Source organism: Rhodococcus sp. P4_F3_2, from assembly GCF_056401335.1.
This window is the reverse complement of record NZ_JBFUJN010000005.1, coordinates 172,344-287,686: the sequence shown is the minus strand read 5'-3', so window position 1 is coordinate 287,686 and position 115,343 is coordinate 172,344. Positions and strand designations below refer to the sequence as shown.

At 62.7% G+C, this 115,343-nt stretch carries 104 protein-coding genes and 3 tRNA genes (2 of these 107 cut by a window edge); 57 read left to right on the top strand and 50 right to left on the bottom strand.

Going from position 1 to position 115,343, the window contains the following annotated elements; all coding sequences use genetic code 11:
• The 7 genes from gyrA to AC1DWA_RS07650 form a co-directional block, all read left to right on the top strand.
• Window positions 1–120: the final stretch of a DNA gyrase subunit A gene (gene gyrA, locus AC1DWA_RS07680; protein WP_019746215.1), read on the top strand. 2,412 nt of this gene lie to the left of the window's left edge; only the last 120 of its 2,532 coding nucleotides appear in the window; its start codon lies beyond the left edge, outside the window; it ends in the stop codon at window positions 118–120.
• Window positions 120–1,496, top strand: a complete 1,377-nt coding sequence (locus AC1DWA_RS07675) for a DUF3566 domain-containing protein (protein WP_477846523.1) — start codon at window positions 120–122, stop codon at window positions 1,494–1,496. The genes gyrA and AC1DWA_RS07675 overlap by 1 nt, the downstream gene beginning before the upstream one ends.
• A 75-nt stretch (window positions 1,497–1,571) precedes the next feature.
• Window positions 1,572–1,645: transfer RNA gene (locus AC1DWA_RS07670), tRNA-Ile, on the top strand.
• Window positions 1,646–1,821: 176 nt separating this feature from the next.
• A tRNA-Ala gene (locus AC1DWA_RS07665) sits at window positions 1,822–1,894 on the top strand.
• A gap of 271 nt (window positions 1,895–2,165) precedes the next feature.
• A complete protein-coding gene (locus tag AC1DWA_RS07660; protein WP_003942559.1) occupies window positions 2,166–3,275 on the top strand; it encodes a baeRF11 domain-containing protein in 1,110 nt (369 codons plus the stop codon).
• Window positions 3,276–3,337: 62 nt separating this feature from the next.
• Window positions 3,338–5,002, top strand: a complete 1,665-nt coding sequence (locus tag AC1DWA_RS07655) for an alpha/beta hydrolase (RefSeq protein ID WP_477846522.1) — start codon at window positions 3,338–3,340, stop codon at window positions 5,000–5,002.
• 127 nt (window positions 5,003–5,129) lie between these two features.
• A complete protein-coding gene (locus AC1DWA_RS07650) occupies window positions 5,130–6,407 on the top strand; it encodes a lipase family protein (protein WP_019746220.1) in 1,278 nt (425 codons plus the stop codon).
• A gap of 57 nt (window positions 6,408–6,464) precedes the next feature.
• Here AC1DWA_RS07650 and AC1DWA_RS07645 read toward each other — a convergent pair whose 3' ends face one another.
• A complete protein-coding gene (locus AC1DWA_RS07645) occupies window positions 6,465–6,917 on the bottom strand; it encodes a hypothetical protein (RefSeq protein ID WP_241841061.1) in 453 nt (150 codons plus the stop codon).
• A gap of 90 nt (window positions 6,918–7,007) precedes the next feature.
• On the opposite strand from AC1DWA_RS07645, the gene AC1DWA_RS07640 reads away from it, so the two are divergent.
• Together AC1DWA_RS07640 and AC1DWA_RS07635 are read left to right on the top strand one after the other, a co-directional pair.
• Complete coding sequence (locus AC1DWA_RS07640; RefSeq protein ID WP_007729190.1) at window positions 7,008–7,535, top strand: peptidylprolyl isomerase; 528 nt, start codon at window positions 7,008–7,010, stop codon at window positions 7,533–7,535.
• Window positions 7,536–7,552: 17 nt separating this feature from the next.
• Window positions 7,553–8,497 (top strand): rhomboid family intramembrane serine protease, encoded by a 945-nt coding sequence (locus AC1DWA_RS07635; RefSeq protein ID WP_477846521.1) that lies wholly within the window; start codon window positions 7,553–7,555, stop codon window positions 8,495–8,497.
• A 31-nt stretch (window positions 8,498–8,528) separates the two neighbouring features.
• Here AC1DWA_RS07635 and AC1DWA_RS07630 read toward each other — a convergent pair whose 3' ends face one another.
• The gene (locus AC1DWA_RS07630) at window positions 8,529–9,056 is read right to left on the bottom strand and encodes a lipoprotein LpqH (protein WP_041814393.1); all 528 of its coding nucleotides are present in this window, start codon (window positions 9,054–9,056) and stop codon (window positions 8,529–8,531) included.
• A gap of 304 nt (window positions 9,057–9,360) precedes the next feature.
• Here AC1DWA_RS07630 and AC1DWA_RS07625 point away from each other — a divergent pair, with 304 nt between their 5' ends.
• Window positions 9,361–10,704: an MFS transporter gene (locus AC1DWA_RS07625; protein WP_477846520.1), complete on the top strand. Its 1,344-nt coding sequence runs from the start codon at window positions 9,361–9,363 to the stop codon at window positions 10,702–10,704.
• Here the strand turns inward: AC1DWA_RS07625 and AC1DWA_RS07620 are convergent.
• Entirely contained in the window at window positions 10,695–12,560 is a 1,866-nt protein-coding gene (locus AC1DWA_RS07620; RefSeq protein WP_141488044.1) for a helix-turn-helix domain-containing protein, read from the bottom strand. The genes AC1DWA_RS07625 and AC1DWA_RS07620 overlap by 10 nt on opposite strands.
• Window positions 12,561–12,686: 126 nt before the next feature.
• Between AC1DWA_RS07620 and AC1DWA_RS07615 the strand changes: the two genes are divergently transcribed.
• Both AC1DWA_RS07615 and AC1DWA_RS07610 read left to right on the top strand, forming a co-directional pair.
• Entirely contained in the window at window positions 12,687–14,054 is a 1,368-nt protein-coding gene (locus tag AC1DWA_RS07615; RefSeq protein WP_024487653.1) for an FAD-binding oxidoreductase, read from the top strand.
• A 106-nt stretch (window positions 14,055–14,160) separates the two neighbouring features.
• The gene (locus AC1DWA_RS07610; protein WP_477846519.1) at window positions 14,161–15,009 is read left to right on the top strand and encodes a TauD/TfdA family dioxygenase; all 849 of its coding nucleotides are present in this window, start codon (window positions 14,161–14,163) and stop codon (window positions 15,007–15,009) included.
• 7 nt (window positions 15,010–15,016) lie between these two features.
• On the opposite strand, the gene AC1DWA_RS07605 is transcribed toward AC1DWA_RS07610, so the two are convergent.
• Both AC1DWA_RS07605 and crgA read right to left on the bottom strand, forming a co-directional pair.
• Window positions 15,017–15,508, bottom strand: coding sequence for a PH domain-containing protein (locus AC1DWA_RS07605; RefSeq protein WP_133728225.1), 492 nt, complete (start codon window positions 15,506–15,508; stop codon window positions 15,017–15,019).
• Window positions 15,509–15,615: 107 nt separating this feature from the next.
• Entirely contained in the window at window positions 15,616–15,879 is a 264-nt protein-coding gene (gene crgA, locus AC1DWA_RS07600) for a cell division protein CrgA (RefSeq protein ID WP_019746229.1), read from the bottom strand.
• 102 nt (window positions 15,880–15,981) lie between these two features.
• Between crgA and AC1DWA_RS07595 the strand changes: the two genes are divergently transcribed.
• Window positions 15,982–16,695, top strand: a complete 714-nt coding sequence (locus tag AC1DWA_RS07595) for a DUF881 domain-containing protein (protein WP_020905624.1) — start codon at window positions 15,982–15,984, stop codon at window positions 16,693–16,695.
• Window positions 16,696–16,717: 22 nt separating this feature from the next.
• Complete coding sequence (locus tag AC1DWA_RS07590) at window positions 16,718–17,383, top strand: aminodeoxychorismate/anthranilate synthase component II (RefSeq protein WP_003942537.1); 666 nt, start codon at window positions 16,718–16,720, stop codon at window positions 17,381–17,383.
• Between the two features lie 57 nt (window positions 17,384–17,440).
• Here AC1DWA_RS07590 and pknB read toward each other — a convergent pair whose 3' ends face one another.
• The 7 genes from pknB to AC1DWA_RS07555 all read right to left on the bottom strand — a co-directional run bounded on the left by pknB (window position 17,441) and on the right by AC1DWA_RS07555 (window position 27,129).
• Complete coding sequence (pknB, locus tag AC1DWA_RS07585) at window positions 17,441–19,366, bottom strand: Stk1 family PASTA domain-containing Ser/Thr kinase (RefSeq protein WP_347872427.1); 1,926 nt, start codon at window positions 19,364–19,366, stop codon at window positions 17,441–17,443.
• On the bottom strand, window positions 19,363–20,721 hold the full coding sequence (locus AC1DWA_RS07580) for a protein kinase domain-containing protein (RefSeq protein WP_477916556.1): 1,359 nt from the start codon (window positions 20,719–20,721) through the stop codon (window positions 19,363–19,365). Before AC1DWA_RS07580 ends, pknB begins: the two co-directional genes overlap by 4 nt.
• A 3-nt stretch (window positions 20,722–20,724) precedes the next feature.
• Entirely contained in the window at window positions 20,725–22,191 is a 1,467-nt protein-coding gene (locus tag AC1DWA_RS07575) for a peptidoglycan D,D-transpeptidase FtsI family protein (protein WP_007735774.1), read from the bottom strand.
• Complete coding sequence (locus tag AC1DWA_RS07570; RefSeq protein WP_003943414.1) at window positions 22,188–23,639, bottom strand: FtsW/RodA/SpoVE family cell cycle protein; 1,452 nt, start codon at window positions 23,637–23,639, stop codon at window positions 22,188–22,190. Before AC1DWA_RS07570 ends, AC1DWA_RS07575 begins: the two co-directional genes overlap by 4 nt.
• On the bottom strand, window positions 23,639–25,063 hold the full coding sequence (locus AC1DWA_RS07565) for a PP2C family protein-serine/threonine phosphatase (RefSeq protein ID WP_070796696.1): 1,425 nt from the start codon (window positions 25,061–25,063) through the stop codon (window positions 23,639–23,641). The genes AC1DWA_RS07570 and AC1DWA_RS07565 overlap by 1 nt, the downstream gene beginning before the upstream one ends.
• Entirely contained in the window at window positions 25,060–25,524 is a 465-nt protein-coding gene (locus AC1DWA_RS07560) for an FHA domain-containing protein FhaB/FipA (RefSeq protein WP_003943418.1), read from the bottom strand. The genes AC1DWA_RS07565 and AC1DWA_RS07560 overlap by 4 nt, the downstream gene beginning before the upstream one ends.
• Window positions 25,525–25,710: 186 nt before the next feature.
• Complete coding sequence (locus tag AC1DWA_RS07555) at window positions 25,711–27,129, bottom strand: DUF3662 and FHA domain-containing protein (protein WP_477846518.1); 1,419 nt, start codon at window positions 27,127–27,129, stop codon at window positions 25,711–25,713.
• Window positions 27,130–27,383: 254 nt separating this feature from the next.
• Between AC1DWA_RS07555 and AC1DWA_RS07550 the strand changes: the two genes are divergently transcribed.
• A tRNA-Leu gene (locus AC1DWA_RS07550) sits at window positions 27,384–27,469 on the top strand.
• 51 nt (window positions 27,470–27,520) lie between these two features.
• Here the strand turns inward: AC1DWA_RS07550 and AC1DWA_RS07545 are convergent.
• Entirely contained in the window at window positions 27,521–27,862 is a 342-nt protein-coding gene (locus tag AC1DWA_RS07545; RefSeq protein ID WP_477846517.1) for a hypothetical protein, read from the bottom strand.
• A 737-nt stretch (window positions 27,863–28,599) separates the two neighbouring features.
• Between AC1DWA_RS07545 and AC1DWA_RS07540 the strand changes: the two genes are divergently transcribed.
• Window positions 28,600–29,100 (top strand): hypothetical protein, encoded by a 501-nt coding sequence (locus tag AC1DWA_RS07540; protein ID WP_477846516.1) that lies wholly within the window; start codon window positions 28,600–28,602, stop codon window positions 29,098–29,100.
• A gap of 399 nt (window positions 29,101–29,499) precedes the next feature.
• Here the strand turns inward: AC1DWA_RS07540 and AC1DWA_RS07535 are convergent, their stop codons facing one another.
• On the bottom strand, window positions 29,500–30,939 hold the full coding sequence (locus tag AC1DWA_RS07535) for a phytoene desaturase family protein (protein WP_477846515.1): 1,440 nt from the start codon (window positions 30,937–30,939) through the stop codon (window positions 29,500–29,502).
• 557 nt (window positions 30,940–31,496) lie between these two features.
• On the opposite strand from AC1DWA_RS07535, the gene gltB reads away from it, so the two are divergent.
• From gltB to AC1DWA_RS07520, 3 genes are all read left to right on the top strand, one after another.
• Window positions 31,497–36,095 carry a glutamate synthase large subunit gene (gene gltB, locus AC1DWA_RS07530; protein WP_020968012.1) on the top strand — a complete coding sequence of 1,533 codons (4,599 nt, stop codon included), beginning with the start codon at window positions 31,497–31,499 and terminating at the stop codon, window positions 36,093–36,095.
• Window positions 36,088–37,539, top strand: coding sequence for a glutamate synthase subunit beta (locus AC1DWA_RS07525; RefSeq protein WP_020968013.1), 1,452 nt, complete (start codon window positions 36,088–36,090; stop codon window positions 37,537–37,539). The genes gltB and AC1DWA_RS07525 overlap by 8 nt, the downstream gene beginning before the upstream one ends.
• Window positions 37,540–37,723: 184 nt before the next feature.
• Window positions 37,724–38,620, top strand: a complete 897-nt coding sequence (locus tag AC1DWA_RS07520) for a cutinase family protein (protein WP_020905644.1) — start codon at window positions 37,724–37,726, stop codon at window positions 38,618–38,620.
• Here the strand turns inward: AC1DWA_RS07520 and AC1DWA_RS07515 are convergent, their stop codons facing one another.
• Complete coding sequence (locus AC1DWA_RS07515; RefSeq protein WP_060938738.1) at window positions 38,621–39,169, bottom strand: DUF732 domain-containing protein; 549 nt, start codon at window positions 39,167–39,169, stop codon at window positions 38,621–38,623.
• 212 nt (window positions 39,170–39,381) lie between these two features.
• Between AC1DWA_RS07515 and AC1DWA_RS07510 the strand changes: the two genes are divergently transcribed.
• Both AC1DWA_RS07510 and AC1DWA_RS07505 read left to right on the top strand, forming a co-directional pair.
• Window positions 39,382–40,254 carry a hypothetical protein gene (locus AC1DWA_RS07510; RefSeq protein ID WP_477846514.1) on the top strand — a complete coding sequence of 291 codons (873 nt, stop codon included), beginning with the start codon at window positions 39,382–39,384 and terminating at the stop codon, window positions 40,252–40,254.
• A 150-nt stretch (window positions 40,255–40,404) separates the two neighbouring features.
• Window positions 40,405–41,130 carry a single stranded DNA-binding domain-containing protein gene (locus AC1DWA_RS07505; RefSeq protein WP_477916554.1) on the top strand — a complete coding sequence of 242 codons (726 nt, stop codon included), beginning with the start codon at window positions 40,405–40,407 and terminating at the stop codon, window positions 41,128–41,130.
• A 1-nt stretch (window position 41,131) separates the two neighbouring features.
• On the opposite strand, the gene AC1DWA_RS07500 is transcribed toward AC1DWA_RS07505, so the two are convergent.
• Complete coding sequence (locus AC1DWA_RS07500) at window positions 41,132–42,034, bottom strand: SDR family NAD(P)-dependent oxidoreductase (protein ID WP_477846513.1); 903 nt, start codon at window positions 42,032–42,034, stop codon at window positions 41,132–41,134.
• A gap of 361 nt (window positions 42,035–42,395) precedes the next feature.
• Here AC1DWA_RS07500 and AC1DWA_RS07495 point away from each other — a divergent pair, with 361 nt between their 5' ends.
• Window positions 42,396–44,015: an ABC transporter substrate-binding protein gene (locus tag AC1DWA_RS07495; protein ID WP_070796710.1), complete on the top strand. Its 1,620-nt coding sequence runs from the start codon at window positions 42,396–42,398 to the stop codon at window positions 44,013–44,015.
• 83 nt (window positions 44,016–44,098) lie between these two features.
• On the opposite strand, the gene AC1DWA_RS07490 is transcribed toward AC1DWA_RS07495, so the two are convergent.
• Window positions 44,099–46,411 carry a transketolase-like TK C-terminal-containing protein gene (locus AC1DWA_RS07490; RefSeq protein WP_477846512.1) on the bottom strand — a complete coding sequence of 771 codons (2,313 nt, stop codon included), beginning with the start codon at window positions 46,409–46,411 and terminating at the stop codon, window positions 44,099–44,101.
• Window positions 46,412–46,703: 292 nt separating this feature from the next.
• Window positions 46,704–47,024, bottom strand: coding sequence for a UBP-type zinc finger domain-containing protein (locus AC1DWA_RS07485; protein WP_019746256.1), 321 nt, complete (start codon window positions 47,022–47,024; stop codon window positions 46,704–46,706).
• A 26-nt stretch (window positions 47,025–47,050) separates the two neighbouring features.
• Here AC1DWA_RS07485 and AC1DWA_RS07480 point away from each other — a divergent pair, with 26 nt between their 5' ends.
• From AC1DWA_RS07480 to AC1DWA_RS07455, 6 genes are all read left to right on the top strand, one after another.
• Entirely contained in the window at window positions 47,051–48,646 is a 1,596-nt protein-coding gene (locus AC1DWA_RS07480; protein ID WP_019746257.1) for a Na+/H+ antiporter, read from the top strand.
• 182 nt (window positions 48,647–48,828) lie between these two features.
• The gene (locus AC1DWA_RS07475; protein WP_477846511.1) at window positions 48,829–50,448 is read left to right on the top strand and encodes an ABC transporter substrate-binding protein; all 1,620 of its coding nucleotides are present in this window, start codon (window positions 48,829–48,831) and stop codon (window positions 50,446–50,448) included.
• 92 nt (window positions 50,449–50,540) lie between these two features.
• A complete protein-coding gene (locus tag AC1DWA_RS07470) occupies window positions 50,541–51,497 on the top strand; it encodes an ABC transporter permease (RefSeq protein ID WP_019746259.1) in 957 nt (318 codons plus the stop codon).
• A complete protein-coding gene (locus AC1DWA_RS07465; protein WP_020968023.1) occupies window positions 51,490–52,584 on the top strand; it encodes an ABC transporter permease in 1,095 nt (364 codons plus the stop codon). Before AC1DWA_RS07470 ends, AC1DWA_RS07465 begins: the two co-directional genes overlap by 8 nt.
• The gene (locus AC1DWA_RS07460) at window positions 52,581–53,678 is read left to right on the top strand and encodes an ABC transporter ATP-binding protein (RefSeq protein ID WP_020905655.1); all 1,098 of its coding nucleotides are present in this window, start codon (window positions 52,581–52,583) and stop codon (window positions 53,676–53,678) included. The genes AC1DWA_RS07465 and AC1DWA_RS07460 overlap by 4 nt, the downstream gene beginning before the upstream one ends.
• Window positions 53,678–54,667 carry an ABC transporter ATP-binding protein gene (locus AC1DWA_RS07455; RefSeq protein ID WP_021332638.1) on the top strand — a complete coding sequence of 330 codons (990 nt, stop codon included), beginning with the start codon at window positions 53,678–53,680 and terminating at the stop codon, window positions 54,665–54,667. The genes AC1DWA_RS07460 and AC1DWA_RS07455 overlap by 1 nt, the downstream gene beginning before the upstream one ends.
• Here AC1DWA_RS07455 and AC1DWA_RS07450 read toward each other — a convergent pair whose 3' ends face one another.
• The 4 genes from AC1DWA_RS07450 to lysX all read right to left on the bottom strand — a co-directional run bounded on the left by AC1DWA_RS07450 (window position 54,668) and on the right by lysX (window position 61,021).
• Window positions 54,668–55,267: a histidine phosphatase family protein gene (locus tag AC1DWA_RS07450; protein ID WP_031330982.1), complete on the bottom strand. Its 600-nt coding sequence runs from the start codon at window positions 55,265–55,267 to the stop codon at window positions 54,668–54,670.
• A 5-nt stretch (window positions 55,268–55,272) separates the two neighbouring features.
• Complete coding sequence (locus AC1DWA_RS07445) at window positions 55,273–56,682, bottom strand: GGDEF domain-containing protein (protein ID WP_019746264.1); 1,410 nt, start codon at window positions 56,680–56,682, stop codon at window positions 55,273–55,275.
• A 78-nt stretch (window positions 56,683–56,760) separates the two neighbouring features.
• Window positions 56,761–57,651: an alpha/beta fold hydrolase gene (locus AC1DWA_RS07440; RefSeq protein WP_477846510.1), complete on the bottom strand. Its 891-nt coding sequence runs from the start codon at window positions 57,649–57,651 to the stop codon at window positions 56,761–56,763.
• A 13-nt stretch (window positions 57,652–57,664) separates the two neighbouring features.
• On the bottom strand, window positions 57,665–61,021 hold the full coding sequence (lysX, locus tag AC1DWA_RS07435) for a bifunctional lysylphosphatidylglycerol synthetase/lysine--tRNA ligase LysX (RefSeq protein WP_019746266.1): 3,357 nt from the start codon (window positions 61,019–61,021) through the stop codon (window positions 57,665–57,667).
• Window positions 61,022–61,109: 88 nt separating this feature from the next.
• Between lysX and AC1DWA_RS07430 the strand changes: the two genes are divergently transcribed.
• On the top strand, window positions 61,110–61,337 hold the full coding sequence (locus tag AC1DWA_RS07430) for an RNA-binding S4 domain-containing protein (RefSeq protein ID WP_003943569.1): 228 nt from the start codon (window positions 61,110–61,112) through the stop codon (window positions 61,335–61,337).
• Window positions 61,338–61,352: 15 nt separating this feature from the next.
• On the opposite strand, the gene rraA is transcribed toward AC1DWA_RS07430, so the two are convergent.
• Window positions 61,353–61,829, bottom strand: coding sequence for a ribonuclease E activity regulator RraA (gene rraA / locus AC1DWA_RS07425; RefSeq protein WP_003943552.1), 477 nt, complete (start codon window positions 61,827–61,829; stop codon window positions 61,353–61,355).
• 72 nt (window positions 61,830–61,901) lie between these two features.
• On the opposite strand from rraA, the gene AC1DWA_RS07420 reads away from it, so the two are divergent.
• On the top strand, window positions 61,902–62,888 hold the full coding sequence (locus tag AC1DWA_RS07420) for a DUF2332 domain-containing protein (RefSeq protein WP_477846509.1): 987 nt from the start codon (window positions 61,902–61,904) through the stop codon (window positions 62,886–62,888).
• On the opposite strand, the gene AC1DWA_RS07415 is transcribed toward AC1DWA_RS07420, so the two are convergent.
• Window positions 62,885–63,505 (bottom strand): TetR/AcrR family transcriptional regulator, encoded by a 621-nt coding sequence (locus tag AC1DWA_RS07415; protein ID WP_041814434.1) that lies wholly within the window; start codon window positions 63,503–63,505, stop codon window positions 62,885–62,887. The genes AC1DWA_RS07420 and AC1DWA_RS07415 overlap by 4 nt on opposite strands.
• A 124-nt stretch (window positions 63,506–63,629) precedes the next feature.
• Here AC1DWA_RS07415 and AC1DWA_RS07410 point away from each other — a divergent pair, with 124 nt between their 5' ends.
• The 3 genes from AC1DWA_RS07410 to AC1DWA_RS07400 are packed head-to-tail and all read left to right on the top strand — an operon-like array spanning window position 63,630 to window position 67,000.
• Window positions 63,630–64,853 carry a phosphotransferase family protein gene (locus AC1DWA_RS07410; RefSeq protein ID WP_477846508.1) on the top strand — a complete coding sequence of 408 codons (1,224 nt, stop codon included), beginning with the start codon at window positions 63,630–63,632 and terminating at the stop codon, window positions 64,851–64,853.
• On the top strand, window positions 64,850–66,013 hold the full coding sequence (locus AC1DWA_RS07405; protein WP_477846507.1) for an Rv3169 family protein: 1,164 nt from the start codon (window positions 64,850–64,852) through the stop codon (window positions 66,011–66,013). The genes AC1DWA_RS07410 and AC1DWA_RS07405 overlap by 4 nt, the downstream gene beginning before the upstream one ends.
• Window positions 66,014–66,064: 51 nt before the next feature.
• Window positions 66,065–67,000, top strand: a complete 936-nt coding sequence (locus AC1DWA_RS07400) for a tyrosine-protein phosphatase (RefSeq protein WP_477846506.1) — start codon at window positions 66,065–66,067, stop codon at window positions 66,998–67,000.
• 10 nt (window positions 67,001–67,010) lie between these two features.
• On the opposite strand, the gene AC1DWA_RS07395 is transcribed toward AC1DWA_RS07400, so the two are convergent.
• Complete coding sequence (locus AC1DWA_RS07395) at window positions 67,011–67,586, bottom strand: hypothetical protein (protein WP_477846505.1); 576 nt, start codon at window positions 67,584–67,586, stop codon at window positions 67,011–67,013.
• 150 nt (window positions 67,587–67,736) lie between these two features.
• On the opposite strand from AC1DWA_RS07395, the gene AC1DWA_RS07390 reads away from it, so the two are divergent.
• Window positions 67,737–68,201, top strand: a complete 465-nt coding sequence (locus tag AC1DWA_RS07390; RefSeq protein ID WP_477846504.1) for a GNAT family N-acetyltransferase — start codon at window positions 67,737–67,739, stop codon at window positions 68,199–68,201.
• A gap of 182 nt (window positions 68,202–68,383) precedes the next feature.
• Here AC1DWA_RS07390 and AC1DWA_RS07385 read toward each other — a convergent pair whose 3' ends face one another.
• Window positions 68,384–69,280: an oxygenase MpaB family protein gene (locus AC1DWA_RS07385; protein ID WP_021342356.1), complete on the bottom strand. Its 897-nt coding sequence runs from the start codon at window positions 69,278–69,280 to the stop codon at window positions 68,384–68,386.
• A 170-nt stretch (window positions 69,281–69,450) separates the two neighbouring features.
• Here AC1DWA_RS07385 and AC1DWA_RS07380 point away from each other — a divergent pair, with 170 nt between their 5' ends.
• Window positions 69,451–69,909: a hypothetical protein gene (locus tag AC1DWA_RS07380; RefSeq protein ID WP_019746277.1), complete on the top strand. Its 459-nt coding sequence runs from the start codon at window positions 69,451–69,453 to the stop codon at window positions 69,907–69,909.
• A gap of 154 nt (window positions 69,910–70,063) precedes the next feature.
• Window positions 70,064–70,447: a helix-turn-helix domain-containing protein gene (locus AC1DWA_RS07375; RefSeq protein ID WP_336504053.1), complete on the top strand. Its 384-nt coding sequence runs from the start codon at window positions 70,064–70,066 to the stop codon at window positions 70,445–70,447.
• Here AC1DWA_RS07375 and AC1DWA_RS07370 read toward each other — a convergent pair.
• From AC1DWA_RS07370 to AC1DWA_RS07360, 3 genes are all read right to left on the bottom strand, one after another.
• A complete protein-coding gene (locus AC1DWA_RS07370; protein ID WP_279164339.1) occupies window positions 70,393–71,841 on the bottom strand; it encodes a histidine-type phosphatase in 1,449 nt (482 codons plus the stop codon). The genes AC1DWA_RS07375 and AC1DWA_RS07370 overlap by 55 nt on opposite strands.
• A gap of 378 nt (window positions 71,842–72,219) precedes the next feature.
• Complete coding sequence (locus AC1DWA_RS07365; protein ID WP_477846503.1) at window positions 72,220–73,869, bottom strand: class I adenylate-forming enzyme family protein; 1,650 nt, start codon at window positions 73,867–73,869, stop codon at window positions 72,220–72,222.
• On the bottom strand, window positions 73,866–74,819 hold the full coding sequence (locus AC1DWA_RS07360) for a cyclase family protein (protein ID WP_003943547.1): 954 nt from the start codon (window positions 74,817–74,819) through the stop codon (window positions 73,866–73,868). The genes AC1DWA_RS07365 and AC1DWA_RS07360 overlap by 4 nt, the downstream gene beginning before the upstream one ends.
• A gap of 115 nt (window positions 74,820–74,934) precedes the next feature.
• Between AC1DWA_RS07360 and AC1DWA_RS07355 the strand changes: the two genes are divergently transcribed.
• Complete coding sequence (locus AC1DWA_RS07355) at window positions 74,935–75,861, top strand: TetR-type transcription factor C-terminal domain-containing protein (RefSeq protein WP_029254130.1); 927 nt, start codon at window positions 74,935–74,937, stop codon at window positions 75,859–75,861.
• A gap of 22 nt (window positions 75,862–75,883) precedes the next feature.
• Window positions 75,884–77,635, top strand: coding sequence for an oleate hydratase (locus AC1DWA_RS07350; protein ID WP_306294060.1), 1,752 nt, complete (start codon window positions 75,884–75,886; stop codon window positions 77,633–77,635).
• Window positions 77,636–77,642: 7 nt separating this feature from the next.
• On the opposite strand, the gene AC1DWA_RS07345 is transcribed toward AC1DWA_RS07350, so the two are convergent.
• Complete coding sequence (locus AC1DWA_RS07345; protein ID WP_003943558.1) at window positions 77,643–78,020, bottom strand: DUF5313 family protein; 378 nt, start codon at window positions 78,018–78,020, stop codon at window positions 77,643–77,645.
• Window positions 78,021–78,050: 30 nt separating this feature from the next.
• Complete coding sequence (locus AC1DWA_RS07340) at window positions 78,051–79,022, bottom strand: GlxA family transcriptional regulator (RefSeq protein ID WP_070796726.1); 972 nt, start codon at window positions 79,020–79,022, stop codon at window positions 78,051–78,053.
• Between the two features lie 71 nt (window positions 79,023–79,093).
• Here AC1DWA_RS07340 and AC1DWA_RS07335 point away from each other — a divergent pair, with 71 nt between their 5' ends.
• The 3 genes from AC1DWA_RS07335 (at window position 79,094) to AC1DWA_RS07325 (ending at window position 82,594) form a co-directional block, all read left to right on the top strand.
• Window positions 79,094–80,410, top strand: coding sequence for an MFS transporter (locus AC1DWA_RS07335; protein ID WP_021332663.1), 1,317 nt, complete (start codon window positions 79,094–79,096; stop codon window positions 80,408–80,410).
• 78 nt (window positions 80,411–80,488) lie between these two features.
• Window positions 80,489–82,042, top strand: coding sequence for a succinic semialdehyde dehydrogenase (locus tag AC1DWA_RS07330; RefSeq protein WP_003943578.1), 1,554 nt, complete (start codon window positions 80,489–80,491; stop codon window positions 82,040–82,042).
• Window positions 82,043–82,045: 3 nt separating this feature from the next.
• Entirely contained in the window at window positions 82,046–82,594 is a 549-nt protein-coding gene (locus tag AC1DWA_RS07325) for an SRPBCC family protein (RefSeq protein WP_477916551.1), read from the top strand.
• Here the strand turns inward: AC1DWA_RS07325 and AC1DWA_RS07320 are convergent.
• Genes AC1DWA_RS07320 through AC1DWA_RS07310 form a run of 3 tightly spaced genes read right to left on the bottom strand, consistent with a single transcriptional unit; the run spans window position 82,479 to window position 85,367 of the window.
• Window positions 82,479–83,840, bottom strand: coding sequence for an MFS transporter (locus tag AC1DWA_RS07320; RefSeq protein ID WP_259121297.1), 1,362 nt, complete (start codon window positions 83,838–83,840; stop codon window positions 82,479–82,481). The two genes, AC1DWA_RS07325 and AC1DWA_RS07320, sit on opposite strands and share 116 nt — an antisense overlap.
• Window positions 83,841–83,900: 60 nt before the next feature.
• Window positions 83,901–84,638 carry an SDR family NAD(P)-dependent oxidoreductase gene (locus AC1DWA_RS07315; protein ID WP_019746288.1) on the bottom strand — a complete coding sequence of 246 codons (738 nt, stop codon included), beginning with the start codon at window positions 84,636–84,638 and terminating at the stop codon, window positions 83,901–83,903.
• 15 nt (window positions 84,639–84,653) lie between these two features.
• Complete coding sequence (locus AC1DWA_RS07310) at window positions 84,654–85,367, bottom strand: GntR family transcriptional regulator (RefSeq protein WP_256065318.1); 714 nt, start codon at window positions 85,365–85,367, stop codon at window positions 84,654–84,656.
• A 441-nt stretch (window positions 85,368–85,808) separates the two neighbouring features.
• Here AC1DWA_RS07310 and AC1DWA_RS07305 point away from each other — a divergent pair, with 441 nt between their 5' ends.
• From AC1DWA_RS07305 to AC1DWA_RS07290, 4 genes are all read left to right on the top strand, one after another.
• Complete coding sequence (locus AC1DWA_RS07305; RefSeq protein WP_029537334.1) at window positions 85,809–87,989, top strand: alpha-ketoacid dehydrogenase subunit alpha/beta; 2,181 nt, start codon at window positions 85,809–85,811, stop codon at window positions 87,987–87,989.
• 62 nt (window positions 87,990–88,051) lie between these two features.
• A complete protein-coding gene (locus AC1DWA_RS07300) occupies window positions 88,052–89,329 on the top strand; it encodes a dihydrolipoamide acetyltransferase family protein (protein ID WP_172932421.1) in 1,278 nt (425 codons plus the stop codon).
• 32 nt (window positions 89,330–89,361) lie between these two features.
• Entirely contained in the window at window positions 89,362–90,762 is a 1,401-nt protein-coding gene (lpdA, locus tag AC1DWA_RS07295; RefSeq protein ID WP_290283670.1) for a dihydrolipoyl dehydrogenase, read from the top strand.
• A gap of 51 nt (window positions 90,763–90,813) precedes the next feature.
• A complete protein-coding gene (locus AC1DWA_RS07290) occupies window positions 90,814–91,323 on the top strand; it encodes a VOC family protein (RefSeq protein ID WP_019746293.1) in 510 nt (169 codons plus the stop codon).
• On the opposite strand, the gene AC1DWA_RS07285 is transcribed toward AC1DWA_RS07290, so the two are convergent.
• On the bottom strand, window positions 91,280–92,260 hold the full coding sequence (locus AC1DWA_RS07285) for a proline dehydrogenase family protein (RefSeq protein ID WP_290283671.1): 981 nt from the start codon (window positions 92,258–92,260) through the stop codon (window positions 91,280–91,282). The genes AC1DWA_RS07290 and AC1DWA_RS07285 overlap by 44 nt on opposite strands.
• A 161-nt stretch (window positions 92,261–92,421) precedes the next feature.
• Here AC1DWA_RS07285 and AC1DWA_RS07280 point away from each other — a divergent pair, with 161 nt between their 5' ends.
• Window positions 92,422–92,595 (top strand): hypothetical protein, encoded by a 174-nt coding sequence (locus AC1DWA_RS07280; RefSeq protein ID WP_400821616.1) that lies wholly within the window; start codon window positions 92,422–92,424, stop codon window positions 92,593–92,595.
• A gap of 29 nt (window positions 92,596–92,624) precedes the next feature.
• Window positions 92,625–92,804: a hypothetical protein gene (locus tag AC1DWA_RS07275; RefSeq protein WP_019746296.1), complete on the top strand. Its 180-nt coding sequence runs from the start codon at window positions 92,625–92,627 to the stop codon at window positions 92,802–92,804.
• A gap of 9 nt (window positions 92,805–92,813) precedes the next feature.
• On the opposite strand, the gene AC1DWA_RS07270 is transcribed toward AC1DWA_RS07275, so the two are convergent.
• From AC1DWA_RS07270 to AC1DWA_RS07255, 4 genes are all read right to left on the bottom strand, one after another.
• The gene (locus tag AC1DWA_RS07270) at window positions 92,814–93,629 is read right to left on the bottom strand and encodes a siderophore-interacting protein (protein ID WP_477846502.1); all 816 of its coding nucleotides are present in this window, start codon (window positions 93,627–93,629) and stop codon (window positions 92,814–92,816) included.
• A 144-nt stretch (window positions 93,630–93,773) separates the two neighbouring features.
• The gene (locus AC1DWA_RS07265; protein WP_477916549.1) at window positions 93,774–95,012 is read right to left on the bottom strand and encodes an HNH endonuclease signature motif containing protein; all 1,239 of its coding nucleotides are present in this window, start codon (window positions 95,010–95,012) and stop codon (window positions 93,774–93,776) included.
• A gap of 92 nt (window positions 95,013–95,104) precedes the next feature.
• Window positions 95,105–95,722: a response regulator gene (locus tag AC1DWA_RS07260; protein WP_019746299.1), complete on the bottom strand. Its 618-nt coding sequence runs from the start codon at window positions 95,720–95,722 to the stop codon at window positions 95,105–95,107.
• Complete coding sequence (locus tag AC1DWA_RS07255) at window positions 95,719–96,921, bottom strand: sensor histidine kinase (protein WP_021332670.1); 1,203 nt, start codon at window positions 96,919–96,921, stop codon at window positions 95,719–95,721. Before AC1DWA_RS07255 ends, AC1DWA_RS07260 begins: the two co-directional genes overlap by 4 nt.
• 114 nt (window positions 96,922–97,035) lie before the next feature.
• On the opposite strand from AC1DWA_RS07255, the gene AC1DWA_RS07250 reads away from it, so the two are divergent.
• The 3 genes from AC1DWA_RS07250 (at window position 97,036) to AC1DWA_RS07240 (ending at window position 99,371) form a co-directional block, all read left to right on the top strand.
• On the top strand, window positions 97,036–98,082 hold the full coding sequence (locus tag AC1DWA_RS07250) for an ABC transporter permease (protein ID WP_029254139.1): 1,047 nt from the start codon (window positions 97,036–97,038) through the stop codon (window positions 98,080–98,082).
• Window positions 98,079–98,819: an ABC transporter ATP-binding protein gene (locus AC1DWA_RS07245; protein ID WP_020968047.1), complete on the top strand. Its 741-nt coding sequence runs from the start codon at window positions 98,079–98,081 to the stop codon at window positions 98,817–98,819. The genes AC1DWA_RS07250 and AC1DWA_RS07245 overlap by 4 nt, the downstream gene beginning before the upstream one ends.
• A 111-nt stretch (window positions 98,820–98,930) precedes the next feature.
• On the top strand, window positions 98,931–99,371 hold the full coding sequence (locus AC1DWA_RS07240) for a PAS domain S-box protein (RefSeq protein ID WP_003943598.1): 441 nt from the start codon (window positions 98,931–98,933) through the stop codon (window positions 99,369–99,371).
• A gap of 6 nt (window positions 99,372–99,377) precedes the next feature.
• On the opposite strand, the gene AC1DWA_RS07235 is transcribed toward AC1DWA_RS07240, so the two are convergent.
• The gene (locus tag AC1DWA_RS07235; protein WP_019746303.1) at window positions 99,378–100,004 is read right to left on the bottom strand and encodes a TetR/AcrR family transcriptional regulator; all 627 of its coding nucleotides are present in this window, start codon (window positions 100,002–100,004) and stop codon (window positions 99,378–99,380) included.
• A gap of 51 nt (window positions 100,005–100,055) precedes the next feature.
• On the opposite strand from AC1DWA_RS07235, the gene AC1DWA_RS07230 reads away from it, so the two are divergent.
• Window positions 100,056–101,027: a saccharopine dehydrogenase family protein gene (locus AC1DWA_RS07230; protein WP_113683414.1), complete on the top strand. Its 972-nt coding sequence runs from the start codon at window positions 100,056–100,058 to the stop codon at window positions 101,025–101,027.
• Here AC1DWA_RS07230 and AC1DWA_RS07225 read toward each other — a convergent pair.
• The 5 genes from AC1DWA_RS07225 to AC1DWA_RS07205 form a co-directional block, all read right to left on the bottom strand.
• Window positions 100,974–102,266, bottom strand: a complete 1,293-nt coding sequence (locus tag AC1DWA_RS07225) for a YcaO-like family protein (RefSeq protein ID WP_113683415.1) — start codon at window positions 102,264–102,266, stop codon at window positions 100,974–100,976. The two genes, AC1DWA_RS07230 and AC1DWA_RS07225, sit on opposite strands and share 54 nt — an antisense overlap.
• On the bottom strand, window positions 102,263–103,603 hold the full coding sequence (locus AC1DWA_RS07220; protein WP_113683416.1) for a YcaO-like family protein: 1,341 nt from the start codon (window positions 103,601–103,603) through the stop codon (window positions 102,263–102,265). The genes AC1DWA_RS07225 and AC1DWA_RS07220 overlap by 4 nt, the downstream gene beginning before the upstream one ends.
• Entirely contained in the window at window positions 103,596–105,023 is a 1,428-nt protein-coding gene (locus tag AC1DWA_RS07215; RefSeq protein ID WP_477846199.1) for a CocE/NonD family hydrolase, read from the bottom strand. Before AC1DWA_RS07215 ends, AC1DWA_RS07220 begins: the two co-directional genes overlap by 8 nt.
• A complete protein-coding gene (locus AC1DWA_RS07210; RefSeq protein ID WP_021332675.1) occupies window positions 105,020–105,832 on the bottom strand; it encodes a hypothetical protein in 813 nt (270 codons plus the stop codon). The genes AC1DWA_RS07215 and AC1DWA_RS07210 overlap by 4 nt, the downstream gene beginning before the upstream one ends.
• A 94-nt stretch (window positions 105,833–105,926) precedes the next feature.
• Window positions 105,927–106,115, bottom strand: a complete 189-nt coding sequence (locus AC1DWA_RS07205) for a streptamidine-related RiPP repeat protein (RefSeq protein WP_003943543.1) — start codon at window positions 106,113–106,115, stop codon at window positions 105,927–105,929.
• 92 nt (window positions 106,116–106,207) lie between these two features.
• Here AC1DWA_RS07205 and AC1DWA_RS07200 point away from each other — a divergent pair, with 92 nt between their 5' ends.
• The 5 genes from AC1DWA_RS07200 to AC1DWA_RS07180 all read left to right on the top strand — a co-directional run bounded on the left by AC1DWA_RS07200 (window position 106,208) and on the right by AC1DWA_RS07180 (window position 111,079).
• Complete coding sequence (locus AC1DWA_RS07200) at window positions 106,208–107,467, top strand: MFS transporter (protein ID WP_477846198.1); 1,260 nt, start codon at window positions 106,208–106,210, stop codon at window positions 107,465–107,467.
• 85 nt (window positions 107,468–107,552) lie between these two features.
• Entirely contained in the window at window positions 107,553–108,620 is a 1,068-nt protein-coding gene (locus AC1DWA_RS07195) for a FecCD family ABC transporter permease (RefSeq protein WP_477846197.1), read from the top strand.
• The gene (locus AC1DWA_RS07190) at window positions 108,617–109,411 is read left to right on the top strand and encodes an ABC transporter ATP-binding protein (protein ID WP_477846196.1); all 795 of its coding nucleotides are present in this window, start codon (window positions 108,617–108,619) and stop codon (window positions 109,409–109,411) included. The genes AC1DWA_RS07195 and AC1DWA_RS07190 overlap by 4 nt, the downstream gene beginning before the upstream one ends.
• A complete protein-coding gene (locus AC1DWA_RS07185) occupies window positions 109,408–110,388 on the top strand; it encodes an ABC transporter substrate-binding protein (protein ID WP_029254147.1) in 981 nt (326 codons plus the stop codon). Before AC1DWA_RS07190 ends, AC1DWA_RS07185 begins: the two co-directional genes overlap by 4 nt.
• A gap of 4 nt (window positions 110,389–110,392) precedes the next feature.
• A complete protein-coding gene (locus AC1DWA_RS07180) occupies window positions 110,393–111,079 on the top strand; it encodes a SagB family peptide dehydrogenase (protein ID WP_477846195.1) in 687 nt (228 codons plus the stop codon).
• 1 nt (window position 111,080) lies between these two features.
• Here AC1DWA_RS07180 and AC1DWA_RS07175 read toward each other — a convergent pair whose 3' ends face one another.
• From AC1DWA_RS07175 to AC1DWA_RS07160, 4 genes are all read right to left on the bottom strand, one after another.
• A complete protein-coding gene (locus AC1DWA_RS07175; protein ID WP_019746316.1) occupies window positions 111,081–111,374 on the bottom strand; it encodes an SHOCT domain-containing protein in 294 nt (97 codons plus the stop codon).
• Complete coding sequence (locus AC1DWA_RS07170) at window positions 111,371–111,823, bottom strand: DUF6325 family protein (protein WP_097388068.1); 453 nt, start codon at window positions 111,821–111,823, stop codon at window positions 111,371–111,373. The genes AC1DWA_RS07175 and AC1DWA_RS07170 overlap by 4 nt, the downstream gene beginning before the upstream one ends.
• A 3-nt stretch (window positions 111,824–111,826) precedes the next feature.
• Window positions 111,827–113,476, bottom strand: a complete 1,650-nt coding sequence (locus tag AC1DWA_RS07165) for an MFS transporter (RefSeq protein WP_021332682.1) — start codon at window positions 113,474–113,476, stop codon at window positions 111,827–111,829.
• A gap of 65 nt (window positions 113,477–113,541) precedes the next feature.
• Window positions 113,542–114,690 carry a hypothetical protein gene (locus tag AC1DWA_RS07160; protein ID WP_477846194.1) on the bottom strand — a complete coding sequence of 383 codons (1,149 nt, stop codon included), beginning with the start codon at window positions 114,688–114,690 and terminating at the stop codon, window positions 113,542–113,544.
• 18 nt (window positions 114,691–114,708) lie between these two features.
• On the opposite strand from AC1DWA_RS07160, the gene AC1DWA_RS07155 reads away from it, so the two are divergent.
• Complete coding sequence (locus tag AC1DWA_RS07155; RefSeq protein WP_477916546.1) at window positions 114,709–115,296, top strand: DinB family protein; 588 nt, start codon at window positions 114,709–114,711, stop codon at window positions 115,294–115,296.
• A gap of 1 nt (window position 115,297) precedes the next feature.
• Here the strand turns inward: AC1DWA_RS07155 and AC1DWA_RS07150 are convergent, their stop codons facing one another.
• Window positions 115,298–115,343 carry the 3' end of a hypothetical protein gene (locus AC1DWA_RS07150; protein ID WP_060938715.1) on the bottom strand. Its footprint extends 134 nt past the window's final position, so the window shows 46 of its 180 coding nt (coding positions 135–180); its start codon lies beyond the right edge, outside the window — the gene reads right to left on this strand; its stop codon occupies window positions 115,298–115,300.

The following is a 115,343-nucleotide window of genomic DNA, read 5'->3' as shown; positions in this document are numbered from 1 at the left end:
ATGAACCTCGGCGAAGGCGACACATTGCTCGCGATTGCGCGCAACGCCGACGAGCCCGAAGAGCTCGCTGCAGAGACCACCGACAACGCAGACAATGCCGATGGAGCTAAGGAGTCCTAGTGAGCACTCCCAACCAGCCGGGCAGTGACCAGAAGAGTGAAAGCACTTCAGGTTCGACGCCACCGAAGCCGGAGCAGGCAACTGCTCCGGCGGGGCCGCAGACCTCGAAACCTGCAGCTCCAGCGGACGGCGGACCCAAAGCTTCCGAGGCAGCTCCGGCGCCCAAGGCACCGGAGCCGTCTCGCGGCCCGTCGGATTCGGCCCAGAAACCGGCGGCTGCGGCTCCCGACACCGCGGGTGCGGCCAAGGGTCAGGCTCCTTCCGCTCCTTCTGTGGCTCCGGCTGCGCCGGTAACCCCGGCGAAGGGTGATGGTCAGGCTCCGCCGCAACCGGTCGCCAATCAGGCTCGCGGCAGCCAGGCACCGCCGTGGCAGCGGGGACCCCAGCCGTCAGGCCAGCCTCAGGGTCAGCCAGCTCAGAACCCCGCTGCTCAGAATCCGGCGTCGAAGGCTCAGCCACCGCAGAATCAGGCTCCGCAAAGTCAGCCGCAGACCAACATCACGCGCGCGGCCGGCGCTGGTGCTCCTGCAGGTCGACCGGCAGCTCCTGCTGGGGGTAAGCCGCCTGCGGGTCCGCAGCGTCCTGCAGCGGCAGGCCCGGCACAGGGTGGTCCGGCACAGGGTGGTCCGGCCAAAAACCCAGCGCAGGGTGGTGCGCCGAAGGGACAGCCACAGGCGGGTCGCCCCGCTGCCGGTGCACAGACAGGTCGTCCTGCCGGCAACCCGTCGGCGCGTCCTGTCGTGACAGGAACGGCAGCTACCGGTGGCGTCGCCGGCGCAGCGGCAGCCAAGGCTGTTGCACCCTCGGGCGCAAATCCCAAGGCTGCAAATGCCACGGTCGCCAATCCCACCGTCGCTAATCCGAAAGCAAAAGCCGCCGCGATCGACGGACCGACTCGGCACATCGATCGCAAGGATCTGCCGAAGGACATGCCTGACCTCTCCGAGGCCAAGCATCCGTTGCCTGCTGCGGTGAAGGGTGAGAAAACTCACGCCGTATCGGCTTCGGTCGTGGACGGTGCGCCACTGCGCGCAACGGTCCAGATCCGTCGTATCGACCCGTGGTCCACGCTCAAGATCACGTCCGTGATCTCGGTGTCGCTGTTCTTCGTGTGGATGGTGGCCGTCGGACTGCTCTACGTCGTTCTCGACGGCATGGGCGTCTGGGATCGCCTGAACAACGCGTTCACCGACATCGTTGCCGACGGCGGCTCCGACGGTCTGGTGACGGCCGGCCAGGTGTTCGGCTACGCCGCGCTGATCGGTATCGCGAACATGGTGCTTTTCACGGCACTCGTCACGATCGGATCGTTCATCTACAACCTCTGCAGCGACCTGGTTGGTGGCGTCGAGGTAACTCTCGCCGACCGCGACTGACCTGCGAAAACATTGCTCCGCCGGGCCCGTTTTGGTGTCAGCGGCCCGGTGGGGTAATCTTTGGAATCGGTTCAGGGGCCTATAGCTCAGGTGGTTAGAGCGCTTTACTGATAATGAAGAGGTCGGAGGTTCAAGTCCTCCTAGGCCCACTCCCATGTGCCGAAGAAGGGTTGCTGGAATGAAGGTTTTCCTGCTTGTCGGGGCCGGAATTCTGGTAGCTCTCGGGGTCACCAAGCTGATCAAAAGTCAGCGCGGAGACAAGGTTTGGCACGATTTGGAAACAGGATAGAACCTAGGTACTCTGACTCCGGTCAGAAAACCGAACGGGGCCTTAGCTCAGTTGGTAGAGCGCTGCCTTTGCAAGGCAGATGTCAGGAGTTCGAATCTCCTAGGCTCCACAGTAAGAAAACACCCTCCCGGGATCCGGGAGGGTGTTTTTGTATGCCGATGTGCGGATGTCCGGCTGGCCGGTGCCCGACTCGTGGCCCTCCCCCTTTTGAGCGAACGGCACTTTCGGCGCACTGAAGGCGATGAACATGCCGTTCGCTCGGAGTGGGGTGGCCAGAACAGCGCCCACTATGGACCGTTCGTCCCGAATTCTCCGGAAAGTCTAGTGGTCATGACCAGCCGGGCGTAGCGTGAGGAGAACCCAATTTCAGGAGGTTCGTAGTGCTTCACAACGACATTCCCAGCCACGGTGAAATTGCCGCACTCGCGGAGGTGGAAGGGCCCACCTGCATCACCATCGTGACTCCGACTGAAGATGCGCCGCAGGATCATGACAAAGCGCGCATCGCCTTCAAGGACCAGGTCCGCTCGGCACTCGCATCGGTGGAGGATCCGGCCGAGCGCAAGCTGTTCGAGGCCGAATACGCAGAGCTCGACGACGACGACGATTTCTGGCGCTTCCAGTCGCGCTCATTGGTCACGTACGCGACGCCGGAGCGTCTGGTGACCTTCCGCCTGCCCAACCGTCTGCAGGCGCTCGAAACGGTCAGCGATCGGTTTCATCTCAAGCCACTGCTCCGTTCGGTGACCTTCCCCCAGACGGCGTTTGTTCTCGCTCTCGCCGAAGGTTCGGTGCGATTGATCGAGATCGCCGCCGATCAACCGGCCGACGAGGTTCGTGTTCAGGGAATGCCGAAGAACGCTGCCGATCACGCGGGTAAGTCCTCGATCAACAGCCGAACTGAAGCCGGTCGGCTCTCGGGTTCGGACAGCCGAAAGTTGCGCGTCAATCAGTACGCCCGCGCAGTCGATCACGAGGTCCGTGGTGTCCTCGCCGGCCGCGACGTCCCCTTGATCCTGGCCGCTGCGGAACCCATCGCGTCGGTGTATCGCTCCGTGAATTCGTACCGCCACCTGGTCGACAAAACCGTCGAGGGAAATCCGGAAGCCTTGTCGACGCAGGAAGTGGCGGACGGTTCGCGTCCGGCGCTCGACGATTTCCACGCCGAGCAGTTGGCGGCGGTGCGGGACACCTTCAATGTGCGCACCGAACAGGGACGCACTCAAACCGACGTCGCCGACGTGGCAACGGCCGCGACGTACGGACAGGTCGACACCGTTTTCATCGACATCGATTCCGTTGTACCCGGAAGCCTCGATCCCCAGACGGGCGCTCTCACGACCGGTGAGTCGACCAACGGAAGTACATACGGGGTCGTCGACGAGATCGCTCGTCGTGCGCTCCTGACGGGTGCTCGGGTCCTCGCTGTTCGCGCCGAGGACATTCCGGGCGGCGGCGCAGTTGCCGCGATTTTGCGCTTCGCCCCGTAAACAGACTGGACGCGTGTGCGCTTCGTGACCTGATTCGGGCACGGGGCGCATACGATTCCGGCATGAAACGTGTGTGGGAACGGCTGCGCCTCTACTGCAAGACGCTGCACCCGGTCGGGCTTGCCTTTGCTCTGGTCTTCTTCACCTGGTCGATGAGTCCTTCCCTGTTGCCGCGCGCGTGGTACTTGCAGGGCGTTGCGACGGGCATCTCGCTCGCGATGGGATACGGCGTCGGCGTGACGGTTGCCTGGATGATCCGCAAGTGCGGCGTCGAACCGCAGTGGTCGGATCGCACCAAGAAGATCGGCTGGCGAATCCTGTTGGTCGCGGCCGTCATTCTGGTTCCGACGTTCTTGGTCCTCGGTTCGTGGTGGCAGCAGATCGTTCGCGATCTGGTGGAAGCTCCACGCACCAACCAGGCGAATTACCTTCTGGTCTTGCTGATTTCGCTCGGAATCTGGTTCGTCCTGCTCGAGGCAGGCCGTGGTCTTCGTTTCACCACCAACAAGCTCACCGCCGTCGCACTTCGGTTCGTTCCCCTCGAAGCGGCGAAGGTCGGCAGCTTGATCGTCATCTTCGCCCTCGGCATCTTCATTGTGAACGGTGCGCTGTACAACGGGTTGATTGCCTTCGCGAACTGGAGTTTCTCCGGTGCGGATCACGAAACACCGGACGGCATCGAACAACCCTTGATCGCTGAGCGCAGTGGTTCGCCGATGTCCGCCGAAGCCTGGGATTCGCTCGGCCAGGAGGGGCGCACCTTCATGGGCAGCGGTCCCACCGCGGCCGAGATCACCGCGTTGACCGGACGTGAAGCGAAGCAACCGATCCGGGTGTACGCGGGACGTGAATCCTCGGACTCGATCAACGGTGTCGCACAGCGGGTCGTCGACGAGTTGGAGCGCACCGGCGGATTCGACCGCGGAACCCTCGCAGTTGTCACGACCACCGGCCGCGGTTGGGTGAACGAGGACGTCGCGTCGGCGTTCGAGTACGTCGAGGGCGGGGACACGGCGATCGCGTCGATGCAGTACTCGTTCCTTCCGAGTCCGTTGGCCTTCATCGCCGACCGTGAGACGCCGATGATTGCCGGTCGCGCACTGTTCAACGCGGTGTACGCCAAGTGGATCGACCTGCCCGTGGAGACGCGGCCCGAGCTGGTTGTCTTCGGTGAGAGCCTCGGCTCCTACGGTGGCCAGGCCGCATTTGCCGGCGCTCAGGACATGATGACGCGCGTCGACGGCGCGCTGTGGGTCGGAACCCCCAACTTCACTGCTCAGTGGCAGGAAATCACGGACAGCCGCGACTCGGGCTCACCGGAGATCCTGCCGGTGATCGATGGTGGCCAGGCAATTCGGTTTGCCGGCGATCCGGAAGATCTGGAGCTGAAGTCCGACTGGGACGACGATCGCATCGTGTACTGGCAGCACGCCAGCGACCCGATCACATGGTGGTCCTTCGACCTGCTGCTCAACAAGCCGGATTGGCTCAAGGAACCGCTGGGTCGCGACGTGGATCCGGGAATGACGTGGGTACCTCTCGTGACCTTCTGGCAGGTAACCCTCGACATGGTCTTCTCGGCTGACGTCCCGTCCGGGCACGGTCACAATTACGGCGAGGATGCAGCGGACATGTGGGCCAAGATCCTGCACCCCGAGGCCTGGACCTCGGCTGATACCGACAAGCTTCGTTCGCTGCTGACCTCCAATCTGGAGCCCACGAAGTAGTCGTAAACGGTTGTAAGTCAGCCTGTTAAGGCGAAAACCTCACGAAAAAGTGTTACGTGAGGTATGTGTTACTCTGCGTTCGCTGTGTGCCAAGCCACAGCGCAGGCGAGCGTGGGGAGATCGAAACGTGAAGAGCAGAGCATGGTGGGCGGCCGGGGTTTCCGTCGCGGCACTGGTCATGGGTGCTGTGACGGCCCCTGCCGCAATGGCGGACCCGGCGGATTTCTACACGCCGCCGTCGGAGCTTCCGGCAGGTGCCAACGGAGATCTCATCAAGAGTGAGCCGTCACCACTGCTGCTGAGCGTGCCCGGATCGAACGGTGCGTGGCCGGCAACCGCCACCAAGATCATGTACCGAAGCGAGGACGCCAAGGGTGCTCCCGTTGCCGTGACGGGGACCTACCTCGAACCGTCGAACCCGTGGACCGGGCAGGGGGCGCGTCCACTGGTTGCCGCAGCGGTAGGAACGCATGGGCAGGGCGATCAATGCGCTCCGTCCAAACTGTTCAACACCGGTATCGAGTACCAGTTCCCGACGGACGTCATGGTCGGCTACGAGTCCATCTGGGTGAACACGTTGCTGCTCAACGGCATCGCCGTCGTAGTCACCGATTACGAGGGCCTCGGAACTCCTGGCGATCACACCTACGTCAACCGCGAAGCCGAAGCGCACGCGGTTCTGGACTCGGTGCGTGCCGCTCAGCAGCTCCCGAACACGGGCATTCCCGCCGACGGCCCCGTCGGACTGTGGGGTTACTCGCAAGGTGGTGGAGCTGCCGCTGCCGCAACGGAATTGAAGCCGTCGTATGCTCCCGAGCTTGATCTCAAGGGCACGTACGCAGGTGCACCGCCCGCCGATCTAGCGGCGACGCTGCAGCAGGTCGACGGCACGTTCCTCACCGGAGTGATCGGCTACGCGCTCAACGGGATCCTTGCGCAGTACCCCGAGGTTCAGCCGCTGCTCGACGCCGAGATCAACGATCGCGGCCGACAGATGTTGGCCGCCACCAAGAACCAGTGCGTCGCCGAAAGTGGATTGCAGTTCGGCTTCCAGCAGTCGTCGAGCTTCACCAATTCCGGTGAATCACTCTCCGCAGTTCTTGCGCGTCTACCCATGGCGCAGGCGATCCTCGACGAGCAGAAGATCGGCAAGCTGACGCCGGAGTCGCCCGTACTCATTCAGCATGGCCGCTCCGATGACATCGTTCCGTTCGGCCAGGGACAGCAACTGGCCCGTGACTGGTGCGGCAAGGGCGCGACGGTGCAGTTCTCCGTCAACGAACTGCCCCCGATCATTCCGGGCATGGCAATCAATCATGCGACGCCGTACCTGGTGGGTACACCCGAATCCGTCGGGTACATGATCGATCGCTTCAACAACGTCCCGGCACCGTCCAACTGCTGAACGTGAACATCGAAAAGCCCCGGAACACAATCTGTTCCGGGGCTTTTCGTGTGTCGACTAAGCGGTCTTCTCGGTCGAGTTCTCTTCGAGCCGAGGGGGTGCGGAAGCGACCGGCGGATGCTCGCGTCGGCGGCTCTTGAAGAACACCGCGCCACCGATCACCGCGACACCGGCGATGACGAACACGGCGACGCGCTTGCGGCCGCGAGGCTTCTCGGTGCGTTCCGCGGACTTCGTGGGGATAGCCTTTGCGCGCTCTACGCCCTTCTTGGCGAGGACTTTGCCCTGACGACCCAGGAACAACCCGACCTGCCCGGCGCCGCGAGCGACCGATGTGGCGACCACCGCGGCGATGCGGCGAGCGTTGTCGGCTGCCTCGGACTCCTTGATACGAGCCGCTGTCTCTTCGAGGTAGGCGGCAGTCTCGTCGAAGGTGTCCTCGACGCGGGCGCGCGCGTGATCGAAGGTGTCGGGCAACTGCGTGCTGAGGGACTCGGTCACTCGTGTCATGACTTCACTGTGCCATAACAGTGAGGCGGGGACAGGGAGAGTTTTACGGGGCGGCATCCGCGAGAACGCCGGCAATGGCACGATGGTGGTGTGACTTCAACTCATCAGACCGCAACCGCAACGCTGCACACGAACCGCGGCGACATCAAGATCGCTCTGTTCGGCAACCATGCGCCGAAGACCGTCGAGAACTTCGTCGGCCTCGCCGACGGCTCGAAGGAGTACACCACCGCAAACGCCGCCGGCACCAAGACCGGCCCGTTCTACGACGGTGCCATCTTCCACCGCGTCATCGACGGCTTCATGATCCAGGGTGGCGACCCCACCGGAACCGGCACCGGCGGCCCGGGCTACAAGTTCGGTGACGAGTTCCACCCGGAACTGCAGTTCGACCGCTCCTACCTGCTGGCCATGGCCAACGCAGGCCCGGGAACCAACGGCTCGCAGTTCTTCATCACCACCGGCCCGACGCCGCACCTGAACCGTCGCCACACCATCTTCGGTGAGGTTCTCGACGACGATTCCAAGAAGGTTGTCGACGCTATCTCCTCCACCGCCGTCGATCGTGGCGATCGTCCGGTCGAGCCCGTCGTGATCAACAGCATCACCATCTCCTGAACAGGTAAAACAAGCAGATGACGAACCCCGGTTGGGGCGGCGGTGCGAGTGAGGGCATCCCGCCCCAACCGCGGTGCGTCCGCCATCCAGATCGACCTACCGCACTTTCCTGTAATCGTTGTGGACGTCCGGCGTGCCCGGACTGCCTCCGCGAGGCGGCGGTGGGATACCAATGTGTTGACTGTGTAGCTGCCGGCCAACGCGATGTCCGCCCCGTTCGGGGCGTCGCCGGAAACACCGTGAGCCCCGCCCGTGCGGTCCCGGTCGTGACGTACACCTTGATGGGGCTCAACGTCCTGGCGTTCCTCGCCACCTTCGCGCAGTCGCGAAGCATCATGAACAATCAGGTCGGCTCGTCGAACTTCGCGAACTGGGCACTCAATCCGGGTCTGGTCGCCAGCGGTGACTGGTTCCGGCTCATCGGCTCCGGGTTCTTGCACTTCGGCATCTTGCACCTCGCGGTCAACATGTACGCCCTCTACATCCTGGGGCGCGACACCGAAATCGTGATGGGCCGCTCCCGGTACGTCGGCATCTACCTGGTTTCGCTCCTCGGCGGTTCCGCCTCGGTGATGGCGTTCCAGCCGGTGTTCTCCTCGCTCACGGCCCTGTCCTGGACCGCTGGAGCGTCGGGTGCAATCTTCGGCATCATGGGCGCACAGGCCGTCCTTCTACTGCGTTTGCGTCGAAGCCCGGTCCCGATCATCTCGGTGATCGCGATCAATGTGATCATCAGCATTTCGCTGCCCGGGATCTCGTTCTGGGGTCACGCGGGAGGTCTGGTGGCAGGTGCCGCAACGGCCGCTGCCTTCCTGTACGCCCCACAATGGTTGGGCGCCGGTGAGAACCGCGTGAAAGCAGTGCGGATCGGCTGGATCGCTTTTGGTGCCGTCACTGTGGTGACGTTGGGAGTCATCGTGCTCCGCGTCGTCCAACTGCGCGAACAGCTGGGAATCAGCTAGCAAGAATCCTAGGGCCCAGCCGTTCTATGGATCAGCCGCCGATGATGGACTCGCAGGCGAACGTGATCTCGAAGCTCGACGTCGCCGTCGGGTTGCCCTTGTCCCGGGCGCCGATTCCCTCGCCCGTCACCACGAAGGTATTGCCGTCCTGCTTGGCACTGGCAGATCCGCCAGGCAGACCCGGCGCGAATCCGGCGGTGTACGGCAGACCGTTCGATCCACCCTCGCTTCCGGCGATTCCAGCAGTCTGAACCGTGCCGGATTCATCGATGATGGCTGAGACCGTCAACATGCCGTAGGTGGCATTTTCCGCGTCGAGCAGTGTCATAACTGTCGTGCCGCCGTCCTTTGCGCACTTCGTCTCGAATTTGGCGTCGAGCGTCTTCCCGCCGACGGTGGCCGAGGATGTAGCGGACGAGGCGCCGGCAGCGCTCTTGTCGGAGTCGGTCTTGTCGGAGTCGCTGCCGCAGGCGGAGGCGAATAGTGCGACCGCCGCGATGGTGGCAGCGACTGCGGTGGAGGACCGGCGGGTCATCGTGGTCCGAACCATCTTCGTCATGTTCTGTCCTTCAAGTCACGCGGTGCATCCGCACTTGCTCTGGCTGTTTCGCCGATAACACTAGCCAGTGACTCGGTGCTCGTAGCGCTAAACCCCCAGCTCAGGCGGGTTTGTCGCCTTCGACTGTTCAGGGACGTTCGTCAGGCTGCTGCGGGTCATTCGCCGGATCGTTGGGAGTAAATGCACATGCAGGGACGGCTTCTGTAGAGATTGTCCACATAGGTTGGGCTCGGTGGTGCTTCTACTGTGGCTTGAGTCACTTCGTAGATAGCACCGCTGACCTTTTTCGAGGAGTACCCCTGCCATGACCTCCACCGATAGCACCACCACTGACGGTGGGGTTGCGCCGAGCGAGATCGAATCTCGCGTGGTGAAGAAGGTAGCGCGCCGGCTGATTCCCTTCCTGATCCTGCTCTATTTCGTGAACTATCTGGATCGTACGAACATCGCCTTCGCGAAGCTCACCATGAGCGCCGACCTCGGGATGACCGAGACCATGTTCGGCCTCGCCTCCGGACTCTTCTTCGTCGGCTATCTGCTGTTCGAGGTGCCGAGCAACCTGGCCCTGCACCGCTTCGGCGCCCGACTGTGGATCGCGCGCATCATGCTCACCTGGGGCATCCTCGCCGCTGCGCTGGCATTCGTGCCCAACGTGGGCAGCCTCTATTTCCTCCGCATTCTGCTGGGAATCGCCGAAGCCGGCTTCTTCCCCGGAGTTCTTCTCTACCTGACCTTCTGGTTCCCGAAGAAGTACCGCGTACGCCTGATGGGCTTGTTCCTGCTGACGCTTCCGCTCTCGTCGGCGCTCGGTGCCCCGCTCTCGGCTGCCATCATCCAGTACGGCGACGGCTTGTTCGGGTTGGCCGGATGGCGCGTGATGTACCTGATCGAGGGTCTGCCCGCCGTGATCTTGGCGTTTGTCGTCTGGTTCTACCTCACCGACCGTCCCGCCGACGCGAAGTGGTTGACCCTCGAGGAGCGCACCTGGCTGATGAAGTCGATGGCCGACGAGGAGAAAGAACTCGGCGACGCCGGTCACCAGTCCGCCGGCAAGACCCTGCGCGATCCCCGCGTCATCGGTTTCGGTCTGGTCTACTTCGGAATCACGTACGGCCTTTACGCTTTGAGCTTCTTCCTGCCCAGCATCGTCGCAGGATTCAAGCAGACGTTCAACACCGATTTCTCGCTCGTCGAGACAGGCCTGATCGTGGCCGTCCCCTACGCGATCGGCGCTGTCGCGATGGTGCTGTGGAGCCGCCATTCCGACAAGACCGGTGAACGAATGTGGCACGTTGCTGCCCCGACGCTCCTGGGTGCGGTATCCATTCCGATTGCGCTGTACCTGGATTCGCCGTTCACCGTCATGGTCGCGGTCTCGCTCACCGCTGTCGGTGTCCTCTGTGCGCTCCCCGTCTTCTGGTACCTGCCCACCACGTTCCTGACGGGTGCCAGCGCGGCCGCGGGTATCGCCATGATCAACTCGATCGGCAATGCGTCGGGCTTCGGTGCTCCGTACATCACCGGCTGGCTCACCGATGTGACCGGAAATGCCAAGGCAGGCCTGTGGGTGGTAGGCGCCGTGATGCTCTGTGCCGCAATTCTTGTGGTGGCACTGGCCAAGCGATCGAGCAAGCCCGCTCAGATCTGACCGAGTTTCCCCGCACTGGCACGCAGCCGGATCAGGAGCGCAAGATCGAGCGCCTGGTCCGGCTGACGCCACTGCGTACCGATCAATCGGTCGATCGATTCGAGGCGTTGGTACAGAGTGTTGGCGTGAATCGCGAGCGCGGTGGCGGTCGCAGAATGTTTGCAATTGTGCGACAGGTACGACGCGAGGGTGTCCAGAAGTGGAACGCCGCGTCGTTGCTCCTCATCGAGGAGAGGACCGAGGGACCGCTGCGTCAGCGATTCGAGTTCTTCGCGTCCGGTGCGGCTGAGGAGAATTCGGTAAATGCCGAGGGAACTTGCCGGTTCCACGTGGGAAGCCCGCCCGAGCGTCTCGAGGACGTCGACGGTGTGCTGTGCCTCGACATAGGCTCGCGCCAGACCTTCCGCTCCCACCGCGGGATCGGCGATTCCCACTGTCGGGTTCTCCGCCGGCTGCACCCACGCCGCCGCAACTTCTGACGGTGACATTCCCGGAATCAAAGCGATGACCCGTGAACCATGCTCGGCAACAACAGTTCCCGAGGGAAATGCAATTTCCTCGATACTGCGACGTGTACGGTCTACGGCGTCGGCCGGGCGGGCCACCACGACGGTGTACGAGCGGTCGGGGTTTAGTCCAGCCAGGCGGAACTGACCGGTGACTTCGGCCGGCGTCGGCGCAGGCCTGGTGATCAGATCGACCAGAAATGCATCGCGTGCCCGACGGGTAGCTTCCCTGGCCGCCCGTTCGCCCACCAGCGCAAGCGCAATGGCCGGGGCTGACCTTTCGAGTGCCAATCTCATGGCGGCGGTGGGTTCCTGGCGCGAGAGCAGGAACAGGACTCCGAGTTGGTCACCGGCACTGCGTACTTCGGTGGCGAACAGGAACTGCTCACCGACGATCAGCGTCACCTCCTGCTCGCGTCGGTCAGCGGCAAAGATGTCGAAGACCCGATTCACGCTCTCGCTCACCCGTTGCAGTCCCGGTGGGATCTCCGACGTTCCGGTCACGAAGAACACCGGTGAACCCGTCGACGCGGAGGTTTCTTCCACGAGTTCGCGAACACCGCCGCCGCGCAGGACAACTTGTGTGAGCGATCGGTCCCAGGTCAGGGTCTGTTCGAGAAGTGCTGTGCGCTCGGCAAGTTCGGTGTTCGCTGCATTCACTTCTGCAACCGTCGCGCGATAGCGTTCGAGAGAGCGGGCATTCTCGATGGCTACCGAGGCATGAGCTGCGAGGGCGGACAGCAACGCAACTTCCTCGTTGCCGAATCGACGCTCCTGACGCTTGCACGCGCACAGGGCACCCAGGATCTTGCCGTTCAATGTCAGCGGCACGGCCAACAGGCCGCGCATGTTCTCGGCTCGCGCTGCGTCGTCGGCGGGTCCGATATGTGCAAACGAGGGATCGTTGCGGTAGTCGGGAGACCAAGCAGGAGAGGAGTTCTCGACCACGCGACCGATGAGGCCTTCACGGAACGGAACCGTCAGGCCGAGCAGTTGCGAGGTGTACGCCCCGCTCGTGACTTCGATGATCAAGATGTCGTCGTGGATCAGTGCAAGGTACGAAAGGTCTACCCCGAGTAGCCGTTTGGCCTGATCTACGATCTCCTGCAGAAGGGCGTGATGATCGTGCATCGTGGTCAGCAGCGACGCGATGTCGTTGAGTGCGCCCAGCTCGGTGGCACGTTGTCGGCGCTGAGCCAGGAGACTACGCAGTTGAAGCGCCGATCGGGCTTCTCGCTCGATTTCCGCAGCGGCCTCGGGGCCTGACCCGGCGGCCAACTGATCGCGGTGTTCGATCAGTTCCTCGGTAGATGCCTCGGCCAGGAGAAGCTGTAGCCAGTTCTCGTGCATCCGCACTCCCTTGTCAGGCCAACTTGTCAGGCCAACGATGAGTATGGAGAGAATGTCCATACGGTTTCCGGTTTCTCGGAGTAAATCTACATGGGGTGGTGTAGCCGCCGTCACTATCGTGGAGGCATGACACTCCTCGAGGCGCTCGGCTCGCAGATCGATGCGGATCGACTGATCACCGACCCCGACATCATGGCGAGCTACATCCACGACGACGCCGAGTGGGCTCCCTACGAGATGCCCGTCGCCGTGGTCCGTCCGCGCACAGCCGAGCAGGTACAGACAGTTGTGCAGGCGTGCATCGCCCACGGTGCGCCCGTCGTCACGCGCGGCGCAGGCACCGGTCTGTCGGGTGGAGCCAACGCAGTCGCCGGCGGCGTCGTGATCGCCTTCGACGCGATGAACGCGATCAAGGAGATCAACACCCTCGAGCGTTTGGCCGTGGTCGAACCCGGGGTAGTCAACGATCACCTCCGCGACGCGTGCGCCGAGCACGGCCTCTGGTATCCGCCCGATCCGGCGAGCGCACCCTGGTCGACGATCGGCGGCAACGTCGCGACCAATGCCGGGGGCCTGTGTTGCGTCAAGTACGGCGTCACCAAGGACTACGTGCTGGGCATGCAGGTGGTTACCGGAACCGGTGAGCTGGTTCGGCTCGGGCGTCGAACTGCCAAGGGAGTGGCTGGGTTTGATCTCTCCGCGCTCATGGTCGGCTCCGAAGGCACTCTCGGGGTGATCACCGAGGTAACCGTCAAGCTACGTCCTCAGCGCGATCCCGAGCGCACCATCGTCGGATACTTCGACTCCATCGTTGCTGCGGGCAAGGCAGTCGAAGCCGTCGCGGCAGACGGGCTCACGCCGTCGGCCCTCGAGCTGATCGATCGACAGTGCCTGCTTGCCGTCGACGCCTGGAAGAACATGGGCCTCTCGGCCGACGCCGAGGTGGTTCTGCTCGGCCGCATCGACACACCGGGTGAGATCGGCGACGCCGAAGCCGAGCGAATGTTGGCCTGTTTCAACCGTTCCGGGGCAACCTGGAGCGCCAGATCCACCGACCAGGAGGAGGCTGACGCTCTGTTCTCCGCCCGGCGTCTGGCATACCCCGCCCTCGAGCGGCTCGGCCCGGTGCTCACCGAGGACATCTGCGTCCCCAAGGCAGCGGTCCCGGAGATGCTGGCACGGATCGAGGCCATCTCGGCCCGGCACGACACTCACATCGCGAACATCGCGCACGCGGGTGACGGCAACCTGCATCCGCTGCTGATCACGCCACACGACGACGAAGCGGCGCGGAGGCGTGCTCAGGCGGCTTTTGCCGAGATCATCGACAATGCCCTCGAGTTGGGCGGAACCGTCACCGGTGAACACGGCGTCGGCCTACTGAAGATGGGTGGCCTGGCACAGGAACTGTCACCGGCCGTCGTCGCGATGCATCATGCAATCAAGGGCGCACTCGACCCTCACGGAATCATGAACCCGGGCAAGGTGATTTGAAAGGCTGGCTCCGTAACCGAATCGGTTTCCGGAGTTACGCCGTCGAAATGACGAGTTCCTACGCTCGAGTTGAACCGTTTGGCGAACTCGACGTATGGAGTGATGAATGTTCTCTTCCGATTTGACGCTGGCAAGTGTTGTTCCGCGGCGCGTGGACACGGTCGAGGCCGTCCGGGCGGCAATCGCGCTGGACGGCGCCGCGGTCTTCGGTGGGCTGCACACCGAGGAAGGTGCCATTGCTTTCGCGTCGAAGTTGCTCGGTGAGAAGTGCATTCGCGTCGGCCGCCAGTTCGAGGCGAGCGCCAGAAGTCAGGATGCCGAAGCCGCTGTCGTCGACACGCAACCGGTGGACGAACGCGGCCGCAAGCGCTCGTTCGGTATCTCCGGCGAGCGGATGACCGCCCACAACGATGGTTTTGCTTTCGGCGATTACGCTCCCGATTACCTGTTTCTGTGGTGCAAGCGCCCGGCGTACCCGAGTGGCGGCGACTCGTTTCTCATCGACGCGGTCAAACTGACGCGATTGCTCGCCTTCGATCCCGCAACAACGGAGCTGGCCGAATTCTGTTGGAGCACAGACATCGACCATTCGGAACCGAACTTCCCGCAGAACACATTTGCGCCGATCGCCCGGACGGTGCCGAGCGGACGCAACCAGGTTCGGTACCACCCGTACCTCGCGCCGATCGCCGGCGAATCGGAAGAAGCGCAGTGGCCGCTGGTGAAGCAGTGGAGTGAGGCCGTGATTCACGTGCGAGACAGCGGGCCGATGTTCCGTGCCGAAGCCGGCGAGATGATCTGCATCGACAACTACCGGGTGCTTCACGGCCGCGACGGGTACACCGACCCCGGCCGTGAGCTGTACTCGATCTGGGGATGGTCGAGCGACGCCGTCGCGGTGCCGCAGCAGGCACTCGACATCGTGCAGCCGGACCTCGCGGCACTGGCCATGTAACCCGCGCTTACTTCTCGGGCGGCACCAAACCGTGGACGGTAAGCACGTCCAGGACGTCCTCCGGCGTCGTACCGAGATCCCAGCGTCCGAAGATCAACAGCTTCTCCGTGTCGGTGGGCCGGTCGACGATGTCGATCTCGAGCATCGGCACGCGTCGACCCAGACGCGGGTAGCGGACGAGACGCACGCGGTCGATCTGTTCGCGGGTGAACGTGTGGCGGGCGCGCAATCGCTGCACCGCGATCGACTTGGTTCCTGCGTTGTCGATCACCGCCAGGCGGGGGCGCTGACGCAGGGCGAGGCCGCCCATCACGAACAGCCCGATCACCGCGAAGGCGAGCAGGAAGCGTCCGGCAGGCTCCGTGGGCGCGATTATCGAGGCGATCGCGAGGGCAATTCCGCCGCCGAACATCGCGTAGACAACACCCATCGGAGTGGCCCACGAGACGACCTCGGTGGCGTTGTCACGAGGCTGTGGATGAAATTCATCCTCGAGCATGTGGATAACTTCCTAGGTTGTCCACAGGAGTTATCCACAATGGGGATGAATGACACCCATGTAATTGAGAGACGGTCACGATCCGAGCCGAATCAGATAATCGCTGGTCAGCGCCATCTCATTGTCATCACAAGGCCCACAACCATGAAACCGAAGCCGACGAGGAAGTTATAGTTTCCCAAGTCGTTCATCCACGTGATCGAATCCGCGGCCAAGTAGTACACAATCAACCACGCCAGGCCGAGAAGCATGAATCCGAGCATCACGGAGACGTACAACGTGCTCGACGGACCCATCTTCACCTTCACCGGAGTGCGGTTTGCTGGGTTGACTGTGTAGTCGTTCTTCTTACGGACCTTCGACTTGGGCATGGCGTCCTCGCTCTACGGTGTGACCTGCATGTGTTACCTACACGCTAACGTAGCTGTGTCCAGTTGGTCACCGGCCGACCTGCACAATCCGGGAGGAGCCACGTGTCTTCGGGTGAATCTTCACGAACTGTCTGGCACATCGGTGTACTTGCCGTCTGCCTGGTAGCCGGTCTGATGGTCGCTACGGCGCAGAGATCCGCCGAGGAAAATCAGCTTCAGGTCACCGAAAGCACCAGGCTCTCCGATCTGGTCCGCAGTGCACAGGCCAACGCCGAAAAAGTTTCGGCCGACCGGGACGAACTTGCCGCTCAGCTCGATTCGCTGCAGGAAGACGCCGCTCGGTCCGACGCCGGCGTGGCCGCCGCTCTCGGTGACATCAAGAACATCTCCGCCGACGCGGGACTGACGGAGATGACCGGCCCCGGCGTCGTGGTCACCATGACGGACGCCCCGCGCAACGCCGAAGGCAAGTATCCGGTCGACGCCACCCCGGACGACCTCGTCGTGCATCAGCAGGACGTCCAGAGCGTGCTGAACGCACTGTGGGCTGGCGGGGCCGAAGCGGTGGGCATGCAGGACCAACGGATCATCAGTACGTCGGCGCCGCGGTGCATCGGAAACACCCTCCTTCTTCACGGCCGTACCTACAGCCCGCCGTACGTGATGAGCGCGATCGGCGATGTTGCGCGCCTCGAGGCGGCACTCGCTGCCGAACCGGGCATTCGGATCTACAAGCAGTACGCGACCCGCTTCGGCCTCGGGTACACGCAGGCGACGCCGTCGCAGATCACGGTCCCCGCCTATACCGGCGGATAGCACGGGCGTTTACCCTGCTCTCATGAGGATTCTCGTCGTCGACAACTACGACAGCTTTGTGTTCAACCTGGTGCAGTACCTCGGCCAGCTCGGAACCGAAGCCGTGGTCTGGCGCAACGACGATCCACAACTGACGGCAGACCTCGAGGGTGCAGTAGCGCAGTTCGACGGCATTCTCCTGAGTCCGGGCCCCGGAACTCCGCAGCGCGCGGGAGCGACGATGGATCTGGTGAAGGTCTGCGCCGACACCAAGACCCCGCTGCTCGGCGTCTGCCTCGGACACCAGGCGATCGGTGCGGCTTTCGGCGGAACCGTCGACCGCGCACCCGAACTGCTTCACGGCAAGACGAGTCTGGTTCACCACAAGGACGTCGGCGTCCTGGCCGGGCTGCCCGATCCGTTCACCGCTACCCGCTACCACTCGCTGACGGTTCTCGAGGACACCATTCCCGAGGAACTCGAGGTGACCGCACACACCGAGAGCGGCGTCGTGATGGCGATGCGTCACCGCGAACTGCCGATTCACGGCGTCCAGTTCCACCCCGAGTCCGTACTCACTCAGGGTGGGCACCGGATGCTCGCGAACTGGCTCGCAGTCTGCGGTGAGGCGCCCCCGGAAGGGCTCGTCGCAGCCCTCGAGGCCGAGGTCGCGTCGGCGCTCGGTGGCGCATTGCCCGCAATTCTCTGACACCTGTCCACAAAAAAGTGCCTCCCGGAAATCTCCGGGAGGCACTTTTTCACTCTGCTAGCGGCCGGGGATTCCGAGCGCTCCGACGCTGACGGTGATGACCGCGTCCTTGGAGATCTCCGAGCCCGGAGGCTGCGTCTGCGAGACGATCTTGCCCACCATCTCCGGGGTGAGCGTCGTGCTCTGGTTCTGCACCAGCTGCGATGCAGTTCCCGCCCAGCCGGCTGCGCGAAGCGTGGTCAACGCCTCGGACACCGTCTTGTTGGTCAGATCAGGCATCGCGACCTGGTTGCCGTTGGACACTCGCAGCGTCACGGTCGAACCCTTGGTGGCCGACGTGCCGCCGGTCGGGTCGGTCGAAACGACCTGTCCCTTCGGCAGTCCCGAATCGATCTCCGTGATCTGGACGACGAACCCGGCACCTTCGATGTTGGGCCTCGCCACCTCTTCACGCTGACCGGTCACATCGGGGACACGAACCTGCTCCGGACCGGTGCCGACGGTGATCGAGACCGCAGAATCGAGAACAACCGACACTCCGACGGCCGGGTCCTGATTGACGATCTTGTCGACCTCGGCAATGGTCGACGCGGCCTTGCCGATGGTCGGATCAAGTCGGAGTCCGACGGAGTTGAGCTTCTTCTCGGCGTCGTCCTGGCTCAGGCCGGTCAGGCGCGGGATCGCGACCTGCTCGGGGCCGGTGGACACGTCGATGGTGACGGTGCTGCCCTTCTCGATGCGCACCCCGGCAACCGGACGCGTCGTGATGACGTTTCCGGCAGCGATCACCTTGTCCGTCTTCTGCTGACGCTCCACCTGGAATCCGGCGTTGGTCAGCGTCGCCTCGGCGACGTCGGCGGGCTGGTTGGTCAGGTCACCCGGAACGGTCACCATCTCGACCTTCGGCGAGTTCACCCGGATCAGGAAGAACGTCACCAGACCGATCACCAGAAGTGCCGCGATGCCCATCAGGGCGTAGCGTCCGCCCTTCTTCTTGGCGGGCGGCTCGGCGGCGCGAGTTGTCCTCGCAGGAACCGGCTCGACCGGATCGGGAGCAGTGCGGTAGTTCCCGGTGTCGGAGCCGACGGCGCCGAGGATGGTGGTGCGATCCTCGTCGTTCATCACCATCGGAGCACTCGGACGCTGACCGCCCAGAACGCGTACCAAGTCGCTGCGCATGTCGCCGGCGCTCTGGTAGCGGTTGGCCGGGTTCTTGCTCATCGCCTTGAGAATGATCGAATCCAGCTCGCGCGGAATGTCGGGATTGATCTCCGACGGCGTCTGCGGATCCTCACGAACATGCTGGTACGCCACGGCGACCGGTGAATCACCCTTGAAGGGCGGCTCGCCCGTCAGAATCTCGAACAGCACGCAACCGAGTGAGTAGACGTCCGAACGTGCGTCCACCTGCTCACCTCGCGCCTGCTCCGGCGAAAGGTACTGAGCGGTGCCGATCACGGCGGCCGTCTGCGTCATCGGGCTCGACGCGTCGGAAATGGCACGCGCGATACCGAAGTCCATCACCTTCACGGCGCCGGCACGGTTGATCATGATGTTGGCGGGCTTGACGTCGCGGTGCACGATGCCGTTGCGGTGGCTGAAGTCCAAAGCGGCACAGACGTCCGCGATCACTTCCATCGCCTTGCGCGGAGCCATCGGCCCGGTGCTGCGCACGATGTCACGCAACGTGTCGCCGTCGACGTACTCCATGACGATGTACGGCAGCGGCCCGGCGTCGGTCTCGGCTTCACCGGTGTCGTAGACGGCCACGATCGCCGGATGGTTCAGCGCAGCAGCGTTCTGCGCCTCACGACGGAACCGCAAGTAGAACGTGGGATCGCGCGCGAGGTCTGCACGCAGCACCTTGATCGCGACGTCGCGGCTGAGTCGAAGGTCGCGCGCCAGGTGAACCTCGGACATTCCGCCGAAGCCGAGAATCTCACCCAGCTCGTAGCGGGAGGAGAGATTGCGGGGTGTCGTCATTGGTCTTGTCCTAGCGGTTCTTCAGCGTCTCCGGGATCCGCCAACGGCYCAGTGGTCGTTGTGGTCGTCGTTGTCGTCGTGGTGGTGGTTGTGGTCGTCGGAGTTGTTGTGGTCGTGGTCGGCGTTGTCGTGGTGGTTGTCGGCTCGGTCGTGGTTGTCGTCGGCCGAGTCGTCGTTGTTGTCGGCTCGGTGGTCGTCGTTGTCGGCCGAGTCGTCGTGGTGGTGGGCTTGGTCGTCGTGGTGGTCGGCAACGTCGTGGACGTGACGACGGGCGGCGTCGGGTCGCTCGGACCGTCGGTTGCGATCCAGACTCCGCCGATGATCAACGCCAACAAGATCAATCCGCCGCCGGCCCATGCCACGGCCTTCTGCCCACTGGTCATTCCGCCGGCTGCCGCGTCGTCCGTTGCAGCTGCGCCCGTCACCGGGCCCGCGTACGTCGGCGGCATGACCTGCGTGGCACCCGTTGCCGGCAACGCGCTCGCGGCACCGGTGGCGAGCAGACCGGGCGGCGGTGGACGCCTTCCTGCCCGAACGGCTGCAACGGCGTCGGCGAACTCGCCGCCACTGGCGTAGCGGCCGGCCGGATCCTTGGTCAACGTGATGTCGATGAGCTCGCGGATGTTCGGCGGCAGGTCGGCCGGCATCGGCGCCGGGGTTTCCTGCACGTGCTTCATCGCGACGGTCAGCGCGCCGTCACCGGTGAACGGGCGTCGACCCGAAAGTGCTTCGTATCCGACGATTCCCAGCGAGTACACGTCGCTCGCCGCGGTCGCGTCCTGACCGAGGGCCTGCTCGGGCGCGATGTACTGGGCGGTGCCCATCACCATTCCCGTGCGCGTGACAGGAGAGTTCTCGACGGCCTTGGCGATGCCGAAGTCCGTGATCTTCACCTGGCCAGTAGGCGTGATGAGGATATTGCCCGGCTTCACGTCGCGGTGCACGACACCGGCGTCGTGTGCGACCTGCAGGGCGCGGCCGGTCTGCTCGAGCATGTCGAGGGCATGCGGAACCGCCAGGCGGCCGACGCGTGCCAGGACGGCGTTGAGCGGTTCACCGTTGACGAGTTCCATCACCAGGTACGCCGTGGAATCACCCGAGCTGTCACGGGTCTCGCCGTAGTCGTAGATTCCGGCGATACCGGGATGGTTGAGCTGCGCGGTGGTGCGGGCCTCGAAGCGGAAGCGCTCCAAGAACTCCGGATCGGAAGAGAACTCGGACTTGAGTACCTTGACGGCGACGCGACGGTTGAGCCGGGAGTCGGTGGCTTCCCACACCTGACCCATCCCACCGGTGGCGATGAGACGGATCAATCGGTAACGATCGGCGATCAAAGCGCCGTTGTTCAACGCCACGGTTCAGCCCCCTTGGATTCCGGCTGCGATGACTGCACGACCGATCGGCGCAGCAACCGAGCCACCGGTAGCGGCGAGTCCGCGGTCACCACCGTTCTCGACGATGACGGCCACGGCGACCGTCGGATTCTGCGCCGGTGCAAAAGCGATGTACCACGCGTGCGGCGGGGTTTCCCGCGGGTTCACGCCGTGCTCGGCGGTACCGGTCTTGGAGGCGATCTGAACGCCGGGGATCTTGCCGTCGCCGCCGGTGAAGTTCTCCGAGCCGATCATCAGATCGGTCAGCGTGGCCGCAACTGCTGGCGAGATCGCCTGACCCATCGACACCGGTGACGGTGTACTGAGATCGGTCAGATCGGGTGCCTGCAACTGGGAGATCAGGTTGGGCTGCATCCGCACACCACCGTTGGCGACGGTAGCGGCGATCACTGCATTCTCGAGCGGGGTCACCGCGACGTCGCGCTGGCCGATACTGGTCTGGCCGAGAGCCGCGTCGTCGGAGATGTCGCCGACGGTGCTGTCTGCAACCGGCAGCGGGATCGCGGGAGTGTTGGGTCCGATGCCGAAGGCGCTGGCCTCGTCCTTGATGGCGTCGGCGCCGTCCTTGATGCCCAGTTCGACGAAAGCCGTGTTGCACGAGCGCGCAAACGCGTCACGCAACGACGCCGTCGGGTTGGGGCCGCAGGTGCTGCCGTTGTAGTTCTCGAGGGTCGTGCTGGTGCCGGGCAGCGTGATCTGCGGAGCCGCGGTCAGCTGGTCGTCCGGCGTCGCACCGTTGCCAAGAGCTGCGGCCGTGGTGAGCACCTTGAACGTCGAACCGGGAGGGTAGGTCTGCGAGATCGCGCGGTTGACCAACGGATCGTTGGGATCGGCGTTGAGCTCGTCCCACGCCTTCGTGGTTTCGGCGCCGTCGTGGCTGGCAAGCAGGTTCGGGTCGTAGCTCGGAGTGCTGACCATCGTCAGGATGCGTCCGGTGCTCGGCTCGATGGCGACGACGGAACCGGTGTAGCCCTTGCTGGTCAGCTGGTCGTACGCCACCTGCTGCATGGCCGGATTGAGCGTCGTGACGACGTTGCCGCCGCGCGGATCGCGTCCGGATACAAGGTCGAAGAAGCGCTGGCTGAACAGCCGGTTGTCCGAGCCGTTGAGAATCGGATCCTCGGTGCGCTCGAGGCCGGCGCTGCCGTACTGCATCGAGTAGAAACCGGTGACCGGTGCGTACGGGTACGGATTCGGATACTCGCGCAGGTACTTGTACCGGTCGTCGGTGGCGCGGGAGGCGGCAAGCACCTGACCGGAAGCCGAGATCTGACCTCGCTGGCGTGAGTACTCGTCGAGCAGCACCCGCGAGTTGCGCGGGTCGGCTCGCAGGTCGTCAGCTTTGATGACCTGTACGTACGTGGCGTTGGCGAGGAGCGCGACAACCATCACCATGACGGCCATCGCGACGCGGCGCAGTGGAGTGTTCATACGCGCGGCATCATCTCGGTATTGGCGTCAGCGATTGGGGGCGGACCTTTCTTCTTCGTCACTACCGGCGCACGAGCCGCGTCCGAGATCCGGACGAGGATGGCCAGCAGTAGGTAGTTCGCGAGCAGCGACGAGCCGCCGTACGACATGAACGGTGTTGTCAGACCCGTCAGTGGGATCAGTTTGGTGACGCCGCCGACGACAACGAAGATCTGGATCGCGATCGTGAACGACAGACCGGCGGCGAGCAGCTTGCCGAAGCTGTCGCGCACTGCCAACGCCGTACGCAGGCCGCGCACGATGAGAAGCAGGAACAGCATCAGCACAGCGGCCAGGCCGATCAAGCCGAGCTCTTCGCCGATGGTCGCGATGATGAAGTCCGTCTTCGCGAACGGCACCTGGTTGGGTCGGCCACTGCCCAGACCTGTTCCGGCGATACCACCGGTGGCCAGGCCGAACAGCGATTGCGAGATCTGATAACCGGTGTTGGCGTAGTCGCCGAGCGGGTCCAGCCAGGTGTCGACGCGCACGCGTACGTGGCCGAACATCTTGTAGGCGAAGAAGAATCCGATGGCGAGCAGTCCGCCGCCGATCACCAGCCAGCCCACACGTTCGGTCGCGATGTAGAGCATCACCAGCACGGTGCTGAAGAGCAGCAGCGACGTACCGAGGTCGGTTTCGAAGACGAGCACACCCACCGAGACGATCCAGGCGAGCAGGATCGGGCCCAGGTCGCGGGCACGCGGAAAGTCCATGCCCAGGAAGTGTTTACCGGCCGAGGTGAACAGGTCGCGCTTCGCGACGAGCACGGACGCGAAGAAGATGATGAGCAGGATCTTCGCGAACTCACCTGGCTGAATGCTGAATCCGGGCAGGCGAATCCAGATTTTTGCGCCGTTCACGCTCGAGAACTTCGCCGGCAGGATCGCAGGAATCGCCAGGAACACCAGGCCCGCGAGGCCGAGCGTGTAGCTGAACCGCGCCATCAGGCGGTAGTCCTTCAAGAACACGAGCAGCAACACGAAACCGGTGATCGCCAGTGCAGTCCACATGACCTGCTGGTTCGCATCCGGTGACGGTGCCTCGACGCCGTTGTAGAGCGCTGTCTGTTCGTCGGCGAGGTCGAGTCGGTGGATGAGCACCAACCCCAGGCCGTTGAGCAGGGCGACGATCGGCAGCAGCAGCGGATCGGCGTACGGCGCATACCGTCGAATTGCCAAGTGCGCGATCAGGAACAAGCCCGTGTACGCGAGCGCGTACTTGGCGAGGTCCAGCGTGATCTTCTGTTCCTGGCTCGCCTCGACGAGCAGAAGCGAGACCGTCGTGATGATGACGGCAAAGCCGAGGAGCAGCAGCTCCACGTTTCGGCGGGTCGACTGGACCGGCGCCGGGGCAAAACCTCCGGGCGGACTCGGAAAAGCCGTCCCCGCAGCTGCGTTGGACGACATCAGTTGACCGTCCTGCAAGTCTGACCGGGAATGTCGGTCGGCGTAGGCGTAGTCGTGGGTGCTGCCGTCGTCGGCGTGGCCGGCTCAGCGGGCGGCGCAGGAGCCGGAGTGGTCTCCGGTGCAGGCGGGGGAGTGGGCGCTGCTGTCGTTGTCGGAACCGGCTCACAACGAGGAAGCAGATCGCCGCCGATGAGTCGGATCATCTGGCTCTGCGCATCTTCACGCTTGCCGGACGGCAGCCCGGCGCGCACCTGCTCCTGCGCCGACGGCTGCAGATCGGTGACCTCGAGGATGTTGCAGTTGCTGGGAATCGCGTCGGGGGAGACGAGAGTGAGGACGTCGTCGTCGCCGACGCAACCCACCAGATCCGCGTCTTGCAGCGAGTAGCCGAGCACCGAACCGGGGATTCCGCGCAGCACAGTCACGCGGCCGTTGTCTTCGCCGACGTAGTAGTTGTTGCGGATGACGGCGCGGCCGATCACGGCGCCGACGCCGACCAGCGCGATCAGCACCACGGCGAGGACCACCCACCACAACCGGTTCCGCTTCTTCTTCGGTTCCGGTTCGGGTTGGGAGACAACTCGCTTGGGCGTCGCGCGCGGCGGACGCATGGCAGCGGCGCGGCCGGCAGCGGTGTTGGGGGGAGGGGAGTCCTCTTCCTCTTCCGTCGACGCGGCACCCGCGACGATGGGATGAGACTGGCCGTAATCGAGGTCGATGACATCGGCGACGACGACGGTGACGTTGTCGGGACCGCCGCTGCGCAGCGCCAATTCGATGAGACGATCGGCGCACTGCTCCTGCGAGCCCTCGCGCATCGTGTTCTCGATGGTCTCGTCGCTGACCACGTCGGAGAGGCCGTCGGAGCAGAGCAGGTAACGATCGCCGGCGCGAGCTTCGCGCACGGTGAGCGTCGGCTCGATCTCGTTGCCGGTCAACGCCCGCATGATCAGGGATCGCTGCGGGTGCGTGTGTGCCTGTTCGGCGGTGATCCTGCCCTCGTCGACCAGCGACTGAACGAACGTGTCGTCGCGGGTGATCTGCGTCAGGTGATCGTCACGCAGCAGGTAGGCGCGCGAGTCGCCGATGTGCACGAGTCCGAGCTTGCTGCCGGAGAAGAGGATTGCGGTGAGCGTGGTGCCCATGCCGTCGAGTTCGGGCTCTTCCTCGACGTGATCGGCGATGGAATCGTTGCCCTCGCGGGTGGCTGCCTCGAGCTTGCCGAGCAGATCCTCGCCGGGCTCGTCGTCGTCGAGATGCGCCAGAGCGGCAATCATCAACTGTGACGCGACCTCACCGGCCGCGTGCCCGCCCATACCGTCGGCCAAGGCCAGCAGACGGGCACCGGCGTACACGGAATCTTCGTTGTTGGAGCGCACGAGACCGCGGTCGCTGCGCGCCGCGTAGCGGAGAACAAGGGTCACGGGCGTAGCTCGATTACCGTCTTGCCGACGCGAACCGGAGTGCCCAGCGGCACGCGCACCGCAGTTGTGACCTTGGCGCGGTCCAGATAGGTGCCGTTGGTCGAACCGAGATCCTCGACGTACCAGTCGGCGCCGCGCTGCGAGAGCCGCGCATGGCGCGTCGACGCGTAATCGTCGGTGAGAACGAGCGTCGAATCATCGGCGCGGCCGATCATGACCGGCTGAGAACCCAGGGTGATGCGGGTACCGGCGAGGGCGCCCTGCGTGACCACCAGGTACCGAGGCACCTTCGCCTTGCCCAGCGAGGGCAGGACCTTTCCGGCGCGGGTGTACCGCGGCGGAACCCTGACCCCGGAGCCGGCATAGATGTCGGAGCGGAGAGTGCGGAGGACTGCCCAGACGAACAGCCACAGTAGGAGCAGGAAGCCCGCCCGTGTGAGTTGCAGAATCAGGCCCTGCACGGCTGTCCACCTCCTTCTATGGCTCGAGCCCCGCCGCAGCGGGGTTCGAGCATTGTCGACTGGCAGCATCATAGGGGGCTCTGGGCCCCGAAGATCACGATACTGACAGCCGCGTGACGGCGGCGCGCCGACGGACCGCCGAATGTTCGATTGTTATCGGAAAAATCCTGGCGTCCGTTTCTCAGCTCAGAGAATGCGAACCAGAATCTCCGAGTGACCTGCTCGAATGATGTCGCCGTCTGCCAGCTGCCAGTCCTGGACCGGTGCTCCGTTGACGGTGGTGCCGTTCGTGGATCCCAAATCGGACAGCATCGCGGTGCGGCCGTCCCAACGGATGTCGATGTGGCGACGTGAGACGCCCGTGTCCGGGAGGCGGAACTGGGCTTCCTGGCCGCGGCCGATGACATTGCTGCCGTCGCGAAGCTGGAAGTGGCGTCCGCTGCCGTCCTCGAGCTGCAGGGTTGCCGTCAGGCTCTGGGCCGTCGGTGCGTAACCGCCCTGCGGCTGGGCGTAGCCCTGCTGCGGGTAGGCCTGCGTCTGCTCGAAGTTGCCGCCCTGCTCGTAGCCGGCCTGCTCGTACGGCTGCTGTGTGTACGCCTGCTGGTCGTAGCCGCCCTGCTGGTAGCTCTGCTGGTCGTAGCCCGGCTGATCGTAGGACTGGCCGTTGTAGGGCTGCTGGTAACCCTGCTGTTCGTAGCCGCCCTGCTGGTAGCCCTGCTGGTCGTACCCACCCTGGTACGCCTGCTGGCCGTAGCCCTGCTGGTCGTACGGCTGCTGCTGGTAACCCTGCTGGTCGTAGCCGCCGCCCTGCTGGTCATAGCCCTGCTGGTCGTAACCGGCCTGCTCGTACGGCTGCTGCTGGTTCGGGTACGCCTGCTGGTCGTAGCCACCCTGCTGCTGGTTGTAGCCCTGCTGGTCGTCGCCCGTGCGGTAGCCGTCGCCGCGGTCGTAACCGTTCTGGTACGGCGCTTCCTGGCCCTGCGGAGCGGCGTAACCGCCGTCGTCGTGGGAGTACCCGTTCCGTGCCGGCTGCTGCGGTTCGGGCTGGCGACCCGCCGGTTCGCGGCTTGGTTCGTAGCCTGAGTTCTGCGTCATGGGGCCGGCTCCTGGTTGTGACGGGACTGGATTGGAAACAGGGGGAACAATCGGTGCGGGTCGCTGAGGCGGCCGTTGTGGAGGCCGCGACGAAACCTGCGGAACATGCGACGGCGGTGATGCCTGCTCGGCGTCACCATCCGGGTCGACGGTTCCGCGGGTGCGGAACTGACCGGTGTGGAGCGTAGGCGAAGGCTCGAATGTGACCGAGATATCGCCGTACGTCTGCCAACCCTGATCGCGGATGAAATCCTGCAGGTGTCGGCTGAAAGCCTTTGTCGTCAGTTCGCGATCAGCTGCCAACTCTTCGTGATCGGAGTTGTTGATGGTGATCACGTAGCTGTTGGGGGCGAGAAGGATTCCGCCGCCGAGGTGCTCGACGCGGTCACGTGCCTCCTGCTGGAGCGCCGCCTCTACTTCCTGCGGCACAACACCACCACCGAAGACCCGCGCGAATGCGTCGCCGACAGCTCCTTGGAGCTTTCGTTCGAAACGCTGCACGATGCCCATCGGGCCCTCCTCTCGCCTCGCATCTACGACGGCAAAATGCTCGGCAAGTAGCGCCGGCACCACCTTGTCGCGTGTCGTCCAAACTGCTGTACAGGTTCCACGGTACTGTCAAATGTCGCTTCGGCAGTACCTGGCCGCTGTTTCAGCATGGTATCGGTTCTGGGCTTTTGGGTGCTCGGTGTTCATCGATTCGTGCCTTGATCTGCACGAATAGAACTTTCAAAGTTTGTCGTGATAATGTTTCGGCGTTGCTCGGGCGAGTGGCGGAATGGCAGACGCGCTGGCTTCAGGTGCCAGTGTCCTTCGGGACGTGGGGGTTCAAGTCCCCCTTCGCCCACCACAAGACGAGGCCCCAACTCCTTTGAGTTGGGGCCTCGTTTTTTGTTGTCGGCTAACTGGTCGCAGCCTGAATGAAGCTCAGAACGAAGTCCAATGCGGTGCCCGCAAACGGGTCGCCGACTGGTTGAGTGGCCGCGGCGGGCGCAGTGATCTGAGGGTTCATCATCCCTGGCGGCAGTGTGCCGGGTGGGAGATTGATGATGGCGTTGATGTCGTAGATGGTGTTGTCGGGACCGTTGGTCACCGAGAACGAGATACTGCCGAAGTCGGCGACCGGAGTGTCGGCCGATGCAGTACCGACTGCACTGCCGAAGGTGATCGCGGCAGCGAGCGCGCCGACACCGAGGGCGGCGGTGGTCCGGGACAAACGAGTAGGCGTTGCGGGTCCATTCACAGATGTGCTCCCTTTCGTGGTGACAGCATCCGTCCGCGGGATGCCAAGCAGCCAGGAGATTGCAACCACTATCGAGGAAGATAACGGACATTCACCCCATGGCGGGGTGGTTCGCACGAAGTGCTCCGTCGTTCTGGAGTTGTCGGGATGGAGGTTTTCGACGGAGCGTCCAGACTTAACACAATCACTTGGTTCTTGTAATCACAGCCTGGATCGTGGGGCGACCACCCGCAGTACGCCGGCTATGAGAGCTATGGCAGCGGCGGCAGACTGAAGAATCATCAAAGATGCGATCGACACCATCGCGAGGCCGTCTTTCATCGAGAAAGTCGGTTTGCCGGACTGTATCTCCTCTCGTTCCCTTTTGACGATCCGGTGGTCTTCCTTGTCAGACCACTTCTGCCGCAATTGAGCTCGCGTGGCGCGATGGGCGGTGCTGTAGTGCCTTAACCGGGCGGACCAGACTGACTCTTCCTGCCGCTTGAGCTCACAGTCTGTTCGGGCGTATGCGCGTGCGTTGCGTCGCCGGCGCTCTGAACGTCGAGATTGAGGGTGCAACAAGATTAACTTTCCACTTCGAACAAGACGCTTTGAATACCGCTGTCGTGTAAGCGAAGGAGATCACTTTTCGACACAGTCTATGACGTCGATTTCCTCGCTAAATCTTGCAACTCGGGTTCCTGTCGGTAGCCCGTGCAATGGTGACATAAAGCATCCTCGTAAAGAAAGGAATACTCATGACCACCGTTACCGCGATCTTGGCGATTGCGACCGCGTTGCTCACGATTCTCGACTCGGCGCGTCGCTATATGGGAGGGTTCTTCTCCGACCGCTATGTCATGAAGCGTGTGGCCGATCGAATCGATTTTGAAGACGATCACCTCGCTGCCGCACAGCGGGTAGAGGCGGCGGGTTATCCCGACTTCGCTAATGAACTGCGGGAAGCGGGGCGCAAGGCGATCCCCCGACTGGTCGAGACATACCGTGATCGCCGCTCGCATAAGTCTACTTTTCTATTCGGCTATATTGCTGGCGTCCTCTTCGCAGTTGCCCTTATTGGTGGTGTCCTCACGAATTTAGCTGTAGATCGCTTTGAACAGCCGACACTCCACATGTGGCTGGCGAACGCAATCGCAGTCGGGTTTCTCCTATCGATTTTGGCTTATGGTGGAGCCTTCATCTGCTGGTTTCGGTCGCTGAATAGGGTGCAAGCACGCGTGGAATTACTGACGCGGTAACGCATTGGCGCCGCCCCGCCAGTTCTATGTGACAACGCACCCGGGGCATACGCTACTTGTCAATTGTGTTCGGCAAGTGAAACGCGGGCACTCGCAACATCTTGGTTCGCGCCGTCATGGGCGCTATGTCGCGCGGTGTCGGCATTGCCACTTGAGTCGATTTGCATAACAAGCCAGCTGTTCGCGCACGAGCGTTTTTCGCGGTAGCCCTGCTTTGAGGGATTCTTGAATTTCGTGACTCCGTGGATAGCATAAGCAAGCCGACGTCAATGCCTAACGACCACACTGCTCGACCCTTGCCGGAGTGACGGCTACGCGCAAATCCGAAGTCGACGATCATCCTGGTGGGTGACTCGCGAGTGAATGTTTGTCCGAAATGTCGTCCCCATCGGGGACGCCTCAACCCCGCGCCTTCAGCGCCACCCGCGCGGCATTGAACCCACCCATCCCGTGGACCCCGCCGCCCGGGGGAGTTGCGGACGAGCAGAGGTAGACGCCCTCAACCCCAGTGGCATAGGGGTTGAGCCCGAACCGGGGGCGCGCGATGATCTGCCGCGCAGTGTTCGCCCCCGCGGAGATGTCGCCACCCACGTAGTTGGGGTTGTACGCCTGCATCTGGGGCACATTGCGCACGTGGACGCCCACGATCCGGTCCCGGAACCCCGGCGCAAACCGCTCGATCTGACGCGTGATCGCATCGGTGGCGTCACCCGGATAGCCGTGCGGCACATGCGCATACGCCCACACTGGGTGGATGTCTCCGATGGAACGGGAGGGGTCGGCCAAGAACTGCTGGCCCAACAGAATGAAGGGCTTGTCCGGCATCTGACCCCGAACGGTCTGGCGTTCCACGGCAGCAGTTTCCGAAATCGTCCCGGACAGATGCAGGGTGCCGGCCTTGCGGGCATGCGGATTCGTCCACGGCACGACGCTTCCGTCGGAGTCACCACGCACGGCGTAGTCGACCTTGTACGCGGCGGTGCCGTAGCGGAATTTGCGGTAGGCCCGTGCAATGCGGTCGGGCTGCCGGCCGTCGAGCAGACGACCGGCCGCATCGGGGGCGATGTCGAGCATGACGATGTCGTAGTTGGCGATCTGGGAGTAGTTGGTGACCCAGTTCCCGGTTTCGATGGTGCCACCGAGGCTGCGCAGGATCGAGGCGAGCGCCTCCGCAATTGATCCTGAACCACCTTGTGCCACAGGCCAACCGTGAGCATGGGCTCCAGCAGTGAGCATCGAGCCGACAGCACTGGAGAGTGGAAGGGTCAGCGTCCCGAACATGTGCGCCGCGACGCCACCGAACAGCGCCCGGGCCTGTGGGGTCTTGAACATCCGAGCGAAACCCGTCGCGGGAAGCAGAGCGCCCGTCCCGAAACGCGCGAGCATCAGCGGGTGCTTCGGGAGATGCACGATCGGCTGGAAGACGTCCTGCACCAACTCGTCGAAGTTCTCGGAGATGTATCCGAAGACGTCGAGCCAGCGCTTACCGTCGGCACCCAATCCGTCAGCGGTCCGGTTGATGTCGCGCCACAGAACCCCGGCGGTGCCGTCGTCGAGTGGATGGACCAGATCGATCTCGGGCCACAGCCACGTCAGGCCATGCTTGGCGAGGCCGAATTCGCGGTCGAGTTCCTTGAAGTAGGGAGAAGCCAAAGCGGTGGGATGGAAGGCTGAGCAATCGTCGTGGACGAGTCCGTCGACTATGTATTCGCTGCTGCGGGTACCGCCGCCGATCTTGTCCGCACCCTCGATGACATGGACGTCGATTCCGGCGCGGGCGAGTTCGATCGCCGCCGCGAGACCGTTGGGGCCACTGCCCACCACTACTGCTGTTGTCATTTGCTCTTCGCCACCCGTCTTCTCAAGGGTGAGCCTACGGAAATTACAGCGATGGCATTCTGCGAGCAAACAATTCAGGCCTAGACCTTGGTTGATCGATCAACTTTTGTTACAGTTCGAGGCGCACTGGCCGCAGCTGATTCTTATCGCTGCGGCCAGTTGTTGCATTTCATCGCCCATCGCGCCTGTTTCCTGCGGATTCGGTATCCTGTGAATCGGAACTTCTCTGCACAGACGCAGCTCCGAAATCTGTCGAGGGACCTTCTGGCTCCCTGCATCGCCGCAGTTCAGAGCAATTATAGGGCTACCTTAGTTGCGCCCGTGCCGGGGTTCTGAATTATCGTTTTCGTTACACGGTTGACTCACAAAAGTTTCAACCGACCGAAGACTCACGTCGCCGGGTGCCAGAACGCACACCATCGCGTCTGCGCAGGGCGGCTACTTCGGTGGTACCGAACACATCGTCGTGTCGGTGCTTTGAAGGACTTGCATTGCAAGTTGATGGCCATCAGCGCTGCTGGTCGTCGGTGCATCTTTATGGCATACGAAGGCTGGGTATGAAGCAACTTCCAGGCCCCCAGGGCCTCTATCACCCGTCCAATGAGCACGACTCCTGTGGAGTCGCATTTGTTGTCGACATGCATGGTCGCCGCAGCAGGGACATCGTCGAAAAGGCGATCACCGCTCTGGTCAACCTCGAGCATCGCGGCGCTGCCGGATCAGAACCCAACACGGGTGACGGTGCGGGCATTCTGCTGCAGGTTCCCGACAAGTTCTTCCGAGCTGTCGTGGACTTCGCGCTGCCCGCCGAAGGCGCGTACGCAACCGGTATCGCATTCCTCCCGCAGGGCGACGCCGATGCACACGAGGCTGCTGCTGCAGTCGAGAAGATCGTCGTCGAAGAGGGCCTGAAGGTTCTCGGCTGGCGCGAGGTCGGAACCGACGACTCCTCGCTTGGCGCATTGGCGCGCGACGCGATGCCGACGTTCCGTCAGATCTTCATCGGCTCCGAGGGTGACAAGTACACCGGCATGGATCTCGAGCGTCGTGCATACGTGGTGCGTAAGCGCACCGAGCACGAACTCGGCTCCGAAGGCGCCGGCAAGGGTGGCCCGGGTAGCGAGACCGTGTACTTCCCCAGCTTGTCCGGCCAGACGTTCGTCTACAAGGGCATGCTCACCACCCCGCAGCTCAAGGGTTTCTACCTCGATCTGCAGGACGATCGTGTCGAGAGCGCACTCGGACTCGTCCACTCGCGCTTCTCCACCAACACGTTCCCGTCGTGGCCGCTGGCGCACCCGTTCCGCCGGGTCGCTCACAACGGTGAGATCAACACCGTCACCGGCAACGAGAACTGGATGCGCGCTCGCGAGTCCCTCATCGACAGCGACGTCTTCGGTGGCCGCGAGAACCTGGACAAGATCTTCCCGATCTGCACCCAGGGCGCCAGTGACACCGCTCGTTTCGACGAGGTGCTCGAGATGCTGCACCTCGCCGGCCGCAGCCTGCCGCACGCAGTTCTCATGATGATCCCGGAAGCCTGGGAGAAGCACGAGAGCATGGACCCCGCTCGTCGGGCGTTCTACGAGTACCACTCGGCTCTCATGGAGCCCTGGGACGGACCGGCGTCGGTGTGCTTCACCGACGGCACCGTCATCGGCGCCGTGCTGGACCGCAACGGTCTGCGTCCGTCGCGTCTGTGGATCACCGAAGACGGCCTCGTCGTCATGGCGTCGGAGGTCGGCGTTCTGCCGATCGATCCGTCCACCGTGGTCCGCAAGGTCCGCCTCCAGCCCGGCCGCATGTTCCTCGTGGACACCGCGCAGGGCCGGGTCATCAGCGACGACGAACTCAAGTCCGAACTCGCTGCCGAGCACCCGTACCAGCAGTGGATCGACGAAGGTCTGATCCACATGGACGACCTGCCGGACCGCCCGTACACGTACATGTCGCACGAGCGCGTCGTTCTGCGTCAGCAGCTCTTCGGTTTCACCAGCGAAGAGGTCAACCTGCTGGTCAAGCCGATGGCACTCTCCGGTGCCGAGGCACTGGGCTCGATGGGTACCGACACTCCGATCGCCGTGCTCTCGTCACGTCCCCGGATGCTGTTCGACTACTTCTCGCAGCTCTTCGCTCAGGTCACCAACCCGCCTCTCGACGCGATTCGTGAAGAGGTTGTCACCAGCCTCGGCGCGACCATCGGCCCCGAGGGCGACCTGCTGCACCCGAATGCGGACTCCTGCAAGCAGATTGCGCTCCCGCAGCCGATCCTGCACAACGACGATCTGTCGAAGCTCGTTCACGTCAACGACGACGGCGAATTCCCGGGCTTCCGCAGCGTCGTGATCCGCGGCCTGTATCCCGTCAAGGAAGGCGGCGACGGTATCCGTCGTGCGCTCGAGGGCATCAAGTACCAGGTCTCGCAGGCAATCGAGGGTGGCGCACGCATCGTGGTGCTCTCGGACCGCGAGTCCACCGAGGACTACGCGCCGATCCCGTCGCTGCTCCTCACCTCGGCAGTGCACCACCACCTGGTTCGTGAGAAGTCGCGCACCAAGGTCGGTCTCATCGTCGAGGCCGGCGACGCCCGCGAGGTGCACCACATGGCGCTCCTCATCGGCTTCGGTGCCGCAGCGGTCAACCCGTACATGGCTTTCGAGACCATCGACGAGTTCCTGCAGAACAAGGAACTCGAGGGCCTGACCCTCGAGAAGGGCATCGCGAACTACATCAAGGCAGCCGGCAAGGGTGTCCTGAAGGTGATGTCCAAGATGGGCATCTCGACGCTCGCGTCGTACACCGGTGCTCAGCTGTTCCAGGTCATCGGCCTCTCGCAGGAGCTGACGGACGAGTACTTCACCGGTCTGCAGTCGCAGCTCGGTGGCATCGGCCTCGACCAGATCGCAGCCGACGTCGAAGCACGTCACCGCATCGCGTACCTCGATCGCCCCGAAGAGCGCGCTCACCGCGAGCTCGAGGTCGGCGGCGAGTACCAGTGGCGTCGTGAAGGCGAGTACCACCTGTTCAACCCGGACACGGTCTTCAAGCTCCAGCACGCAACTCGCACAGGTCAGTACGAGGTGTTCAAGGAGTACACGACAATGGTCAACGACCAGTCGGAGCGCCTTGCCGCTCTGCGTGGTCTGTTCGACTTCAACATCGGCAAGCGGCCGTCGATCTCGATCGACGAGGTCGAGCCGGCCAGCGAGATCGTCAAGCGTTTCTCGACGGGTGCGATGAGCTACGGCTCCATCTCCGCCGAGGCTCACGAGACTCTCGCCATCGCGATGAACCGTCTGGGCGCCCGCTCCAATTCCGGTGAGGGCGGCGAACATCCGTCGCGCTTCACGCCGGACGAGAACGGCGATCTGCGACGCAGTGCCATCAAGCAGGTCGCGTCGGGACGCTTCGGTGTCACCTCGCACTACCTGAGCAACTGCACCGACATCCAGATCAAGATGGCGCAGGGAGCCAAGCCCGGTGAGGGCGGCCAGCTTCCGGCTCACAAGGTGTACCCGTGGGTGGCCGAGGTTCGGCACTCCACGCCTGGCGTCGGCCTGATTTCGCCGCCGCCGCACCACGACATCTACTCGATCGAGGATCTCGCTCAGCTGATCCACGACCTGAAGAATGCCAACCCGCAGGCCCGCATCCACGTGAAGCTGGTCTCCGAGGTCGGCGTCGGAACCGTCGCGGCCGGTGTCTCCAAGGCACATGCCGACGTCGTTCTGATCTCCGGTCACGACGGTGGCACCGGTGCCACCCCGCTGACCTCCGTCAAGCACGCGGGCGCACCGTGGGAGCTCGGCCTGGCCGAGACCCAGCAGACGTTGCTGCTCAACGGTCTTCGTGACCGCATCGTCGTGCAGGTCGACGGCCAGCTCAAGACGGGTCGCGACGTCGTCGTCGCTGCCCTGCTCGGCGGCGAGGAGTTCGGTTTCGCCACCGCACCGCTGGTGGTCTCGGGCTGCATCATGATGCGCGTCTGCCACCTCGACACCTGCCCCGTCGGTGTCGCGACGCAGAACCCGTTGCTGCGTCAGCGTTTCAGTGGCAAGCCGGAATTCGTCGAGAACTTCTTCATGTTCATCGCCGAAGAGGTTCGCGAGCTTCTCGCGGAACTCGGTTTCCGCACGCTGCTCGAAGCAGTCGGCCAGGTCGACATGCTGGACACCACGCGCGCTCTCGATCACTGGAAGGGAAGCAAGGCAGGCAATCTCGATCTGTCGCCGATCCTGACCCAGGTCGAGTCCGCGTTCATGGACCAGGACGTCCACTGCACCGGCACACAGGATCACGGTCTCGACAAGGCACTCGATCAGCAGTTGATCGTTTCGGCCCGCAACGCACTCGACAAGGGTGAGGCGGTCTCGTTCGAGTCCGCGATCACCAACGTCAACCGCACGGTCGGCACCATGCTCGGCCACGAGGTCACCAAGGCGTTCGGTGGAGAGGGCTTGCCCGAGGGCACCATCGACATCACGTTCACCGGTTCCGCCGGTAACAGCTTCGGTGCTTTCGTGCCCAGCGGTATGACCCTGCGCCTGCACGGCGACGCCAACGACTTCGTCGGCAAGGGCCTCTCGGGTGGACGCATCGTCGTACGCCCGCCGCTCGATGCAGCGGAAGGCTTTGTCGCCGAGGACAACATCATCGGTGGCAACGTCATTCTGTTCGGCGCCACCAGCGGCGAGGCTCTGCTTCGCGGTGTCGTCGGCGAACGCTTCGCAGTCCGTAACTCCGGCGCCACTGCCGTCGTCGAGGGTGTGGGCGATCATGGTTGCGAGTACATGACGGGTGGAAAGGTGGTCATCCTCGGAGCCACCGGACGTAACTTCGGCGCCGGCATGTCCGGTGGCGTCGCGTACATCTACAACCCCGACAAGGCATTCGAGAAGAACCTCAACACCGAACTGGTGGACCTCGAGGATCTTTCGGGCGACGACTTCACCTGGTTGAAGAGCGTCATCGAACGTCATCGCGACGAAACCGGCTCCGAGGTTGCCACGCGCATCCTCGGCGACTGGTCGCAGCAGGTGGGTCACTTCGCAAAGGTGATGCCCCGCGACTACAAGAAGGTTCTTTTGGCCATCGCGGCCGCAGAGAAGGATGGCAAGAACGTGGACGAGGCAGTTATGGAGGCAGCTCGTGGGTGATCCAAGCGGCTTCCTGAAGCACACGTCGCGCGAACTTCCGGTTCGCCGGCCGGTGCCGTTGCGCCTGCTCGACTGGAAAGAGGTCTACGAGGAGTTCCCGAAGGAAACCCTCCAGACCCAAGCCAGCCGTTGCATGGACTGCGGAATTCCTTTCTGTCACAACGGTTGCCCTCTCGGAAACTTGATCCCCGAGTGGAACGACCTGGTCTTCAAGGACCACTGGCACGACGCCATCGAGCGTCTGCACGCGACCAACAACTTCCCGGAGTTCACCGGTCGTCTGTGCCCCGCGCCCTGTGAGGCGTCCTGTGTCCTGGGCATCAACCAGGATCCGGTCACCATCAAGCAGGTCGAGGTCGAGATCATCGACAAGGCCTTCGACGAAGGGTGGGTCAAGCCGGTTCGCGCCGCGCACGCCACCAACAAGAGGGTCGCAGTTGTCGGCAGTGGTCCGGCCGGTCTGGCTGCAGCGCAGCAGCTGACCCGCGCCGGTCACGCAGTGACGGTCTTCGAGCGGGCAGACCGCATCGGCGGCCTGCTGCGCTACGGCATCCCCGAGTTCAAGATGGAGAAGCGGCACATCGACCGCCGTCTCGAGCAGATGGAAGCCGAAGGCACTGTCTTCAAGACCAACGTCAATGTCGGCGTGGACATCACCGCGGACGAGCTGCGCGAGCAGTTCGACGCAGTGGTTCTGGCCGGCGGCGCCACCGCAGCTCGCGATCTGCCGATCCCGGGCCGCGAACTGGACGGCATCCACCAGGCGATGGAGTTCCTGCCGATCGCCAACCGCGTGCAGTTGGGTGACCTCGACGCTCCCACCATCACCGCTGAGGGCAAGAAGGTTGTCATCATCGGCGGCGGCGACACCGGAGCGGACTGCCTCGGCACCTCGCACCGTCAGGGCGCAGCCAGCGTGCACCAGTTCGAGATCATGCCGCGTCCCCCGGAGACTCGCGCCGAGCAGACTCCGTGGCCGACGTACCCGCTCATGTTCCGCGTGGCTTCGGCTCACGAGGAAGGCGGCGAGCGTCTGTTCTCCGTCAACACCGAGAACTTCGTCGGTGAAAACGGCAAGGTCACCGGACTCAAGGCTCACGAGGTCGAGATGAAGTCGGGTCGTTTCGAGAAGGTCGAGGGCTCGGACTTCGAGCTCGAAGCCGATCTCGTGCTCCTGGCAATGGGCTTCGTCGGTCCCGAGAAGCCGGGTCTGCTCACCGATCTCGGTGTCGACTTGAACGAGCGCGGCAACGTCGCCCGCACGTCGAAGTGGAACACCAACGTCGACGGCGTGTTCGTGGCCGGTGACATGGGCCGCGGTCAGTCCCTGATCGTCTGGGCCATCGCCGAGGGACGTTCCGCAGCAGCCGCTGTGGACACCTACCTCGAGGGTGTCACCGCCCTTCCGTCACCGATCCACCCGACAGCGGCTCCGCAGCGCTAGAGGCTCTTACAAAGCCGCACCCCATCGCATTCGGTGGGGTGCGGCTTTGTTTCTGCAAGTAGTTCGCACGATCTGTAACAAACCTTCATCAATCGTGCATCGGACAGACACAACGCCCAGACAGTATGATTCCGGAGCATCGATAGTGGTGTATGGGTTGCTTAAGTTAAATCAGGGGAGTTTCATGCGTGCGAGGCGTCTCGTTGCGGTGTTGTCGGCACTAGCTGCGGCAGTAGTGGTACCGGTTGTCAGTTCTCCCGTGGCGTCGGCTGATCCCTGCCCCGGTCTGTACGTCGTGGCCATTCCGGGAACCTGGGAGCCTTCTGGTACTTCTCCCGGTGCCGGCATGCTTGCCCCGGTCACCAACGGCCTTCCCGGTTCCGTGCGCACCGATTACGTCACGTACTCGGCAACGGCCTTCCCGTGGGAGTCCAACGTCTACGCCAAGTCGAAGCAGCAGGCTGTCGACAACGCCCGCGGCATGATCGCCGCGATGGCCGCCTCGTGCGGTGACACTCGCTTCGCGATCGTCGGATACAGCCAGGGCGCCGACGCGGCAGGCGATCTCGCAGCCGAGATCGGAACCGGCATCGGCGTTGTTCCCCCGACTCGCGTCGAGGGCGTCGGCCTCCTGTCCGATCCCCGCCGCTCCGAGTCAGACGTCCTGATCGGACCTGCTGTCGGAGGCAACGGAGCCAGCGGCGCTCGCATCGGTGGATTCGGTTGGCTGTCAGGCAAAACGGTGACGCTGTGCGCCGTCGGTGATCTGTACTGCTCGACGCCCAAGGACGATTTCGTGATGCGTCTGGCCGGGTTCATGGCTCAGGTTTCCGACCCCACTCCGGCAAACGCTCTCTCGCTGCGCGACGAGGCCGCCGTGATCGTCAACGATCTGGTCACTGCAGGCGGACTCCCCGCACTGATGGCTCAGCTCGATCCAGGCGCGAACTCGCGGCGCGTCGATCAACTGGTCGCCTTCTACGGCTCGCAGGTTCACACCGACTACACGCGTTACGTTGTTGACGGCGCAGGCAATTCGGCCACATCCTGGCTGCACAACTGGTTGGCCGGCAAAGCCTGATCAGCAGTACGTCTGCTCCGCGGTGTCGACGTAGATCTCGGCGATCCGCTGCGAAGACATCGGCGTGATCTGTGAGTACACCTCTCCGACGGAGTTGAACTCCGCCAGCACCTCGGACCGCGGCATGCCGTCGGCCAGAGCCTTGCAGGTGCCGTCGGCGTAGAGGATCTCGGCGGAATCCATTCCGGCGGGCGGGATCCCGGCCAGACGTAGAGCGGCGATGTACCGCTGCCCCTTCTCGCCTGCGTTCGCGACGATCTCGTCCGGTGAGCGTGCGTCGATCGGTGCGTTCGCCGGTGGCGCTACCGGCAGCGTTACCGGTGGGGGCGTCGATTCGACGACGCTCGGCGCGGCTTCCGGAGTTGCGGCGGGTGGGCTGGTCGCCAGCGCCGACAGTGACTCGGGGGCAGCTGAACTCGACGTTGCCGCGATCGACGTGCTGGTGGCAGCAGATGTGGATTCCGCTGCGTTGCTGTCGGATTGGCTGCTGCAGCCGCTGAGGAGTAGGCCCGCTGCCGCGACGCAGAGGGCCAGTCTGTTCGTGTTCATCACCCGTGAGTGTTACACACCGTACCGCTTAGTTTGTCCGTTTTAAGGAAACTCCCTTTTGCCCTGTTTTTAAGTCGAAGTCCTGTGATATACATCTGTTCAGTTGTTACTTGTGAGTAGGAGCACACCGCAAGTCCTTGTCGGCGGCGGTCGAAACACAAGCAATGACTGCGAGTTTCGTCCCCCATCACATAAACGGCAGGGAGAAATCAGTGCAGAAATCTCACAAGAACGACAACAGACGTCTCGGCACGCGCGTGGCCGTTATTGCAGGTACCGCAGGTGCAGTGCTGGCTTTTGCAGCGCCGATGGCCTCGGCTCAGGACCCGGTCGACAATTCGGTACCGGGCGCCGCAGTGTGTCCGGCTACTGCCGAATCCTGTGTGTCGGTAGTGGTTCAGAGCGGAACCTTCGACAACAACGGCTTCAACCTCCCGATCGGAAAAGGCGACATGATCATTGCCGCCGAGGCCGGCTCCGGTGAAGGTGAGTCCACCGTTCTTCTCCCGCGCGACGACGGACACAACGGTGTCTACTCCAAGCCGCTGACGGTTCCCGGCGGCGTTCTGGGAATCGATCTTCCGTTCGGCAATCTCTTCGGCCTGGCCGCAGTAACGGCCGAAGTGGAGGCAACGGCTGCGCCGACCCTCAACGGAATCATCACCGACATGGATCTGAGCATCCCGGTGCGGATGAAGATCAACAACGCGTTCCTCGGTGACAACTGCTACCTGGGTTCCGCGGCGGCGCCGGTGAATCTTCGTCTCGCACCTGACCCGTCGGTGGTCCCTACCTACACGGTGCTTCCGTCGACTGCGCTGAAGGTGAGCCCGGTCGGGAACGAGGCCACCGGCTTCGCGCTGCCCGCTGCCAGTGGTTGCGGACCGTTCGGAGTGCTGAATCCGATCGTCAACTGGCGAGCAAAGGTGCCGGCCACTTCCGGAACCTCGCTCAGCACGATCTCCGACGCCTACCTGTACCCGGGCGGGCTCACCGGTAGCGATCCTCTCGACGATCTCGGTGGCGGAACAGGATCCAGTGGTTCCAGTGGCTCGAGCGGTTCGTCCGGAAGCTCCGGTTCCTAGAAACTCGGATGCCTAGACGCAGCGGTGGTGACGGAATGTCACCACCGCTGCGGCGTCCGACCTGTAATAACCTGTGCCTCAGGGTGGGCGAAGGCGGCACTCCATCAGGAGGACCTGCGCGGCCACGAAATCACAGGGGAGTCCTCAAACATGTTTCGAGACAGCGTTCTTGCCGGTCCGGTCCTGCGTCGAGGTGTGACGGCACTGGCAGTTGYGGCCGCAGCCACCATGTTTGTCGGCACCGCAGCGACGGCGGAGCCGGCAGCAGTTGTCGGTGAGGTGTCCGCGGACTCCATCGCGGCAGCCCGTGCGCAGGCCATCGGAACGACGGTCACCGTCGTGGGAACCGCGACTACGCCGTCCGGAGTGTTCGAATCCAGCTTCTACGACAAGGGCTTTGGTCTCCAGAGCGGCAATTCGGGCATTTATATCAGCGATCCGAACAACTCCGGGATTGCTCTCGGCGATCAGGTTCAGGTCACCGGAGTCCTCGCGGATCAGGAAGGCCTGCTCGTTGTCCGCCCGACTGCCGTCGAGGTAATCGGCACGACCACCCAGATCAGCCCGGCGCGATTGCCCCTCAATGCAATCGGTGAGGGCAGCGAAGGTCGTCTCGTGACGGTGTCCGGGATCGTGAGCGGACCCGTCGTCGACGATCTGCCGTACGGTCACAAGATCCTGGTGTCCGGCGTCGACGGAAACACCGTCATCTTCGTCAACACCCAGACCGGAATCGACGTCGCCGCCATTGCAGTCGGACGCCCGATTACCGTCACCGGCTTCAGCGGCCAGTACGCCAGCACCTACGAGGTTCTTCCCCGCTCGGAAGCCGATGTGCAGCAGGGTTTCACGGGCAGCCTGAGTTTCGGAAGCTGACCTAGATCTCGAACCGAGCTCCGACGCGCATCGACCCGGGAGACAACCGGCTGATCGTGCGTCCGAGCTTGGCTTCGACGGTCACGGGCACCACGGCCTTGTTCGTGCGAACTGCTTTCACGATGGCACTGGCCACCCGGTCGGGGGTGAAGTTGCGCTTGCGGTAGAAGTTGTCGACCTTGGTCTGATTCTCGAGTTGTTCCTCGGCGGTGGTCCCGGCGAACTCGGTGGTCTTGAGGATGTTCGTGTGCACGAGGCCGGGGCAGATGGTGCTGACGCCGATGCCGTGTGGAAGCAGCTCTGCCCGTAGGCAATCCGAGAGCATGAATACCGCTGCCTTGCTTGTCGAATACGCGGTGAGGGCCTTCTGGGGTGTGTAGGCGGCAGCCGAGGACAGGTTGACCACGTGTCCGCCGGTTCCCCGGTCGATCATCATCGGGGTGAATGCCCGGCAGCCGTAGACAACTCCCCAGAAGTTGATGTCCATGACGCGCTCGAACTGGCGCTGCTCGGTGTCGGCGAATGTCCCGGAGAACCCGATTCCAGCGTTGTTGACGACGATGTCCGGCACGCCGTGATGCGCCGCGACTGTCTCCGCGAATCGAATCACGGCCTGTTCGTCGGACACGTCGACCTGGTAGGCGTGCGAACCGCCACCGAACACCGCTTCGGCTCCGCTGGCCTGACTGGGTGTGTTGATGAGCGCCGCAGTGTCCTGCGCGCTTTCGAGGTTGATGTCGGAGGCGACGACGATAGCTCCCTGGGCCGCGAAGGCGAGGGCCGTTTCACGCCCGATGCCGCTGCCTGCACCGGTGACAACTACGAGCGTGCCGGTGAGGTCGCGTAGTCGACGCTGCAACTTCGTGCCGCGTCGCCAGCCGGTGACGTCCTTCAGTAGCCCCATTGGTTGCCCTTTTCGTGTGTACGTTTGCGGCGTGTGTCTCTAGCTGACTTCCCCTCTGCGAAAGGTATCCGATGAGGGGGCTTCGTGTCGTACGAGTCGTTCGAGTCCGCACATCTGCAGGCTGCACTGGCCGCGGCTGCCCACTCCTCGACGCTGCTCCGGCGATTCACCCGTTGAGGACACTCGAATCGGAATGAATTCCTGACCTTCGCTAACGGCCTGACCTGCAAATGTCGCTCGAAAACTGAACAATCTTCTCGCTGCATTCCACTGAGCGGGACCTGCGACTAATACCTGTGCCTTACATCACAAACTGTCTCGACAATGCTTCACATCACAGTTTCTGACCTGGAGGTTTTGAATGAGTCGCAGTTCTCGGCGCGGTCACCGCAAGGTTGCCGCCGTCGCGCTGGCTGTCTCCGCCGGCCTGTTCGTCTCGTCGTGCGCTGACAGCGGGAACGGAGGTGGGAGCGGCGACGCACCGGATTCCGGTTCAGGGTTGTCCATCGGCCCGGTCAACGAGCAGTCCGGCGAGGGTGACGCGGTCAAGGGCGGCACGCTCACGTTCAGCGGGTACTCCGCTGTCACGAATCTCGACCCTGCGAAGACGCAGATCGCCGGTTCGGTCGCCGGTTCGGAGTTGGGCGCCATCTACGACACCCTGCTGCGCTACGACCCGGCGTCGAAGGAATTTGTTCCGAAACTCGCGGAGTCGATGGAACCGAGTTCCGACTTCAAGACGTGGACTCTCGAACTGCGCGACGGTGTGAAGTTCAGCGACGGGACGCCGGTGGATTCGGCGGCCGTCTCGGCGAGCCTCAATCGCTACGTCACCAACAAGGGACCGCAGTCGAGTCTGTACGCGTCGAAGGTCGCGTCAGTCGACACTCCGGATCCGTCGACGGTCGTCTTCAATCTCGTCGACCCGTGGACCGGTATCGAGTCACTGCTCTCCACCGGCCCCGGCATGATCGTCGCGCCGAGCGCCCAGCAGGGCGATCAGTTCACCCCGATCGGCGCGGGCGCGTTCACCCTCGAGAAGTTCGCTCCCAACGAGGAATTGATCCTCGATGCTCGGGAAGACTACTTCGACGGTGCCCCGAACGTGGACAAGCTGCGGTTGATCAGCATCGTCGGTTCACAGTCCACCACCGAATCGCTCAAGAGCGGCGGCACCGACGTCGCGTACATGCGTTCGCTTCCGAACGTCCTGGATCTGATCGACTCCGGCTACCCGGGCTTCGTCGACATCCCGTCGCTGTCGTACCTCTCGCTCGTCAACACGGCTCCCGGTCGTCCCGGTGCCGACGTGCGAGTGCGTCAGGCATTGGCGCTCGCGACCGATCCCGTCGCTCTCGACAACCGACTCAACGAAGGTAAGGGTCTACCCGGCCAGGTCATCTTCCAGGACACCTCTCGCTGGCACAACGACGTCGCTCCGATCGGCGTAGACACCGCCAAGGCGAAGCAGCTTCTCGACGAGGCCAAGGCCGACGGTTTCGACGGCAAGATCACATACCTGACGCTGCAGGAGAATTCGGCGCAGGCGATGGCTCTGGCGTTGCAGTCGATGGCCAACGCCGTCGGTTTCGATTTCCAGATCGAGTACGTCAACTCGGTTGCCGACGTCGTCAAGCGTTTGTACGCCGACCGCGACTTCGACATGGCAACAGGTTCCGCCAACCTCGCGGAAGCCGATCCGTTCGAGCGTCTGTACTCGAACCTCAAGACCGGTGGGCGAAACAACGCCGCGAGTTTCTCCGATCCGGAGATGGATACGCTGCTCGACCAGCTGGGTGTAGCGACGTCGAACGACGCGAAGATCGAGGTACTCGCCAAGATTCAGGAGCGCGCCAATGAGGTTGTGCCGTGGCAGGTTTACGGCAACACTCCGTGGCTCGGTGTGTGGGGACAGAACGTCCACGGCATTCAGCAGAGTCTCGACGGAATCATGTTCTTCGACAAGGCCTGGAAGAACTGAAGGCCTCTGAAGAACTGAAGAACTGACCAAACCCGAGAAGCGTCCCTGCGGGGACGCTTCTCGGCATCGGAGAGTGTGATCGATCAAGAAGTGAGATCGAGGGCAGCGCGGACGATGCTGTCGGAGTCGAGTCCGTGGTACCGGTAGACGTCTTCGAGTGAACCGACCTGACCGAACCGGCTCACTCCGAGCGCAGCACCCGGAACGTTGTTGATTCCCGTCAGGAACGCGAGGGTGTGCGGGTGCCCGTCGAGAACGGTCACCATCGGCGCTGACCGGCTACTCGGAAAGACCTGATCCAGGATCCACGACGGACCGTCCGCGAGACCGCGCCGAGACTGGAGTGCTTCGAAAAGCAATCCGGGGCTGGTCACGCACACGACGTCGGCGGAAATGCCTTGCTCGCCCAGTCTTTCGGCGGCGACAAGTGTTTCGGTGACGGTGGCACCCATGCCGACCAGGGTGATGGCCGGATCAGGGTTGTGCCGCAGGGTGTACGCGCCGGCCACCACCTGACGTCGGCGGCGTTCTCGCGCAGCCGGATCGGTCGGCACCGCGGCCAAGGCCTGATCGACCGGACGGGTCGACAGACGCAGATACGACGAGCTGCCGTCGGGGCGACCCAGGCGTCCGATGCTGTCGAGGAGCGTCCACTCCACGTCGACGGCGAAGGCCGGTTCGAAACTGACGCACCCCGGCTGTTCGAGTCCGATGGACGGAGTCTTGATCGACTGGTGCGCACCGCCTTCGGCTGCCAGGGTGACGCCCGACGGAGTGCCGACCATGATCGACTGTCCACCGGCGTAGATGCCGTACGACCACGGTTCGAGAGCCCGCTCGATGAAGGGGTCGTACATCACGCCGATCGGGAAGAGCGGCTGGCCCCAGCGACTCCAGGTTGCACCGAGTTCGCCCATCAGTCCGACCAGGTTGGTCTCGGCGATACCGAGTTCCATGTGCTGACCGGTGGGCTTCTCACGCCAGTGCATGATCGTTTCGGCGTCGTCGGCAAACCAGTTGTGCCGCTCGTTGGGGGACCAGACCCCGACCTTGTTCAGCCACCCTGCCAGGTTGGTGGTGGAACTGACGTCCGGGCTCAGTGTGACAACACGTTTCGCGGCGTCCGGCGCCTCTCGGCTGAGGTCGAGTAGCACCCGACCGAGAGCTGCCTGAGTGGTGGATGTGCCGGAGGGGGTACGGCCGATGTCTTTCGGAACTGCCGGGGGCATCAGATGCTCCACCTTCGGGCGAGCCAGGCGCCCAGCGGTTTCGGCGCAGATGCGGCCAGACGGGCCGTCCGCCTCGAACCGTTCCCAGGGCTTCGACGGATCCATGCCGAGTTCCGCCGCCAGAATCTCGTACTGCTCGGCGGTGAGCAGCGACGAGTGGTTCTGCGGATGGCCCTGCGTCGGCAGACCCCTGCCCTTGATCGTGTACGCGATGATCACGGTGGGGCGGGTGTCGTCGATCTGCGCGTACGCCTCTCGCAGAGCGTCGAGGTCGTGGCCACCGAGATTGCGGATGGCCTCGAGCACCGTGGCGTCGTCGAGGTCGTTGATCAGCGACGTGATCGCGTCGGCGTCCGCCGCGTCGCCGGGCAGCCTCAGACGGACCTCGTCGGCCGTGCATCGCAGCAGACGCTGGTACTCCGGATTCGGCATGTCCAGGATTCGTTCGCGCAACGCGGTGCCGCCCGGCCGGGTGAACAGCGATTCCAGGAGCGCGCCGAATTTCACGGTGATGACCTGCCAGCCGGCGCCCGAGAACATGCGCTCCAGGCGGGTTGCCGCGATGTTCGGCACCACCCGGTCGAGCGATTGGCGGTTGAGGTCGACGATCCACACGATCTCACCCAGTTCGGCGACCGAATGATCGAGAACTGCTTCCCACACCGCGCCCTCGTCGAGTTCGGCGTCACCGACAAGGGAGTACTGACGCCCGGTTCCGGCGCCGCCGAGGGAGGCGTCGACGTATCGGCGTGCGATGGCGCCCCAGATGGGAGCCGTCGCACCGATTCCCACCGATCCGGTCGAATAGTCCACCGGATCGGGATCTTTTGATCGACTCGGGTAGCTCTGCAGGCCCCCGAACTCGCGCAGCGTTGTCAGGTACGACTCGTCGAGTTCACCGAGCAGATAGTTGATGCCGTGGAGCACTGGAGCCGCGTGCGGCTTGACGGAAACCCGGTCGCCGGAACGAAGTTGGCCGAACCACAGCGACGTCATGATCGAGACCATCGACGCGCACGAGGCCTGGTGGCCGCCGACCTTGAGCCCACTGGGATTCGGACGGACACGGTTGGCGTGATGGATCATCGCGGTCGACAACCACAGAACGCGCTTCTCGATCTCCGCCAGTGGCTCGGGAGCGTTCTGGTTGATGCTGGGGCTGTTCACGGCCGGTCCTGCCTTCAATAGTTGACATCGATCGCCACACCGCCTGTACCCCAGATCATGGGGCCGACGATGTGGTTGTGATGTTTGGCAGGACTTCCTGAGGCCGAACCGTTCGGCGCGGCAAAGTCCAGCCGCACCTGTCGATCTGTTGTGCAGATTCTGCGTCAAAGTCCATCATCGGCATACAGATTGGGCAATAGCTACCCAGTGGGTTGAGCAATGTGCGCAACACCGAGGCCTGTGCGCCGTGCGAGGTGGGCACTATGCGCAGTGCACTGCGAGTCGTGCGCGCTCAATCCATCAGATCGTGGACGTAGCACCAGCGCCAGGATTCGCCGGGCTCGTGCGAGCGCATGACCGGGTGCGCGGTGTCGCGGTAGTGGTTGGTCGCGTGCTGATGGGGGCTGGAATCGCAGCACCCGACGTGGCCGCAGGACAGGCACATGCGCAGGTGAGACCAGTTATCCTCGCCCAACTCGGCGCACTCCTGGCAGACGCCGGGCGTCAGCGCCGCCGGGTCCGTTTCGGGCGCATTGGTTAGTTCCTCGCAACCGGTCGGAGCGGGTGCGGGCTGCTGTGTGCGAGCTGCTGCTCGCTTCAGGATTTTCTTCATCGCCTTCCATACTGCATGCTGCCAGAGTGAACGGCATATTACTGGGGGTTGTAGTAGCGGCGTTGCTGGTGGCGGCGGTCGCGCGAAGGTTCGGATTGTCTTCGCCGCTGATCCTTGTCCTGGTCGGTTTGATCGCCTGCCAGATACCCGGTGTTCCGGAGTTGGAGCTCGATCCGGACCTCGTCCTGTTCGTCGTGTTGCCTCCACTTCTGTACTCGGCGGCGCTGGACAGTTCATACCTGGCACTGCGGTCCAATCTGCGTCCGATCGGATTTCTCGCAGTGGGGCTGCCCCTGGCGACGACGGCAGCGGTGGGCTTTGTCGCCTACCTGATCGTGCCGGAGTTCTCGATTGCGGCCGCACTGGTTCTCGGCGCCATCGTGGCGCCGCCGGACGCGGTGTCCGCGAGCGCAATCGGACGCAAGCTCGGTCTGCCGCGCCGAATCATGACCCTGCTGGGCGGGGAGAGCCTGCTCAACGACGCCACCGCTCTGACGGCCTACAAGGTCGCTCTCGCGGCGGCGGTGGGTACCGGTGCGACACTGATCGGCGGCTTCGAGACCTTCCTCGTCGCAGCGGTTGGTGGAACGGTGATCGGCCTCGCGGTGGGCTTTGTCATCTCGAAGGTCCGCGGCAAACTGCAGGATCCGGTGATGGAGAGTGGAATCGGATTGGTGGTGCCGTTCTTCACCTACCTGGCTGCAGAAGAGGTCCACGCGTCGGGCGTCATCGCGGTCGTCGTAGCCGGATTGTTCCTCGGCCAGCGCTCCACGCGCGCGAGTTATGCGACGCGCTTGCAGGACACGGCAGTGTGGAAGGCCGTCGACCTGATCCTGGAATCGTTCGTCTTCCTGTTGATCGGGCTCCAATTGCCCAGTGTTGTCAACGGATTGCAGGGGTACAGCACCTCGATCGTCGTCTGGGCGTCGATTGCCGTGCTCGTGACCGTCGTGGTGGTGCGGATCGCCTGGGTGTTCCCGTTCACGTATGTACCGCGTTGGCTGTCGCCCCGTATCCGAGCGAGGGAGCCGGAGATTTCGGCGCGGGCAGTGTTCGTCGTGTCGTGGGCCGGTATGCGAGGGGTCGTGTCGCTGGCTGCTGCCTTCGCCATTCCGTTGACGGTCAACAGTGGTGAAGACTTCCCGGGCCGTTCGCTGATCCTGTTCCTGACGTTTGTCGTCGTGGTCGGCACGCTGCTGCTGCACGGCCTGACGTTGCCGTGGGTCATCCGTGTCCTCGGTGTGCAAGGAGACGAGGAGCAGTCCGACGCACGCGCCGAGGCGGCGGCTCAGGACAAGGCTGCGCGCGCCGCTGCAGCGCGTCTGGACGAATTGGTCGGAGCAGACGCCGACGACGTCCCTCGGGTCCGCAATCGCGCCGCGGACATCTTGCGAAGCTGGAACACCCACCGTGCGAACTCGGCGTGGGAGCGACTGGGACGCAGCGACGAGGATCTGGGGGAGAGCCCGTCGAACGCCTTCCGCTCGCTGCGCCTCGAGATGATCGATGCCGAGCGAGGTGTGTTCATCGCCGAGCGCGATGCCGGCCGGATCGACGACGAGGTTCTCCGCAAGGTACTTCGAGAGCTCGATCTCGAGGAAGCCACGCTCGACCGGGACTAGACCGGCTGGTCTGATGTCGGTGAGGGTAATCGCTGGCCAGGGTCGGTTTACCTGGCCGTTGAGGCCTGCAACTTAACCGATTCCACTGAGCGAGACTCGATCCAATTTTCTGTGCCTCCCGTCACAGACTGTTTCGTGTTCAACATCACGTCACGGTCTTACCCCGCCTTGGAGGCATTCGAATGAGTCGTAGTTCCCGCCGCGGAAGTCGCAGATTGGCTGCGGCTGCGCTGGCGATCACCGCAAGTATGTTCCTGGCGTCGTGCGCCGACAACGGCTCGAGCAATGGCGGCGGCGAATCCGCTGATTCCGGTTCCTCGCTGAAGATCGGCATGGTCAACGAGCAGGCCGACCCCGGCACTCCCACCAAGGGCGGCACGCTGACGTTCAGCGGCTACTCGGCGGTCACGACTCTCGATCCCGCGAAGGCTCAGGTTGCCGGCGCCACCGGCGGCAGCGAGCTCAGCGCCATCTACGACGTGCTCATGCGCTACGACCCCATCGGGCAGAAGTTCGAGCCCAAGCTCGCCCAGTCGCTCGAAGCGAGTTCGGACAGCAAGACCTGGACGCTGAAGCTCCGCGACGGTGTGAAATTCAGCGACGGAACAGCTTTCGATTCCAAGGCAGTGGCGGACAGCATCAACCGCTACGTCACCAACAAGGGACCGCAGTCGAGCCTGTGGGCTTCCAAGGTTGCCTCGATCGACACCCCCGACGCGACGACTGTCGTCTTCAACCTCGTTGATCCGTGGACGGGCATCCAGTCGATGCTCGCTACCGGACCCGGCATGATCGTCGCCCCGAGCGCGCAGCAGGGTGACCAGTTCACCCCGATCGGTGCGGGCGCGTTCACTCTCGAGAAGTTCGCTCCCAACGAGGAACTGCTCTTGGCTGCTCGCCCCGACTACTACGACGGCGCACCGAACATCGACAAGCTCAAGCTGATCAGCATCGTCGGCGCTCAGCCCACCGCTGAAGCCCTCAAGACGGGCGGCATCGACGCCGCGTACATGCGTACGCTCACCCCGATCCTGGATCTGATCGAGTCGGGTTACCCCGGCTTCGTCGACATCCCGTCGCTCGGTTACATCGCCAACGTGAACATGGCCCCGGGTCGCCCGGGCTCGGATGTTCGTGTCCGCCAGGCGATGGCGCTTGCCGTCGATCCGGAGACGCTCAACACCCGCGTCAACAACGGCAAGGGACTGCCCGGCCAGGAGATCTTCCAGGACACCTCGCGCTGGCACAACGACGTCGCACCGATCGGCGTCGATCCCGCCAAGGCGAAGGAACTGCTCGATCAGGCCAAGGCCGACGGCTACGACGGAAAGATCACCTTCCTCTCCATCCAGGAACCGTCCGCCCAGGCAACGGCTCTGGCCATCCAGGCAATGCTCAACGCTGTCGGATTCGACGCTCAGATCGAATACGTCACCGGTGCAGGTGATCTGGTCAAGCGGATGTATGCCGATCACGACTACGACATGAGCACCGCAGCACTGAGCCTCGCCGAGGCCGATCCCTACGAGCGTCTGTACACGGGCATCAAGTCCGGCGGCCGTAACAACGCCACCGGCTACTCCGACGCCGAAATGGACGCTCTCCTGGACAAGTTGGGCGTCGCAACCACCGACGACGACAAGAAGGCAGTCCTGGCACAGATTCAGGAACGCGCCAACGAGACCGTCCCGTGGCAGGTGTGGGGCAACGTCGCCGCACTCGACGTCTGGAACCAGAACATTCACGGTCTCGAGCAGAGCCTCGACGGAATCGTGCTCTTCGACGGAGCTTGGAAGTCCTAGAGAGCCTGAAGTCCTGGAGAGCTTGAACCAAGACCTGAAATCAGAGGAACTGCTGTGTATTGCGAGCTCGCTGTCCGAAGGAGACGAAATCGATGAACATCGGCGCAATAGGTAAGAAATTGGGCCAGCTCGTCATTGTGATCCTGATCGTCAGCTTCGGAACCTTCGTGCTGGCATCACTGATCCCCGGCGATCCTGCTGTCTCCGTTCTAGGTGAAGGCCGAACGCCCGCCGAGTACGAGGAAGTTCGGCAGCAGCTCGGGCTCAACGATCCACTCCTGGTTCGCTATTGGGACTGGCTGACCAGCGCTCTCCAGGGCGACCTCGGTAATTCGCTTGTTCCCCCGCAGCAGGACGTTCTGACTGCGATCGGCTCGGCACTGCCCGTCAGCGTTCAGTTGGCCGTGATGGGTCTGGTCATCGCACTCGTCGTCGCCGTGCCGCTCGCACTCTGGTCGGCGCACCACGAAGGCGGCGTCATCGACCGCGTCATCAGCGCCGCGACGTTCGGTGTTCTTTCCGTCCCGAGCTTCCTCGCCGGTCTGTTGCTGATCATGGTCACCGTCAATTGGCTCGGCTGGTTCCCGCGATCACAGTGGGTGCGCATCGGGGACAGCCTCTCCGGAAACCTCTCACACGCAATACTCCCGGCTATCACCATCAGCCTCCTCGAGATGGCGATGTTCACTCGCGTTCTCCGATCCGATCTGGTGACGACGCTCCGTGAGGATTACATCCTCGCTTCGAAGGCGAAGGGAATGCCCACGCTGCGAGTGCTTTTCAGTGACGCGCTCCGACCGTCGTCGTTCTCGCTCATCACGATGATGGGTCTGGCTCTCGGCGGCATGATCGGCAGCACCGTGATCGTCGAGACGCTGTTCTCGTTGCCCGGAATGGGCACGCTCATCGTCCGCGCAGCGCAGCAAGGTGATTCGCCGATGCTGCTTGGCGCGGTGGTCGTGATCGCGGTCATCTACGTCCTCGTCAACAGTGCGATCGATGTTCTGTACACCTATCTTGACCCGAGGAGTCGTCGTGTCCATGTCTGAAGTGACGCCAGACGGAGCGGCCCCGTCGCCGGCCCCGTCCGAGGTGATGACATACCGGCAGCAGACAGTCCTGCTGGCTCCCGGTCCCGTCGAGACGTTGGAACAGCCCAAGAATCTGGTCCTGATCGGATCGATTCTCACGGTGATCGGCGTTGCGCTGCTCGGCACCGCACTCTTCGGTTCGGCCATCATGATGACCGTCCGCATCGTGCTCGCGCTCGTTGCCCTGGTTTTCCTCTTCAAGGGTCTCGGCAAGCTCGGTACGTCCAAGTGGGGCAGTCAGTTCGATCTCTCGTACTGGTTGGCATGCATCTGGCTGGCCGCGCTGATCCTGGCCGCGATCTTCGCACCGCTGCTGCCGCTCGGTGAGTACAAGGACACGGTCAAGACCTTGGCCGAGCCGGGCTTCGCCTCGCCGAGCCTGCTCTCCGATCACCCGTTGGGTACCAACAACTTCGGTCTCGACCTGCTTGCCCGCGCTTTGTTCGGTGCCAGGGCATCCTTGACCGTGGCCATCTGCGCCGTACTGATCGGCATGATCATCGGCGGCACCATCGGCGTCATGGCCGGTTACTTCCGCGGCAAGGTCGACGCAGTCGTCGGAATCCTGACCAACTCGCTGCTGGCCATTCCTTCTCTGGTGCTGTTGATCGCACTGGCCGCGGTGCTCACGTCGAACCTGCGCAACATCACCCTCGCACTCTCGATTCTCTGCATTCCCAGCATGGTTCGAATCGCCAGGGCCAACACCATCGTCGTCGCCCAACGGGAGTTCGTGCTTGCCGCGCGGGCCATGGGCGCCACCAAATGGCGCGTCATCTGGCGCGAGTTGGTTCCCAACGTCCTCGTTCCGGTCGCCGCGCTCGGCCTGGTGGCCGTCTCCGGCCTGATTGTCGCGGAAGCATCACTCAGCTTCCTCGGACTCGGTATCGCACAACCTGATCCGACCTGGGGCAACATGATTGCGGAAGGCCAGGGCGGGATCGTGGAGAAGCATCCGTTCATCGTTCTGGTTCCCGGCGTCTTCCTCTTCCTGACGGTGTTCTCCTTCAACCTCATCGGCGAGAAGTATCGGAGTAAGCTGTGACCACTTCAGTTCAGAACGGCGTTCCGCTACTGCAGGCGGACAACATCAGGACCGTATTCGCCACTCCGCGTGGCCAGTTGCGAGCAGTCGACGGTGTCTCGATCCACGTTTCCGCCGGTGAAACTCTCGGTATCGTGGGTGAATCCGGTTCCGGCAAGTCGGTTCTCGGACGCACCATCATGGGTCTGCTGCAGAAGGGTCCGGCTCTGGACATCAGCGGGACGGTGACGTTTGCCGGCCGCGACATGTCGACCATGAAGAAGTCGGAGATGAAGCACTTCTGGGGACCCGAGATCGCCATGGTCTTCCAGGATCCGATGACCTCGCTCAATCCGTTCAAGCGCATCGGTACCCACATCACCGAATCCTTGAAGTTCCACCTGGGTCTGAAGAAGGACGCGGCCCGCGATCGCGCTGCGGAACTCCTGTCGATGGTGGGTATCCCCGAGCCCAAGCGTCGGCTCGATCAGTACCCCCACGAACTTTCGGGCGGTATGCGTCAGCGTGTGGTCATCGCGATGGCCCTGGCCTGCGAGCCGAAACTGCTGATCGCGGACGAGCCGACCACAGCTCTCGACGTGACCGTGCAGAAGCAGATCCTCGACCTGCTCGCCTCGCTCAACGACAAGCTCAACATGGCCGTCATCCTGATCAGCCACGACCTCGGTGTGGTCTCGGGACGGTCGGATCGTGTCGCCGTCATGTACGCCGGTTCCGTCGTGGAAACGTCGGCCACCGAGGAGTTGTTCACTCGTCCGCGCCACCCGTACACCGAAGCGCTGATGGCCGCGATTCCGCGACTCGAATCGCCGACGCACACAGTGCTGCAGACAATTCCGGGTGGACTGCCGGACATGACGAAGCCGATCACCGGTTGCCGCTTCGCCGCTCGCTGCCGGTATGCCCAGGACGACTGCCTGACCGGCGAACCGGCTCTGGCTCCCGGTGGTCTGGGAGACAACACAACCGAAAGTCACACGTTCGCGTGCCACTACCCGGTCGACACCCCTGAAGGCACAACGGCATTGGTCGCCAACGAGAAGGCCGGCACTACCGCAGCGGGCCTCTCGCTCGCGGTGAAGGAGATGGTCTGATGACTGCAGCAACCGAAACCAGAAAGCCCGAGACGGTGGACGCGGCCCTGACGGTCGAGGACCTGGTTGTCGAATTCAACGTCGGCAAGGGGCAGACCGTTCATGCCGTGTCCGGGATCAGCTTCACCGTCGCTCCGGGTGAAACCTTGGGCGTTGTCGGTGAATCCGGCTGTGGCAAGTCCACGGCGGGCCGGGCGATCATGCAGTTGCCCTCACCGACGTCGGGCTCCATTCGCCTCGGAGAGACGGAAATGACGGCACTGGGCGCGGAAGAACTGCGTCGCAGTCGCACTCAGTTGCAGATGATCTTCCAAGATCCGATCTCCTCCCTGAACCCGCGTCGCAAGGTCAAGGCGCTCATCACCGAGGGTCCGTCGATCTGGGGCGGAAAAGACAAGGCCGCCATCGAAGCTCGGGCACGCGAGGTTCTTGCCGAGGTCGGGTTGGACCCGGACATGGTGTGGGACCGGACCCCGCGGGAACTCTCGGGCGGACAGTGCCAGCGTGTGTGCATCGCCCGCGCATTGATGCTCGATCCCAAAGTCCTGATCTGTGACGAGCCGGTCTCGAGCCTCGACGTCTCCGTGCAGGCGCAGATTCTGAACCTGCTCGAGGATGCGAAGAAGCGTCACGGGCTGTCTTTGCTGTTCATCGCGCACAACATGGCCGTCGTGAAGAACATCAGCGACCGCGTGATGATCATGTACTTGGGCCGCGTCTGCGAAATCGTTCCCGCAGAAGACATGCAGAACCGCGCGCTGCACCCGTACACGCAGCTACTGCTGTCGTCGATTCCCGATCCTGATGCCACCGTCACCGCAGCGCAGAACGTCGAGCAGAAGGTCATCGAGCTGCCGTCGCCGCTCAATCCGCCCAGCGGCTGCCGGTTCCGCACGCGGTGCCCGCTGGCCACGGATCTCTGCGCCGAGGAAGTTCCCGAACTTCGTCTCGTCCAGGGCGGTCATCAGGTGGCGTGCCACAACGTGTGACTACACGCGAAGCATGTTGCGTACGTGACCGGTTTCGTTGATCGACCCGACCCTGCGGCTTCCGTCCCGGGAAACAAGAATTCGCGTGACGGACACGTACTCGATCGGGAAGGTCAACGGACGCTCCAGCCCGAGTAGTTCCTGCAGAACGATATTGATGACGCCGCCGTGGCAGAAGATCGCCACGGTGGCGTTGTTGTCGGTTGCGGCGACGACGTCGTCGATCGCACCGAGGACTCGCGCACGAAAAGCGTCGCCGTCCACCGACTCGGGTAGCCATCCGGCCTTGATGCGCGCATACGTTTCCGGTGCGCGTTCCAAGACCTCGTGCATCGGGATGTAGTGGGGCTGCTCGTAGTCGTACTCCGCCAGACCCTCGAGCTCGGTGACCGGAAGATCCAATGCCTGCGCTACCGGGTCCGCGGTCTCGAGTGCGCGCTTCTGCGGGCTACTGAAGAGCCCGGTGATCCGGTAGGGGGCCAAAGCCGCAGGCAGCCGAAGTGCCTGCACGCGACCGGCGTCGGTCAGTGAGGGATCGGCGAAGCCTTCGGTGACCTCGGCCAGTTCGGGGAGCGCGTGTCGGATCAGGAGTAGTTGCACCCACGTCACCTTGCCATGTACAGATCGACGGCCACCACGAGGTTTCGGCCTTCGCGTTTCGCCTGGTACATGGCGGTGTCGGCGATGTCGAGCAGGGCGTCCATCTCGGCCATGGCCTGATCTACCCAGGCGACTCCGATACTGACCGTTCCGGCGAAGCCGCGGATGGATCGGGAGTGCGCCTCCTGTCTCTGCCTGATGCGTTCTGCCAGGGCAATTGCTTCCTCGAATGTGCAGTCGGCGGCGGCGACGGCAAATTCCTCACCGCCAAGTCGACCGGACAGTCCCAGTCCTTCGGTAGTGGCGAGGAGGGTGTTTCCGAACTGTTCGAGGACCGAATCTCCGGTGAGGTGGCCGAGGTTGTCGTTGATCGATTTGAAGTGGTCGAGATCGAGCATCATGACGGCGATCGATTTTCGCGCTGTGTGTTGGGTGTCGAGGAGTTCCTGCGACTGGGTCCAGAACGCATGTCGGCTCAGCGTTCCGGTCAGGGCGTCGCATTCGGCGATGCGTTGGAGTTCACGTTCAGCGCGTCGCTGTGCGCCCGTGGCGACGGCTACGGCGATGGGGGAGAGCGCCATCAAGATGACGGAGATTCTGGTGGTTACACCTTCGCTCAGCAGGTGAACCGGATCGGCCAGGGCCAACCGCCCCTGGCCCGCCATGATCAGCGCCCACGCGCTCCACCCAGCCGCGAGGAGCGAAGTGCTGAACAGCGAGACGCGCATCGCGCACCACAAGAGCGCCGGCATCGGAAGCAGCAATGCGAGGGCTCCCTGCACTTCGAGGGCCAGCGGGAGGCAGGCGAGGAGGGCTGCCAGCGGCAGAAGGATCTGGGCGACTCGTCGAAGTCGCAGATTCTGCCGCACGGACGGCCCGAACGTACGACGGACGTGGTCGAGCGGAGGTGCGGAAAGAAGGATCGGCAGCACGATCAGATAGGTGCACAGGTCGGCGAAGAACCAACCCACCAATTCCGTTCCCGCACCGCTTCCTTCGTGGAGTTGAGTGCGCAGTGCGCTGGCGGACCCAGCCGTGAACGACGCCAGAACCGAGACGACGAAGATTCTGGTCGTGTACTTGGTCTCGGAGATCCGCCGCGGAAAACAGCCGAGCAAGTTCGCGGCGATCAATCCTGTCGTGACGCCGACCAGATTGATCGCATTCAGTTCGAAGGCCCTCTGCACGGGGCTTCCGGTCGCAAGATCCGCCGTCAGCAGCGCGGCGCCGCCGACAGCGAGTCCGATCGGCGCAAACGAGCGTGGGTTACGAAGGAGAATGCCCAGAAGGATCGCGTTGGCGGGCCAGAAGGTCGACAGAAACCCGGGCGGACGGGCGGCGATGCCGGCGAGTGCGACAACGAGTATGGCGACGAAGATCAGCGACGAGCGCACCCGGGTTGTCGAACGATCCATGGCCAGCCTGTCGTAGAAAGCAGAAGCTGTCCGAGCCTAGCAATGATCCGGCTACTGTCCGAGTTGTACGTTGAAGTGTCATTCCCGAAGGTTCGGCTGCGTGAGGCGCCGAATCAAGTTCGCCAACTCCTCGGGCTGATCGATCATCGCGTGGTGATGCGCCGGGCGCAGGACGTGAAAACTCCCGCCGAGGTAGGTGGCGAGTTTCTGCTGCTTTGCCATCCAGGCGATGGACCAGGGAGTGGTGTGGCCAGTGTGTGCAGCGACGACGCTGAGGTCGATGTCGGGCAGTGGATGCTTGCTCGAGCGTCGTAAAGCGGTGAGCTCCAGCGCCATATCGGTGTACGCGACGTATTCGATCATCGCCGCCTCGAGATAATGAGGTTCGCGGTAGATCTTCCTGACCCATTCGAGGGTGGCTTCGGACGACCCGCTCGGCGGCACGGACTGGTTGAGGATCTTGCGCGTCGTGGTGCCGAGGAGTCGTTGGAGCCCGGTGGTGCTGAACGAGGCTGCGGCGGCCCGGGAGGCGATCAGCAGCAGGTCACGGGGGAAAAGACGTTTCGGTTCTTTCTCGGCACTGGAATCGAGGAGCAGCATCCCCGCCGCCCGATCGGGGAACAGTCGCGCGAAGCCTTCGGCGTAGAAGCCGGCGATGGAGTGGCCGACGACGACGGCCGGCCGTGCCAATCCCAGAGTGTCGAGCACGTCGCGGATCCGCTGAGCTTCGCCGCGGACGGTCGGCACTTCGGAAGACGGCTCGCTGAGTCCGAAGCCCGGGCGATCGAAGCGGACGACGGTGTGGTCCGACTGGAGATGACGCGCGCAGTCATCCCAGTCGAACCAGTTGCCCGCCAGTCCGCCGCACAGGACGACGACGGGGCCGTCGCCCTCGGCAAGAACATGCAGTCGGCTCTCGCCGACCTGCAAGATCTCGCCCGGTGGTTTCACGTGGAACAATTCCGGCACGTGAGAATCCGGACTACTGACGCGGTTTCGCGAGGGGGAAGGCCAGCGTCTCGCGGATGCTGCCGCCCGTGATCAGCATGACGATTCGGTCGACGCCCATCCCGAGACCACCCGTCGGCGGCATCGCGTGTTCGAGGGCCTGAAGGAAGTCCTCGTCCAATTCCATCGCTTCTGGATCACCGCCGGCCGCGAGCATCGACTGCTCGGTGAGCCGGTTGCGCTGATCCACGGGGTCGGTCAACTCGCTGTACGCGGTTCCCAGTTCGACACCCCATGCGACGAGGTCCCACTTCTCGGCAACGCCGGGGATGCTGCGATGCGGCCGGGTGAGCGGAGACATCGAGGTGGGGAAGTTGGTGTAGAACGTCGGGAACTCCGTGTAGTCCTCGACCAGGTGCTCGTACATCTCCTGCGCGATGGCGCCGGTATCCCAGCTGGACTGGTACGGGATCTCGTTGGCGTCGCACAGCTTCTGCAGGTCTTCGAGACTCGTCTCGGGGGAGACGTCGACACCAAGCTTTTCGGCGACGGCGCCGTGCATCGTCTTCACCGGCCACTCGCCGGAGATGTCGACCTCGACCAATTCGCCGTCCGGGCCGGGTCGCATGATGATTTCGCGCCCGAACGCTGCGACGGCCGCGGCTTGGATGAGCTCGCGGCACATCCGCATCATGCCCTCGTAGTCGCTGTGCGCCTCGTAGGCCTCGAGGATCGTGAATTCGGGATTGTGTTTGAAGTCGACGCCCTCGTTGCGGAACACGCGGCCGATCTCGAACACCTTCTCCATACCCGCGACGCACAAACGCTTCAGGTACAGCTCGGGTGCGATGCGGAGATAGAGGTCGAGGTTGTACGCGTTGATGTGTGTCAGGAACGGAGCGGCGTTCGCGCCGCCGTGCACCTGCTGCAGGATCGGGGTCTCGACTTCGAGGTATCCGCGACCACCGAGTGAATCGCGCAGCGACTTCACGACGGCGCTTCGGGCCTCGAGCAGTTCGCGGGCCTTCGGGTTGAGGGCGATGTCGAGGTACCGCTGGCGGACTCGGGTCTCGGGATCCGAGAGGCCCTTCCACTTGTCCGGCAGCGGGTGCAGGCACTTGCCGTTCATGCGCCACTCGACGGCGATGAGCGACAGCTCGCCCTTGCGGCTGCGCCCGATGGTTCCGCTCACTTCGATCAGGTCACCGAGATCGAACTCGGCAGCGAACTCCGCCAGCTTCTCCCGGCCGACGTTGTCCTGGTCGACCAGAACCTGGATGTCGCCGGACCAGTCGCGCACGTCCGTGAACACGACTCCGCCGTAGTCGCGAACCCTCAGCAGGCGTCCCGCGATGCGTACGCGGGTGCCCTCCGGCGACTTCGCTGCGGCGGCAATCGTGTGGGTCGGCGGATAGGCGACGGGGTAGGCGGCGATCCCTTCGTCGGCGAGTTGCGCGAGCTTGTTCATGCGCACCCGAACCTGCTCGGGTCGACGCGGACCGTTGGTCGTGAACGACGGCGCCGAGTCCGGCGGGCTGCCGTCGGCGTGCAGTCCTTCGGAAGTCACCAGAGCTGCCGGCACCGCCGCATGTGTTCCGGTGTGCTTGACGACCTGGCTCGACTTGCGTCCGAAACTGGGCAGAACCACAAAGCCTTCGGCGATGGCCGACGCGAATCCGACGCGTGGAAGCTCACGGTTGTCCTCGAAGCAGAGAAAACGCGGCTCCCAATCCGGCTGGTACTTCACGTTCGAGCGGTACAGCGCTTCGAGCTGCCACCAGCGGGAGAAGAAGACGAGCACCGAGCGCCAGATACGGAGGATCGGGCCGGCGCCGATGCGCGAACCTTCCTCGAACACCGAGCGGAAGACGGCGAAGTTGAGCGAGACCCGCACGACGCCGATCTCGTCGGAACGTGTGGCCAACTCCGAGACCATCAATTCGACGACTCCGTTGGGCGCCGTCGGCTTGCGACGCATCAGGTCGAGCGAAACGCCGTTCGGTCCCCACGGCACGAGCGAAAGCATGCCGACGACGCTTTCGTCCTCCGTGCCTTCGCCCATGACGGCTTCGACGAGGAGGCAGTCGCCGTCGAGGTGATCGCCCAGTCGGCCGAGCGCCATGGAGAAGCCGCGCTCGGTGTCGGTGTCACGCCAGTCGTCCGCGCGGATGATGACGGCCGCCATGTCCTCGGGCGGGATGTCGCGATGGCGTCGCATCCGCACGGTGACGCCGTGGCGCCTGACGCGGGTGACGGCCTGGCGCACCGGGCGCATGTCGCGTCCGTTGAGGTTGAACTCGCGGGTGCGCAGGATCGCTTCGTCGCCGAGTTGCAGGACGCTCAAGCCTGCCTTCTTGTACGCCGTCGCCCCGGTTTCGCTGGCGCCCATGACGGCCGTCGCCCAGCCGTACTGCGAGGCCAGGTCCTGCCACGCTTCGATGGCGTGCGGCCACGCCTCGGGATCGCCGATGGGATCACCACTGGCGAGGCAGACGCCGATCTCGACGCGGTACGTGATCGCGGCCTTGCCGCTCGGCGCGAAGATGACGGCCTTGTCGCGGCGGGTGGCGAAGTAGGCGAGGGAGTCGTCGGCGCCGAAGTTCTGGATCAACCCGCGGATCGCGGACTCGTCGTTTCCGGTGAGCGCGTTGTTGGAGCGTTGCGCGCGGAAGAGCGTCATAACGGCGGCGAGTAGTGCGATGGCGCCGAGGAGACCGAGGACCGTGTTGACGAAGACGCGTGGATGGCCGTCGAACACCTCGTTGTCGACCGAAGCCGCCGCGGTGACGCGGTTCAGGGCCCAGAGGAATCGTTGGTTCTGCGGCAGGTCGCCCGGGAAGAGTTCGACAAGGCCCCAACCGATCACGGTCGCGACAGCCATGCCGCCGATCAGTACGCCGAGCGCTTTCCAACCGGCGCCGCGTCGTACGCGTGTGTAGAACTCGGGCCTCGCGGCGATGAGGATTCCGATCACGACAAGCAAAACGACAGCGGCGACGGCGTTGTTCGGGTTCTTGTCGACGATTGTGGAGGCGATGTTGGTGAGGGTGATCAGCGCGAGGTAGATCGTCAGCAGCCACCAGGCGATGCGCTTGCGACTCGCGAGGGCCGCGGCGAGCAGGGCGACGACGAGCGCCCACGACAGGCTCGTATCCGGTGCGTCGAAGTAGTAGCTGTCGATGTATTCGCGTGGGACGCGGAGGATGTGCCGCAGAACCGGCGAGATGCTCCACAGGAACACCAGTACGGAGAAAACTCCGAGGATCAATCCCGAGATATGGGGAACCTGGCTGAACCGCCCTTTGCGGAATCGCCGCGCCTGGCGCGGATTTTCGGGTGGCGATTCCACCAGCTCTGCAGTGGTGTCCGATACCTCGGTCAATGGTGCCATCGAGCTTCCTCTCCTACCGGTCGATCAGATCCTCACGCTAAGTGTGGTCTGTCGTGTCCAGTTTTGTGGGAGGAGGAAGATGATTGACATGACCGACAACATTCCAGCAGTACCCATCCGCGACGAAATGATTCGGCTCGGTCAGTTTCTCAAGCTCGCGAACCTCATCGAATCGGGCGCGGAGGCCAAGGAAGTGATCGCCGACGGCATGGTTTCGGTCAACGGTGAGGTCGAAGATCGTCGGGGCCGCCAGCTTCGTGACGGCGATGTCGTCGAGATCGGCGGGATGGCCGCCAAAGTGGAAGCCCCCGCCTGATCCCGCGACTTCTGACTAGCTTTCGCGAACGACGACGCCGTCCTGGTCGCTGTAGACGATCTCACCGGGGTTGAAGGTGACTCCGCCGATTTCGATCGGCACGTTCTTCTCGCCCGAACCAGTCTGAGTGCTCTTGCGCGGGTTGGTGCCCAGCGCCTTGACGCCGATGTCGAGGGTGCGCAGGATCGCCGAGTCGCGGACAGCTCCGTTGACGATGACGCCGGCCCAGCCGTTGTCGACGCCGCGGCCGGCGATGATGTCGCCGACCAGGGCGGTGTGGATGCTCGCGTCACCGTCGACGACGAGGACTCCACCGTTGCCCGGTTCGCTGAGGGTCTGCTTCACGAGCAGGTTGTCCTGGAAGCACTTGATGGTCGTGATGGGGCCGGCAAACACTTCACGTCCACCGAACTGGGTGAACTGTGTGTCGCAGCTACGGATGTCGGGTCCGATCTCGTCGGCAAGGTCAGCGGTCGCTACAGGCTCGGTCATGCCCCACAGGATAGTCGGCAGAGAGTTGACCACGGGTTCCCAGACCTATGCCGCATCCGGTAGACATCGACGGTGGACACATCGCGCTGGTACCGATCGTTCGCGGAAGTGGAAGCCCGAGGGAACTCCGAGGTCTACGAGGAATGGGGCAACGGCGTATCGGAGGATCCAGCAGTCCTCGCTCTGATCGATCGACTTCCAGAACCCCGCAGGCAACCCAACCTGATATTCGGGGCGAGCCGTCACCTCGGTGCACCGGTCGCGCCGTATGCGTCGTTTCGCCGGTGGCTGAGGGAGAACTGGTCTGCGGTTGAACAACTTGCGCGGATCCGGACTACCCAGACCAATGAAGCAGGCCGCGCTGCTGTGTTGCTTCCCGTTCTCGGGTTGTTGAAGGGCCCGCTCTCCCTCATCGAAGTCGGTGCTTCGGCGGGCCTGTGCCTTTATCCGGACCGCTACAGCTATCTCTACGACGGCGAAAAGTATCTGCATCCAGTCGATGGTCCGTCCACCGTTCTGCTGGAGTGCGCGACGACTGGCAGTCCGCCGATTCCGGAGAGCGTCCCAGACGTGGTGTACCGGGCGGGCATAGATCTGAATCCACTCGATGTACGCGACACCGACGACATGAGATGGTTGGAGAGTCTTGTGTGGCCGGAGCAGGACCATCGCCGTCAGCGATTACGCGACGCTGCTGCACTCGCTCGTGTGGATCCACCGCATCTGGTTCGCGGAGATCTCACGGCGGCTGTTGCCGATCTGGTCCGGCGTGCGCCACAGAACACAACGGTCGTGGTCTATCACAGTGCAGTCCTCAACTATCTGACCCTCACTGCCAGAGAGGAATTCGCAGAAACTGTTCGTGCTTTGCCATGCCACTGGATAGCCAACGAAGGTCTTGGGGTTCTGCCCGAAGTCGATGCCAAGTTGACGGCATCACCAGAGGCGCGCCGTGGCAAATTTGTTGTCTCTCTTGACGGCGCACCCCGCGGGCTAGCTGGTGGCCATGGGCAGTCCCTCGACTGGTTAGACCAAACCCGCACGGCGCCAGCAGGTTAGGTGCTGGGAAGTATGCCGTTCAGCACTATGTCGGCGAGAGAATCGGCAAACGGTCCCGGGTCCGAGACGTCACGAACCGACAGTGCGAAGATGGCCGCGCCAGCCATGATGTCGAGAAGAGCGTCGGCGTCGACGCCACTTCGGATGTCGCCGCGCTCCCTCGCCGCTTCCAGTCGACGGTTCAGCTCGACGCGGACTCCGGCCAGTTGCCGCACCACGAGAACGTCGCGTAATTCCGCGTTTGTGCGCACTTCGCTCATCAGTCCGGGCGCCGCGGCCCGGGTGGCGGGAGCGGCAAACAGTGCCACCGCGCCCTGCACAAGCGCGCGAATCTGATCCGCGATCGTGCCCTCGGCGCCGAGTTCGGTGTCGATGTCCGCGCCCTGTTCGACGTCGAGTACCGGATAGATCGCGTCGTTGACGATGTGTGCCTTCGACGGCCACCGACGGTAGATGGCTGGACGCCCGACTCCCGCGCGCGTCGCGATGGCGTCGATGGATGTGCCGGCGTACCCCTTTTCCTCCAACAGTTGCCTGGTCGCATCCAGTACTGCGTCGTCGATTGCAGGGTTTCGCTGCGGGCCCAGGCGGTGCTGAGTTTCGGAATCTTTGGACATTTTGGGCAAATCCCTTGCGGTATCGCTGTGATGGCCGTTACATTCTGTCACGGCTTTAGTCGATACATATTGTATCGACTATCGGCACGTGCGCATCGGCGCCACCGAACCACGAGGAGTGGTGATGAACCTTCGAACCGAAACAGAAACCTCAGGCGAAGATCCCGACTACGCCGAATTCGCCAGGCCCGGCGAATCCCGCAACGACCCGGCAGAGATGCGGCGCAGCCTCGAAGGCTGGCTCACGACCGTGCTGTGGCGAGGCTCGAAACCTTCCGTGACCTCGGTCGAGGTGCCGGCCGCGAACGGCATGTCCAACGAGACCGTGCTGTTCGATGCGACGTGGATCGAGGACGGGATTCGAGCCGAGCATCGCCTGGTCGCCCGCATCGCTCCACGAGACAGTGCGGTGCCGATCTTCCCGTCGTACAACCTGGACCAGCAGTTTCGGGTCATGAGCGCCGTCGCAGCTCATACGTCGGTGCCGATCCCACGCGTGTACTGGTCCGAGAGCAACCCGGACGCGCTCGGTGGCGAGTTCTTCGTGATGGAACGGCGCGACGGCGAAATCCCGCCAGACGTCATGCCGTACACGTTCGGATCCTGGCTCTCGGAGGCTTCAGCGGACGACTGTTCTCGACTCCAGCAGTCATCGGTCCAGGTGCTGGCGGAGTTGCACACTATGGCCGATCCACACCTGGCTCTCCCCGAGTTGTGCCGCGATGGTACCGAACCGACTGGGGCAGAAGCACTTCGCGCGCACCTCGAGGACCAGCGACGCTATTACGAGTGGGCAACAGTCGACGGACCAGGATCTCCGTTGATCGAGCGCGGCTTCGACTGGATCGAAGCGAACTTTCCCGTCGATGCCGGTTCCGCGGTGCTCTGCTGGGGTGACTCGCGGATCGGAAATGTCATCTACCGCGACTTCGAACCAGCGGCGGTCCTCGACTGGGAGATGGCCACACTGGGGCCGCGTGAGCTGGACCTCGGCTGGATGATCTTCCAGCACAGGTTCTTCGAGGATCTCGCTGCCATGGCCGGACTCCCCGGAATGCCGGATTTCCTTCGTCGTGAGGACGTGGCAGAGGCCTACCGCTCGCTTTCGGGCCACGAGGTTGCGGATCTAGATTTCTACATCGTGTACGCCGCGCTGCGGCATGCGGTGATCATGTTCCGAGTCCAAAGTCGCGCAGTGGCTTTCGGTCAGGCCGAACTCCCCGACAACCCGGACGAGATGATCCTGCACCACAAGACACTCGAAGCCATGCTCGACGGCACCTATTGGGAATCGCTCGCTACAGCCACGCTCACAACAGCGTCGGTCGCAACAGGAGATGCACGATGACACTGTCCCCGCTCGACGACTACCCGGTACATCAGATCGCCGAGACCATCCGCCACGTGGGCACCTCGGATCGAAACTTCTACGACCGCTACTACTTCAACTGCCATGCAGGCGTCGACGGCGATACCGAGCCGCTGTTTCTCATCATCGGTCTCGGTCAGTACCCCAATCTCGGTGTGTGCGACGGCTTTGCGGTTCTTCGGCGCGGCGACGACCATATCGTCTTCCGGGCATCCCGCGCCTTGGGTGACGATCGTATGGACCTGTCAGTAGGCCCGTTGAGGATCGAGATCATCGAGGGTCTGCACCGTCTGCGGGTGGTGTTGGACCCGAGTCCCGAAGCGCCGGACCTGAGCTTCGACCTCACCTTCGAGTCCGACGGCCCCGCCAATCTCGAGGCCAGGCATTTCCATCGCCAACTGGAACGAGTCACCTTCGACACGCAACGATTCGTGCAGACCGGAACATGGTCCGGATCCCTGACCGTCGACGGCGACGTCATCCCGGTCACCCCGGAGACGTGGCGGGGTAATCGCGATCGATCCTGGGGTGTTCGACCGGTCGGCGAGGCGGAACCTCCTGGACGCAAGGCGGATCCGTCGATCGCCGGCAGTCAGAACTTCTTCTGGATCTACTCGATCATGCAATTCGGGGACTTCACCGTCGTCACGGTCGTTCAAGAGGATCAGCAGGGACGCCGAATTCTGGAGGATGCGACACGCGTCTGGGCGGATCGTTCGCGCGAGCCGGAGTGGTTGGGTCGACCGGACCACCAGCTCACCTTCATTTCCGGTACCCGCGAGGTGAAGAGCGGAACTCTGTACTTCCGGCGTCCCGGTGCACCAGGCGAATCCGACCCCATCCTGGAGATAACCTGCGAACCGATTCTGCCCAACTACATCGGTGTCGGTACGGGCTACGGACTCGAGCAGGATTGGCGCCACGGGATGTGGCAGGGAGAACTGGTGGTTCAGGGCCTGCGAGAGAAGGTTTCGGACATCGAACCGTGGAAGAAGATGCTGTGCCCGGTCGACAATTTGGCCCGGTTCACCCTTGTAGAAGACGGCGTAACTCGCACCGGGACAGGACTGTTCGAGGTAGCAGTCATTGGACCCCACCAGCGATACGGGTTCACCGGAATCGGTGACGTCGCACCGTAACTCCAGCTCGCCAAACCGCAAATCCCAAACCACAGAGAGAGACACTGCCACATGTCCACACGCTCACGAATGTTGTTCGCTCGCACTGCGAAGACCGCCGCACTTGTTGTCACCGGAGGCCTGTTGTTTGCCGCTCCCGCCACGGCCATCCCGCTCGACTTGGGCTCTCTCAACACGGGATCGGTCGATCTCGGCTCGCTCGATCCTGTGCTCGCGCCGACACCGAACTTGGCCTCCGTGGCCAACTTTCGCGACGTCGCCGGCAATGACGGTAGGGGATACGCCACCGTCGACGGCTCGCACCTCAAGCGCGGCGTCATCTACCGGTCCAATGCGCTGACCGCGACCAGCGACGCAGACAAGGCGACGCTCACCGGCCTCGGACTTGCCGACGCCTATGACCTCCGCGGTTCAACCGAGATCTCCAACCCGTTCATCGGTGGCGCGGACAAGCTCCCGGACGGTGTGACGTACACGAACATCCCCATCGAGTTCAAGGATCTCACTCAGCTGGCCACAACGATCAAGTCGCCGGAAGAGGCCAAGCAGTTCTTGGTCGACACCAACCGCAGTTTTGTCACCGATCCCGTGCGCCGCGCCGGCTTCAAGCAGGTTCTCTCGGACATCGCTGCTGGTGACGGGGTGCAGTTGTTCCATTGCACTTCAGGCAAGGACCGCACGGGTTGGACCGCGATGTTGCTGCAGACCATCGCTGGTGTCCCCGCCCAGACGATCATGGACGACTATCTGTTGAGCAACACCTACCTTCAGGCGACCAACGAGAAGATCCTTGCGCAGATCTCTCAGGCTTTGAGCCCGCAGGTAGCGACCAATCTCGAGCCAGCCCTCGGTGTCGATGCGTCGTACCTGGAAGCTGGACTCGCGCAGATAGCCAGCGATTACGGAACCGTCGACGGTTATCTCACCGAAGGTCTCGGACTCACTGCGGACACGATCGCGCTTCTGAAGGCCAAGCTGGTCGGCTAGTTTCACGCTGTTAGAACCGTTGAACGAACGAGTACCAGTCGCCGTCGAACTCCTGGTAACCGATCTCGCCGTCGCGGCGGGGCTTGCCGAGATATGGTGCGCCGTCGGGTAAGTACGCCAATCCGATCGAATCGATCAGACCGCCCTCGATGTGGAAGCGGCACCCGTTGCCGACGGGCCAGACCTGCAGGACCCGGTAGACGCCAATTGTTCGGTTGTCCAACGACTTCTGGCAATCCGCGGCCACTGCTTCGAGCGAATCTTTCGACAATGCAAACGCAACACGCGAGGGGACGGACAAGGTCACGAGCGCGCCGGTGACGAGGACTATCACCGGCGCGATCGTGCTCAAACGCAGGGTTTTGTACTTCATCCAGCCAATCAGGCTGAGTATCAACCACACTCCACCCAAACCGAGTAACACTGAGGCGGCGAGCGCAAAGAATGGAAAGTACACAACCGGCGGCATAAAGGACCACACGATGACGCCGCATGTGAGAGCGACAAGCACTGCGATGACAACTGCCATCACCTTCCACCAGGATGCCGGACCTCCGCGCGCAGTTGTCGGATCACCGTCAGTCATCGGACAACCCTTGCACAAGGCAGTAATTGTGGGGTGGCAACGAATGGAATTGTTGCCACTGGTTTACGTCGAGGCCGTCGTGCGTTGATCCGAGAATTGGTCACTTTCAGCGCCGGCTATCTCTCTGATGCCGGAGGGTATGGTCGGATTGTGAACCAGGATCTGATCATTCGCCGCTACCTACCCTCGGATGAGGATGTGGTCGTCGACCTGTGGTCGCGCGCTGCCCGTGAAGCCCATCCATTCCTTGCAGGCGAGGGGACCGGTGAGCGGGAGCAGAAGATGCGAGAGGTCTATCTGATTCAGGCCGACAATTGGGTGGCTGAGCACAACTCCGAAGTTGTTGGCCTGTTGGGAATGATCGGCTCCGAAATCGGGGGACTGTTCGTCGCGCCGGCATCACAGGGGTTGGGAGTCGGGAGGGCGTTGGTCGAACACGCCACCACCATGCACGACGAGGTGACACTCGAGGTTTACACCCTCAACGATCGCGCCCGCAGGTTCTATGCGCTGATGGAGTTCGAAGAAGAGGGGCGCCGACACGACGCCGAGACGAACCACGAATTGATCACTCTGCGTCGTACTGGTCGCGACTCCTCCCTCATTCAGGCCTGAGAAAGGCGATTCAGCCCAGCGCAGGGTGCCAGGAGTTCCACCACTCCACGATGGGAACCAGCCAGGGAGTCCAGATCTTCCAACTGTCACCGAGTCCGTACGGCGGTATCGGAATCATGACCATCGCCTCCTGAACGTCCCGCAGACAAACTCGTCCGTGAATCTGATGTATCCCAACGCACCTACGCTTGGGCCTGCTGGTCTGCCTGCAGGTGCTTGACCGGGCATCCCGTGGGGAAGGTGCCGAGGTCTTCGACCTTGTAACCGTTCGGGTAGCTGCGGATGTTGGGCAGCTCGCGGGCGAATTTCCGCTTCGTACGCACCGGGAAGAAGCGCAGCAGACGCGCACGGACCTTCAGCGCACCGCGCGAGACGACGCGCATCGCGGTGCTCGGGTGCTTGTAGTGGAAGGCGTCGAGTAGGTGATCGTCCATGAGGGCGAACGCGAATCCCTTGACCAGAGCCTTCGGCGCCAGGTTGTTGGGCGGGAAGGTGCACATCAGGTCGAGGGTGGAATCGGCAACGGCCCGCGCTCCGGAGTCAAATGAAAAGTGTTCGCGCTCATAGTCGTCGAGAAGTTTGACGAACCCCTCGTAGGTGTCAGGCGTGTCCTTGATGTTCATGTACCGACCCAGGTGGCGGTAATAATTCGTCGACCCGACGATCTCGTTGTCGGTCATCTTCCGCCAGCCGTACTCGTCGAGCCATCTGACCGGCGTGACGACAAAGGTGGCCAGAACGTAGAGCATGTCGTCGTTGGAGATGTCGTAAGAACCGTGCATCTGATTCATTCGACGGACGCTCTTGCGGCCTTCGGTGCTGCTGAGGCCGTGCTCGAGGATGGCGTCGAGGATCAGGCTGGTGTCGTCGTAGCGCTTTTGAACCTTGTCGGTGAACTCGCCCGTCGAGAAGAGGAGCTTGCCGATGGAAGGGACCGCGTACGTGCGAAAAAGGGCGAAGCTGAGCGCCTGATTGATGTCCCAGGGAAACTCTTGCGCCGCGAGAATGCGCGACATCTCTTCGTAATCGGTTTCGGGATCGAGTCGATCCGTGCGACTGCGGAGGTCGTAGCGCTTCATCTGAACACTCCCTGGGACTGGTCTGCGCGCTGCAGAGGTAGGTGTGAGCTGCACCACCGACTGTAGTTCTGACAACACGCGTTGTCTAGGGGTGTGAATAGTCGACTTTCCATCGTTTCGGGCGTTGTACCAGGGGTATCCGGAAAGTGTTGTCGACCCGAGGAGCAGCTATGAGCGTCACACGCACGGCCGGGGTTTTTGCGGCCATCGGATTACCGATTGCCGCGAGCGTCATGTTCGCCGGAGTCGCCTCGGCTGATCCGCCCCACCCTTTCGGCGGCGCCGCCGTCACCATCGGGTGCCCGAATCAGGGGTCACTGGCCTCGTTGACCGGGCTCACCGGCCAGTCCGGACCAGAGTCCAATCCGCCCATCGCCAAGGGTGATATTCGCTTCGATTCGTTCCCGGCAGCCGCGCCCATTCCGGCGGCGGGTCAGGTGACCGTTGCGTGGGTCAACACCGACACGGGTAAGTCCGGAATCGTCGACCTGGTAGGGGCGTACCCGTATCTCTCTGCCACGGTGAACACCGGCGTCGGCAATGTCGTTGCGACGGCGTTCGGTTCGATCAATTGGGGCAGTAGTCCCATCTGCCAGTCGAATCCGACGATCGGCAGGTTCATAGCCTGATCTTCGGCCTCTGATCGTCACAGCCTGAACGGGCATAGGGTTGGCGGTATCGCGTGATTATCTGTCATCTCGGAGATACCGCCGTGTCCGTCCCATCCCATATTCTGAAACGTGTTAGTTGAAAGCGTATTTCAGGGATGGAAAAGGTGGCGACGTGAACGGGTCGAGCGCGCGTCAGTTGATGAGCCAGATGCTCGTCGAGAAACGAAACAGTCTTGCGCCCGAACAGGTCGGCATGCGCTGCGAGGGTGCTCGCCGCATGCACGGCCTCAGTCGGCGTGATGTCGCGCAGATTGCCGACATCAGTTTCAATCACTATCAGCGGCTGGAACAGGGTACGTCCGTTGGTGTTTCGGCTCCGGTCATCGTACGTATCTGCGACGCCTTGTTGATGGAAGACGACGAGAAGGCGCGCATGCTGGCGTTGCACCAGGCATGGGCGCGCCCTCGTCGACCGCTGGCTGGATCCCGAGTTGCCGGACCTCAGGCCGCCGGTGAAATCTCCGGTAGGCAGCGGGCCAGTTCGTCCGGCGTGTAGAAGAAACTCCCGGCGCTCACCGGAGCGCACGGGGCAGCAAATGCTGTCTCGCGCTCGTTGTAGAGCATTCGGACCAGCCGCTCACCGTCCGGTCCGGCGTAGACGTCCCACTGCACGTTGGCGGCCATCGGGCTGACATTCGCTCCGCGCCAGGGGTTGTTCGCGTAGGTGTAGAGATCGCCCTCGGCCTGCGAGGCGGTGCTTCCCGGCAGTTTCAGGAGCGCAGCGAAGGGGATGATCGTTTCTGCGTGTGCAAATCGGAAGTCCGCTCCCGGCACGGCGGCGTCGCCGGTGTGTTCCTGCAACCCGCGCAGGAACTCGTCGCGCAGGACGGTTGCCATCCGGTAGGTGACGTCTTCACCGGTGAAGCCAGGGCCCTTGGCGTAGAAGTCCTCGGCGTCGTTCGTGTACGCGAGCCACTGAGCGTCGTCGGAGTCGATGAACCGCTCGAAATTCCACGTGCCTTCTTCGGCCATGCCCGGAGTGATGATGTACGTGTTGTACAGCATGTACGCGGCGTCGACCTCGTTGTCGATCGTGCTGGAGCCCTTGCCACGGTCGACGAGTGAGAACTCGCCCGCACTCAGCCGGTTCACGAAGTCCTCCGAGTAGAGCCTGAGCATCATGTGCCGCGAGACCTCGCGGGTGCGGGGAAGATCGGCGATCTGGTCGTCGACGGCTTTCAGTCGAGGATCGGACTCTTCGTAGTCCTTGTAGTCGGCGTTTGCATCCGAGTCGTGGAAGTAGAGAAGGTCGGCATCCGTGGTCACCGGCGCAACATCGCCGGCGACGGCCGGAAACGCACCGGTCAGGCCCTGAGCGAAGTTCTCGGCGCTGTCCACGGCACGGTCGACGCCCGACGAAGTCAAAGTGATGGTGCCCTGTTGCGCTGCGATGGCGTCGAACAATTGCGGGAGGCGCTCGGTGACGCGCGCTCCGAGCTGCCGATGTTCGGTGACCCCGAGTCCGCTGAGGTTGCCGTACCCGAGCTTCTTGTTGGCGGCCATGAGATCACGAAGCGCCGGGCCGAATTCCTTGCCGACGGGTGTCAATGCGTTCTCGGCTTCGGCGATTTCCCACAGCTGCAGGCTCAGGTCGTCGTACTTCAGACTCGACAGTGCTCTGGAACCATGGCGCGCAACACTTTCCGTGTACACCGGGATGTATCCGGTCGGCGGCGCCTGATAGTCGGCGATGCGCTGACCGGGAGTGTAGGGCGTCTTGGAGGTGAAACCGCCGTTGCTGACGGTCGGTGTCTCTGTCGAACCGGAACTCGAACCGGCGTCGAGCGAACCGAACGGTGACGCCGTGGCGATGGACTGGACGCTGCTGGTGACAAGCACGAGTCCGACAGCGCCGGCAGCGGCCAGCACGCCGAAGCGTGAGCTTCGCATGGTGAGTTGATCCTCTCCGTCGGTGCCGAGGTGACACGACGGAAGGAAAGTTAGAACAGCTAAGCGTCCGAATTGCACCTATTTGCCCATGTGCAGATGGACGCGGGGTTACAAGTTTCGGATCCGCCGAGCTCAGGAGGGTTTGGCGGCAATCCCGATCGACACGGAGAGCGACAACGCGATGAGGGTCATGGCCAGCCACTGGTAGCTCTTGGGCGTGGGCTGCTTCTTACGTCCGAACTTGCTCACTGATGTCTCCCGTTTGTCCGTGGGTACTCAGCACATATTACTGTTCCATTACCCCGATTGCGTGGTCGACCTAAAACTGTGCGCGATCAGACAGCAGGCGGACCGTGAAGTCCGCCCGCTGCCCTGTGATCAGGAGGTCGTGCGCAGCTCCCGTCGCAAGATCTTGCCCGTGACGGTCTTGGGCAGTTCCTCCACCAGCACCACGGAGCGTGGGTACTTGTACGCCGCCATCCGCTGCTTGCAGTGATCGATCAGATCTTCCGGGGTGACGGACGCCCCCGCGACGAGGCTGACAAACGCCTTCACCGTCTCACCGCGGTATTTGTCGGCGATCCCGACGACTGCTGCCTCACGGACTGCGGGGTGCTCGGCAAGAACGTCCTCGACCTCGCGTGGCCACACCTTGTAGCCGGACGCGATGATCATGTCCTTCTTACGGTCTACGACGTAGAACCAGCCGGCTTCGTCCATGAAACCGACGTCGCCGGTGTGGAACCACCCGTCGCGAATGGCCGACGCACTCTCCTCCGGCTTGTTCCAGTAACCGCGCACCACCTGTGGACCACGGACGACCAATTCGCCGATCTCTCCGATCGGCAGGACCGCACCGCCCTCGTCTTCGATGCGGACCACGGTGTTGGGTACTGGAACGCCGACGGACAGTGCCCCGGACGTGGGGTCGACGGGGGTATCTGCCCCGACGGGAACGGCGTGAGTGGGCGACGTGGTCTCGGTCAGCCCGTAGATGTTGTGCAGCGCAGCACCGGTCATGGCGCGGACTGCCTCGGCGGCTGTCGGCGAGATGGGTGCGCCGCCGGAATACAGCAACCGCATGGAGGTGAAGTCTTCGGGCGCGCAACCCGGAGTGTTGAGCAGTGCGGTGAACGCAGTGATGGCGCCGACTGTGAATGTCGGGCGGTGCTCACGAATCGCGTCGAGCATCACCTCGGGCTGGAAGCGATAGGCAAGCACCAGCGGCATTCTCGCCAGGACGGACACCGCGATGTGACCGATCAACCCCGTGATGTGGAAGAGCGGCGCGACGCCGAGAACCGTGTCTTTCGGGGTGAGCCCCAGCCAGTCACGGTAGACCTGGGCGTTGAAGGTCATGTTCGCGTGAGAGGTCATCGCTCCCTTCGGCGGACCTGTGGTTCCCGACGTATAGGTCAGTACCGCAATGTCTTCCGGTGCAGCGTCGGTAGTGATCGGATCGCCGAGACGATGCTGGTCGATCAGCGTCGCGAGATCGTCGGTACCGAGGTCCTTCTTCACGATTCCGTCGAAAACCCTTGGATCGTTGCGGCTTTGGTACTCGAGTTCCGAGGTGGTGATTACTCGCCTGACCGGCGAGTCCGAGACGACGTTGCGGCCGACGGACTCGTAGAGCCCCTCGAGAGCGATCAGAACCGCTGCTCCGGAATCTTCGAGTTGGTATCCCAGTTCTCGTTCACGGCTCATGGGATTGATCGAGACTGCGACGCCGCCGGCTTTCCAGATTCCGGCGAGGGCGAGCACGAATTGCGGAACGTTCTGCAGGAGGAGTGCGACACGGTCTCCCTTCGCCAGACCACCTGCTCGTAGTGCGCGGGCCAGGGCGTCACTCTGCTGATCCAGTTCAGCGAAACTGAGTTGACCGTCGAAGTACTTCACAGCCGTGGCGTCCGGATCAGAGCGGACCGCCGCCGCCAACATTTCGAGCATTGTGGGCTGTTCGACGCCGATGTCGGGGGGAACGTCGTTGCGGTACAACGTCAACCAAGGGCGATCTTCGTATGTCATTTGATGGCAACCGGATTCACGGGAGAGCCGCTGGCCTTGGCAACCTTGAGCGGTGCGGCGACGTACAAGAACGTGTACTGGCCGTCGGACGCGCAGTCCGCGGCCAGCTTCTCCAGATCGCAGATCTCGGTGAACACCACGCCGAGGTTGCGCATCAGAGCGTTGTGAAGCACCAGTGCCACACCGTTTTCGGGATCGGTGGTGACCTCGTTGGCAATGGTGTCGGTGACGAGGTTCGGAATCTCCATGTCCTGGAACCACTGGACGAGTTCGGGGCTGTAGATCAAGCCGGGCTCGCAGAAGCCCTCGTAGAAGGCTTCGCCCTGGTCGAAGAACAGCTTGAGGAAGTTGGTACGGATGACGAGAATGTCACGCTTCTCGATGGTGACCCCCTGCGCTTCGGCACAGGCCAAAAGATCATGGTGCGTGAAGGTTTCGGCCTTGTCGAGGTTTTCCTTGCCGCGGAACTTCGCCATGTCGAGAAGTACTGCGCGTCCGACGACGCCGCGGTCGGCAATCGGTTCGACGCTGGCCTTCTCCAGGCCGCCGACAGTGGTATCAGCCGAGTATCCGTTCCACAGGGCGCCGTCGTACCAGACGTGGCCGAGTGCGTCGTACTGCGTCGAGCCCTGCAGGAACGCGTCGATCTTGTCGTCCGCGTAATGCAGGCCGCCGGGGAAGTTGGGGGCGTCGTCGCCGTCCCAGCTGCTCTCGTCGAAGATCTGTGTGCGCTCGGCGGGGCTCCGGCCTGGCCAGACCGGATCACCCTTGGGATCGCCGATAAGACGTTGGAGTGTGAACACGGAACCCTGCTTGATGGTTCCGACGCCGCGAAGCACCTGTCCGGCGTCGAGGTAGTTCAGTGAACCGACCTCGTCGGACTCTCCCCACTTGCCCCAGTTGCTGGGTGCGTCGCGCAGGAGTTCTCCAAGATATGGCGCCTCGGTCATGGTGATTCGATCCTCTCGCTACCGACACCGAACGATCGCTCGGGCGGACCTGGGTCTTTGTGATCCACATCATGTTCAGGCCGATAACTAGTAGTCAACACGTTCATAGATTTCCGTGGTCATCGCATTGTTGGAAATCCTATGTTCGGCAATACTGAACACTGTGACCGAATTTGAGAATGCTGTCCTGATCGGGGCGTCGATCCGGCAAGCGCGGCGTCACAGCGGGCTCTCGCTGCGTGAATTGGCCAGGCGTCTCGATGTCAGCCCGGCGACGCTCAGCGCTGTCGAGACCGGAAAGACCAGAGTCAGCGTCGACAGGTTGGCGGCAATCGGCGGGATTCTCGGAGTGCGTTTCGACGCTCTGCTCCCGGCTGCGATAGTGCGTCCGCCGGAACAGCCGCGATGGGGAGGCGACGACGCCGACCCGGACGCACATTTTCGCCCGAACGAGTGGCGAAGGTTCGGTCCGAGTTCGTTCGATCCGGTGTTGGCTGCCGCGCTCGCGGAGATGGTGAAGACCGGATATCACGGCGCTGCGATGCGTGAGATCGCCAAACGTGCGCAGATGAGTGTTCCGGGTCTGTATCACCACTATTCCAGTAAGCAACAGATGTTGGCCGAAATTCTCGACCTCACCATGGCTGAACTCAACACGAGATCGTTGGCGGCTATCGAAGAGGGCGAAAGTCCCGACGAAAGATTGGCTTTCCTTGTCGAATGTGTGACCTTGTTCCATATCTATCGGCGTGATCAAGGATTTCTCGGCGCCAGTGAAATGCGCAGTCTCACAGCCGAGAACAGGTTGCGCATCACGGAATCACGCAACTACCAGCAATGGTTGATGACGAAGCAAGTGGACGACGGAATCGCCGCCGGTGTGTTCGAGACGGATCGGCCGCGACAGGCCGCGCGTGCGATTGTCGTGATGTGTGTCTCTGTCGCGCAATGGTATCGGCCGAGTGGGCCGCAAACGCCCGAGGAAATTGCACGTGACTACGTGCGTTTTGCGCTCGATCTGGTGCGCCTTCAGCGACCGTGACGGACGTCATCCGGTTCGGGTGATGCGCCTGCGGGCAAACGGGTCCATGCTTGGAAGGTATCCGTACCGCGACTCGAGTAAGGAACGAAACCCAATGTCTTCCAATCTGTCTCACAAGGCCTACATGATCGGTGCCGGCATCGGAAACCTCTCGGCTGCCGTCTATCTGATTCGAGACGGTGAGTGGAACGGTGAGGACATCACCATCATGGGCCTGGACATGCACGGAGCGAACGACGGCGAATCCGCCGCTACGTTTCAGCACCAGTACGGCCATCGCGAACTCGGTAACGACGCGGGTTTCATCAACCGCGGCGGCCGCATGCTCAACGAGGAAACCTACGAGAACCTCTGGGACATATTGAGTGCGGTTCCGTCGCTGGACAACCCGGGAAAGTCGGTGACGGATGACATTCTCGACTTCGACCACGCGCACCCCACGCATGACGTCGCACGGTTGATCGACCGAGACGGTATTCGCAACAAGGGCGAGAACGATTACAAGCACATGCAATTCGACAACAAGGACCGGTACTTGTTGACGAAGCTGATGACGATGCCGGAGTCGGACGAGGCAAAACTCGACGACATCAGCATCGAGCAGTGGTTCGAGGACACTCCGCACTTCTTCACCACCAACTTCTGGTACATGTGGGAGACCACTTTCGCTTTCAAGCGGGTGAGTTCGGCGATGGAGCTTCGCCGGTACATGAACCGAATGATTCTCGAGTTCAGCCGCATTCAGACGCTTGCGGGTGTCACCAGGTCCCCGTACAACCAGTACGAGAGCATCATCTTGCCGATGCGGACCTTCCTCGAAGGTAAGGGCGTGAAGTTCGTCAACGAACTGAAGATCACGGAGTTCGTGTTCAAGGACACCCCGCTTCGAGACGAGATCATCGTGACGGGACTCGATTACGAGAACGTCCGCACCGGCGAGAAGGGCCGAATCGACGTGGCGGAAGGCGATTTCGTCTTCGACACCAACGGCAGCATCACCGACAGTTCGTCGATCGGCGATCTCGACACCCCGATCGTCGAAGACATGAGATACGCACCGAGTGCGCTGCTGTGGAAGCAGGCCACCGAGCATTTCTACGATCTTGGGAATCCCGACAAGTTCTTCGGGGACCGGGCGCAGAGTGAGTGGACCAGCTTCACCGTCACCACTTCGTCACACGAGCTCATCAACGAGATTTCCCGAATCACCAAGCAGCTCCCCGGAAATGCACTCAACACGTTCGTGGACTCGAACGTGCTTCTGTCGATCGTGGTTCACCATCAGCCGCACTACCACGCGCAGAAGGAGAACGAAGGAGTCTTCTGGGGTTACTGTCTGTTCCCGCGCAAGGACGGCGACTACGTGAAGAAGCCGTTCATCGAGATGACCGGCCGGGAAATGCTGGAAGAGACTCTCGGGCATCTCGAGGCACTCGACGAGAGCGGTGCGCTCGCCGCGCGCCGACAAGAGATTATGGACAGCGTCGTGAATTCGATTCCCAGCCACATGCCTTACGCCAGTGCGCTGTTCAATCGGCGAGCCGTCGGCGACCGGCCGCTGGTGGTGCCGAAGCACTCCAAGAACCTGGCCTTCATCAGTCAGTTCGCGGAGTTGCCGTTCGACATGGTGTTCACCGAGCAGTACTCGGTGCGCTGCGCTCAGGTGGCCGTCTACAAGTTCCTGGGGATTCCGGAAGACAAGCTCACCAAGATGCATCACTACGAGAAGGATCCGAAGGTCCTCGCCAAGGCCGCAGTGACGATGTTCCGCTGAGGGGTGCTCAGCGACCGTGCCGCTTCTCGTAGTCCTCGCGAGTGCGATCGGCACGGCGCTGGGCCTTCTCGTCGAGCAATTCGGGATCGAGTCCGTGGCTCAGCAGTCGGTGACGGCGGTAGATGGTCCCGAGCGCCACGACGAAGTACGCGAGCGGGATGAGCAACAAGGCCATCATGGCCAAGGGAATCCAGATCGGTCCCGGAATCAACAGGAACAGCAGAAGAATCAGCGTCGCCGGCACGGTGAAACGAATGATGTAGCGGGCCTGTGCACCCGGTCCGACCAGATCGTTCCGCACCCAGTCCTGGTACCGGTCGGGGAGCGTCTTCCCCAGGAGGTATCCGCAGTACTGGGGAAAGTTCGGGCGAGTCTGTTCGGCCATGGCCTCCAGGATAGTGCCTGGTACTGCCGCTTACGCCGGTGCCTTGAACGTGCGTCGGTAGGCGCTCGGTGAAACGCCGAGCGCTTCGTTCATGTGTTGACGCATCGATGTCGCGGTCCCGAAGCCGGTTCGAGCTGCAATTGCATCGATCGACAGATCGGATTCCTCCAGCAATTCACGTGCCCGATCGACGCGTCTGCTGGTCAGCCAGCGGTTCGGTGTGGTTCCGACTTCGTCGCGGAATCGACGGCTGAAGGTGCGGACGCTCATGTTGGCACGCGTCGCCAGGTCTGCCAGCGTGATCGGATCGCCGAGATGTTCGAGGGCCCAGTGCCGAGCGTCGGCAGTCGATTCCGAAGGCTTGTCAGCCAGTGGGCGGCGGATGTACTGCGCTTGACCACCGTCGCGCCACGGCGGTACGACGCAACGCCTCGCGACGGTGTTCGCCACTTCCATGCCGTGGTCGCGTCTGACGATGTGCAGACAGAGATCGACGCCTGACGCCACGCCGGCCGAGGTCAGGATGTGGCCTTCGTCGACGAACAGCACGTCGGGATCCACGTTCACCTTGGGATAGACACGCTGGAAATGGTCGGTGTTGCGCCAATGCGTCGTGGCGCGGAGTCCGTCGAGCAAACCGGCCGCGGCGAGGATGTACGAACCGGTGCAGATCGAGACGAGCCGGGTCCCCGGGCGGATGCGGTCGAATGCTGCGGCCAATTCGGGGGAGAGATAACCCTCGTCGAAGGCCGGGCCCAATTCGTACGACGCGGGGATGACGACGGTGTCGGCGGTGGCGAGCAACTCGCTCCCATGATCGACCGAAATGCTGAAGTCAGCGTCGGTCTGCACGGGATTGCCGTCGACGGTGCACGTCAGGATCTCGTACAGCGGCCGATCCTCGACGTCGATGGCACGCCCGAAGATACGCGCGGGGATCCCGAGTTCGAAGGGAATGACTCCGTTCAGAGCCAGTACGACGACGCGATGCGGACCAGACATGGCTCGATCCTTTCATATATTGGCAATCTGGCCACTGTTCTCGATCGAATCCGAACTGCAGAATTCTCTCTGTGACTTCTGAGACCGCTCTCCCCGAATCGGGCCCGCAGCAGGTGAGCCCCCCGCGCTTTCACCGCGCGTGGTCCGTCGCGATCGTGGCATTCCTGGCATTGGTCGGTGCGGCGAGCTTCCGCGCTGCCCCATCGGTGCTGATCGATCCGCTGCACGAGGATTTCGGGTGGTCGCGCGCCAGCATCTCGGCCGCCGTCTCGGTCAACCTGATCCTGTACGGGCTGACCTCGCCGTTCGCCGCTGCCCTGATGGAAAGGTTCGGTATCCGGGCGGTCGTCACTTCGGCGTTGGCGCTCATCTCGCTCGGCAGTGGTCTCACGATCTTCATGACCTCGAGTTGGCAGCTCATTCTGCTGTGGGGTGTGTTCGTCGGCCTCGGTACGGGTTCGATGGCGCTGGCGTTTGTCGCCACCGTCGTCGATCGCTGGTTCGTCGAAAAGCGTGGTCTCGTGACCGGCATCCTGACGGCCGGTGGTGCTGCCGGTCAGCTGGTGTTCCTGCCCGTCCTGGCGAAGCTCGCGGAAACGTACGACTGGAAGAGCGTCGCCTTCACAGTTTCGTTTGCCGCACTGGCCGTCGTGCCGTTCGTTCTGCTGTTCCTGCGTAACTATCCGTCAGACGTGGGAACGACGCCGTACGGCGCGCCCGCCGATTACGCCCCACCCGCCAAGCCTGTCTACCAGCGCGGCGGCGCCGGAGGCCGGGCGATCTCGGTGCTGGTGATGGCGTCGAAGACCAAGGTGTTCTGGCTTCTCGCCGGTACCTTCGCGATCTGCGGCGCGAGCACCAACGGCCTGATCGGAACGCACTTCGTCCCGGCGTCGCACGATCACGGAATGCCGATCACGACGGCCGCGTCCCTATTGGCGTTGATCGGAATCCTCGACATGGTCGGCACCATTGCTTCGGGTTGGTTCACCGACCGGATGGACTCGCGAAAACTTCTCGGCATCTACTACCTCTTCCGCGGAATCTCGCTGCTCTTCCTGCCGCTGCTGCTCGCCAACACCGTGAATCCGCCGATGATCGCGTTTGTCATCTTCTACGGGCTCGACTGGGTGGCGACGGTTCCGCCGACGGTCGCGCTGTGCCGTCAACACTTCGGCGCCGATGCCCCCATCGTGTTCGGTTGGGTGCTGGCATCGCACCAGATCGGTGCAGGTCTGGTGGCCTTCTTGGCCGGCCTCGTTCGTGATCAGATCGGCTCGTACGACGCTGCCTTCTTGGTGGCCGGCGCGCTCTGCGCGATCGCTGCAGTCATGTCGTTGTTGATCGCAAAACGTCCGAAAGAGGCAGTATTGGTTGACTCTGTCTGATTCGGCACTGTGATCGGTACCACCGACGGGGTAAGTTGTGTGTAACTCCAAGAACTACTCACCAGTAGGGGTACTGAAATGCCTGCTCCGTCCGCTGCGACCTTCTCGCGGCTCGCCGATCTGATCGCCATCGACAATGTTGCCGATCGCCCGACGAAGTCCATCACCGAGGTGTTCACCGGCAAGGAGCTGGCGACCATCCCCGTCGGCACCGCCGACGACGCACTTGCGGCCATCGCCCGTGCCCGCGTCGCCCAGAAGGAATGGGCCAAGCGCTCCGTCCTCGACCGCGCCGCCGTCTTCCACCGCTACCGCGACCTCATCCTCGAGAACCGCGACGCCCTCATGGACATGGCTCAGGCCGAGACCGGAAAGTCGCGTACCGCAGCTCAGGAAGAAGTCCTCGACATCTCGATGACGTCGCGTCACTACGCACGTGTGGCGCCGAAGCTGCTGCGCCCGCGTCGCGTCTCCGGCATGCTTCCGGGTCTGACGAAGACCGTCGTTCGATACCAGCCGAAGGGTGTCGTCGGCGTCATCTCGCCGTGGAACTACCCGATGACGCTGGCCGTGTCCGACGCCATCGCCGCGCTGCTCGCGGGCAACGCCGTTGTCCTCAAGCCGGACAGCCAGACGCCGTACTGCGCGCTCGCCTGCGTCGAACTGCTCTACAAGGCGGGGCTGCCCCGCGACCTCTTCGCCGTGGTTCCCGGACCGGGCTCCGTCGTGGGCACCGCGTTGGTCGAGAACACCGACTACCTCATGTTCACCGGTTCCACCGCGACCGGTCAGCTCCTCGCCGAGCAGGCCGGCCGTCGACTGATCGGCTTCTCCGCCGAACTCGGTGGCAAGAACCCGATGATCGTCGCGGCCGGCGCAGACCTGCGCGAGGTCACCGACGCCGCTGTGCGTGCGTGCTTCTCCAACTCCGGTCAGCTGTGCATCTCCATCGAGCGCATCTACGTCGAAGAGTCCATCGCACCCGAGTTCATCCGTATGTTCGGTGACCGCGTCAAGAAGATGAACCTCGCCGCTGGTTACGAATTCGGAATCGAGATGGGCAGCCTCGTCTCCGAGGCCCAGGTCAAGGCAATCTCCGCGCATGTCGACGACGCAGTGGTCAAGGGCGCCACCGTCATTGCCGGCGGCAAGGCCCGCCCGGACATCGGACCGCTGTTCTACGAGCCCACCCTGCTCACCGGGGTTCCCGAAGACGCAGAGTGCTACCGCGACGAGACCTTCGGGCCGCTCGTCTCGATCTACCCCGTCAAGGACGTCGAAGAGGCCATCGCTGCGGCCAACGACACCGAGTACGGCCTCAACGCCAGTGTGTGGGCGGGAAGCAAGGCTGCCGGCGAAGCCATCGCAGCGCGCATCCACGCCGGCACCGTCAACGTCGACGAGGGTTACGCACCCACCTGGGGCAGCACCGCAGCACCGATGGGTGGCATGGGTGTCTCGGGCGTCGGTCGTCGTCACGGCGCCGAGGGGCTGATCAAGTACACCGAGCCGCAGACCGTTGCCACCACCCGCGTCATGAATCTCGGTGGACCGCGGGGACTTCCGGCCAAGGTGTGGGCAAAGCTCATGCCTCACGCAATCAAGATCATGTCCTGGGTTCCGGGCCGGTAACGGGTGGAAACCGCCAGCGCGTACATCGAGGCAACTCCCGTATCGGTGTGGAAGGTTGTCAGCGACATCGAAGGTATGGGTCGCTTCAGCCCTGAAAACACCGGTGGAACATGGACTTCCGGAACCCCGGGCACCGTGGGCGCAAAGTTCAAGGGCACCAACAAGCACGGCCTGATTCGGTGGAGCACGCACTGCACGGTGGTCGACGTGGTCGACTGCCGGAAGTTCTCCTTCGAATCGGACGAGCCGAAGGCTCGGTGGACGTACGTGCTCGAACCTTCGGGAACGGGCACTGTACTTACCGAGACTCGTGAAATCTATGCGACGCCTGCGCTTTACGTCCGCATGATGTCGGGTAGCGGCCTACTCGGTCGGGGTCGAGATCAGCTGATGCAGACCGGGCACTCGATTCGAGTGCAGCCCCACTGTTTTGTCTCTATCTGTTCGACAACTCGCCGATGTCGGAAGTCGACACCCGATTCTCGTTCTTGCCGGCATTGCGGAAAGGCATGCCGACCGTACGGAGGTCGATTCCCTTGGTCTCCTTCATGATCAAGGCGGCAATAAGGGAGAGCAGGCACAGTGCTCCGACGTACACAGAGAACACCCATCCGAGATCTCGCGAGGTCAACCAGGTGTTCAGGTATGGCGCCGTACCGCCGAAGATCGCAACGGACAGCGAGGTAGCGAAGCCGACTCCCATCGCGCGTGCACGGGTCGGGACGAGTTCGGACATGAGCGCCGGATACATCGCGGACGCGCAGCACCATACCGCCAATCCCATCGCCTGCGTCACGAACAAGGTCCACGGCTGGGCGGTCAGGATAGCCGCGATCGGCAGTACGAGGACAGCGCCGGAGATGCCGAAGGCTGCCGCCATGGTACGCCGACCGTACTTGTCCGAGAGGTGACCCGAGAGTGGAAGTAGTGCCAGCACAACGAGTTGGGCAAGCAAGCTTGCAATGAAGGCTCCGTTGGGATCCATTCCCTTCGCTGAAATTGCATACGCTGACGCGAAGGTGGCCCAAGTGTAGTAGGCCGCGTTCTGCCCCGCAGACAGCATGAGAATCAGCACACCGATCTTGACAATGTCCTTTCGTGCGATCGGAGGTGCCGTGGCTGCAGAATCCGAATTCTCTTCGAAGTGAGGCGATTCGGATGCTGCACGACGCAAGAACAATGCGTAGAGACCGAGTACGGCCCCGATGGCGAAAGCAATTCGCCATCCGTATCTGCTCATGTCGTCTTTTCCGAGGATCCCCGTCAACAATGCTGCGACGAGAGTCGCCAGCATTACTCCGAAGGTGACAGCCGTGAATACCGAACTGCCCCAGAGCCCTCGGCGATCTCGAGGCGAGATCTCACCGACGTAGGTGTAGGAAACGCCGGCCTCCCCTCCATGCGCGAGGCCCTGCGTCAGACGTGCAATCAAGAGCGCGAGCGACGCCCACACCCCAATGCTCTCGTAGCTCGGGATCAATGCAATTGCCAGGCTTGCAACGGCCATCAGGCACATCGTGAGCACCATCGTGAATTTTCGACCCTTGCGGTCCGCCAGGCGCCCGAAGACAAGGCCACCGAACGGCCTCGCCACGAATCCGACTGCGAACACCGCAAGTGTCGACAGCAGGGCAGAAGTGGGATCGCTGTCATCGAAGAAGTTCGAGGCCAGGTATGTGGAGAAGATTGCGTACAGAGTCCAATCGAACCATTCGAGGATGTTTCCGGACACGGCTGCCCGGAGCGAACGGGCGCGATCTAGTGCGGGGGTTTCTTCCGGAGGTGCAGAGCTGTTCATGTGAGCCTTCTCGAGATGTCAGTATGTTTGTCGTTCAACAAGTTCGCTGGATATGGGCGTTCAGCCCATATGGAGTCCGCCGTTCACATGAATCACTTCGCCGTGCACGAAACTCGCGGCTGGACTGCACAAGAACCCGACCACGGAAGCAACCTCGGCGGCGCGGCCGAATCGGCCCATCGGCGTCGAACGGATGAGGTGGTCGTTTTGGCTGTTGACCAAATTTGCAGTCATCGGTGTTTCGATGATGCCGGGCGATACTGCATTGACTCGGATCGATCCGCCCAGTTCCCAAGCGAGACTGCGAGTGAAAGCGAGTAGTCCACCTTTTGACGCCGCGTAGTGAGCGTGATTTCGACTGCCGCGATGGCCTGCCATGGATGTCAGATTGACGATCGAGCTGCCGTCACGCATCACCGGAATGGCGGCGCGTGTCAAATACATTGCCCCGTCGAGGTTGACGGACATGACCGTCCGCCATTGCTGGTCGGTCATCAACTCCACTGACTGTTCGGGATAGATCCCCGCAGCGACGATCAGATGGTCGATCCCCCCGAAATGCCTTTGCGCAACCGCAACGAAGTGATCATTGCTTTCAGGTGAAGCAGCATCGAGTTCGGTTGTCGCTATACGATTTCCGTCAGGATCCAGGGAGGCTCTGATTGCGGAGAGTGCTTGTGTATCCAGGTCGCCGAGTACCAGATTCGCCCCTGCTGCGTACATCTGCTCGGATACCTGCCTGGCAATTCCGCCTGCGGCTCCGGATATTGCAATGGTGCGATCGGTGAAGTCGTACAAGTCGCTTTCCTTTGATCAGCGCACTTTCGACGAACCTCCCGGCGAAGAATCAGGATGGGTGCTGTCGAAAAGTTCGGGATGCTTGGTTAATTCGGTTCTGGTTCTTCGTATGTGGCCGGTCAGGCACCGTTCGGCATCGATCTCGTCTTTGCGCACGATGGCTTCGATCAGTAAGCGATGTTCGTAGTTGATGACCCAGGTTCGATCGGGACCCGTCAGTCGGGCATATGCCCGACGGTAATGCTGAGTGGTATTCCAAAACCGCGTCACCATAGTTATCAACTGAGGAATCTCGCAACCGCTGTAAGTGAGTAGATGCAACTCCCGGTCCAGTACCAGGAATCGGTCTACGTCCTCGTTGGCTTCGATCTCTTCCTGGATACTCCAGAGTCGATCATGCACACTGCTGTTCAGATGCGGGATGCTCTCCGCCAGCGCCATGGGCTCGATACGTTCGCGAATGCGATACACGAAATCGCATTCCTGCATATCCATCGAGGACACCCACGCGCCGCTGTTCGCCTTCAGTTCGACCAGGCCTTCGGATTCGAGCATGCGCAGCGCTTCTCGCACCGGTAGTCGACTCGCGCCGAGTCGTTCGGCTATCTCCTCCTGGCGGATTCGAACTCCGGGGAGTAGGCGTCCGGAAAGTATGTCTTCGCGGATATGGGCAGCGATGCGGTGGCTCGCGACCGTGGTGGGGCCGTTCGCAGAATCGGCTTCGGACAACGGTGCTCCTCGAGATGGGGGACGGGCGCAGTTCTGCTCGGCCACGGATCGAGCGGGTGCCGGAGTTCATTGTTCACTGCGGACATGCGTGATGGTGTTCGGGATGATCCGTGTCGCGGATTGGATCCAATTGTGCCTGTTTGCATGTTTGACCGCGGTTGCGATCTGGGTCGAATGCTTCACCGCTTTGGATCCAATCGCTTAAGTTTGCATGCCGGACAAAACTCACAGCTCGTATGTTGCGCGGTGTTGCACCAGTTCGTCAAGTGGGGCAGGCCACATTTGCTTCCGATAGAGACCTGGTCGGGTTTGCGAATGGATCCATTCGATGGCAATGTGAGGCCCAACACGGAAAGTGGACCGCCCCGCGCGAGTCCCTCCGCGCTGTCCAGACGCGCTGCCAAAGCTTGGCCGTCCAAAGGCCTGATCCGGAGACTGACTATGACCACGCACAAGAAACTCACCGCAGCATCACCATGGGTGGAACTGGCAACATCGAACAAGGACTGGGATGCGGCCGCCCCGTCGCTTCTCGCCACGATGCTGGCTCAGACGATCTTGATCCGATCCTTCGAGGAATACGTCCTGGAGTTGGCGGGGAAGGGACTGATCCACGGTCCGGCCCACTCCAGCATCGGACAAGAGGGTGGGGCTGTGGGGTCGATCGTCGGCCTCACATCCGCTGACTCCATCAACGGTTCCCACCGCGGACATCATCAGTTCCTTGCCAAGGCGCTGGCCCATGTGGCTGTCGACGGTTTGGATCCGACCGCTGAACTCTCGCCAGAGGTCCGTACCGTACTGACCCGCAGCCTCGCAGAGATCTGTGGTCTGTCGCGCGGCTACTGCCGTGGTCGTGGCGGGTCCATGCACCTGCAGTGGAAAGAAGCCGGCGCGATGGGTACGAATGCGATCGTCGGAGGCGGGGTACCGCAAGCTGCAGGGTTTGCCTGGGCGCACCGTCAGGCAGGAACCGATGCCGTCGCAGTAACCTATTTCGGTGATGGCGCGGTCAACATCGGTTCGGTACTCGAATCGTTCAATCTGGCAGCGGCATGGGATCTTCCGATCTGCTTCTTCATCGAGAACAACCAATATGCGGTTTCCACACATGTCGCGGAAGCGACCGGTGAACCGCGATTGTCGGCACGCGGGCTCGGGTTCAACATTCCTAGTTGGAAGGTTGACGGTATGGACCCACTTGCGGTCCACCTCGCGATGCAGGAGGCCCTCACCCATATGCGTTCGGGTAAGGGCCCGACGATCATCGAAGCTGATGTCTACCGCTTCTTTCACCAGAACGGTCCATTCCCGGGCAGCGCTTTCGGCTATCGCACGAAGGACGAAGAAAAGGCCTGGAAAAAGCGCGATCCGCTTCGTCTGCTCACCGATCAAGTAGTCCGTCGGAAGCTGCTGACGGAAGCCGACGTAGCCAAGGCGGTCGCGCAAGCCTCCCGAGTAATGCAGGAGATCGGTGGCGAGCTGCTGGAAACAGTGCCAGGGGGCAAGCCTGGCGAGGCCAGAATCAAGGCATCGGAATGGCCGGATGTGAACTTCGTCGATGTCGGGATACGTGGTGATCTCAGTGAGTTCGGGGGTGCCCGATTCGTCGAGCCGGAGGAGTTCGCCGGCGAGATGGTCGATCGGAAGTTCATCGACGTCGTGGCGGAGGTAATGGACCGTCGCATGGACGCCGACAACTCCATCGTCGTGATGGGTGAGGACATTCATCGCTTGAAGGGCGGAACGAACGGCGCTACAAAAGGATTGGCTGATCGATACCCGGGCAGAGTGCTCGGCACTCCGATCAGTGAGAATGCGTTCGCAGGCCTCGGTGGCGGAATCGCATTGGACGGACGGTACAAACCAGTCGTCGAATTCATGTACGCCGATTTCATGTGGGTGGCAGCCGACCAGATCTTCAATCAGATCGGAAAGGCGCGACACATGTTCGGAGGGGACAGCAACGTTCCATTCGTATTGCGCAGCAAGGTCGCTATGGGGACCGGCTACGGCTCGCAACATTCCATGGACCCTGCCGGCGTGTTTGCAACTGCCCCGGGATGGCGCATCGTCGCACCGTCCACGCCGTACGACTACATCGGCTTGATGAACAGCGCTTTGCAATGCAACGACCCGGTGGTGGTCATCGAGCACGTAGACCTATATGGCACGAGCGGCCAGGCGCCGACCGATGACTACGACTACTTCCTGCCGGTCGGGAAGGCCGCAGTGCGTCGGCGCGGAAGCGATCTCACGATCATTTCCTACCTGTCGATGGTGGGGCATTGCCTCGAGGCAGTGGATGAAATCGGGACAGTCGATGCCGAGGTCATCGATCTCCGTTGGCTCGACCAAGCGAGTATCGACTGGGACACCATTGGCGAAAGCATCAGAAAGACCAACAACGTGGTCATCGCTGAGCAAGGAGCATACGGAACGTCATACGGCGGCTGGCTCAGTGATGAAATCCAGCGCCGATTCTTCGATTGGCTTGATCAGCCCATCCAGCGAGTGACGGGGTCTGAGGCATCGCCGAGCATCAGCAAAGTGCTCGAACGTGCGGCAATTGCACAGACGGATGAAGTGGTCGAAGCGTTGAAGAGGATCACTCGATCGTGAAGCGACCGAACCGAACCCACTTACCCTCATCGGCAGAAATTCTCTAGGAGCAATCAACCGCCATGGCGACATTACTGCGCATGCCAGAGGTGGCAGCCGGAGCTACCACCGTAATCCTCTCCGAGTGGCCGCTTGCTGTCGATTCGGAATTCGATGTCGACGAACCGTTGGCCGTTCTCGAAACGGACAAAGCGACGGTTGAGATCGAGGCCGAGTCCGCGGGTGTACTTGTACACACATTCGTCGAACCAGGGACATCCGTCGAGGTCGGTGCACCGATCGCCGTCCTCGCTGATCGGGGCGAAGTCGTAAAGGATATTGCGGCATTGCTGGCCGAGCTCGGGGTCCGTGATGCCCATGGGTGCTCTGCCAAGCCTGAAACATCCAATGCTGTAGACGAACCCGACGGTACGTCGTCTCCGACCGTGCCGGGCGAGAAAGTGGCCGATGAGAGGGCGCCGCGAATTTTCGCGAGTCCCTTGGCGCGACGCCTAGCGGAATCGGCAGGGCTGAACCTCGGTGACATCGTGGGATCGGGCCCGAACGGACGCGTCGTACGTAACGATGTCGATGCCGCAATAGCAGTAAAGGGCGCTTCGGCACAGGCCGTCGCAGTGAAAGATGTTGGTGTCAAGGACGCTGGTGTCAAGGGCCATGGCTCTGCCTTCACGGACACACCGCACACGAGACTTCGGCGTGCAATTGCTGCTCGGCTGACATCGAGTAAGCAGACACAGCCCCATTTCTACATCTCTGGTTCTGCTCGGGTCGATGCGTTGCTGGAGGCGCGCAGGCAGCTCAACGAAGTCAGCGCTTCCAAGGTGTCGGTCAACGATCTGTTGATCAAAGCGATGGCGAAGGCGCATACGCTGGTGCCGGAGATGAACTCGATCTGGGTCGAAGACGCAGTGAGAACCTTTGCCAAGGTGGATATTTCGATCGCGATAGATTCCGATCGCGGATTGCTTACTCCCGTTCTGCGCGGGGTCGACGCCATGTCCATTTCCGAAATTGCTAGCGCTACAAAAGATTTAGTAGCGAGAGCAGGTGCAGGGAAGATTCGGCAGGACGAACTCGAAGGTGGGTCGACGACGATCTCGAACCTCGGGATGTTCGGGGTCGAGGAATTTTCGGCCATAATCAACCCTCCTCAATCGTCGATTCTTGCAATTGGAGCAGCGACCGAGCAGCCCGTTGTCGTGGCGGGACGGCTGGAGGTCGGGACGGTCCTACGAGTGATTCTCTCGGTTGATCATCGTCCGATCGACGGGGCGATCGCCGCGAAGTGGATGAAGCATTTCACCACAGTTCTCGAGAACCCGATCCAGATCTTCGGCTGAGCAGACATCGCGAGAAAGTGGGAGGCACAGGTATGAATTCACACTACGACGTGGTCGTACTCGGAGCTGGGCCCGGTGGCTACGTTGCGGCCATCAGGGCCGCGCAGTTGGGGCTCTCCACTGCTGTGGTCGAGGAAAAGTACTGGGGTGGCGTATGTCTGAACGTCGGATGCATTCCGTCGAAGGCACTGCTACGGCACGCGGAGATTGCGCACCTGGTGACCGACGGAGCCTCGATGTTCGGAATCGAAGGTGTCACTTCGGTTGACTTCGGGGTTGCGTTCGACCGCAGTCGATCTGTTGCGGACGGCCGAACCAAGGGCGTCAATTACCTGATGAAGAAGAACGGTATTCGGCAGTACAACGGTCGCGGCGTATTTCGTGGACCGAATACCCTCGAGGTATCGGGGGTCGATTCCGCGACGATAACTTTCAACAACGTGATTATCGCCAGTGGAGCAGAGCCACGGCTACTTCCAGGCACGACTCGCAGCGACAATGTAGTCACGTATGAGGAGCAGATTCTCACTCGCGAGCTGCCGAAGAGCGTGGTCATCGCCGGTGCAGGAGCGATCGGTGTGGAATTCGCCTATGTCCTGAACAGTTTCGGAGTTGACGTCACGCTGGTCGAGTACGCAGAGCGGATCCTTCCGCTGGAAGATGCGGATGTATCTGCCGAACTGTCGAAGCGATACAAGAAATCCGGGATCACGATTCTGGTTTCCACTGGGGTGGAGGAGATCGTCGATTCGGGTGGCCAGGTCAAGGTAGTAGTGAGGCAGGGTGGCGAGGCGCGAACGCTGCTCACGGACAAGGTGATCCAAGCGATCGGATTTGTTCCGCGGACCGACGGCTACGGCCTCGAGACGACAGGCGTCGAACTGACCGAGCGAGGAGCCGTGATGGTCGACGAGTACATGCGTACTTCAGTGCCCGGAATCTTCGCAATCGGCGACGTCACCGCACAGTTGATGCTCGCTCACGTCGCAGAGGCCCAGGGCGTGGTCGCGGCTGAGACGATTGCCTGCGTAGACACCGTCCCTGTCGACTACCCAATGATTCCCCGCGCAACTTTCTGCCAACCCCAAGTTGCCAGCTTCGGATGGACGGAGCAGCAAGCGAGGGACAAGGCCGACACCATGGGCTGGGATGTCAAGGTGGCTACCTTTCCGTTCAGTGCCAACGGCAAGGCGCATGGTCTAGGGGATGCTGTCGGGTTCGTGAAGCTGATCAGCGACGATACGTACGGTGAGTTGCTCGGTGGACATCTGATCGGACCGGAAGTGACCGAGTTATTGCCAGAGCTGACGCTCGCTCAGAAATTCGAACTGACAGTTGAAGACCTCGTACGCAACGTTCACGCTCACCCGACACTGAGTGAGGCGCTGCAGGAGGCTTTCCACGGGCTTGCCGGACACATGATCAATCTGTGAACGGACTGCTGTTGAATTGGTCCGATAACCGAACCGAACGAGGAGTGGCAAGTGATAGGCGTCAAGGCAGACTCGCTCCCTGAGCCCCTGCGGGGAAACGCGGTGGCACAGATCGCCATGATTGTGCCTGATCTGGAATCGGCCGTTGCGCTGTGGAGCGGCATTCTCGGCCGAGACGATTGGTCGATCTACACGTATGGGCCCGACAACGTTCCGGAGTTGAGCTACCGAGGTGAGGAAGGACGGTTCGGCATGCGCTTGGCTTTTGTCGGTGTCGGTCCCCAAATCGAGCTGATCGAACTCCTCGAAGGCCCCAGCTCGTACCACGAATGGCAATCGCGTCACGGTTTCGGATTGCACCATCTGGGTTTTGTCGTCCCGTCGATCAAGGACGCGATGATCGAAATGGCGGAACACGACGTCGATTTGATTCAGTCGGGGTACGGCTATGGGGCGAACGGGGACGGAGGTTTTGCGTACTACGACACTCAGGATTCGGTCGGCGCGATTGTCGAGCTCATCGAGGTTCCATCGATCCGACGACCATCCGAGGTTCTGTAGAAGCCGCGTCGATGAGCGCGGTGTAGACACGCTCCGGCTCTTCGGCGATGCGATTGAGTACGTACAGCCACCACTGTGTTCCGAAGATGACGTATTCGCGTGTGGTGAAGCCCGCGGCTCGGAGTGCGTCCAGTTGCTCGGTACCGAGACCAAGCAGCATCTCGAACTCCACGTGGTCGGCTCTGAGCTTCGAATCATGCTCGGCGCGTAATGCTTCGAGGATGTCGCGGTCATGCGTCGCGATGGAAACCTGGTGACCCGATTCGACAATTCGGGCTGCGTAGTCGAGATACGCGCTGCGCAGTTCGGCACTACCGCGCGGGTAGGCGACGGATTCGGCTTCGAGGAAGGCGCCCTTCACGAGACGGATGCGGCCGGGTCGGTCCAGCAGAGCGGCGAGATCCTTTGCGGTCCGGTGCAGTCGGGCCTGAACGGTGATCCCCACGTGAGTGAAGCGCTCGGCCAGCCGCGCGTGCATGTCGAGGACCAGGTCGGTGCGATCGGACGCTTCGGCGGAGATGATCAGCTCGGCACCTGCGCGTTCCGTGGCCTCGGCCAGGCGCACGACATTGCGAAAGCACTGCTCCGGATCGATTACCAAGCCGATGTGCGAGAGGTCGAACGACACGGTGCTCTCGACACCCGACGTGCCGATTCGTTCGGCGAGTTCCACGAAAACATCGGTTTCGGCGTTCGCGAGCTCGGGATCCCGGACGCTTTCCCCGGTGTATTCGATGCTCGCCTTGTGTCCTCGCGCGAAGATCGAGGGGAGGCGGTCGAAAGCGTCGTCGATGGTTTCGCCGCCGATGTAGCGAGCGGCGACTTTCCGTGCGAGTGCTGCAGTCGCAGCGTCCGCCATGGTGCGTTCTTTCAGGGATTCGTCGAGTGCGAGGCGGCGTAGGACGTCTGCGGCCTGGGCTTGTAGATCCGTGTTCACGGCTTCAGCGTATCCGGACGAGGGTGCGGGAATTATTCTCCGGACCCTTGCGTTCGATCTATTGTCGATATATCGTCGATACGTCAAACAAACATAGACAGTCCAGGAGGACAACATGTACGCCCCACATAACAACCCAGAAATGCAAGAACGTCGCGAGCATGGCCGCCGAGGCCCGCATCGTGGACACGGTTTCCGTCGAGGATTCGATGGAGAGCGCCCCGAGGGTCGCTTCGAAGACCGAGCAGAAGGACGCCCCGAAGGCCGACGCGGTCGCGAAGGTCAGCGCGGATTTGGTCGACCCGACCAGCGCGGACACGGCCGCCCTCACTTAGGTGAAGCCGGCGCAGCGCTCCGTCCCGCGATGGGTCTACTCCGAGGTGCCGCTGTCGCGGTAGCCGCAGGTGGGACCGCTGAGCAGGTCGCCAAGGCAGAGGCAATTCTTGCCGAGGCACGCCGTGCACTGTTCGAGATGCTGGCGGAAAAGCCGGCTGACGTGCAGCAGGCTCACGCAGAATCTACCGACACACTGCCGGCAGAGTGATCACGGCGCTCAGGCGCCGACGGTGACTTCCTCGCTGTTCATGCCGGAAACGTGGCCGTCGGCGCCCTCTCGCCAGTACCCGACAACATTGTGCTTGTCGCGAGCAATTCCTCGAACTTCCCTCAGATGCTTACGAATACGACGGCTGGTTGCGCTTTCGCACGCCACCCACGCGTAGACGTCGGCCGATTCGGATTCGGGAAACTCGACCTTCTCCACAGCTTCGAACAGCGCGCTCGGCGCCTTTCCGAGGCCACTCCCCACGAGCCACGTGTACGTGACGTCGCCGTGAGTGACAAATTCCTGTCGATCCTCTTCGGTTTCGACCTCGATGATCGCCTGTGCGACATCGCCCTCTCGAAGTTCTTCGACAATCCTGCCCAGTCCGGGGAGACCCGTGGCGTCTGCGACCAGCAGCTGCCAGCGAGGACCCGCCGGTGCTTGGTAGTGGGACCGCGAACTGTCCGACCAGAAGACGCCTAGTAGGTGACCTGGTTCGGCCCGCAGGGCCCAATCCGCTGCAATACCGCCAGGGTGCACGACGAAGTCGATGTCCAGACGTCGGCCGCCGTCGTGCACCTTGCGCACGGTGTAGTGCCGCCACGGTGGCTCGGTTCCGAGATCGGCCTTGCCGTAGTCGGGATTGTTGAAGTAGTCGTAATCTGCTTCTGTTTCACCGGGTTTCGGGAACGCAATATCGATGCGCTCGTCGCCTTGTCCGCCGGTCGGCCAGTGCCAGTCGCCTTCTGCCTCGATGCTGATTCGCCGCATGTGCGGGGTCAGGGACGTGACGGTGACAACGCGGGCGGGTTCGCAGAAAGACATGCCTCGACCCTATTGGTCCTGCGTGTCGAAGTGGAGACAGATGCTGTCGCAAGACGGACATCGCGCGCAACCGAAAATGCCAGCGTATGCCCCGGGGCATGGTTATTCCCCGGGGCATACGCTGGCATTTTCAGTTATGCCCGTTCAGGCTGCTGTGGGTGGGCTGTTCCCGCCGATCGGCTGCTGATAGGGATCGATCGACATCGGCGGATAGAACACCGTCTTCCGATCCGGGCCGATCTCCACCCGCCACTCCGTATGGTGCAGCGTCCGATGATGATGACCACATAACAAGATCAGGTTGTCGAGATCTGTTGGGCCACCATCGTTCCAGTGAACAATATGATGGGCATCGCACCACCCCGACGGCGTGCCACACCCCGGAAACGCACACCCGCCATCCCGAACCGCAAGAGCCCGCCGCTGCGGCACCGTTGCTGTTCTCGCTTCCTTACCGCACTCGAGCGGAACACCGTTCTCATCCAACAAGATCCGCGTGACGGTGCAGTCGCACGCCAGCATCCGGGCAGTGTCGATGCTGATCGGGCCCACCCAATCCGTCCACGCGAACCCCAGTTCATCGGTGGACGGCAGGAGGTCTTTCAACGCTTGGAGGTCCGTCATGTCTTTCGCGGACGCGGTGACCGTGATGTGTGGTTTCACGCCGCCTTCGATCGGACCCAACCCCGCCCGCTCGTAACGGCGCAACAGTTCGCAAAACCCGTCCGCCCGCCGTAATGCAGGCGTGCGGGTGTCCTTGACACCGTCCTTCTCCGGTGTCGGAGCGGACAGGCTCGACAGCAACGTGATCAACCGTGCCCCGTTCACAGCATCCAGATCACCCTTCACAGAGACCCGCCCGTACAAGCCTTTCGAGGCGTAGAACTCGTTACGTTCGGAATCCTCGCCGACCGGGACGCCATCCTCGCGCTTGCCGTACTGCTTCTCGATCCGCCGAATCGCCGCCCGCACCGCATCACAATCCGCAATGTTCTTCGACGCCAACCCCAACAAGATCCCGCGAGCCTTGTCCACATCCGCCAGGGTCATATTCTTCGGCGGATGCTGACAAAACGACGCCACCTGACGCGCCTTCAACGCATCCACATCACCACGATGAAACGCATCGCCCACAACAGGTTCGAGCATCAACAACCGCGCCAACCCGACCAGCAGACTGCACTCACCGATCTCCAAATTCGTCGAACCATGCAACCACTGCGCGATCGCCCGAAAACCCTTCCCGCCAAGAACCTCACGGGAAAACATCTCCACGATCAACAACACCATCCGCGACTGCAACTCGTGCCGGACACGCGCCAGATCCAGAACCTCACTCTTGAGGTCCTCACCATCCAGCTGCCACGCATCCCGACTGTCCATGAAGCAATCATATTCGAACAGAGTTTCGAACACAAGAGAATTGCAAGCGAAAATTACTGCTGTCCAGCTACTTTCGACAATTCGGACAAACGTCAGATCGAACCCAGCTCCCGCGCACGAGCTACCGCCGACGTCCGCGACTTCACGCCCAACTTGCCGAAGATGTGGACCAGATGCGATTTGACCGTGGTCTCGCTCAGGAACAGTTCTTTACCGATCTCTCGGTTGGATCGACCCGCCGCCACCAACTTCAGCACTTCGATTTCCCTTGGACTAAGGCTGGTTTCGGGTTTGCGTACCCGAGTCATGAGCTTCGACGCGATGGCGGGGGAGAGAACGCTGTCCCCGCTTGCGGCGGCGCGGACGGCCGACAGCAACTCGACCGGGGGTGTGTCCTTGAGCAGATAGCCGCTGGCTCCGGCTTCGACGGCGCTCAAGATATCCGCGTCCGTGTCGTAGTTGGTCACAACGAGTACGTGCGGCGGATTCGGCAGCGCGCATACCGCGCGGGTGGCGTCGACCCCGGTCTTGCCTGGCCCGAACCGCAGGTCCATGAGCACGAGGTCGACCGGCGTGGTGGCGCAGAAGGCTATGGCTTCCTCGGCGGTCCCTGCTTCGCCGACCACCTCGATGTCGGATTCGCTTTCGAGCAGCGCTCGCAGCCCGGCGCGCACGATCGCGTGATCGTCGGCGAGCAGCAGGCGGATCACTGTTCACCGACATCGAGGGGAAAGGTCACCGCGACGGCCGTGTGTCCCGGCTCCGACTCGATGGAGAACGTTCCGCCCTGCAGTTCGACGCGTCGTCGAATTGCGTTGAGGCCAAACGATTCCGCCGGTCCACGTTCGAGAACTTCTACGTCGAAGCCGCGGCCGTTGTCGACCACGTCGAGGCTGACGGTGTTGTCGGAATACGTCAGTGTCACAGCCATTCTGGTTGCATCCGCGTGGCGGAGAACATTGGATACCGCACCCTGGGCGATGCGCACCAGTGTTGCTTCGAGGGGCATCGGCAGCCGGATTGCCTCACCTTCGACCACGGATCGCGCTTCCAGTTCAGGACTGCTCGCGCGTTCACAGATTCGACGAAGCGCATCGGCGAGCGACTGACCGTCCAGGGCCGCCGGTGTCAATTCGGCTATGAGTTGGCGGGTTTCGGCAAGACTGTCCGCTGCAGTTTCCCGTGCGAGGCTGATCTGCCGGATGGCCGGGCTTTCCGGATCGGCGCGTTCGGCAGCGTGGAGGAGCATCTGGATGCTCGAAAGTCCTTGGGCCACGGTGTCGTGGATCTCGGCCGCGAGCCTTTCACGTTCGGCGAATTTTCCGGCATCGCGAGACGTCGACGCCAATTCTTCACGGGTGTTCATCAATTCGTCGATGAGACGACCGCGCTCGGCTGCCTCCCGGTACAGCGCCTGATATCCGAGACCGATAGCAACGGCTACGGCGGCGCCGATGATCGGACCGACGGCGCCGGCCACCGTCCACCCACGATGCAATCCGGTGCCGATCACGGCGACGGCCGTCGCCGCGGTGACGGCCAGCAGGCTCCAGGGGCGCCGCAGAATATGGAGATAGAGGAAGAAGAGTCCGAACGCGAGGTAGGCGGCGTCGGCGGATACCGCCATCGTCGCGATCCAGACGAGGGTCAGCACGGCCAGCCACCAGCGGGCAGCGTTGCCGCGCAGCCTTTTGGCAACCCCGAAAAGATAGACGGCAACAAAGATCACGGCCAACGCGATGATTGTTGCGGTCAGGTCGGATTCGTCGATCAGCGCTCGAAGAAACACCACACCGGCCAGCGCCATGACAAGGACATGCAGGCCCAGTTGTAGGCCGGCGAAGACAGGCGTGAGCGGAGATCGGTGCATCTCGCCCAGCTTAGCGAGGTTCGGGCCTGGTTCATCCATCAAAAGTTGTAAACCGGGATGGTTCTTTCGAGCGCTGGAATGTCGATCCGAGGTGCGATGGAAAGAGTCTGCATCCGCGAGAGCGTAGAGGCAAGCACAGGAAAGGAATTCACAGTGTTTGTCGCAATGAGGGACTTACGGGCAGCGCGAGGTCGTTTCGCGCTGATCTCCGTCGTGGTTCTGTTGGTTGCACTTCTGGTCAGTTTTCTCAGCGGGTTGACTGCAGGACTTCGCCATCAGAACGTGTCGGCCATCGAGGCCATGAATGCCGACACGGTGGTGTTTGCAGACACCGGAGCTGGGGCGTCGTTCGACGAATCGGCGCTCACGCAGGACCAGGTCAACGCCTGGGCCGGGGCCGCGAAGGATGTCGATCCCATCGGAATCGGCCGCGGGAAGGCAGGATTGGCCGACGGAAATCAGAAGTCGGTGGCCCTGTTCGGTGCTGACGGCGGTTTCGGTGACGTGACGCCGTCGGCGTCAGGCACGGTGGTGTTGAGCGAAGGTGCCGCCCGCGATCTGGGGGCGGGCGCCGGCGATCAGGTGAGCGTCGGTACGCAGCAGTTCACCGTCAGCGACGTTCGCGGTGACGACTGGTACAGCCATTCGCCCGTCGTCTGGATGACGCTCGGTGACTGGCAGGCGGCCAATCCACGCGGCGGAGTTGCGACAGTACTGGCTGTCACCGGAGCCTCTGACGCTTCCGCAACGGACAAGTCAGCCGTGACGACGTCGACGACGGTCAGCGGTTCGCTCGACGCGATCGGTTCGTACAAGTCGGAAAACGGGTCGTTGACGCTGATGACGCTCATGTTGTTCGCGATCTCGGCCCTGGTGATCGGTGCGTTCTTCACGGTGTGGACGATCCAGCGAACCCCGGACATCGCGACGTTGAAAGCGCTCGGCGCAACCACCGGTTCTCTGGTGCGCGACGCACTGGGCCAGGCGCTCATCGTTCTGATCGCCGGCGTCACCGTCGGAATCGGGCTGACGGCCGTGGCCGGCTCGCTGATCGGAGACGCCATGCCGTTTGTCCTGGACGCATCCACGACCGTCGTACCTGCCGTGGCATTGATCGGACTCGGTCTGCTCGGCGCGGCCTTTGCACTTCGATTCCTCTCGACCACCGATCCACTCACAGCATTGGGGAGCGCACGATGACCATGACAACCGGCACCACAGTTCTCGACATCCAGAACGTCGATCTGACGTTTCCCGACGGGCAATCGCGGGTGACGGCGCTGGACGACGTGTCTCTGCGACTGCACCGCGGCGAGATCGCCGCAATCACCGGACCTTCGGGTTCAGGCAAGTCCAGCCTGTTGGCGGTGGCGTCGACCCTGATCCGTCCGGATTCCGGGCACGTCTATCTCCGGACGCCGGAAGGCAGCACCGACATAGCGGCGCTGAGTCGGAGGGCGGCGTCGGAATTGCGACGCTCGTCGATCGGAATCGTCTTCCAGCAGTCCAACCTCGTGTCGTCGTTGACGGCTCTGGAGCAGCTCGAGGTGATGGCGCATCTGGGGCAGTCCGTTTTCACGTCACGGACCCGTCGCAAGGCCGTGAAATCAAAAGCGATGGATTTGCTGGACGCTGTCGGGCTCGCGGATCAGAGCGGAAAACGACCGTCTCAGCTGTCGGGTGGGCAGCGACAGCGCGTCAATCTCGCGCGAGCATTGATGAACGATCCGCAGCTTCTGGTGGTCGACGAGCCCACCAGCGCGCTCGATCAGGAGCGCGGTGCCGCTGTCATGGATCTGATCATCGGGGTGGTGCGGGAACACGAGGCGGCAACCCTTCTCGTGACACACGACCGAAGTCACCTGTCTCGGATGGATACTGTCTATCGTGTTGTTGACGGTTCCTTGGCGGAGGACCAGGAGGCGCTCGCGGCGTAACTCAGGCGGGCACGATTCGGGCATTCGTCACTGCATCCGGGCGGGAAGTCAACCCGCGATTTGCTGGGCAGTTAGACTGTTGTCGACTCGGGCAACTTGAGAGGACGTGTTATGGAACGCCGCCGCAATGTTGCGCAGCCGCCACAATCGCCGATTGCGGATCTGGAGCAGATGCCTGCTCTGATTCTCCTCGACAGGCTTCCGGTGCCGGTTATGGCCGTTCACCGCGACGGCAGCATCGTTTTTGCCAACCCGTCCTTCGCTGACATGCTGGGATATCCCAAGAAGGCCGTCTCGGCTTTGCGTTTGCAGGACATTCTCTACGACAAGGATGCCGACGACGTCAGTGCCGAGCAGGCTCATCGTGAACTGAGTTCCGAGCCGGGCTCGGTCAAGGAGTTCGTGCACTCGGACAGCACATTGGTGCGCGCGACGGTCAGTCAGTCTCTGCTCCGACGGGACGACGACACGATCACCCTCGCCGTCCTTCACGATCTGACGGAACGCCTGTGGAACAACCCACGGCACATCGACGACAAGCCCACCAAGTAGTCCCAGCTACTTCCGGGATTTGACGGTTCGGTCCAGGCCCAGGGTGGCGGCAAGGGTGTTGACCACCCATTCTTCGTACTTTTGGCCGGTCCAACCCGCGCCGACCACGAGGTCTGTGTACGTCTCGGGACTGAGCAGCGTGAGTGCGACGTTCACGGCTGTTTCGAGGTCGACGGTTGGCGCTTTTTCGACGATGCCGACCATCAGATGTTCCTGCACCGTGCGTCGCTGAGTGCGGTTGATTTGCCAAAGGCGGGCGGCGTCCTCGTCCGCGGAAGCAGCGGCCCGCAGGGCCAACAGGATGTCCGCGGTACGCTCCAGAATGAGCCGTCCGTGGTGAACCTGAATCCGGAGTTGCCCGAGTGGATGTGGGGCGCCCAGTGCCGCCGCCACCCACGGACGGTCGAGAGTTGCCGTCTTTTCCTCGTCGCCCGCAACGGCCACGTCGAGCAGTGCTGACAGCACGCTCGGCTTGTTGCCGAACACAAAATAGACACTCTGCACCGACACGCCCGCCGCCGCGGCAAGCTGTTTGATCGTGGCGGCCGCGTAGCCGGGATCGACAAAAACTTCACGCGCTGCCTCGATGATCTTGCGCCGCGCCGACGTGTCTTCCCGAAGTACCTCAGTCATGATTAGAGTCTAACTCTAGAGTCGAACTCTAGCGACTCGGGAGGCGAAATAATGACGAAGGTTCTTGTACTCGGTGGCTACGGTGCCGTCGGGATTCCCCTGATGAAACAACTCGCGAAGGTCCCCGAAATCTCCGCGTACTCCGCCGGGCGCGATCGTGCTCGCGCTGACGTCGTCGTTGATCTTAAAGAACCAGGCGCGTATTCGGCTGCGGTTCGAGACTTCGATGTCGTGGTGAATGCCTCGGGTTTCGAGGATGTTCGCCTGGCAGAAGAAGCGGTACGCGGTGGGGCGGCATTCGTCGACATCACGGCAACCTCGAGCTACTGCGAAGAACTGGAAGCGGTCGACGGCCCAGTTCTGATGGGCGTCGGATTGGCACCGGGATTGACCAGTGTCCTTGCCGCCGAAGCGCATCGACTCGGCGACGGACCCGTGGACATCGTGATCGGCCTCGGCGGCGGAGAACTACACGGACCGGCCGCGACGGCGTGGACGTACGGGATGTTGGGAACGAGGTTTCCCGATCCCGACGGGCGATCGATCCGGAACTACGCCGGGATGAAGACGTTTCGGATGCCGGCGGACGCGACCGGCTACCGCACCGGTCCTGCTGTGCGGGCCGATTTTTCGGACCAACATGCCCTGACGCGCGACCTTGGCGTACCGGTGCGGACGTACCTGCGATTGGACACGTCCACAGCGACACTCGGGCTTGCAGCCATGACGTGGGCGCCCGCCCTCCAGAAGGTTGTGCCGAAGAAGCTGTGGGGTTCGGATCGTTGGGTTGCGATGGCCCGAACGGATACCGTTCCGGCGCTGTGGGTTTCGGGGCGTAGCCAGTCGGCCGCGACGGCAACCATCGCCGCGCGTGCCGTGCAGGTGATTCGAGACCGTGCAATCTCGAAGCCGACGTGGTTTCACGCGGTGGAGACCGCAGAGTCGTTACAACTGGCAGTTCCGGAACTGTCAGTGCGGCAATGGGATGGTGCGAATTGGATGTCCGGCAAGACTGTCGACTAGTCGTGGTGATCCGAGAAACGGCAATCCGGCGGCCGCATTGGTGAGACAACCGGGTACGACGGCGCGGACGACATGCAAGCCAGCGCGGAGAACATCAGCAGTGGTGAGGTCGACCCATGCCGGCCTGAAACCCGAGCCTGTCAGTGCGCTTTCGGTGTCGATGGGTGACGTCAGAGAGTCGAGGTCCACCTCGCCGACGACGGCACCTGCCAGCTCACTCTCGAATCGTGCTTGGATCTCCGGGTCCAGGTGGAGCTGCAAGTGGCACCCGTAATCCATCACGTCGGCAAAGTCCGATCGGTAGGCGCCTGCATAGCTTCGGTCAGCTCGCCAAGGCGCAAGCGGGCTGGTCGGGGAGGCCGCGGCTCGACCGATGCCGCTCTCCGGGTTGTCGTAGTCGGCGGAAAGCAGTTGCAGCTGAAGCGCTTCGCCGAGCGACTTGAAAGCAGCCGTCTGCGCTTCTTCGTGGCAGGCGGTACCCATGGTCGAGTATCCGGTGAGTCGGTCGTGGACGAGGGCGCCGAGCACCGGGATGCCGAAATCGCTGTCGAATGACAACCACCTGGTCGAGAGGCTGCCGTGATTGCCCAGGCGGCGAAGCACCTCGGGGATGCCGGTGACTATCCGAACGCCGCGTCTTCCGGTCCAGGAAAGCGTCATCGCGTCGCGCTCGACTATCTCGCGCAATGCATTCCGTATCGCGAATTCCGTCGTGGGACCGGCAGCGAGACCCGCCTGCGCTACTGGAGAGATCGCCGGACCCGTCCGGGCGACGAAATGAGGATACGAACCCCAGACGAGTTCGGCCGGTACCCAGATATCCGAACCCGTGATCAGGTCGACTCCGCGAGTCCAGTCCAACTCGAGATCGTCGGTTGGTTCGACGAACGGGAACTGTGGCCGCGCGTACTGGGCGGCGTCGAAACGCGCGAGTTGTGACAGGTCGATGCTTGCTCCGATCAATGCATCGGCCGACCCGCGGACGATCGGTTTGGCGACGATGTTCCCGCAATATCGTTCCACCGCTTCGCCTATCGCAGCTGCGGTAGGCCGCGCACGGTCACCCAGATCGAAGCAATATCCGGCGCCCGCCGAGTCGCTGGACCAGGGTGAGAAGCGTGCCGAGTCGGAGGCATACGAGTGAATCAGCTTGAACTCCGGCGGAAAGTGCTGGGGAACAACGGCGTCGACCAACTCTCGAATGATCCCAGTTCGGCGGTCGACGAGCAAAGACCTCATGCGAGAGGGACCGGCAGATGCAGATGGGTGGTCGATGCGCTGGTCAATCTGCTACCTCCAAGAAGGGGAAAAGCTGCCGGCGCATTGTTGTAGAGGCCGGGAGACAGGACGCGGACGACGTGCAACCCGGCAATCGAGATGTCGCGGGTGGTGAGATCGACGGAAATCGGTTGGTACCCTCGAGACGTCAGAAGGGCTACCAGAGAAGCAAGATTCACAGGATCTTCGTCGGGAATCTCTGATACCGAGCGTGTTTCGGTGTAATCGAAGAGATGCTCTTCCGCTGCCCCAGCCATCACGGGGTCGAGATACAGCTGGGCGACGGTCGGCAGATCGACGACGTCCTTCCACTGCGCATCGAACTCGTCCCGGTAACGACGGTCGGCCCGAAAGGGTTTGTACAGGTGCGCCGGCAGCGTTCCGTCCGCCACGCTGCGCCAGGTCGGCCCGTCGGGGTCGGCGAGGTCGATCGTGATGGCAAGTACGGCGTACGCCTCGACAAGGGCCTTCGAGACTGCCGCCTCCACCGTTGGTCGACAAGCTGTGCCCAGCGCGACCAATCCACGTCGGTCATCCCGGATCCACACTGCGGCGACGGGAATGCCGAAGGGGGAGGGGAGCAGAAGCACTCGAACGCTCCGAGTGTCGCTCTCCAGATCCCCGAGTTGGCGGTGCACAGGTAACCGCTCCCAGTCGGCGAGTTCGATTGCCGGCTGTGACCGGTCCCCGCACCACCACAGTGCGGTGGCATCGCGTTCGAGAAGTTCCAGCAGAGCTGACATCTCGGCCTCGGCGCGTGAGCGTCCCGCGGCGATTCCGGCGTACTGCAACGACGCGATCGGTGGTTCGCCGCGACGGGTGCCGGTGTAGTACCCGAGATAGGTCAGGGCGGCTGGCACATAGGTGGGCACTTTTTCGTCCATGGTGTGACCCAGCGCCCAGCGGATTTCCAGAGCCGATGTGAAGGGAACAAAGGGGAATCCGGGAAGGCGGTACTGGTCCTCGCTGTACAACGCAAATTTCGCGGGATCGACGACCCGTGAGCCTGCCAGTTCCAGCGCTGACGCACTGCTGCGGATCAGATCTTCGGGGACTACGTTGCCGCAATATCTTTCGACAGCCTCACCGGTTGCAGCACCGCGAGCTGCTGCGTCGTCGCGTATCGAAGCCCCGAATCCGTAAGGGTCCGCGCGAAACAGTGAACCGCTGCCGCCGAAGTTTCTGGTGTCGGCCACCCTCGCGGCCCAACCGACCCAGCCCGTCGGCATGTCCGAGCGAATGTGTGGTTCCAGTGAGGTCAGCACGCCGCTTCGGGCGTCGACCAGCAAGTCATCCACCGGCAGTTCCTCCGAGTATCGGCAGGGTCAACGACCCGGAAAATGATTGGTGCAGTGCGGTACTGCGTGTTCCTCGATAGCGATCACCGTCTCCGAGATTGTGTGCGAGGCGGGGGAAATCCGAGCCGGCGATCCGCAGCGTCAAGACATCACCCGCGCGCACGGTGTGCAACACGGGATCGAGATCTATGGTCAACGTGCCGGAGCAAAGGCTGACGCCGGCCCCACGAGCGATCGACCTGGTGACTCCGGCGCTATCGACGATGCTCAGCTCGACGATCCAGTCAGCTTCGCCCTCGGGCGAATGCACTGTCAACTCCACCGAAGGCATTCCCGACAGCACACACTCGACCTCCATGTCGAAAGTCCAGACAACACAGTCGTTTCGGCCCTCGTCTGCGTGGTGCGTGAAGTTGAAAGGCGCCGTCCTCGGGTCTGGTTCGAGACGAACGCGATTCGCACCCGTGACGTACGGTTCGGTCGACCATTCGCCGGCACCCCGGTCGAATACCCGATTGATGGTCACGGGCCGCGCCGAGAATATCGATTCCATCCACTCGACCTGAAGGCGGCCGAAACTTGTCTCGCCGACCCTTCCCGGGCGGAGGTCGTGCGCCCAGGGGCCCACGATCAAACTCTGCGGCCCGCGCCACACGGATGCGAAGTGCCGCAGTGTCTCCCGAATCATCGCATCGTCCCAACCGCCGATGTGCAGCCCGGCGACGTCGAGTTCGGAGAGTTCGTCCGCGGACACCAGATCATCGCCACCGAAGTCTTCGCGTTTACGGGCGCGAAGGATCGGCGTCAACCAGCCCGGTGAATCGGAGGTCAGGCCAACCTCCTCGATCATCGACTGCACCGGGAGATGTTCCAGCAAAGACGAATCCGAGCGCATCAGGGCATGGATGAAACCCTCACGAGAGGAAGACGAATCTCCGTGCTCGCCCCACCACGCCAGATGCTCGGCGAGGAGAAGTATCCCCGAGGGATCACGTTTGACGCGGTCGCTTCCGATGGTCGGCACTTTGGAGACGACGCCGCGAGCACGAAATGCCCGATCGGCGCTGTTGGTCTCGGCAGCAAACGCCCACGCAGTTCCTGCCGCATACGAAGCCCCGCTTGCGATGACGCACTCCGGTGTCCACGGCTGATCCTGCAGCCACTCGGCAAGGGCGGCGCCGTCCTCGCGCTCGTGGAGGTACGGTTCCCAAGATCCGGTGGAATCGTGCCGTCCACGTACGTCCTGACAGATGAAGGCAATTCCTCGCGATCGCCATTCGACCCCCTCGGCCAGATGCCACCCGCGTCCGTACGGGGTGCGGATCACGATCAGTCCCCGAGGTGAAGAATCTGGGAGAAGCACATCCGTAGCCAGCGAAGAACCGTCTGCTGCCGGGATCTTCACTCCGAGTGAGATCACCGGAGCGTCGGCGAAGGCTCGAGAACGCCGCCCGGCAGAGGTAGCACGGGATGGCGAGTCATCATGAGGGTTCGTGGATTCATCCGGATCTGGTGGTGAAGGTGTGATGGCGGTGCGCCGTAAGAACTAGCCACGACGTCCGAACATGCAAGTGCACTGACCATTGCGGCTGTGGTGGGTGAAAGTCCAAGCGGACGACGTTCACTGTCGGCGAGGTGGTTCCACAGCGCCAGAAGGTGATCCGGTACGCGTGACGCGGCTAGCCGTCGACCGCAGACGTCCCGGTAGCTCGCGCTGTCGATGCCGTCGAAGAAGGGACCGATGCAGATCTCACCCAGCTCTGCGTGGACGCGTTGCCACGGAGTTCGGCTGTGGCGGCACCAGGTATCGAGTTCCGACCACGCGTCGTGAGGAGGAGCGTCGGCAACCGACAGTACGAGGTCCGAAGACGCAACGTCGTCTTCGATTGGCGCAGTGGTGGATACGACGTCGAGGTCCGGAAGAGCCTTGGAGAGCAGAGCGATGCAGGCATCGGCAACGGGTCCGACCCCGTCCATCAGCACACGCTGTGGACCCGGAATCTCTGGCACTTGACCTGGAACAGCCAGCACGCCGCGAGAGACGAGAGCGTCGGCGATCTCGATCGCTCCCGGGCCGAGCACCGAACCAGAGCGCCTGAGAAAGTTGTCGAGTTCCGCGAGGTCTTCGGCCGGCGCACCGATCGTGACCGCGTTCTCGTCCGGTGTCAGGTAATGCCAAGTACCGTCCGGTGTCGGATACAGCTGGTGTCCGTCGGCGAGGGCGTACACGGATCTCCTTGTCGGTGCCCGCACCCGACGAGTCGGATGCGGGCGGGGTCATCGGCAGATCAGACCGTCGAAACGGTCCGGATCAGGGAAGGTTTCAGCTCTGGAAGCTGAACGGGTTGTCGACGAGGGCGTTGGTGCCCACACCCTGCAGAGCATGTGCGGACGTCGCCTCGGCAACCGGCTCGAAGGTGAACGGGTTGTCGACGAGGGCATTGGTGCCGACGCCCTGGAGTGCATTGGCCGGAGCCGAGTTGGAGACGCTGTCGAATGAAATGTTGCTCATTGTCATCCCTTCCGTAATGGAAACCATTTCCATTACGATGCCACCGTACGAAAGATCGCCACGGAGAGCAACAGGTACAAGAGAGTGCATACATGAGCGAGACCTCGACGACGGGATCCGCCGAAGCGCAACCACATGTGTTTCGGGACAGATCGTTTCGATTCTTCTTCACGGCTCGCACGATTGCCGTGGCCGGTGCGGCCGTCACCGGAGTGGCAATGCCGATCCTGGTGTTCGACATCAGCCGGTCTCCGTTTCTCACCTCGCTCGCGGCTGCGGGGACGGTTCTGCCGTACCTCGTGTTCGGCTTGTTCGCGGGCGCCGTGGCAGACCGAGTCAACCGGCGGACAGTCATCCTGTGTGCGCAGGCCGTCGCTGCTCTTGCCTTGGCGAGCATTCCGGCGGCTCAGGCGCTCGGTGTGTTGACGGCATGGCACGCGGTCGGCGTATCGATGTGCATCGGAACGTGTTTCGTGTGGTTCGATGCTGCAGCTTTCGGAGCCTTGCCTGCGCTGGTCGGTCGGCAGAGAATACCGGCCGCCAACAGTGCGCTGTGGACTTCCAGCACGCTCGTCGATGTTGCCTTTCCGGCTATTGCCGGAGTGCTCGTGGCATCGATCGGCCCGGCCTACGCATTGGGTGCTGATGCACTGGCCTACGTATTGGCCGGGCTGGCCATGGCGTCGATCGGAGCCTCGTTCTCGAGTACTCCTGCGGCGCCGAAGAAGTCGGAACCCGGAATTGCGCGTGACATACGCGAAGGCCTCAGCTTCCTCTGGCAGTCTCCGCTCCTGCGAGCCTTGACCGGCGTCGGCTTCGTCAATTCGCTGACGCAGGGTGCTGTCACGGCGCTCCTGGTGGTGTACGCGTCCGAGAGGCTGGGGATTTCGACGTCGAGTCCGATGATCGGGGCCGTGTGGACAGCAGTCTCCGTGGGTGGTGTGGTCGGCGCAGTCTTGCTCCCACGCCTACCGGCCCCGTGGCCGGTCGGCGCGATCACGGTCGGTGCGTTGACCATCGCCCCGGTGGTGCTGTTCGTCGTTGCGACAACCAGCAACACCGCCGCCGCGATCACCGCTCTGACCGTCTACTCCGGCTGTGCGACTGTCACGATCCTCAACGGCATCGGTGCACGTCAGCGTCTGACTCCGGATCGTCTACAGGGGCGCGTGAACACCACGGCGAGGATGGTCGCCTGGGGTGGTTCGCCGGTGGGTGCCTTGATTGCCGGGGCAATTGCAGGACGATGGGATATCGGCACCGCCTACCTCGTTGCGTGCAGCTTTGCGCTGGTCGGGGCACTCTTCGCGTGGGTGAGCGCCCTGCGGACCGACCCTTGTCCGCACAGATGAGCATGTCACTATTAATGAAAACGACTGTCGTTATGGTTAGATCCACCTGTTCATCCCTGTGAACCCCTACCTATTCAGGAGTGCGATGACGCTGACCAGCGAAGCAGTACCTGATGCCCCGTCGCGTGCGCATCCCGTCGGCGACCGCGGATACGTCCCGTTTCTGTTGGCCACGGCCGTGGTTCTTGCCACCGTCTCCACCGTCGCGGTGTGGTCGGGCGCTGCGTCGCTGTCCTTCGCCGACGTATTCGCGGTGTTGTACGCGCACGCCGGTGGGCCGCCGGTCGACCCGCTACTCGACCGGATCGTGTGGGGACTGCGGGTCCCGCGCATTCTGATCGCAGCACTGGCGGGTGCCGGGTTGTCACTGGCCGGCGCAGTGCTGCAAGCGTTGGTGCGCAATCCGATTGCCGATCCGTACATCTTGGGTGTCGGTTCGGGAGCGTCCTTCGGCGCAGTGCTGATCATGACGACGGGCATCGGAACCGGCCTGTCGATCGGTGTTCCGGTGGCAGCCTTCCTGGGGGCCATGGTTTCCCTGATCGCGGTTCTCGTACTGGGTCGGCGCGAGGGAATGCTTGTCCCGCTGCGCATGGTCCTGGCCGGAGTTGCCATCGGCTATCTGCTTTCGGCTGCAACAAGTTTCGTGCAGTTGCGCGCCGATCCGAGTCAGCTTTCGGGAGTGCTCTTCTGGTTACTCGGTTCGGTGAGCGGGGCAGGTTGGTCGGATCTCGGTGTGCCCGCCGCGGTGATCACCGTCTGTGCGGCAGTGCTGTTGACGCAGTCTCGCCAACTCAACGCGCTGGCTATGGGAGACGAGAGCGCGCAATCGGTGGGCATCGACGTGCGCCGTACCAGGTTGCTACTGCTGGTGATCGCGTCGTTGCTGACCGCGGTTGTTGTATCCGTTGCCGGCGGAATCGGTTTCGTGGGGCTGCTCGTGCCGCACGCCGTACGACTCCTCGTCGGATCCGACCACCGCAAGCTGCTGCCGGCAACCGCGCTGGTCGGTGCAACCTTCCTGGTGATCGTCGATCTTGCGGCCCGGATGTTGGATGCGCCCAACGAATTACCACTCGGAATCATCACCGCCGGATTGGGTGCCCCGTTCTTCCTCTGGTTACTTCGACGCGACGGAGGTGCGCAGTCATGAGATTGTCGGCCAGCGGGATTCACGTCGTTCGAGGTGGGCGTCTGGTGGTTTCCGGCGTAAATCTCGAAGCGCCCGAGGGGAGCGTGGTCGGACTCGTCGGGCCGAACGGCAGTGGAAAGTCCTCCCTCCTGCGAGCGTTGTACCGCTCGATGAAGCCGAGAAGCGGAATCGTGAAGGTCGACGAGGAGAACGTGTGGGACGATCTCTCACCACGATCGGCAGCACGCATCATCGGTGTTGTGGGGCAGGAGCATTCATCCGACTTCTCGTTCAGCGTCCGCGAGGTGGTGGCGACGGGCCGGACGCCGCATCACAGCGCATTCTCTCGACTCGGTGAAATCGACCGGGACATCGTCAGTGCCGCACTGGCACGAACCGGTATGCACGGCTTCGGATCACGACTCTTCGCCGAACTGTCCGGGGGAGAAAAGCAGCGTGTGATGTTGGCCCGGGCGATCGCTCAACAACCGTCGGTGCTGGTCTTGGACGAGCCCACCAACCACCTCGACATCCGAGCTCAACTCGAATTGATGGAATTGGTCGCCGAACTTGGTACTACGACGATTGTCGCGATCCATGAACTCGCCTTGGCCGCAGCGTATTGCGACTACGTCTGTCTGCTCTCCGGCGGGGTAGTTGTCGCGACAGGACCAACGGCCGAGGTCCTCACCGAGGACCTGCTGTCCGAAGTATTCGGGGTTCAGGTGCATCTCGGCACTCATCCGTTGACCGGGCGTCCCTTGCTCTCGTTCGCGCCTCCGCTCCTACACACGAAAGAAGCAGTGTCTTGAAATCCTCGATACGTACTGCCGCGCTGTTGTGCTCGGCCGTTACCGCCACTGCGGTACTGACCGCATGCGGAAACTCCACGGCGGATTCGGCGACGTCGTCGTCCGAGAAGATTTCCGTCACCAATTGTGATCGCGAGGTCACGTTGCCCAAGACGGCGGAGCGGATTGTCTCGCTGTATCCGTCGATGACGGAGCTTCTGATTCAACTCGGTGCCGCCGACCGCATTGTCGGACAATCGAATACCGACCTCTCTCCTCCCAGTCCCGAACTCGCGGATCAGTTCGCGGCCGTGCCGGTACTGAGCACCGGAGTTCCCGCGAAAGAAGCATTGCTCGACGCCCGTCCGGATCTGATCGTCTCCGACGGGGAGTATTGGTTCGACGGTGACCGACTGCAGAGCATGGACGAATTGCGTGACCTCGGCATCCCGATCTTCGTGAACAGCGGCTATTGCCACAAGGCGGTCACCGAGGGGCGGATCGACGACGTCTGGTCCGACATCGACGGTCTCGGTGCCCTGACCGGAACAAGTGACGAAGCAGCAATTCTCCTGGCAGATGGCAAGAAGTCGCTCGCAGAAACCGAGGCATCCGTGGCCGGGAAGGAGCCGGTTGCCACTGTGATGGTTCAGGTTTCGGAGGGGCAATCCTACGCTCTGGCGAGGGGCCTCTACAGCAGCGTGCTCGAGGCGGCCGGGGGAAAGAACCTCTACGAGAGCGACCTTCCGGATGGGAAGTACTTCGGCCAGGTAGCCACCGAATCGATACTCGCGAAGTCGCCGCAGGCAATTCTTGTCGTTTACTCCACCGAGTCGGCTCGGGAATCCACACTCGAGGCTGCTCGCACGGCATTTGCCGGGACGCCTGCCGCGACGTCGAATGCGATCTTTGCCGTCCCGGAGGCGTGGTTCGCCGGTGAATTGGTGTCGATCGACGGAGCTGCCGAGGTATCTCGCCTGCTGCACCCGGGTTCGTGAGGTCTTGACCGCCCTCGAGCGGGTCGAGGCCGTCGTATCGCTGCATGCTGCGCTGGACCGGACGGTGGCTCCGTCGGAGCTACCGTTCGACGAGGGCGCACTGCCCCCGGTGACGTCTGAGTTCGTTGAATTACCGGCGCCGACGCCACTGCCGGCCCAGGGCTTTCCGGATATCTTGCAGGCACGACGGAGCCACTACAACCCAGCGCAAGTTGCTTTGGGAATCGATGAACTTTCAAATGTGCTGCACCACAGTCTGGTCAGCAGCCCGACGGCCGGTGGGATGCGCGAACTGACGCTGTCGTTTGTTGTCAGCCAACCCGGACACTCGCTTGTAGCCGGGGTGTACCGGTACATCCAGGAAGGCCGTGCTGAGGCCGTTCGGCCGGGTGGCGTACAAGGAAACCTTCGAGCGAGCCTTCTCCAGCCCGAGTTCGTCGACGTGTTCCCGGTTCTTTTGTTTGTGGTCGCCGACGTGGAAGCGCCGCTCGAGAAGTACGCGATGCGGCACTACCGCACGATGCACGTGGATGCCGGTGTGCTGGTTCAGAATCTGTACCTTGTGACCGAGGCGATGGGACTTGTGGGCTGCGCCATCGCAGGATTCACGGATGCGCGAGTGGCGTCTCTGTTGAATCTCGCGACGACGCAGCTTCCCGTAATGGCTTTTGCACTCGGGCGGCCCAGCTAGTTCAGCCGAGGATGCGGGCCTTCTGGGTCTCGAACTCGGCCTCCGTCAATACGCCGGCATTCTTGAGTTCGCCCAGCTTGGTGAGCTGTTCGAGCTTAGCGTCCATCGACATTTCCGATTCTGCCGGAGCTGCCTGCGGCGGGAGGGGCGGTAGATCGGGAATCGGCGGCACCGGCTGGACCTGCGCTGCGCGGGCCTGATCTTCGGCGGCCCAACGGGTCCGCTGACGGCGCTGAACATTGCCGTGAATGGAGCTTGCGACGGCTACCCGGCCGGCTCGCCTCAAGAAACTCATGCGTCCTTCTCCGTGGTATCCGGTGCGGTGTTGTCCAGTGCAGCAGCCAGTTCGTCCACGCTCAGGTGACCTTCGGTGACAACCTTTGCGCCGCTGCGGGTCCAGGCCTCGATGACCGGCAGTATTGCCAGTTCCTCGTAGACGAGTACGGCGGCAACACTTCCGGCAGCCAACTCTTCACCAACGGCAGCGATGTCGCCGGCGTCGAGCAGTCCGGAGGCAGCGCCGTCGAACTGCGCCAAATCGAAATCTGCGAGTTCGAAGGTGGACGCGGGTACGACGGATACCGATCCGTCGGCGGCTTTGGTGACGAACTCGAGGTCGAGGATGCGGATCACTCCGGAGTCGACGAGAGCGAGCAGCTGCTCGAATCCCGCGGAGGTCGGTGCACCGCTGGGAAACTCGACAGCAACGTACTCGATCGGACCGAATTGGTCTTGGTTGGACATCGGTTACTTCTTGCCCTTCGTGGGTTGCGGTTCTTCCAGAGCAGGTACTTCGTTGGGCATGCGCCCGGCCGGAATGATGGCGAGCAGAGAGAGCCCGGCGAGTACGAGCAGCGAGGTTCGCAGTGCGCGCAGGCGCGCTTCGGTGTTGATCCGGATGGCTTCGTCGATCTGTGCCTGTGTCGCGGAGGTGTTTTCGAGCGTCACGACGAGTTGATCGTTGGGGACGAAGTTGACCTGGTCGAGATTGATCCCTGACTCGACCTTGAGCGATGCCGGGATGGTGGGGTTGTCGATCAGCTGCGAGCTGACGAGGGTACCCAGGATTCCGACGGCGAACACGCTGGCCACCGCGATGCCGACACTGCCGGACATGTTGTGTACCAGTCCTCGCCAGGCGCCGACGTCACCGGCCAGTTCCTTGGGAGCTGCGGTGAGGAGGGTGTTGAACACCAGCGCAACGATGGCGCCCTGCCCGAGGCCGAGGGTGATCAGGCCGATGACAACAAAGATCTGATGCCAGTCACCACGAATGGTGAAGGCCAACAGGATGAGTCCAGCGGCAACAACGACGAACCCGGCTCGTGCGATCAGACGCGGGGAGTACGTCTTGTACAGGCGCGCGACGACGGTGCTCGCGATGAAGATCGAGAGTGTGTACGGGATGATCGAGAACGACGTCTGCAAGCTGCTGCGGCCCTGGATGATCTGCATGTACAGCGGAATGAGGAAGTTGGCCGCGGTTCCCACGAACATCATCGTCGCCATGCAAATCGTGGTGGCGCGCTCGGCGCCGGTCTTGAGGACGTCGAGGTTGAAGAGCTGAGGCTTGTTCTGCGCCTTGCGGCTTCGCGTCCACTGGAAGAATCCCTGCGCGCAGATGGTGCCGAGGACGATCAGGATGGCCGCGGGTGAAACACCGATGACCGAGAACGGCGCAGCGTCGGTGGCCAGGATGACGCCCCACGAGTTCAGGCCGCTGAAACCGAAGCTGAGCAGGATGACGGCAACGGCAGCCAGTGCGGCGCCGGCCCAATCGATGGTGATGTCCTTCTGCGGGGGAACAGGTTTGACACGGAAACTCAGGACCAGGTTGACCACGGCGAGCGCCACGACGAGGGCGAAGGAGTAGCGCCACCCGATGGTCGTCGCGAAGGAACCGGCGATGAGTAGTGCCAGCACACCGGCTGCGGGGATTGCTGCTGCCAGGTAACCGATGGCCTTTGCCTGCTGATCGCCATTGAAGTTCGTGGCGATGAAAACCGTCAACGCGGGGGCGATGAGAGCGATCACGGCGCCGGACGCGGCTTGCGCCACGAACAGCATTGCCGGGCTCTGGCTCAGAGCGACCGCAGCCATCGCGAGACCGTGAATCGCGACGGCAATCTGGAAGACCAAACGCGTCCCGTAGCGGGCGCCGATCTTGGCGCCCAGCAGAATGAAGGCAGCCATGGCAAAGGTGCCTGCGGTGATCGCGGTGCCGACACTTGTTGCAGGAGTGTCGAGATCGGTGGTGATGCCGGCCATCGAGACGGTCAGCGCATTGACGGCGAACGACGCCTGAATCTGCGTGAGGACCACCACGATCAGTGGTAGCCAGGAGGCGGTGGTTACGGCGGCCGACGTATCGGCTGCGCCAGGCTTTACGGACATCATGGGTCACGCCTTCCTCGACACTGCGTGTACTCGCGGCGTGCCCGGATCAGCCACGCACGGTTACATTAGCCGGAATTGTGCTGAATGGTCGCCTGCAAGTGGTTGGTTTCTTCGCGGTAGACCACCATCTCCCGTTGCAAGGCGCGCCGGAAGCGTGGTTGCTCGGCCAGGAGTACGGCCAGGACGGTCAGCAACAGCCACGTCGCGGCCGCGCTCGCGAGGAGCAACAGGACCGGAATCCACGGCCCGCCCATTTGTTCGAGCAGCGTCGTCTTCGCCCAGACTCGCCAGTAGAGCATCAGATTGACGATCAGTCCGACACCGTACGAGATGACGAAGGACAGCAGGAACTGCTTCCATGTGCCGTCGTGGCGCCTCGCCGTCATCGGTTCGGCCCGCAGCGGCAAGGCCACGGACATCACGTTGGCGACACCGAGCCACAGCAGGATCATGGTCAGTACCTGACCGCACGCCTTCACCAGATCAGCACTGCTTCCGGAGCGCCACGCGAGGATGGCACTGAGCAGGAACCCGGCGCTGCCGACGAGAAGCAGCATCATCGTATTCTTCGCGACGAGGACGTGCCAGAGCCTGGTTCCGCCGGACAAAGCAGCACGGACGCGGCCGGCGTCGAAGCTGAGCGCATTGGTGCACACGACGCTTCCGACCACACCCGAGAGTGCGTACAGCGCAAGGTAAGGCAGTCGATCTTCCTTGGAGTCCCACTGGAAGAGGCGAATGAATGCCAGGTACGCCAAGCCCACTCCGAGGCTCAGCCCCAGCCGAAAAGCGATCGACCGAGGCTTGCCACTCACGACGTGCCGTGCTTCCTCACGGATCCGGGAGCCGAGATCCTGCACGTGCCGGACGACGGGGTTGCCCGAGTTCAGCGGGACGTAACCGCGGATCGCGGCGGCGACGGCGTCGGCCTCGGCCTGCGCGGCGGTGCTGATGCCGGCGTCGGCGGGCAGTGGCGGCTGCAACGTCGTGATCAGTTCGAGTTGGCGAGCCATGTGCGGCGACGGCGACAAACCGCTGTACGACGGTCGGCTCAGCGCTGATCGTTCGTCGTCGAGCGAATCACGCACGGACGCGGCAGCCTTGCGGACGGCTGCCGGGTTGTGCCAGCGCACCGACCGGGCGTCACGCTCGGCGGCGACGGCCCGGGATGCAACCTCGGTCAGATCCTCCACCGCTGTCAATGTCTGCTCCACTCGGTTTAGGTTGGTTTCATGACCACCAACTCGGAAAAGGAAGATCTCCAGCGGTACCTGCAGGCAGCACGTGACGCGCTCGTCTGGAAGCTCGACGGGCTGTCGGAGTATGACATTCGGCGTCCGATGACCCGGACAGGGACCAACTTGTTGGGACTGGTCAAACACATGATCGGCGTCGAGCTCGGGTATTTCGGTCCGACGTTCGGCCGTCGGGTTCCCGATCTACCGGCGTGGTTGCGTTCGGAGGAACTCAACGTCGACATGTGGGCCCGCGCCGATGAGTCCAGTGCCGACATCGTCGAAACCTATCGCCGCACCTGGGCTTTCGCTGACGCCACGATCGAGCAGCACGATCTGGACGCCCCCGGCTTCGTGAAGCACTGGCCGGAGGATCGTCGCGACGTCACATTGCACCGGATACTCGTTCACGTTGTCACCGAGATCCATCGGCACGCCGGCCACGCGGACATCGTGCGGGAGCTGATCGACGGAGCTGCTGGGATGAAGGCGGGCGACAACAATCTGGCTCCCGGTGATGAGGCGTGGTGGGCCGAGTACAACGACCGTCTGGAGACGGCGGCACGCGAGGYCCACCACGCCTGAACTACTCGAATACCGCTGCCGCACCGATCACCACGACAACGATCGCG

Excerpts from the sequence above, each read along its gene's own strand:
- AC1DWA_RS07400 (WP_477846506.1), top strand. The coding sequence starts at position 66,065 with ATGTCCACACGCTCACGAATGTTGTTCGCTCGCACTGCGAAGACCGCC.
- AC1DWA_RS07415 (WP_041814434.1), bottom strand. The coding sequence starts at position 63,505 with ATGTCCAAAGATTCCGAAACTCAGCACCGCCTGGGCCCGCAGCGAAAC.
- AC1DWA_RS07410 (WP_477846508.1), top strand. The coding sequence starts at position 63,630 with ATGAACCTTCGAACCGAAACAGAAACCTCAGGCGAAGATCCCGACTAC.
- AC1DWA_RS07200 (WP_477846198.1), top strand. The coding sequence starts at position 106,208 with ATGAGCGAGACCTCGACGACGGGATCCGCCGAAGCGCAACCACATGTG.
- AC1DWA_RS07195 (WP_477846197.1), top strand. The coding sequence starts at position 107,553 with ATGACGCTGACCAGCGAAGCAGTACCTGATGCCCCGTCGCGTGCGCAT.
- AC1DWA_RS07270 (WP_477846502.1), bottom strand. The coding sequence starts at position 93,629 with ATGTCTTTCTGCGAACCCGCCCGCGTTGTCACCGTCACGTCCCTGACC.
- AC1DWA_RS07455 (WP_021332638.1), top strand. The coding sequence starts at position 53,678 with ATGACTGCAGCAACCGAAACCAGAAAGCCCGAGACGGTGGACGCGGCC.
- AC1DWA_RS07405 (WP_477846507.1), top strand. The coding sequence starts at position 64,850 with ATGACACTGTCCCCGCTCGACGACTACCCGGTACATCAGATCGCCGAG.
- AC1DWA_RS07520 (WP_020905644.1), top strand. The coding sequence starts at position 37,724 with ATGCGTGCGAGGCGTCTCGTTGCGGTGTTGTCGGCACTAGCTGCGGCA.
- AC1DWA_RS07170 (WP_097388068.1), bottom strand. The coding sequence starts at position 111,823 with ATGTCCAACCAAGACCAATTCGGTCCGATCGAGTACGTTGCTGTCGAG.
- lpdA (WP_290283670.1), top strand. The coding sequence starts at position 89,362 with ATGAATTCACACTACGACGTGGTCGTACTCGGAGCTGGGCCCGGTGGC.
- AC1DWA_RS07365 (WP_477846503.1), bottom strand. The coding sequence starts at position 73,869 with ATGACATACGAAGATCGCCCTTGGTTGACGTTGTACCGCAACGACGTT.
- AC1DWA_RS07610 (WP_477846519.1), top strand. The coding sequence starts at position 14,161 with ATGTTCTCTTCCGATTTGACGCTGGCAAGTGTTGTTCCGCGGCGCGTG.
- AC1DWA_RS07300 (WP_172932421.1), top strand. The coding sequence starts at position 88,052 with ATGGCGACATTACTGCGCATGCCAGAGGTGGCAGCCGGAGCTACCACC.
- AC1DWA_RS07590 (WP_003942537.1), top strand. The coding sequence starts at position 16,718 with ATGAGGATTCTCGTCGTCGACAACTACGACAGCTTTGTGTTCAACCTG.
- AC1DWA_RS07280 (WP_400821616.1), top strand. The coding sequence starts at position 92,422 with ATGGCCGCCGAGGCCCGCATCGTGGACACGGTTTCCGTCGAGGATTCG.
- AC1DWA_RS07370 (WP_279164339.1), bottom strand. The coding sequence starts at position 71,841 with ATGCGAAGCTCACGCTTCGGCGTGCTGGCCGCTGCCGGCGCTGTCGGA.
- AC1DWA_RS07485 (WP_019746256.1), bottom strand. The coding sequence starts at position 47,024 with ATGAAGAAAATCCTGAAGCGAGCAGCAGCTCGCACACAGCAGCCCGCA.
- AC1DWA_RS07475 (WP_477846511.1), top strand. The coding sequence starts at position 48,829 with ATGAGTCGTAGTTCCCGCCGCGGAAGTCGCAGATTGGCTGCGGCTGCG.
- AC1DWA_RS07345 (WP_003943558.1), bottom strand. The coding sequence starts at position 78,020 with ATGGCCGAACAGACTCGCCCGAACTTTCCCCAGTACTGCGGATACCTC.
- AC1DWA_RS07615 (WP_024487653.1), top strand. The coding sequence starts at position 12,687 with ATGACACTCCTCGAGGCGCTCGGCTCGCAGATCGATGCGGATCGACTG.
- AC1DWA_RS07320 (WP_259121297.1), bottom strand. The coding sequence starts at position 83,840 with ATGAACAGCTCTGCACCTCCGGAAGAAACCCCCGCACTAGATCGCGCC.
- AC1DWA_RS07620 (WP_141488044.1), bottom strand. The coding sequence starts at position 12,560 with ATGCACGAGAACTGGCTACAGCTTCTCCTGGCCGAGGCATCTACCGAG.
- lysX (WP_019746266.1), bottom strand. The coding sequence starts at position 61,021 with ATGGCACCATTGACCGAGGTATCGGACACCACTGCAGAGCTGGTGGAA.
- AC1DWA_RS07175 (WP_019746316.1), bottom strand. The coding sequence starts at position 111,374 with ATGAGTTTCTTGAGGCGAGCCGGCCGGGTAGCCGTCGCAAGCTCCATT.
- AC1DWA_RS07225 (WP_113683415.1), bottom strand. The coding sequence starts at position 102,266 with ATGAGGTCTTTGCTCGTCGACCGCCGAACTGGGATCATTCGAGAGTTG.
- AC1DWA_RS07630 (WP_041814393.1), bottom strand. The coding sequence starts at position 9,056 with ATGACGAAGATGGTTCGGACCACGATGACCCGCCGGTCCTCCACCGCA.
- AC1DWA_RS07245 (WP_020968047.1), top strand. The coding sequence starts at position 98,079 with ATGACCATGACAACCGGCACCACAGTTCTCGACATCCAGAACGTCGAT.
- AC1DWA_RS07380 (WP_019746277.1), top strand. The coding sequence starts at position 69,451 with ATGAGCGTCACACGCACGGCCGGGGTTTTTGCGGCCATCGGATTACCG.
- pknB (WP_347872427.1), bottom strand. The coding sequence starts at position 19,366 with ATGACGACACCCCGCAATCTCTCCTCCCGCTACGAGCTGGGTGAGATT.
- AC1DWA_RS07340 (WP_070796726.1), bottom strand. The coding sequence starts at position 79,022 with ATGTCTGGTCCGCATCGCGTCGTCGTACTGGCTCTGAACGGAGTCATT.
- AC1DWA_RS07395 (WP_477846505.1), bottom strand. The coding sequence starts at position 67,586 with ATGACTGACGGTGATCCGACAACTGCGCGCGGAGGTCCGGCATCCTGG.
- AC1DWA_RS07515 (WP_060938738.1), bottom strand. The coding sequence starts at position 39,169 with ATGAACACGAACAGACTGGCCCTCTGCGTCGCGGCAGCGGGCCTACTC.
- AC1DWA_RS07645 (WP_241841061.1), bottom strand. The coding sequence starts at position 6,917 with ATGACACGAGTGACCGAGTCCCTCAGCACGCAGTTGCCCGACACCTTC.
- AC1DWA_RS07255 (WP_021332670.1), bottom strand. The coding sequence starts at position 96,921 with ATGGATGAACCAGGCCCGAACCTCGCTAAGCTGGGCGAGATGCACCGA.
- AC1DWA_RS07275 (WP_019746296.1), top strand. The coding sequence starts at position 92,625 with ATGGGTCTACTCCGAGGTGCCGCTGTCGCGGTAGCCGCAGGTGGGACC.
- AC1DWA_RS07350 (WP_306294060.1), top strand. The coding sequence starts at position 75,884 with ATGCGCCTGCGGGCAAACGGGTCCATGCTTGGAAGGTATCCGTACCGC.
- AC1DWA_RS07500 (WP_477846513.1), bottom strand. The coding sequence starts at position 42,034 with ATGGGGCTACTGAAGGACGTCACCGGCTGGCGACGCGGCACGAAGTTG.
- AC1DWA_RS07385 (WP_021342356.1), bottom strand. The coding sequence starts at position 69,280 with ATGAAGCGCTACGACCTCCGCAGTCGCACGGATCGACTCGATCCCGAA.
- gltB (WP_020968012.1), top strand. The coding sequence starts at position 31,497 with ATGAAGCAACTTCCAGGCCCCCAGGGCCTCTATCACCCGTCCAATGAG.
- AC1DWA_RS07265 (WP_477916549.1), bottom strand. The coding sequence starts at position 95,012 with ATGGACAGTCGGGATGCGTGGCAGCTGGATGGTGAGGACCTCAAGAGT.
- AC1DWA_RS07330 (WP_003943578.1), top strand. The coding sequence starts at position 80,489 with ATGCCTGCTCCGTCCGCTGCGACCTTCTCGCGGCTCGCCGATCTGATC.
- AC1DWA_RS07360 (WP_003943547.1), bottom strand. The coding sequence starts at position 74,819 with ATGACCGAGGCGCCATATCTTGGAGAACTCCTGCGCGACGCACCCAGC.
- AC1DWA_RS07230 (WP_113683414.1), top strand. The coding sequence starts at position 100,056 with ATGACGAAGGTTCTTGTACTCGGTGGCTACGGTGCCGTCGGGATTCCC.
- AC1DWA_RS07570 (WP_003943414.1), bottom strand. The coding sequence starts at position 23,639 with ATGTCGTCCAACGCAGCTGCGGGGACGGCTTTTCCGAGTCCGCCCGGA.
- AC1DWA_RS07495 (WP_070796710.1), top strand. The coding sequence starts at position 42,396 with ATGAGTCGCAGTTCTCGGCGCGGTCACCGCAAGGTTGCCGCCGTCGCG.
- crgA (WP_019746229.1), bottom strand. The coding sequence starts at position 15,879 with ATGCCCAAGTCGAAGGTCCGTAAGAAGAACGACTACACAGTCAACCCA.
- AC1DWA_RS07555 (WP_477846518.1), bottom strand. The coding sequence starts at position 27,129 with ATGGGCATCGTGCAGCGTTTCGAACGAAAGCTCCAAGGAGCTGTCGGC.
- AC1DWA_RS07625 (WP_477846520.1), top strand. The coding sequence starts at position 9,361 with ATGACCTCCACCGATAGCACCACCACTGACGGTGGGGTTGCGCCGAGC.
- AC1DWA_RS07540 (WP_477846516.1), top strand. The coding sequence starts at position 28,600 with ATGACCACCGTTACCGCGATCTTGGCGATTGCGACCGCGTTGCTCACG.
- AC1DWA_RS07470 (WP_019746259.1), top strand. The coding sequence starts at position 50,541 with ATGAACATCGGCGCAATAGGTAAGAAATTGGGCCAGCTCGTCATTGTG.
- AC1DWA_RS07535 (WP_477846515.1), bottom strand. The coding sequence starts at position 30,939 with ATGACAACAGCAGTAGTGGTGGGCAGTGGCCCCAACGGTCTCGCGGCG.
- rraA (WP_003943552.1), bottom strand. The coding sequence starts at position 61,829 with ATGACCGAGCCTGTAGCGACCGCTGACCTTGCCGACGAGATCGGACCC.
- AC1DWA_RS07240 (WP_003943598.1), top strand. The coding sequence starts at position 98,931 with ATGGAACGCCGCCGCAATGTTGCGCAGCCGCCACAATCGCCGATTGCG.
- AC1DWA_RS07605 (WP_133728225.1), bottom strand. The coding sequence starts at position 15,508 with ATGCTCGAGGATGAATTTCATCCACAGCCTCGTGACAACGCCACCGAG.
- AC1DWA_RS07575 (WP_007735774.1), bottom strand. The coding sequence starts at position 22,191 with ATGAACACTCCACTGCGCCGCGTCGCGATGGCCGTCATGGTGATGGTT.
- AC1DWA_RS07445 (WP_019746264.1), bottom strand. The coding sequence starts at position 56,682 with ATGGATCGTTCGACAACCCGGGTGCGCTCGTCGCTGATCTTCGTCGCC.
- AC1DWA_RS07655 (WP_477846522.1), top strand. The coding sequence starts at position 3,338 with ATGAAACGTGTGTGGGAACGGCTGCGCCTCTACTGCAAGACGCTGCAC.
- AC1DWA_RS07165 (WP_021332682.1), bottom strand. The coding sequence starts at position 113,476 with ATGATGTCCGTAAAGCCTGGCGCAGCCGATACGTCGGCCGCCGTAACC.
- AC1DWA_RS07305 (WP_029537334.1), top strand. The coding sequence starts at position 85,809 with ATGACCACGCACAAGAAACTCACCGCAGCATCACCATGGGTGGAACTG.
- AC1DWA_RS07635 (WP_477846521.1), top strand. The coding sequence starts at position 7,553 with ATGACGAACCCCGGTTGGGGCGGCGGTGCGAGTGAGGGCATCCCGCCC.
- AC1DWA_RS07205 (WP_003943543.1), bottom strand. The coding sequence starts at position 106,115 with ATGAGCAACATTTCATTCGACAGCGTCTCCAACTCGGCTCCGGCCAAT.
- AC1DWA_RS07190 (WP_477846196.1), top strand. The coding sequence starts at position 108,617 with ATGAGATTGTCGGCCAGCGGGATTCACGTCGTTCGAGGTGGGCGTCTG.
- AC1DWA_RS07465 (WP_020968023.1), top strand. The coding sequence starts at position 51,490 with ATGTCTGAAGTGACGCCAGACGGAGCGGCCCCGTCGCCGGCCCCGTCC.
- AC1DWA_RS07235 (WP_019746303.1), bottom strand. The coding sequence starts at position 100,004 with ATGACTGAGGTACTTCGGGAAGACACGTCGGCGCGGCGCAAGATCATC.
- AC1DWA_RS07430 (WP_003943569.1), top strand. The coding sequence starts at position 61,110 with ATGACCGACAACATTCCAGCAGTACCCATCCGCGACGAAATGATTCGG.